Raw genomic sequence first — 115,343 nt, 5'->3', positions numbered from 1 at the left:
TGCGGGTATAATGCCCGCAATAAAGAGTTTACCGATGGATTGTTCGGTTAGTATGCCGTAAACAATCATAACGACACTCGGCGGCATAATCATTCCGAGGCCTCCGCCTGAAGCCACAGCCCCGGCAGAGAGCTGATCCTTGTAACCAAAGCGCCGCATCTCTGGCATACCTACTGTGGCCATGGTGGCCGCCGTAGCCGGGCTTGATCCGCAGACCGCCCCGAATGCAGTACACGAAGTGACAGTGGCCATGGCCATACCGCCCTTAATCCCGCCTAGCCATTTGTATGCAGTATCATAAAGCCGTGTACTGATACCGCTACTGAACACCAGTTGGCCCATGAGGATAAACAGGGGGATGGTGGTCAGGTCATAATTTGAAAAGACGGAATAAAATTCCTTTGCGACCAGATTCAAACTACCCTGAAAAGAAACCAATGCCCCGAAGCCGACAAAACCGACCAGTGTCATGACATATGCTACAGGCATACCGGACATGAACAGGGTAACCATCACCAAAATTCCAATAATGCCTATCATTGTAGGACTCATTGCTGATTAAAGCCCCCTTAGCTTGCTGATGGTTGAGAAAAAAGTTTTGACAATTGCAAAGGCAAAAAGAAGAAAACCAACGCCAACAGCTCCCATAATAAGATACTCTGGTGCCATGAGGTTCATTGACAGTTCACCGGATGCCCGGACATTCGTTGCGAGAATAAACATACGCCAGGTTACAATGCAGAAGATAACAAAAGAAACAACATCTATGACCAGATCGAGGTACAGTCTGGTTTTTTTAGAGAGCTTTTCGGTGATAATTTCCACACCAATATGACGTCTCTTTGCATGGGTGTCAGAGAGTGCTGCTGCAGCGACCAAGGCAGCCATGAAGCTCATGAGTTCATACGCGCCAAAGACCGGATAGCCGAACAAACGGCCAAAAACATCAAGGCAGGTCAGGGCAACCATGGCTAACAGCAGTAAACTCCCTAGAAACATTAGCTTATCTGAGAGCTTATCGAATAATTTGCCAAACATGTTCCGTTATCCTTGTGCGTGTATAAACCGCCACAACACGCCGTTTCGTTAATCATATGGCAGTTGCGGCAGTTAGTTGTGGCGATGGAGGTGCTCTCTCCGCAGACGATACATCCTGCGGAGGAAACCTCAGTCAGCTATTGGGCGTCGCCGGTTGCTATGACTTTGTTGATAAAATCAAAGACGTTCGCGCCATCAATCTTCATGTCATCCAGCGTTTTGATATAATTGTCTATTACAGGTCGAACGGCAGTGGCCCAGCGCTCACTTTCAGCGTCATCGAGTGTGATCACAGTACCGCCCTTATCTTTAAAGAAAACCATACCTTCCTCATCACTGCTGTCCCACGCCTCACCATGCTTAAGAGCCCACTCCTTATTGATCTCTTCTATGACTTTCTGATCCTCAGGAGAGATCTTGTTCCACTTGGATTTGTTCATGACGACATAGAAAGTGGTGGTATAGGCTGCGGGCTTTGCGATGGTCATATAGCTCACCACTTCTCCCATGTTCCAGCCTTTGTTAGTTTCTGCTGGATGGAAGCTCCCATCGACAACACCTCTCTGCAGAGACTGATACGTGTCAGGCATTGCCATACTTACCGGTGTACCGCCAAGGGCAGTTGCGATGTTGGCGCTCATGCCTGTAGAACGGATACGTTGTCCTTTCAGATCTTCCAGTTTTTTAACAGGAACTTTGCGGGTATGAATGTATCCTGGACCATGACCATGGAAGTACATGACTTTGGTACTGTCAAATTCGACGGGCTCCATTTTCTCAAACAGTGCATTGGCAGCCTTGGTTGCAACAACACCTGATGGATAGCCCAGTGGCATATCAAGAGAAGCCATGACAGGAAAACGTCCCTGAGTATAGGCAAGAGCTGCAACACCGATATCGGCAATACCGTCGGTTACTGCTTCGTAGGTTTGTGGTGCGCGCGTCAGCGTCTGTCCTGGAAAGAACTGAATTTTTACACGACCATCGGTGCGTTTTTCTACTTCTTTACACCAATTTTCTGAGGTTACCGCCTGAATGTGGGTGGGAGGGAAAAAAGTGGAATAAGTTAGGGTTACCGCATGGGCTGAAGATGCAGCGAAAAACAATGCGAAACAAATAAAAGCAGCTCGTGGTGTAAAAAATATTCCTTTCATCGAAATCCTCCATTGAGATTTAGGTAGTGAATAAGTGTTTAACCAGTGATACATTGCGGCTTTTCGCCCGTTGGCCTGCTTCCAACAAGCTTTAAAGAGTCATAGAAAACATGAATTTCTTCTGGGCATCATAAAGTGTTTATACTAACTAATTAGACCTCCCTCTAATAAGCTTTTACTATTAATGATATTTAATTGAAAGTGTTTAATAAGCAACCGATCATCTAACCCCTAACTGATTTTGTTTTTTTCGGTTGATCCTGAGATTCTTCATTTATCGTGGACTCTTAATGTATTACAGAATATTTTATTATTTATTTGAATGAGTTAAGCACAGAGTTCGAAATATTTTGTCTAAAGGTACTTATCCTGTAATTCTAGTTCTTTTCCAGCTGTCACATTCCCGACACTCTAGACATATAAAAAAAACCGGCTCATCCTGATAAAGCGAAATTTGTAGCGGGTAATTTCCATACAATGCTCAATGCAATATTGCATGCAATGCTTCTCCTGTCAAGAATAACCTTTGATATGTCATATTAATTTTATAACACTTACTGGGGTTCCTGTCGTGACGGAAAAAGAGCTCAGATACTGTGGATTGCAGTGTTATAGAGAAATATTTGCGCGGTGGCAGGTCCATTGTACCAAAGTCAGAAACCCCATGCTGGCCCCTACCGACGGAATTCAGGAATTGTTTGACAAGCAGCATCCGCATACCATTCTTTTCCAGCTTTTTCTGAGGAAAAACAAAAGATAATTAAACATATACCACCAAGACACATATGCCGGTTTATTTTACCCAGGTAATGTACTCTTCGCCTGTTATAAATTGCTAACGTCAGGGCCTGGGAAAAAATAACATGACCATCCTGCAGCTCATTTTCGGGCCGTCCTTGGACGCAGCTCAATCGCAAAATCCTCGGCGCAGCGCACTCTACGCCGAGGATTTCGCTCAATCGCTGCAACTAAACTGAGCGCAAATTTTGACTATCTTATTTGTTGCCAGGCCCCTAGTCGTACATTGCCGCCTAAAGCTGGATTGCCGAACCTCAATTCATTAAATTCGGCAGAAACATGGTGATTTGCGGAATTGCGAGGAGCAGAATGATCCCGGCAATATCGGCAAGAAGAAAAGGGGTCACCCCACGGAAAATCGTATGCATTGGAACCTTTGTTATTCCTTGGATGACAAAGACATTCAATCCAACAGGGGGTGTAATCAACCCCATTTCCGTTACCCTGACGACGAGAATCCCAAACCAGATAGGCTCGAAATTGAGTTGAAGGATGAGTGGATAGAATACAGGAACGGTTAATAACACGATTGCCATAGAATCCATCAAACAGCCGAGCACCATCAATGTTAAAAGGATTAAAACCAAAATGACATAACGATTGACAGGCAGTTGAGAGACCATTGTGGCAAGTTCAAAAGGTAATCTGGTTACCGAGAAAAAATAGCCGAGAATCATAGCGCCGAGAACAATCATGAACAGCATCCCCGTCGTTGATGCAGTGCTGGTCAAACTCGTTCTTAAATTCTCCCAGGTCAACTTGCCCCGGAAAATTGTAAATACAAAGGCTATGAAAGCGCCTATTCCAGCTGCTTCGGTAGGGGTGAATATACCTGAATAGATCCCTCCTATAACAATAATAAAGAGAACAAGTACTTGCCAAGTCTTCAGAAACGCAAAGAATTTTTCATTTATTGTTGTGCTGGGTCCTGGAGGACCCATGGCTGGGTTGCGTCGGCACAAAATCATAATGACGATGATATAAAAGACAGCCTGAAGAATTCCTGGAATGAATCCAGCCATAAACAATTTGCCAATAGACTGTTCGGTAATGATACCGTAGATGATCAGAATCACACTAGGCGGAATGAGAATTCCGATACAGCCGCCAGAGGCGATGGAGCCTGTCGCCAGAGCTGTATCGTAATTAAATTTTTTCATCTCCGGCATAGCCACTTTTGCCAGGGTTGCGGCAGTAGCCAAACTTGACCCGCTGATGGCGGCAAAACAGGCACAGGCCGCTACTGTAGCTATTGCCAGCCCTCCTCGAAGATTGCCAAAGAGCGTGCGGACTGATCGGTACAGATCTTCACTCATGCCGGCAACAAAGGCAAAAGAGCCCATGAGGATAAAGAGTGGGATGACACTCAAATCATTGCTGGCAAAGGTGGTATACGGTACCGTCTTAAGAATTCCAAAAGCCGGTCCCCATCCGGTAACATAGGCGAATCCCAAAAATCCGACCAATCCCATGGCGATGCCGATCTGCATCCGCAACAATAACAGGATGAGCATAACAAATATGCCAAGGAAACCGGCCTCAGATGGACCCATGAGATGCCTCCTTTGATTTTGAACCAAAGAGTTGAATGAGCATAATCACAGCATAGACCAGGGTACCTATGGCAACCGGTATGACAAAAGGGTATGCAGGAATCGATAAGACCGCAGAAGTCATTTTTGAATCGTAGACGTCGAAAACAGATAAATAATTCTGCCAGGAAATGAGCAGGATAAAGCCTATGGAAGGGATGGTAATGAAAAAATGACAAATTTTCTGCAAACTTTTTGGGAAGTGATCTACAATCAAATCAACCGCCACGTGGGATTTTTGAAGAGCGCAGTAGGCGATGCTGAATGGCACGATAATAGCCATCAAATATTCGACCAACTCCATTGAACCGGAGATCGGGCTGTTAAAAAAATATCGACCAAGAACGTCCGCTGCTGTCAAAAACATCATGAGAGTCAGTGCGGTTGCTGCAATAACTGCTAATATTCCGGTTATAAAGTTAATCACTTTTCCCGGCCAATTTGGTTGCATGGATCATATCTCCTGAATAAGCTAATCGAACAACTTTCTAACCGGCAAATGGTCTCTTATTCGTCCCCTTGACATGGCTCTTCAGCGCCCGCCGGGTTATGTGCTTTTCATTCTTGTCAATTCCCATGCATTGAGGGGAATGAACTGAGTGACAGGTTGATCTGTAGTAAGGATAACATAATGGTTTTACGTACGGTGACAGAGGTAAACAGCACTCGTCTCGTCACCGCACGCAATGCAGGAGCTGGGCTGCTAGCTTATTCCTGACCAAGTTGGAGCGTTGTATCGAGAATCTCCTGGGCGTTTACAACACCTTTTGCCTCCATATCCTTCACCCATTTTTGCCATATAGGTTCACCGCCAACATCAATCCATTTTTGGCGCTCTTCCGCGCTCAACGAGAAGATGTTTTCTGCATTACCTGCTTCCTTAACTTTTTCTAATCCCACCGCTCGCATTTCATCAAAGAAGTTACGGCCCCAAAATTTTGATCCAGCTTCTCCGCTGACACTCATAATTGCCTCCTGAACGTCTTTGGGGAGGCTGTTCCACTTCGCTTTGTTCATCACCAAAGAAAAGTAGACTGCGGGAAACGGTACCTCAGTGTAATATTTGGCAACCTCATAAAATCGCCAGACGTGAATCGCCTCCCAAGGTGCCCCCATGCCATCAATAACGCCCTTTTGTAGAGATATATAGTTATCAGGCATCGGTATGAGCATGGGAACTCCCCCAAGTGCTTTTACCATTTCGGTAGGGGGACCACCGGTCATTCGAATCTTCATCCCTTTAAGATCTGCCATGCTTTTTACCGGCTTATTGACGGTTATCAGGGTATATGGAGGGCTCGTATAGAAAAGAAGGACCTTTACATCTTTAAATTCGTTCTGAATTTCTGGAAATTTCTCATATAATTTCCAGAGCGTTTCACTGCCCTTTTCCGCGGTTGTGAATGGCATGGCAGGCAGGCTGATTACATCAGTTACGGGAGTCATACCCGGCCAGTAGCCATGAAAACACCAGCCGATATCGGTAATACCCAGTTTAGTGGCTTCCCACATATCCTTGCCTTTAGCAAGAGTCTGGCCATAAAACGATTGAATCTTGACCTTGCCCCCGGTTGCTTCTTCAATTTGCCTCAACCAGGGTTCTGAGGCCTTTACGGAGCTTAGCCCGCTTTCCGGATTCTGGTGGGCAAAACGCAATATAATTGGTTTTTCCTTGGACTGTGCCGCAAAAGGTACCGCCATCATTAGCGTGATCAAAAAGATAATGACTCGTTTTTTCATTCGTTCCTCCAGCTCTTTTGAATTTTATACCAATGCATGTATTGTAGGCAACATTCTGAATTCAGGCTGTGTAGATTATTGCCCGGTTTCAAATCGAAATGTCTGGTCGGGGTCAACGATTGCGAGGATGCGTACTATACAGCCATCACCACCAGTCCAACGCCATGGGAAGGCTGTAAAAAAGCAGCGCTTTCCTGTTACTTTGTCTAGGTCTCCGCCGACGTTTTCAATTCCGGGGATACCACCTTTGACCATGAGAGTTTTGTGAGCTGGTTCCCAGTCGGGGAAATCCTCTTTGGGATCACGGCCGGTCTCTTGTTTATATTCCTCAATCAAATGGGGTTGAGAGGGACCGAGGCCATGATCCACCAGCTTGGTTGCTATCGGATGATCATTTGCCTGGTGGCCGTAGCCAACACATTTTACCTTTTTGTCTACCAGCCATTGGGCACCTGCGCCGGAGACGCCGCAACCATAGGCGAAGTATTCATCACTGTCGGCCCATTTGTGATGAAAACCTGTATTGATCATGACAATATCGCCCTCCTTGATCACTGGACGGGCATTTTCGAGATCCTCTGGAGTAATTACACCCCATTTGCCTTTGGGGATCGATACGGCAACGCCGGTACCGCATAGACGCCAGGTAGGGTAGCTGCTGATGCATGGGGTGTTTTCGGTGACATGGATCGGCGCATCCATATGGGTACAACGATGCATTATGCCGTCCCATCTCGTCTGATAAATCCCGTCTTTGGCATGAAATTTATCGACAATGACATTGACGCTGGGCGTAGACGGCCATTCCGGCATATGATGGTGAAAGACATGACTTAAATTATATATTTCAAGGCTCATTATTGATCTCCCTTACCTTTGAGGTTAATTATTTGCCGGAATCAATCCTACAATTACCGCTAGGGTCTATCATCGCCATAAAGCGGACCGGACAGGCGTCACCGTATTGGAATTTCCAAGGTGTTGCAGCAAATGTAGCGCGTTTGCCGGACAATATGTCGACATCACCACCTACCTGTTCAATCGTTGGGATCCCCGCGGCCAGCAGGACTTTGTGAGCAATATTCCAGTCTGGATGCTCTTTTTTAGGGTCCAGGCCTGTGGCTTGTTCGTAGGCATGGGCCAGACGGTTCATGGTGGGGCCGCCGCGATGCAGACCCAGCGAGGTCGCCAAGGGATGATCCACCTGGGGCATATCAACGGCAACGAGTTTGCAGTCTTTTTTCACCAGCCATTCGGCAGCATCTTTGGATAGGCCTGGAGACTCGCCGAAGTATTCTATGGCATCGGAATACTTGTGGTGCCAACCGGAGTTGATAACGACGATATCACCCTGCTGCACACCGGATCCGGCCTCATCCAGATCTTTTGCCGTGATGACCTGATAACTTTTTTTCGGTAGATGCAGAACAATGCCATTGCCGAAGAAACGTTCAACGGGGATGCTTGCCAGGTCTGCCGCTTTCTGGATCATGTGCAAGGGAGCATTCATATGTGTTCCGGTATGCAGTACCGTATTTATGCGGTGAGCCATGACACCATGTTGAGCAAATTTAACAGAACGGTACATTTTTACATCGTCTTGACCTGGATAGGATGGTACCCCATGGCCCCAGGGGTGGCTCAGTTCAATCGTCTGCAGCCCACTGTAAGGATCTGTTGTAACTGCTATCATAATCTGCCTCTTGTCTTAGATTCACGCTGTTTCCGCAGGCTATTTTTTAACCATGGGAGAAGCAGCAGTGCAAAAGTTTAATGCCCTTTTGCGGTGTAAATACCCTTGAAAATATACTTTCTTGTTGTTGCTAAAAAATAACCTGTACGGAATGACACATGCTCAAGGAGTTTCATATATCAAAACAAAAAACTCACAATGTAAAACACATTGTACATTGGCAAGCAAACATGTCAAGAATATTTTACATACAATATGATATGGCAATTACCATTGGTAATTGATATATATATAAAGATAACTCTCGCTCATGAAGTATGGCGTCCAGGAAGGATTTATCGAATGGGTACTGCCTGAAAGGGCTTCTCAACGAAATTAAATTGTCACCGGCCAAGCTTTGATAAACTCGTAAAAACCATAATTTTCGGATGGCTAAATAAAAAACTTCATATGCTAGGCGCACAAAATTTATATCATTACGGCGTACTAGGGTACGTCGTAATGATAGAAATTTTGTAGCAACGATGCAGATGAAGAGTTTTTACGACGCCATCAAGCTTTTATAAAGCAGGAAAAGGATAACAATGGACGATACAGGACTGTATGATTGCCCCATGCCCGAGTCCTTTCATGACAAGATGGGACTTACCGTATTTTTGGCCTGGCTTTTTTATCTCGGCTTTGTCAGCCGGGTTCTGTTTGCTCCTCTTATGCCGGAAATTGAAAAAGAGCTGGGAATTGGTCATGGGGAGGCGGGAGGGCTGTTTCTCATGATGTCTTTAGGGTATTTGCTGGCCCCGCTATGTTCTGGATATATTTCTTCCAGGATTAATCATCTGGGGACCTTGAAGTTATCGGCCCTGCTCGTGGGTGTTGCTTTGATTCCCTGTAGCTTTATCAAGAGTGTATGGGCCCTGGGGTTCTGGCTCATGGTTGTTGGTTTTGCAGGTTCGATTCACTTACCCTCGGCTATCAGCACAATTACAGCAGAGATTCAAAAGTCCGACTGGGGAAAAGGGCTGAGTGTGCACCAGTGTGCTCCCCCGCTCAGTTTCGTATCTGCTCCTCTTATAGCAGCTTTTTTGCTGCGCTGGTTCACCTGGCGCGAAATCATACTTCTATGGGCAGGGATTGCACTTTTATCTGCCTTTCTCTATAGTTTTTTAGGTAAGGGTGGTGAATTTCCCGGTCGGCCCGTGAACATACGAAATGTAAAAGTAGTTGGTTCCACAGGTTCGTTCTGGATCATGGTTGCCCTTTTTGCAATGGCCATGAGTGGCAATGCCGGAATATTTGCCATGCTTCCCCTCTATTTTGTGACGGAAAGAGGGTTTGACCTTGGCACGGCCAATTACCTGATCGGATTGTCCCAGCTATCCGGTCTTGTCATGGTGTTTTTCGTAGGTTGGCTTACCGACAGAGTGGGTCAGAAGAGGATAATTGCTCTTTCTTTACTGTTGACCGGCATCTTAACCGTGCTTTTATCCTGTACCAAGGGGTGGCTGCTGATTATGGTCTTGTTCCTGCAACCAGCTATGCTGACAGCTTTTTTTCCCGCAGGATTTGCGGCATTGTCCCGAATTGCGCCGCCTTCCTTGAGGAGCGTCACAAGCGCTACCGGGCCGCCCTTGGCTTTTCTTATTGGCGGAGGGATGACACCTCTGTTTTTAGGGCATTTTGCACAAGTATATACGTTTGCCGCAGGTATTTTCATTGCCGGATGTTTTTTTCTTCTGGGTCCGGTTTTAGTCCTTTTCCTGAAGCTGGGAAGGTATGATGATCAATCGGGATGTTGATCGATAGTGGCAAGAAACTATGATGTAAACTGTCTCTACGTAACTAGAGGGTTTTGGACTCATTTTGTTTGACAGAGCAGCATTGATTGATGTTTTTACGCGCCCGGCGTATTGCATGATATGCTGATTTTTGTCGAGATGTGTTGATAAGTATGTGTTGTAAGCGGAGTAATGAGTGGTTAAGTTATTTTTTGGAAAACGACAACGGTTCTACAGAATGTTGTATATTTATGAAAACAGGAAAGGAAAAAAATCATGTTAAAACCAATTCGATCAATTCTGTTTGCTACAGACTTAACACCTAATTGCCAGCCGGCCCTGGATTTCACAATAGCCATCGCTACTCGTTTTCAGGCTACTATTTACATGTTACATGTAATTGAGAAATTACCAGAGAATGTCAGCGGAAGGTTAAAAGGTTTACTTGGTACCCATCAGTGGGAAGATATGATCGGCTCCCATCAGGAGAGTGCTCATCGATCCCTACTCGGTAAGCAATCTACCAGCAGTGGCATCAGAGAGTCTTTACGTAATTTTTGTAATCAGGAAGGTCTTGAGGGAAATGCCTGTGATTTCAAATCTAGTGAAATCATAATCACGGATGGTATACCTATCGATGATATCCTGGAAAGTGCCGAAAAAAATGACTGTGATTTGATTGTTCTTGGTGGCCACAGGAGTGTTTTCGCCAAAACTTCTCTTGGCAGCACAGCCAAGGGTGTACTGAAAAAAAGTACGATTCCGGTAACAGTAGTTCCTTCAGAAGCATCCTGATGCGGTCGACTGGGAATTGAATAGACTTGTTTCTTGCCGTTTCTCGGAGACACTGCGGTGGAAGCTTCCATGCATGAAAAAAACATAAAACTTTATGCCGTGAGCACATGCGGTCATTGCAAGACCTTAAAGAAAATGCTTGAATCGGAAAGGTTTGTTTTTGACTCTGTTGATGTAGATCTCCTGGAGGGTGCGCAGCGCCGGGAGACATTGGCGGAAGTGAAACAGATCAACAAACGTTGTTCTTTTCCGACGATTGTCATTGGAGAAAAGGTTATCGTCGGCTTTAGGGAAAATGAGATAAAGGAGGCATTGGGCATTGGATGACTGCGGAGGAACTCTATAACAAGCTGAAGACCGTTCAGGAAAAGAGAGGTCTCATTTTCAATAAAGACAGGTTGAGAACTCTAGAACTCCTTGATGGACTTCTGGTGAACAAAGAACGTTATGGTTATTTGTCCTGCCCATGCAGGGTTGCATCGGGTAACTTGCAACACGACCGGGATATAATCTGTCCGTGTTTGTATTGTCAGCCGGATATCGAAGAGTTTGGAAGTTGTTACTGCGGTCTCTATGTATCCAGAGAATGGAATGAAGGGGTCATAGACCCGGTGTATGTTCCTGAGCGCCGCCCGCCGGAGAAAACAGTTTTCTGAGAAACCCGTTGTTTGCTATCGGTCATCTGAGAAGGCTAGAATATAAATTAAATGTCAGAGAACAGGCTGTAGCGCCTTTATGAACAAAGACTCTGACTCCTGTGAGATAACTATGAAAACTGCAGAATGGGGGAGTTACGTAAAAATCCAATTTTCCATTACACTTGATGATGGCAGGATTGTTGGAATACCTAAAGAGAAGACCCAACTGAATTTTAAAATCGGCGATGGTAAAATATTGCCGGCGCTTGAATCCCAGATAGTTGGAATGAAAGAAAAAGAGATCAAGAAAATAACGATTTCTCCCGAGGATGCGTACGGGCAATACAACAAAGAACTGGTGCTCAGGGTCGAGCGAAAAAATTTTCCGCATGACATCAATCTGACCGTCGGTCGAACAGTGCAATATCAGAACAGAGATGGAGAAAGGGTCAATTTCGTGGTCAATGCCGTGGACGAGAAAACGGTGACCATAGATGGAAATCATCCCCTGGCCGGACTGAATCTGACCTATAATGTTGAACTCCTCGAAGTGCCCTGAAAAGACGATTGATTTCGAGAGAAAGGCAGAGCAATAAGCACTATAAAAAAGGCGACAACAAAGAACCCGACCGGGGAGAACAAATTCAGTCGGGTTCTTTTGTTGTCGCCTTTGTTGTTGCTAACAACGAGCTAAGGCTATTTTGCCGCCATGTCCATGGCAATATCACCAAGCCCGCGATCAATATCGGTTTTAATGCCGGCTATGGTCTGTTTGACACCATCTTTTTCAAAGGTGAGAGAATAACTTCTGTCATCTTGTAGTTCCTTGAACCAAAAATCGCCGAAATTCGTTGTTGTCTCGGTGAACTTTAATCCGGATTCCTCATCTGTCAGGGTGCAGGTTGCACCAATGATGACTTCTTTTTCTGTCGGGTCATAGAGTGTGCCGGCAATAAATTTTTTCGGCAAACCCTTATAATATACCCTCGATTTGGTTCCAGCTTCAGGATTAAGCAGTTCAGCATCTTTGATAAAATCCGCAAAATCCTCTTCTTCGCCAAACTTCAGAGCCTCGGTTGGACACTGATCTACACAACGGGGAACTGTCCACTCTTCATCATTATCGAGCAGGTGACTGCAACCGGTACATTTTTGCGCAATATTCAGCTGCTCATTAAAATAAATAGAGTTGTGGGGACAGGTATCAGCACAAAGTTTACAGCCGGTGCAAATTTCCGGATCTATGATCACGATGCCGTCGTCGCGCTTGTAGATGGCATCAACCTTGCATTCTTCTATGCATGGAGCATCGTCGCAATGATTACAGAGAAAAGGCACGTAGGAGACTCTGACGTGGGGCACATGGCCACGGACTTTTTCCGTCAGACCAATCCAGAATTGTCCAGTGTCCGGCTGTGGTTTTGCATAGGGCGTCCAGTCGTTAACCACGTGCTCATCTTTACAGGCGATTTGACAACAGTAGCAACCGTTGCAAACTGATAGATCTACAGTGAATACTTTCATTATTTTTTACCTCCGTCAACAATCCAGGCTTCAACGCGAAGGCCTGATGCTGGGTCATACTTTCTGTCAAAGGCTTCGGGATAATCGCGTCGCCAAATGTCCATCTCAGCGCCACTCACTTTTTGCACCTCTACCAGGTAGCCACCGCCGATCTGACCGACACAGTTTTCCGAAGTAACGGCACCCGGAGTGATGGTGTTAATGGCACCGCCCCGTTCGATCTCGCCTGTTTTAATGGGATCGTGTCTGGCGCCGTGGTCCATATAGGCGACACCATCACGTAACCGTTCAGTAACATAGGCACCGGCAAGAACGATTCCTCGCTCGTTGAATACCTTGACGATATCACCGTTTTTAATGCCCCGCTTTTCCGCTTCTTTCGGGTTCAGCCAGCACGGCTCGTATTTATACCCGTCGGGACCGGTTACCTTCATGGTGGGGGTCTCACGTGTCCAGGTTATGTCGTCACATTGGGCATGTACACGCCAGCGACCATGGTTGGACATCTGCAGCAGTGGAAACATTTTCGACCGATGGCTGGACATCCTTTCGTCATGATTATGGCTTTTTTCGATCCACTTGGGAATCGGTCCTCTTTCTTTATCGTCAGGATAGGCCTTGGCAAGGGCTTCTGAGTAAAACTCAAGTTTTCCGGTCGGAGTATTGAGTTTGTGTTTTTCAGGGTCCTCGTAGAATTCACGGAATCCTGGAGGATCGTCTTCCCAGTCCGGATGAGTACTGTAAATCCAGTATTGCTTTTCTTGCAGCTGTTCCCAGCTGACAAGTTTCTCGCCGCCCATGTAGCCCCAGATGAGCTTTTGCAGATCCTCAGTGGTCTTGCCCTCGGTCATTTGTTCTTCCATGCCTTCAAACTGTTTGGCAACCTCCAGGACGCATTGGGCATCACTCTTCGATTCGCCGATCGGCTCAATGGCTTTTTCCGTTATCATGATATTGGGCTGCATCGTCCCTTGACGGATGTTGGTGACGATGTCGTCCACCTCCATATAGGTATTGGCGGGTAGAACGATATCGGCATAGACGCAATCGTTTTCAAACCACGGGTGTTGCGCCACGATGCACTCGACCTGTGAATTCTGCATGGCCAGTTCAGTCTCGTGCCCGTAGTTCCAGCAAGTGATCCTGCAGGGACTGTCGGTCCAGATCATATGGATTTTAGAGCCATGTTCCTCTTTGGAAATTGGGAAGACATAATGCTCAAATTGATCGTGGGTCAAGGCGTTCTGGGCTCCGGTGCCTCTGAACGTGATCGGCTCGTCGGAAAGGATTGCATTTTGGATCAAGGTCTTGGGGATAACCTGTTGCTGCCATGCGCTCACCGCACTGAGGACCGGCAGGGCGATGCGTTCTTCAATTTCCGGATTCCAGAAGAATGTTCCGCCCAGTCCTTCGGCTCGGGGGAGACCGAAATAGGTGAACTGATGTTGATGGACACCTGGCCCACCGAGTCCCTGCATGCCGAGGAGGATACACTCGAGACGGGCTGGTTCGTGCGCGAATGGTCCGCGGATAAAACCACCGCCGAAATAGTGGGCAATAGAAGTGGTTTTGTCAGCGAATTCGCGGGCGAGAGCCTTGATGGTCCAGACAGGCACGCCGCATTTTGGTGATGCCCACTCAGGAGTCTTGGGCACGTCGTCTTCTTTGCCCAGCACGTAGTCTGCAACCTTGTCCATACCTACCGTGTGCGTTTTGACATATTCCTTGTCATAGGTACCCTCGGTGAGCCACATGTAGATTATGGCAAGCTGCAGGGCCGCATCTGTGTTGGGTAATACAGGAATCCACTTGTCGGCATGGATGGCGGTACCGTAGTTGCAGTCAGGACATATATAAACCTGTTTTATGCCTACTTCTGTAAAAAAGTAGCAGAGTCTGCTTGCAAACTGGCCGACGAAGCCCCAGGGAGTCGTCTCTGGATCGCAGCCCCAGAAAAGCACCATTTCAGAGTGTTCGATAGTATCTTTGACGATGTTTGCAGCAGGGTACATTATGCCCTGAGCGCCCTGGCCCCAGACGTGTTTGGCTCCCCAGTACCAGCCTTCCCAACTGTCGGGATTGCGCACCTGGAGGGTGAAACCGCCCAGATATTCAAGCAGCACGCCGGGATGACCGTGCGGGGTGTTGATGGTTTTACACTCTCCATGGCCATCGCCTTGCATTAAAATACTATTAACCCCATATTCTTTGTGGCATCTTCGGATTTCATCGGCAATCAGTTTGCTGGCCTCATCCCATGAAATGCGAACAAATTTGCTTTTTCCACGATTCTGTGTGTTTCTTTCGCCATTCGGATCCCAGTCGACGCGTTTCATTGGAAACGGCACTCGGTTTGGGGAGTAAACCCTTTTTTTATAGGCGAGAGAGAATGGGCCGGGCAGAGATTTCCATGTCGGCTCGATGGTTTTGCCATCTCGCGTCATCTTCCATTGACGAACATCTTTCTTGTCGTACTTCCACCCATACCGCATCGGGCGAACACGGACAATCTTGCCGTCTTTGACGTCTACCATGCCTTCGGCACCACCGCCAAAGTATCCGCCGAGGCCGAGCGACCTTAAGACCGTCTTGTCTTTTGTTTTGATTGGTTTCATCGATATATGTCTCCTCTGGTTGAAAGTTCACTGCCTCGGAACAGCCAGTGCGCTTGTTGATAATTCTAATTTTAAAGAAAGAGTATCGTTTTCCGGGTTTTGCTGACAGTCCATTAGTGTCCCGGTTGGCTGGTTTATGCATGAAAAATTACATGTAATGCGAAACAGTGCAAGCAGTATCGCACTCCAATTCCGACGGTAGTTATTGATTGCTATTTTACTTGAAAGAAGAGGCTTGTCAACAATTTTTTTTAGGCAGAAAACCCCAGGTGATTGAGTTCATTGACCGACTGGTGCGGCCAAAAGAAAAGAAATTCAATAATGATTGTATGTAATGAAGGCGCTGAAGTAACAACGGTCGAATCAGCTGCGATTCTTTCGTCGCGATCTCATTCGCTGGCCGGTGGGGCAGGGTGCTTTGCAGCGGGAGCAGACACCGGAGCAACGCGTTCCTCCTCTTGAGCCGCAGCCGTAACCGCAGGTGCCGCAACCCATTGGTGGATGAATGCCAATGCCGCTTATGCGAAAGCTAAAACCATCACTGTCAATCTTGATGGGGCCGTATTGTTGCATTAGCTGGTGCTCAATAATATATGTATGGCCGCCAATTTCATAAAGTTCATCTGACGGCTGAGCTGCTTCGAGAGCCAGTCCGAAGGAATGCATGCCGCAGCCGCCGATTTTAAGGAAAAGCCGAATAGGACTTTTTTCTTTGTCTTTGCAGTAATCAGCAATTGCCAGGGTGGCTTTTGGTGTGACTTCAATCATAAATAACACTCCTCGGCTTCGGTTTGCAGGATTGTGTTTTTCCGGTTTCTTATTGGCTACAATCTCTCTACATGCTGTCTGGAGACCACGAGAACTTTGATATCTGCGCTTACCGTGCGCTGAGGCACACGGCAGGCTGTTGTCTGTAAAGTACAAAAAGGAATAATCGAAAGAGTTACAATCTGTCTCATGAATTTTTCCCTCAGTTAAAAATTACCCTCTGTCTCTGCAAGCGGGTGGTGGTCAATGACCTTGAAATAACTTATATCACTGCAGGGGCCGCACAGAGTTTCATGCCCAACATGGATCTCCTTGCCGTCCCGTACTATCTGGCCGCAGTGGTCGCAGGCGGCAGGAAGACGAGGCGGACCGGGCTTATCGCCTTCAAGTAGTGATACTTTTACCTGTTGAACATCAAACAGCAAACTGTCCGGCATATTTTCGTAACCGACTATTTGCTGCCGTTGGAGGGAGGTTTCTTTTGGGGCGTATTTATGAGCGTACTCTCGGGAACTCTCTGTGGAAACGATTCGATAGGCGAGATGGGTTTCGAGGTTGACGAAGGTTGCTGCATTGATACCGAAATCTTTGAACTTCATAGTGCGTTTTCCGAGTTGGCAGCCTGTAACGCTGGCAATTGCGTCAGTTGCGTATCGGTCTATCTCGACAAAGACGACAAGTTTTTTGCGAAAACGCGCGTCTTGGGGGTCGTCTATGCCAATCAAGCGGCAGCCAAGCATGGCCATGCGCACACCGATTACCTGACCCGCGCACAAATGGCCCTGTTTGCAGACTGATTCTTTTAATAGTGTCTGAAAAGTTTCCATGTCTTTGCTCCATTTGCCAAAATAGCGAGGGTGCCCAACTATTGCGGGTAGTGTATGGTTCCTCTTGGGGGCACCCTGTGTCTCGAGCTTTAAGGGCCGTTTATTACATGAGCACAGCAAGGTGATGCTTGACTGAAAATATTTACATGTTATGTTACATACAATAATACGCATGTCAACTCTATAAGTTGTGTTGCTTTGCAGGTATTTGTATTTATATTGTAAATTCCCAACGTGTTGATGCTGGTTAAAGATGGCTTGAGTAGGATTAAAGACGTAGCTCCTTTAGGGCCTTGCTCCTAATTTCTGTCACTCAATTAAGTACCTCCTTGGGGGGGGTGTTAAGGAGCAGCTGTAGTGGATTGATTTTATATAAAAAGTAGATTAAGTTGCAGTGTATTGACATACTATTCGTAATGTAATAAATACTTGGAGTCGATTTTTCCGTAGTCGGTTGCAGAATGAGACCAATGACTTTGACCTCGTTTTGATCGAGGGGGGAATCAGATTTCCATATTGGCGACCTTACTCCCGGAATTCCGTATTTTCAGTTTAGTCCACTCAACGCATGGGGGTTTATTATTACGCCCCCTTGAGTGGTGAGGAAACAAGGAAACCAAGAGTACTTTAATATTAGAAACTTGAATATACCACCCAGGCACTTACACCCCTCAAGGGGGTAAAAGAGTGCCGGTTTATTTTCCGTTAGCCGGGTTAGAGGGAGTGAACGCTCTTGAAGAAGCAAAGTAACCTCACATTGAAAGTGCATCAGCAGATAATTGAGTTGATGCTCAATTATGAAATTGTTCCAGGTCAAAGACTGGTTTTCATTGATCTTGCAAAACAGCTTAATGTCAGCAGAACACCGGTCAATAATGCCTTAAGCATTTTAGCGCAGCAGGGATACTTGGATTTTGTCCCAAACCAGGGCTACTCTGTACATAAGCTGACGCGGAAGGAAGCGGAAAACCACTATGCAATACGCGAAATCCTGGAAGTGGGTTTTGTTGGACAGGCGATTCGCAACATGACTGATAAGAAACTGCAAATCTTCAAAAAACGTAAAACAGATTACGAAAAAGCCATTACCGGCCATGTTACCAGGAAGCTGTTTATTCTGGATACGGAGTTTCACGCAGGAATACTTGAGATGGTTGACAATGATATTTTATCAGCCCAATATCGAGATATCTGCCAGAAGATCTTCTTACGATTTCGTACTGAAGACTTACGTCTTAATCGAATCAAGGAGATTGAGCGAGAACATCACGAAATCTTCGAGGCTATCTGTCTAAAAGACGTTGAACATGCCAAAGAACTTTTGAAATTGCACCATAAGTCTTCGCAAAAAAATCTCTTTCCAATCATATTTCCTTCCGAACAATAGCCGGAGCGGTTCGGGAATGTGACGGGGAATGTTCCATGTGGAGCACAACCAGAAGATTGTTTTATCTCTATGGCGTTGGGCTTTGCTAGGAGAGGGCGGCAATCTTTGTTGGTGTATATGCTGCATGATGCATGACTGCAAAGGTTCCGTTATCCCCCCGCAGGCAACTTATATTCACTTTCCTGTAGTCATTTTGAGTGGAACTCATATTTTTGCGGGGAAATGCTTATCGTAATAGAATATGCATACTTTGGGTATCTTTAAGAGACTGGCCGGTGCTTTGGGTAGCAGGGGTTCATTGTGGATAGTGCACAAAGAGGAGGAAATTGAAAGATGAAATTGGTCAGTTTCAATTACCGGGACCAGGAGCGGATAGGGGTAGTAAACGAGGAATTACGGATTGTCGACCTTGGTCTTGCCCTGCCTCAGCTGAAGGATCACCCGCGTAATATGATTGACTTCATAAAGTTGGGTGAGGAGGGCTTGGCGCTTGCGGCACAGGCCTTGGCTGCAGGTCGCCGTTCTGCCATAATTCCGGCAGATGAGATTGTGTGGCTGCCTCCCGTTCCACATCCGGGAAAAATTTGTGGCGTGGCTCTCAACAATTCAGCCAGTAATAGCCGGAAAATATCGGCACCGGAGCATCCGGCATTTTTCCTCAAACCCGCGTCCTGTCTGGTGGGACATGGACAACCGCTGGTCATGCGAAGCTATTATGGCAGTATGCATCCGGAACCGGAGCTGGCTGTGATCATTGGTAAGATTACCCGTGATGTGGATGCTGTGGATGCACCTAATTATATATATGGCTATGCAATCTTTAATGACATCACCGGAAATGAAATGAGGGCGGAAGATCTCTTTCATTATCAAGCCCTCTATGCCTCGAAGGAAGATCCGGACAAGATTGAGCAGCGTGAACAACACCTCTCTTATGCCGGGCGCTATAAAGGGACGGACAACTTCGGTGTGCTTGGCCCCTGGCTGGTGACGAAAGATGAAGTTGGAGACCCGGACAATCTGGCTGTTACCTGCAAAGTTAATGGGGAGACAGTAGCCGACGACAATACCCGGTACTATAATTATAAAGTTGCAGAAATTGTAAGTTTTATAAGTCAGTTCCATACTCTTCATCCAGGGGATGTTATTTCCTGTGGGACCGCTTTTAAACCCTCCGGCAACAGGAAGTCCATTCACCAGGCGAACTTTCTGGTAACTGGTGGTCCCGTGGAAATCAGCATAGAAAAACTCGGCACCCAATACAACTCTATCATTGTTGAACGGAGGGAAATTGGCAAATGGAGACTCATCTAGAGAAGATGGAGTATCTTGTAATCCGGCAAGCCATTGAGGCTTTGAATGCCGATTTCTGTCATTTTCTTGATGGCAATATGATCGAAGAGCTGATCGAACTTTTTACTGAAGATGCCCATTACAGCCATGGTCTTCGGAGAAGTTCCGGCCGGAATGAAATCCGTCAACTCTTTGCCAACAGGGCTATGGCCGGTGTACGCACCTCAAGGCATATGCAGACCGGTCTGAGGATAGCATTGCTCAATCCCCGGAAAGCCCAGGGCAAAAGTGTATGTTTGACTTTTGCCTGTGATGGTCCTCCGCCTGTTTCTCCGGCAACACCTTTTCTTGTCGCCGATTTCATAGATGAGTACCAGTGTGGTATGGACGGCAGGTGGCGGATTCGAAAAAGACATATTGAACGGATTTTTACAGCCTCCGATAATAAAGGGCCGGTTGGTTTAGCACCTTCGTGACTGACTCACCGTCTTATGCCCTGCAAGGGTCAGCAAAAGAGCACCTGAAGGGATATTGTCGAGTATGCAGATTTTTTTGACGAAATATTGGAGTTAGAAAAAAAACTGTTCACGATGGGAAGATATTATCATGAAAACCAGATTGATATGCACCTCACACAGCCCCTTGCTGTTCTGCTATAAAAAAGAGCCCCAGAGATGGAAAGAGCTGCAGCATTCCTTTCAAGCTCAGGCGGAAGCAATACGCGCTTTTGATCCCGAGCTTGTTATAGCTTTCGGATCAGACCATTTCAATGGCTTTTTTCTGAAGATGATGCCGTCCTTTTGTGTTGGATTTGAGGCCACAGCGGTGGAGGATATTGGCGGTTTTCCGGGTTCTCTTGATGTTCCGGAGGATCTTGCGAAAGCCCTTGCCGCTGATCTTCGCAGGCAAAGAATCGACACGGCAGTCTCTTACCGGATGACTGTCGATCATGCCTTTTCTCAGACCATCCATCTTATGCTTGGTGGGCTTTCGGCTCGACCGGTCATACCCGTTTTTATCAACTGCATTACTCCGCCGTTTGTTCCGTTCGTCCGATCCCGCCTGCTCGGTGAAGCTGTTGCCCGTTTCAGTACAAAATTCAATAAGAGAGTGTTGTTTCTCGCATCGGGGGGAATGTCGCATCACCCGACGAGGTATTATCCAGCTCTAGGTGACGGGGAGGAGGCGGTTGAGGCTTGGCAGATCTCGGGGGGAGATGATCCGAAATCACTCACCAAACAGCAATGGCTCGAACGATTACATCGCATGCACCATGAAGGGGCGGAGATGATTGCTCGAGGAGAACGTACGGCAGCGCAAATGCATCTCAATGAGCAAGCTGACCGGCGTTTTCTCAATACCATGCAAGAAAATAGGTTAGATGAATATGACAACTGGGATCAAAATACATTAATTGCCGAGGCCGGTATCGGGTCAATGGAACTGCATACCTGGATTGCCGCTGCTGCAGCACACAGGCAGGCTGGAGGAAATTCACCGCAAATTGGCTTTTACGAGGTAATGCCGGAAATCGGTATTGCAGCCGGGGTGGTGTATGCGGACTAGAATTCAGGGTAGAGGAGAATGATGGTTGGGGGACCAATGCTCATAGCTGTTGCACCCAATGGCGCCCGAAAGACAAAAATGGATCATGCGAAGCTGCCTCTCACCTTATCTGAATTAACCAATACCGCCATAAGCTGTATGGAAGCGGGAGCCGCGATGATGCATTTTCATGTGCGTGACCGTTCCGGCAAACATACTCTGGACCACACAATATATGGTCCGGTGTTGAGGGAACTGGAGACGGTTGTGGGGCAGAACATGTTGCTGCAGGTCTCCTCTGAATCAGCAGGAATATACCAGCCGGATGAACAGATTGAACAGATGAAACGGTTGGCGCCCCATTGCCTTTCCTGTGGCCTGCGCGAGCTGGTTAAAGATCAAAACGACTATGCCGCGGGACATGCATTTTTTTCCGAACTGCGGCAGGCTGGGGTTCTGGTGCAGTATATTCTCTATAGTCCTGCAGACGTCCAGTGGTATGAGGCCCTCTGCAACGAGGGTGTTCTTCCGGGTGAAAAACATCTGTTGCTCTTTGTGCTTGGGCGATATAGCCAAGGAGGCAGACAAAATTACGATCTGCACAGTTATGTCGCCGCCCTTCAGCGAAAGAGTTCCTGGATGGCATGTGGTTTTGGGCAGGTTGAGCATGAGATAATGGCTCAGGCTTCAGAACTTGGCGGTCATGCCCGGGTCGGCTTTGAAAATAACCAGTACCTGCCGGACGGTACGGTGGCTCCTGATAATGCCGCACTTGTAAGACTTACTTCGGATCTGGCTCGTTTTGCCGGACGATCGCCGGGTGATAAGAACTTTGCCGAGTCTTTGTATGGATGCTAAAAATCAAATAACGCCCCTGCCTCCGCTGCTCGGCCAGTATGTCGAATCAGGTTGGCTTGGTCGTAAGTCCGGCAGGGATTTCACCAATATTAATTATGTGATTTTAAAACGGTAGTTCGGCTTCTTCTGTCCAGCCGAATGCTCATACACAATATCTTAAAGAGGTGAACATGTCTGAACAGGCATTTCAAGATCTGTACTCTGAGGATTATGCACATTGCTATGGTTGCGGTCGAAACAATCCCCATGGATTGCACTTGAAGAGCTACTGGGATGGTGAAGAAAGTGTCTGTCATCATACGCCAAAGCCACAATACTCCGGGGGCTTCCCAGGATACGTCTATGGCGGAATGATCGCTTCGCTGCTGGACTGTCATGGTGCTGGAACCGCCGCAGCAGCCAAAGCACGGGAAAGCGGCGAACCCATGTGCCGTTTTGTGACGGCATCACTTAAAGTGGATTATCTCAAGCCAACTCCACTCGGCGTGGAACTGGAAGTACGCGGCAAGGTCGTTGCAATCAAGGGCCGGAAGGTGATTGTCGATCTGTATCTTCTGGCAGAGCAGATACTTTGCGCCACAGGTACGGTAATCATGGTGCAAATACCTGAAAACTGAAGATTAAGGACGCAGCGCGAAATGCCGCGTCCTTAGCACTGTCCGTTGTCAGCCGGCCGGCTGTGGCGGCAAACGTTTGCTACTCAAAACTACCGGTAATAATAGGCATGACACCAAACTGGTAGGTCAATCCCAGGTAGTCGTTATAAACCCACTCCTCGGCGATTTTACCGTTATCCCATGTAGAAACAACACATGCGGGCATGGCAATCTCTCTGCCGGTCGGAGGTGTTCGAATGGTCGGACTTTTCCCGGTGTTTTTTCCTGTGAGAGTAAGCCGTACCACTGTTTTGTTTCCGGCAGTTATGATTTCATCAAGTATCATGTTAAAATTTGTATAGGCGCCACGGACCTCGGATATGAAAGCCTTATAGGCGGCAAGCCCCTGTACATCTTTCATCGGCGGCTGGTGGCGAAGATAATTGACATCAATAAACTCCTCCATGGCATCCAGGTTGCCTTGGTTATAGACCTCTTGATAAAAATTTTTGACTTTAAGACTAAGTTCTTCAGACATGGTTTCTTCTCCCTTTGAGGTGAACATTTCGTACGCCCGATGGTGTCCGCAGTACTGCTAAAAAGGAAAATGATGCCAAAAGGGTATAGGAAACAAGGAGACTGCAAAGATACCCTTTTCAATGCCGTAAAGAGCGTGTACTACATTTTTCACTCATTATTATGATAAGATGATTATTTACGAATTGCACATTATTTGTGATTTTTAGTCGGTCAAATCTCAGTTTCCGGCCGTAGTTGGTCGCCGTAAAGAGTGCTGCCGGGCCTGGAGGTCAGCAGGTATTTGCCCCAGGATCTCTTCAGAGATGCCCATTTTCTCTACCAACAGTTTAAGCCTGTTTTCATGAGACAGAGGTGTTCTGGTAAGCTTAGCGGAAGACAGGAAATTGACCGCCATTCCATTTGATATGCCCAGAACACTGTCTAATGTATTGAGCCGAATATACAGGGCATTATTGAAAGGGCCTCGGTTTCGGCTCGCTTCATTTAGTTGCCGGAACGTATCCCTGGTGACAGAGAATCCTTCAATTCTGCAGATACAGCCGTCCGGCATGTGCAGAGGACGCCAGCGGATAGTCCACTGTTGCAGGTGGGGGGAGCAGGTGAGACCCCAGGCCGGATGATCAACGGCAGAAGGTTGGCCCGGCGTCAGTAACAAGGGGGTGTTGTGAAGCATCGAGGCATCGACGAGAAACTGTTTTCCTGCACACCACACGGCGACGGTACCGTGGTTTGGCGGCTGGTCGGAAGTTGTCATCATCGTCGCTGTGCCCCGCCTGCACAAAAAGCCGAGAGCGTCAAGGAGGGCATGCAGCGCTGCATTTCCAGCCCAGCAGGTACCACCTATACCATAACGCAACCAGCCGTGGAAAAACTCCGCATCATCATGACCGGGCAGTGGAAGGGAATTGTTTTGTGCCAGATGGATACGTTTTCGGATGTTGTCAAAAGGAACCCTGCGGCACCAGGCCCCGTAGAGGTGGGTTAAACCGGCACTATCGACCGATGGCGGCTCTGAAAAGCCCAGTTTCATGAGAATTTTTTCCACCAGTTCGGACGTTAATCCAGTTTTTTGCAGGCGCATTCAGTATTTCTCCAATAGAGGAAATTAAGCTTGGGAAGGTTTAAATTATATCATTGCTCGTTGGGGAGGGGCAATTGTTATCTTCGCAATTATCTTCGTAGAAAGGTTTTTTGTTTTTGCAAAGATAGAAAAGTTTCATGCAGGAAAAGGGCAGGTCTCATCGCCTTTCGTCTCTTGTGTGTTGTTACCGGTTGTGGTGGCGACATGGCATTTCCATGTCTGAGAAAACGGTTCTCAGCTTGAGTCGAAAAGAAACATTTACAAAGGATCAATGATATGAGCGGAAAAACAGAGCAGCGCAGGAAAGAACGACAAGGATCGATCATTTTTATTTCCCATGGAGGTGGACCATGGCCCCTGCTTAACGATCCTCGTCATGAAAATCTGATCAATTTTTTAAAAAATGTCCCAGCGACACTTATTTCTCCCTCAGCAATACTGGTGATCAGCGCCCATTGGGAAGAAGATTCGCCTGCCATCCAAAGCAATCGACATCCGGAAATGCTTTACGATTATTATGGATTTCCTGAAGAATCTTATCAGATCACCTACCCTGCGCCGGGGCAACCTGAGCTTGCCGCTGACATTTCGGCTATACTGACTAGAGACGGGATAAAGGCATGCCTGGACAGTGATCGCGGCTTCGATCATGGACTTTTTGTTCCTATAAAGATCATGTATCCGGCGGCGACAATACCGTGTCTCCAATTATCTCTTCTCAAAAGCCTCGATCCAGCAGAGCATATTGATTTAGGACGGGCACTAAGAGAATTACGGCAAAAGAATATATTAATTATCGGCTCGGGTTCTTCCTTTCACAACCTTCGCGCCTTTCGAGAACCACCGACGCAGAAAACAACGGCCTGGAATGAAGCGTTTGAGAACTGGCTCAGGGATGTTATGACAAACAGGCAATTGTCCGAAGCTGAAAGAGAACGACAACTGACCAACTGGTTCGATGCTCCCGGTGCAAGATATTGTCATCCTCGCGAAGAACATTTATTACCCTTGCATGTTTGCTATGGGGTCGCCGAAGGTCCCGCGGATAAGGTAATAGAAGTTGAATATATGGAGAGAAAGGCAAGTATGTATGTCTGGTCGATTTAAGCCGTTGTCAAAAACAATATGCCAGAGGTAAACCCGGAACGGCATAGGAGCCGTAACGCAATGGGTGAAAATACCCGGTTATTTAATAACGTCTCCTAAATTGCCGCCCCGGCCCTGATTGTATCCATATAAAGACGGCCTTCGATATAAAGAGAAACTGCGGCAACGGCACGGTCGCATACGGGAAATACCGGTATGCCGTTTTTCAGGAGTGCGTCACGCAGAGGGTCGTAGAGCCGGCCACCGTCGATGACGCCAATGATTGGCACCTCACTTCGCGCAGTCACCTCGGATAACAGGGAGACAATACCATTCTCCGCATCCATTGCAAAGGCTGGCACCGCCGTATCCAAAAGGGTATGCATGGATGGCGACAAGGGGTCCAGGCCAACGACAATGGCATCAACCGCACCGTCCTGTACAAGGGCATCAACAATCAGCGCATGGGTCTCGTCGTCGGCAGAAGGGTTGATGTCCAGGGGGTTGCCAACAGTTACCAAGGCATCGAGGCGTTTTGAAACCAGGATTTCCCTGATTTTTGCAGCGGTGCTTTGGGAGTACGTGGCGAGCTGTATATGATAATCGTCCGACTGGATAGAGTCGGCCATACCGACTGCTTCAAATCCAGCGCCACTCATTGCTGCAAGACGATTGCCCTGGATCTTTTTGTGGCTCATGTTCTCGGCAAGCAAAAAGAGGTCTTGGAATTCTGTAAAAGATCGGGCCACGATCGCACCGGCCTGACGGACACAACTTTCGCAGACCATATAATCACCAGCCAGAGACGCTGTATGACCGCTGGTGGCATTTTTCCCTTCCGGGGTGCGGCCTGCTTTATAAAACACAACCTCTTTACCCATCAGCACGGCCTGACGTACCGCTCTGCAGAATTCGAGGCCATCCAGATCATTAAAACCTTCGGCATAAACGGCAATAACATCCACCTGATCCGAATCCTTAAAATATTTAATCATATCCCCCAGGGTTAAATCAGTCTGGTTGCCCATGGAAACCATATAAGCGGGGGCAAGTTCAGGACATTGACTGCTGCGGTGAAGCATAAAAGCGCCACTCTGGCTGATAAGGGTAGAGCGATGGTAGGGCGCGGTACGGTCTTTGGGCAGTTTCGCTTCTGGAATAAACCAGGTATCATAATTGCCGGGATGAGAGACGACCCCCATGCAATTGGCACCGAGAAAGACCGGCCCACCATTTTGGGTCCCATGCACCGCGTCGATCTTGGCAATCACCTGTGCCGCACGCTCTTTGCTCTCCTCATTTTCACCCATTCCGCCGGGAATAAGCATCACACTGTTCGCGGCATCCAGGCTGATGATTTCATCGACAAGTTCAGGAACCTGCTGCGCCCCTATTGCGACGACCAGAAGATCAAGCTTGACCGGTAATGATTTCAGATTGGGCACACATGCCACGCCCTCAATTTCATTGACGCCATCCCGAATGAGAATCACATCTTGTCCTGGATATCCTTCGGCAAGAATGTTATCGAGAATTATCCGGCCAAAATTTTTCCGTGTAGTCGAAACACCTATGATACCAATGTTTTTTGGATGAATCAGGTGGTCGATTTTAGCCACTGGCCGGTGATTTTCAATTGCCTGAGGCAAAGAAAAGCGACACATACCATCCAGGGGCACCATCAGGAAATCGGTAAAGGCATAGGGGTTGATTTCCATTTCCTCAATAACAAACTCTGCGTCCGCATTGGCGTGTGAATATCGCCGGCCCATCTCTATGAAGGAACTGAAACATTCAACCAGCTGTTCGTCGGTGACAATACGGCGCTGACCACGGGTGAGCCCTGCCAGTTTCCGATAGGAAATTGTTTTTCGGAAAAGCTCGAAAAAACTCTCCCCGTCAATCAACTCGCAGGAGGCAGCAACTATAGCCTGGCCTTTTCTGAACCGTTTGGCATATAGCTCGGTATCGGTGCCTCCCAGTCCAGCGCTGATGACCATCCCGAACTCCCGGGTATTTCGTAGTCCGACAATAAGCTCATTGCCGAATGCACCGGAATCCGGCGGCATATATTGCACCATGAGAACGCCTTTTACATCGCGGCGGATGGCCGTTATCAGCGCTTCTCCGGAGAGTCCCCGGTAGGCCTCATGAACAGCATCCGGGTTTTTGGTAAACCACTGGGCATAATTTTCCGGAACCTCATACAACATGCGACGGACGGCGGAACGAATACTGTTGGGAGTTTTGGCAACGATACGTACTCCGCCGACTTCGGTTTTATGAATGATCATCGGGGACACGATTTTTAATACAACCTTCTCTCCCGGCAAGGCCGTAAGTTCGTCTTCAGACGAGCGTGCTCCAGGGGGGATGAGGATCGATTTAGGCGGTGTCTCAGACCCGGAACGGGCAAGTAAATTATAGACTTCATATTCAAACAGAAAGCTGCGTCCTTCTCCCTGCGCGGTGCGGAACAACTCTGTAATAGCCTCGAAATTAATTTCCAGACCTGGATAAGTATCCATCATTTCCTCCTTTTCACGGTTGCGGGATTAATCATATTCTTTTGAGGAATTTTAGAATCGGGCAATGGCACAGTGTTAAAATGCCCAGAAGGATCAGGCCTGTCCGGAAACTCCAGATATCGGCGATGGCCCCCAGCATAAAAGGGGTGAGTCCAATCCCCATCATTTGTGATACGGCCATGATTGTTCCGGCGTAAACGCCTCTTTCGTTAAAATCGGCCAGTTGTGAAATGGCCATTATCCCAACAGGAAAAAACACCACACTAAAAGTGCCTTGTAACAGCAGAAGGCTTAAGAATAGCCATTGGCTGTCGATCAGGGCCAACCCCAGAGTGGAGATCCCGGAAGCCAGCACCAGACAAAACATGATTTTTTTAGTGCTGAAGCGGTCCAGGAAGAACCCGATGACGACCTGGCCGATAAATCCGCCAATCCGGGAAAATCCTAAGATCTTATTGGCGAAATCGATTTCCATTGCCTTTTCGTCCACCAGATATAAGGGGATTATACTATAGACACCCATGCTGGTCATACCGCAGTTAACCCACAAGGCCAGAATAATCCAAAAGTCGGTTCGCTTTAAAATGGCCTGCAGATTGGCTCTTTTGCCTCTGTTCGCTTGTGGATTGGGGGCAAGAGACCAGAATGCCAGGATGGCCATGGTCACAGTGCCGGCAAAAATAATGAACAGCAGACGCCATTCAAGAAAATCCAAAGTATATGCGACGATAAAGGGTACTGAAAGAAAGCTGAATCCGGCAGCAGTTTCATGCACCGAAATAGCCTTCCCCCAATTGCCGGGCTGGAAGATTGAGGTCAGCATGGGAATCGCGCACGGAAGATAAAAACCGCCGCTCAGGCCCAGAATAAACAGTAAGCCGGCGAGCATGAAATAGCTTCTTGCAAAGAAAATTCCAACCGCAGTGCAGGCAATCATCAGAAAGCTCAAGATGATCAGCCTCTTGATGCCAATTCTAATGGCCAGGAACCCGGCAAGCAGGCTGGCGATGGTCGCCCCCACGCCGGCAAACAGATACAGTCCTCCGGCCATGGTATGATTTATGGCAAGCTCATTTGCAATGAGCGGCAGCAGCGGGGCGACAATCATACGGGTAGCAAATGCCAGGTACCATAATCCCCAGAGAATCAAGAGCAACAGCAGATTTTGCACGGGATTAGAAAGAGACTTGCATCGAAAGCAATCGAATAGTCTGCTCTTCATGCAACAACTTTTCAGACGAACTGCTAGAGATGAGTGTCAAGGCATCACCGGGGCAGGTGGCCTTTGGCACAAATTGCCCCTTTGTTGACAGGGGATTCATCCATCCCGGCAACCTTGGTAAAGCGACCATTTTTAACAAAGGCATAAATGCCACAGCCACCTCCCGGTCCTCCCGGACCACACATTCCGCATACCGTGGGGACGATTTCTTCGCCGTTGATTCGCGCCAGATCATATGCTTGGTGGAATTTCATGAACACCTCATGAGGGGAGGATGTTAAAGAAAGTCTAAATACAAAATCCCCTGCTTTTTGCCAGCTGACAGAAGGTTGGGAATTAGGTTACATAGATGTTACCGTGCAGTTTAATGGAAAAGCAGTTTCGATATTTTGTCAGCGGTTTCCCGTAAGGGTTTAATTGCTGATTCCAGAAAACTGTCCGTCAACCGGTACGCCGGTCCGGCTATGACCACTGCCGCTTTGGTCTGGCCCTCCAGATTATAGATGGGAGTCGCCATGGCATGAGTATTCAGGTAACGTTCCCCTTTATCATAGGCGATACCGGTTTTTTTGATTTCCTTGAGAAGTTTCCGGTATTCGGCTTTGGAGACAATGGTATTTTCGTTGAATTTTTGAAATTCCTGTTCGATGAATATCTCCACCAGCTTCGGATCACTTTGTGACAAAATGACCTTTGCCCCGGCTGCAACGTTTATCGGGACTTGCTCTCCCTGCTCAAAATTGAACCGGATATGGCTGGGTCCTTCCACGTGAAGTGCCAGCACCACGTTGGTTCCGGAGAGCATTTCCATTGCAACACTTTCCCCTAATAATTGAGAGAGTTCCGCAAGGCAAGGGTGAGCCACAGCGAGGAGTTTGCTGTCAAGCGATCTCGTCGTGGCATGGCCGATTCTCAACGCCGAACCTCCGAGCAGATATTTTTTATTGAGCGGGTTTTGCTGCAGGAAATTGGTGCTTACCAGCAGTTTGATCAATCTGCTGGTGGTCGATTTGTGCAAGCCCAGCTTTTCGCTCAGTTCAGTTGTACCCATCTCGTTGTTGTCCGGGGTAAAGGCCAGTAAAATATTGAGAGCTTTTTCAGCTGAAGAGCTGTTGCCGTTTTTTGTCTTCGTAATGTTCATAGTTTGTGACTGTTGATATTTGTACTGTTTATGTTGACGGTTTTGCCAACTGGAAAAAAGGCCATTAGTACCTTACAGATAGTACCTTACACAGATTGTTTTCTTGTCTTTTGCAGGAAGCAATCTGTTTCAAGTACCATACGCAAAGCGCGGGCACTGAAAAGATTACCAGCGTAATTTCCCGTATCCGGGGTTGCTTGTTTTGTGCTCTTGCGGACGTTGGTCCATTATTCGGTTCTCTAGTTCCGCATGTTGAAACTTTTTAGAGCTTTATCATCCTTCTGTCAAGGTATTTTGTCGATATAATTTATTTTCTTCTGACTCTGTCTATCACAACTTATCGATATAAATATATTTTAAAAACAATGGCCTGTTTTAAATTACATGTAAAATGATCTTGACATGTGCGCTTGACAGTGTATTATTAGTTTCATATGTCGAGATAACTATTTCGGTATACGGTACAAGTCGGATGTGTCCGGACAATATTGGGTTCGCCTGCGAACTTGTATAAAATACCAAATAAAACAAAGTGGTGCATGTAGGATTCGGTTGTTGTTGGTTGGCCGGTTGTTTGACTGGACAAGAATGATCGAGGCTTCCTTTGCTGTTCCAGAGGGAAGACATTGCATGCAACAAAACATGGATTTTCTTGTTTTTTAACCTGTATACTCTGCATTACTAGAGTATAGGGGCAACATGTTAAATTCCGGGAGGTTGAATGATGAGTGAACAAGTTTTTACCAACTGTACCAACGCCGGACCTGTCAGCGTCTACGTGAAAGATGGTAAAGTGACCCGTATGCGACCTCTGGTTGCTGATGAGAAGGATTTCAAACCATGGGTAATTGAAGCCGATGGTAAAAAATATTCTCCACCGAAAAAGTTTAATGTAGCTCCGTACGTTCATGCCGATAGGCGAAGACTCTATTCCGATGATCGTATCAAGTATCCTATGAAACGGGTGGATTTTGATCCAAACGGCGAGAGGAATCCACAAAATCGCGGAAAATCTCCCTACGTACGGATCTCCTGGGATGAGGCTCTTGCTATAGTTTCCAGTGAGATCAAGCGGGTGACTGCGACCTATGGTGGTTCAGCGATCAGTGGTATGACCTCTTCCCATCACAACTGGGGCATTGTCGGCTATAAAATGGGTCCCTTTGCCCGGTTTATGAATATGCTCGAGTTTACACCGGTGCTTGATAATCCCGATAGCTGGGAGGGCTGGCATTGGGGAGCAACCCATACCTATGGTTTCTACTGGCGTCTTGGCATGCCCGAACAGTACGACCTCCTCGAAGATTCGCTGCAAAATGCGGAGATGATCGTCTTGTGGTCCAACGATCCCGACTCTACCAGGGGCACCTACACCGGTCAGGAATCCGCACAGTGGCGTCAATGGCTGAAAGAAAAAGGCGTCAAGATGGTCTTTATCGATCCCTTCCATAATTTCACCGCGGGCGTGATGGAAGGCAAGTGGATAGCTCCACGAATGGGCACCGATACTGCCCTTGCCATGGCCATCGCCTATGTCTGGATTACTGAAGACATCTACGACAAAGAGTATGTAAAGGATCGGACCATTGGTTTTGACGAGTTCAAGCCATATGTCCTTGGTGAAACCGATGGTCAACCTAAAACCCCCGAATGGGCGGAAGAGGAATCGGGTGTAAAAGCTCGGGTTATTCGCGCGCTGGCCCGTGAGTGGGCCGCCAAGCGGACAATATTGTCAGGCGGTTCCCGTGGTGGTGAAGGTGGCGCCTGTCGTGTGGCATATGGCACCGAGTGGGCCCGTATGATGGTTCTGCTCCAGGGAATGCAGGGTCTTGGAAAACCAGGTCGTTCTATCTGGGGTACCACCATGGGAGCACCCTCCGATACCAAGAACTGGTTTCCGGCCTATGCTGACCTGCAGGGACGCGTTGCAACCTCCAAGGTGGCCAATCTCCTGCCGGTTAATCCAAATAAACAGCGGGTGTGGCGCCTTACCCTGCCCGATGCGATTCTTGATCCGCCAATCAGCTGGTACGGCGAAGGTTTTTGCGGCCAGTCACTGCAACAACAGTTCACCCATTTTGAGTATCCGATGGAAGGGTGTTCGGAAATCAAGTTGTTCTACCGCTATGGCGGTTCGTTCATGGGAACTATGAGTGATACATCCAAATGGGTAAGGATGTACCAGAGTCCTAAACTTGAATTTGTTGTCAACCAGGATTGCTGGTACAACGGTGAGACCCAGATGGCTGACATTATTCTGCCTGCCTGTACCAACTTTGAACGGGATGATGTCGGAGAATGGGGTGCCTGCGGCGGCTATACCTGCCATGCGAGCAGCGGCTGCAACTACAGGGTCGTGGTCCGTCAGCAGAAATGTCTGGAGCCGATGTGGGAATCTAAATCTGATTATGAGATTTTCACCCTTCTCGCCGAGAAACTCGGCAGAAAAGAAGAATTCACCGATGGTAAAACAGAGCTGGACTGGGTGAGGGCATTTTTCGAATCCTCAGACCTGCCGCAGCACATAAGCTGGGAAGAGTTTGATAAGAAGGGCTATCACATCATCAATATTGATGATGATTATAAGTCGACGCCATCTCTTCGCTGGTTTGCAGAAGGTCGAGATTGTGACACCCCTGATACCAACAATCCTAAACGCGGTACAGAAAAAGCAGGACATCTCGGTACCTTCAGCGGCAAGATTGAGTTTGCCTCCGATAGCTTGAAAAGCAAGTTCCCAGATGATGAGGAGCGTCCGGTGACGCCCCGGTATATCAAGAGTTGGGAAGGACACCATAGTGAGATTTTTAAGAAATACCCACTGCAACTGATGTCACCGCATCCGCGTTTCAGCTTCCATTGTCACTATGATAAACATACCGATTGGCTCGATGATATTCCGGTCCACCGTATTAAAAAAGACGGATACGCCTGGTGGCCTGCACGGCTTAACCCTGAAGACGCTAAACTGCGGGGTATTCAGTCGGGTGATATCGTACGACTCCATAATGACCGGGGCTCGGTTCTCTGTATAGCCGTGGTTACAGGACGTGTACGCCATGGCGTTGTGCACAGCTACTGTTCTTCGGCCAAGTACGATCCACTTACTCCCGGAAAATTTGATTCTCCAGATAGAGGCGGTTGTGTCGCCATCCTCACTTCGTCACGGATGGTGTCTAAAAATGTACCGGGAATGACACCGAATTCCTGCCTCATCGAAATTGAAAAATGGGAGGGCTGATAAAATGTCTCGATACTCCATATTGATAGATGTCAACAAATGTAACGGCTGCTTTAACTGCTTTCTTGCCTGCCGAGATGAATATTTTGGTAATGAATACCCTGGCTACTCTGCAGCGCAGCCGCTGAACGGTCAGTTCTGGATGCAGGTGCAGGAGATTGAGCGTGGTGAATATCCGAAACCAAAGATTTCCTATATCCCTAGACCGTGTATGCACTGCGAATCCGCACCCTGCATAGACGCAGCAAAAGATGGCGCAGTGTATCGCAGAGATGACGGTATCGTCATCATCGACCCGGAGAAGGCGAAAGGCCAGGAAGCTCTCGTCAATGCCTGTCCATACCGGGTGATCTTCTGGGATGCAGAAAAGCAGCTGCCGCAGAAGTGTACCATGTGCGCGCATCGCCTTGATGAGGGGGAAAAAATGCCCCGCTGCGTTGAATCCTGCCCCGTTGAGGCCCTTGTTTTTGGTGATCTGGATGACCCGAACAGCCAGATAGCCAAGCTTTCTGCCAGTCTTGCTACCGAGAGCCTGCATCCTGAATTCGGCACCGATTCTCTGGTGCAATACGTTGGCCTCCCGAAATGTTTTGTCGCTGGAGAAGTTGTCTATAAGGGCAACGAGGGCGAGTGTGCACCTGGGGTGAAGGTTACCCTGTCCGGGGGCGGACGGAAACTCGAAACAGTTACTGATATCTTCGGCGATTTTGAATTTGAAGGGCTGGATAAAAATGAAAAATATCAGGTTATCGTTTCTGCTGACGGGTATGCGGAAAATAAGGTGGAATTTTCTACTTATAAAGACGTGAACCTGGGTGAAATAATTCTGGAAGCTAAATAACAGGTTGCTTGATATGGGAGCAGGCCGCAGCGGATCGGCCTGCTCCCTTGTTTTTATTTTTCCATCCGGATCAACGAGGTCTAGAAATGATCAGTGTAAAAGATGCCGAAGGGACACCCTACGACGCTGCCAAGCATTCCGAGGTCTATGGCTTACAGAAGATTACCGAGGCCCAGTCCAAACGTACCACGGTCTGTTATTCATATTTTCAGCCCAACGGTGGCGCAGAAATGAGCTCTTCTCCAAAAGAGAGAATCTATTACGTCGTCAAAGGATCCATCACCGTATGTGGTCCTGACGAAAAACATGTCCTGAACGAAGGGGATTTAATCTATATCGCGCCGGGCGAAGAGCGTGACATGGTGATCAACGGCGGCAAACCCGCTGAAGTGCTTGTGACTATTGTCACCCCCTGATTTTGCGTTATTTGACATGTAAAAAGAAATGCAAACAGAAACTTATTGAAGAGAGATTATCGAGGAGAGAGGCAATGAAAAACATATTCAAACTGGATGGTAAAATAGCCATAGTCACAGGTGGAGCCGGCGGTATAGGGGAAGCTCTGGCCCTTGGTCTTGGAATTCATGGTGCCACCGTAGTGGTTTCGAGCAGGAACCAGGAAGCGATTGACAAGGTGGCAAAGAAAATAATTGCTGAAACCGGCAATGAGGCTATTGCCATTGCAGCGGATGTCACCGACGAAAAAAGTGTCCAGAACCTCATCGACAAGGTTGTGGAAAAATATGGACGAGTCGATATCCTGGTTAATGCCATGGGCATGAATATCAAGCACAATGCCTTTGATTACCCGATGGAAGATTGGGATAAGCTCTTTAACGTCAATGTCAAAGGAACCATGATTGCCTGTAAGGCTGCCGGGAAAGTTATGCAGGCGCAAAAGAGTGGTGCCATCGTCAATTTGTCTTCGGTACGAGGAATTAGGGGCTATACCGGCGGCAATACCGGCTATTGTGCAACAAAAGGAGCAGTCGAACTTATCACTAAAGCCTTGGCACTTGAATGGGCAGCGAGCGGAATCAGGGTGAATGCTTTAGGGCCGGCGCTGGTCATTACACCCGGCACAAAACATATTGCTGAAGATCCCAAGCTGGCTGCCAAATACGCTGCCGCCGTTCCGATGGGCCGGATTGGTTTGCCTGAAGATATGGTGGGAGCAGTAGTCTATCTGGTTTCAAATGCGGCCAGTTTTGTATCCGGTCAGACCATTTATGTTGACGGTGGACTCACCGCCGCCTAACCGATAGCCTATCCCCCGATAAAAGATCAAACGACAAATTAAAATGAGGATACATCAATGACAACAGCTCAAATTTTGAGTAGGGCCAGGGATGAGAAGAGGTCGGTGCTTACTGAGATAGAGGCTAAACAGATCCTGGGTGAAGCTGGAATAAACTGTACTCCGACAGTGCTTGCCACCACCAAGGAACAAGCGGTGTCCATCAGTGAAGAAATAGGCTACCCGGTGGTACTGAAAATCTCTTCGGTAGATATTACCCACAAAAGCGATTCCGGAGGCGTCAAGGTCAATCTGAACAGCAAAGAAGCTGTTGAGCAGGCATATGATGAGATCATGACATCATGCCGGGCCTATGCACCTGATGCAAACATAGAGGGTGTTGCGGTTCAGGGCATGGCAAAAATGGGAACTGAGATCATCATGGGCATGATCAAGGACGCCAGTTTTGGGCCGGTGGTAATGTTTGGACTCGGCGGCGTGCTGGTTGAGGTGTTAAAGGATGTGTCCTTTCGAATCGTCCCGATCGAGAAGGCCGATGCACAAGAGATGACCGGTGAGATCCAGGGCAAAAAGCTTCTTGAAGGATATCGGGGACAAGATCCAGCGGATGTACCATGTCTCCATGAGATGCTGGTTAAACTTTCCGACTTTGTCAATGATACTCCGGGAATCGAAGAGATCGATATGAACCCGGTGTTTGCGTATAAAGATGGCGCCGTTGTCGTTGATGCCAGAATAATTTTATCCGCTTAATTAAAAAAATAAACGGTATCGGCATCCCATCCGCACGCGATCAGGTCCATGTGCAAAACTTTACTATGGCCCATCGCTCTGCTTGCGTATATCTGGAGGCAATGCTGGACGTTTACGAAAAACAGTCGTGTTTTTTTTGAATTGGTGAATCCAAAAAACATGCGAACAGACATAAGGACGGTGCAATTATGATGGATCTTTTTTTTAAACCCAAATCGGTTGCTGTCATTGGAGCCAGCGGCACTCCCGGAAAGCTGGGCTATGTAATTGTCAATAATATCAAGGGGAGCGATTTTAGCGGCAGTGTTTATCCGGTCAATCCAAAATCAGATGAGATCCTGGGATACAAGGTATACCGCTCACTCACGGAAATATCGGGTGACGTTGATCTGGTTATCACTGCTCTTCCCACTCCCAAACTGACTGTTGCTACCTTGGAGGAGTGTGCCCAAAAGGGAGTCAAGGCGGTAATAATCGAATCTGCCGGGTTTGCCGAAATGGGTGGCGATGGTGTGGGGTATCAGAAGCAAATAGTAGAAATTGCCAGGGAAAATAATATCAGGGTGATGGGACCAAACTGCTCCGGTATTGTTTCACGAGATATCGTAACATCCATCTATCCCATTAATAAAAAAGTATCCAAGGGTAACGTAGTGCTCATCGGTCAATCCGGTCTTTTGGCGGCTGGAATGGCAGCTGATATCGTAGAAAATGAAAGCCTGAATATCAGCAAAGTTGTTTCCTTCGGTAACAAATGCGATGTCAGCGAAAACGATTTGCTGGAGTACTTTGGTAATGACGATGGCGTCGATGTGATTTCAATGTATTTGGAAACAATTTCCGATGGTCGCAATCTCACCAGGATCGCTAAGAAAGTTGCCGCTAAAAAGCCGGTTATTTTTCTTAGCGGTGGGCGCACTGAAGCCGGCGCCAAAGCGGCCATGAGCCATACCGGCAGTATCGCCAGCAACGCGAAAATCGTCGAAGCGGCAGTCAAACAGACGGGTATGATCATGGCCGATGATTTTACCGAACTCAAAGATTTCGCCAAGGTTTTTTCCACCCAGCCGCTTCCCAAAGGTAATCGCATCGCGGTGATCACCCTGGCCGGAAGTGTCGGGGTTAATGTCTCGGATCTGTGTGCAAGCCATGGCCTGGAACTCCCCAAGCTGACTCCGGAAACAACGGAGAAATTAAAGGATATGTTCGATACGCCCGTATCAAATCCTGTCGACCTGTATTTCAGCGTAACCAAAATCGGCTTTACCAAGACCCTGGAAACCACTTTTCCTGAAGCGTTCAGAGATGCAAACATAGACGCTGCTGTACTCATTCTGGCCGGTTTCGAATATACCCAGGAGGCCGTTCAGAAAAAAATCATCCAGAAAATCGTCAAAGAGGTTGGCAAGCCGGTGGTTATCTGCATGATCGTTGGATACAATAAATATAAAAACGTCATAATGGACGAAATGGGCAAAGAGCTGCCGGTGTTCCCTTCTCTGATCTCCGGGGTAAAGGCATTAAGCAAATTGTGCGAGTACGGTATCCGCCGACAAAAATTATCAGCCTAAGGGGGAAGTGTATGGTTTACGAGAATATTATTTACGAAAAAGAAGAGAATATTGCTGTCATTACCTTTAACCGTCCCGAGGCGATGAACGCCCTGAACAACCAGACCAGGGCTGAATTCCGCGAAGCCATTGCCGACGTGGCCTTCGACGACAATATCAAGGTTCTTATTCTCACCGGGAGCGGCAAGGCCTTTGTTGCCGGCAGCGATATCAAAGAGTTCAATAAAACCACGCCTTTTGCTGCCCACAACATCCTACGGCTGGGAGAAATGGTGGAAAAGCTGGAGAAGCCGGTCATAGCGGCTGTCAACGGCTTCTGCCTGGGCGGCGGCTGTGAGATCGCCATGGGCTGCGACATCATCATCGCTTCGGAAAAGGCCAAGTTCGGCCAGACCGAAATCAACATCGGTATTATTCCAGGCGGCGGCGGCACCCAGCGGCTGCAGCGGCTTATCGGCCCCTGCCGGGCCAAGGAGCTGATCTATACCGGTGATATCATCCGCGCCGAAGAGGCGGATCGCATCGGCCTGGTCAACCGGGTGGTACCGATGGATGAACTGATGCCCTCCGCCAAAGAGATGGCGAAAAAGATCGCCACCAAGAGCTCCGCGGCCCTCAAGCTGGCCAAAACCGCGATCAACCGCGGCATGCAGACCAATCTGGAAAGCGGTTTGAAGTATGAGTATGAACTCTACAGTCTTTCTTTAAGCCTGGAAGATAAAGCGGAAGGTGTTAATGCTTTCCTTGAAAAAAGGGCGCCGAAGTTTGTCGGACGATAGCGGCATTTTTTATTAATTATGACATCAAATAGTTAGGAAAAAGACAATGGAAAACATGGCAAATAAAGTAGCTCGTATACCGAATTTAGTAGACTGGTCGACTGGCGAAGTCAGATTAATGAGTGCAAAATGTAACTCTTGCGGAACGCATTTTTTTCCCAAAGAACATTACCAGCATCGTCCCGGTTGCTCAAGAGAGGGTGTGGAAGATGTCTTGCTTCCCCAAAAAGGTAAGCTGGCGAGTTATACCATTCAATATTATCCCTGCCCCGCGCCCTTTAAAACTGAGAAAAAGATTACACCATACGGTATTGGTCTGATTGAGTTTGAAGAGGAAAAAATTCAGGTTACCGGCATCATAACAGAGACCGATCTGAAATCTCTCAAGCTGGGGATGGAGATGGAAACAACCATTCTTGAAATGTTCACCAATGAGGAAAAACAGCAAGTGGTGACCTGGGCCTTTCGGGCAGTTAAATAAATCGAATTTGCGATAACCATAATAAGGGATAATGACAATGAGAGATGTATATATAATTGGTACCGGAATACACCCCTGGATGGGTTTCTCTGAAAAAGTATTCTCTGATTTCGCGGCAGTTGCTGTTGAAGGCGCTCTGAAAGATGCGAACATCGAATGGAAAAAAATTCAGGCAATTATGGCCGGGATTTTTATTTATGGCGGCAACGCCGGTCACCTTTCCGGTCAATATCTGGAGTCCATTTTTGGCGAAACCGGTGTCCCGGTGGTAAACGTATACAACGCTTGCGCTACCGGATCGGCCGCTATTAGAATGGCGTACAACAGTGTAGCTGCCGGCGAGACTGATACTGCCCTGGCCTTTGGTGCAGACGTATCGCCGAAAGGTTTTCTGACCGCCAAATCAGACAACGCTGTTCAGGACAGAGACGTGATCAGATGGAAAATGGGTGGCCTGCCTAACCCGATTTATTGGGCGCTGGAGTGCAGAAAAAGGATGGAGAAATACGGCACCACCGAAGAGGATCTGGCGCTGGTGAAGGTCCTGATGAGTGAGTATGGTGCAAAGAATCCAGACGCTCGGTTTAAAAAACCTTACACCATGGAAGAGGTACTGAACTCCGTCTATGTTTGTGATCCTCTAAGGCTATATGAGATTTGCCCGGTGAGTACCGGTGCTGCTGCGGTTATTGTTACAGCCGACAAGGAATTGATCAGTAAAGCGGACAAAGCGGTGAAGATTAACGCCACCACCATGGGAAGCTCCATCTACGGTGACCCGACCATCAGAATATCAGCGCTCTCCTGCCCGGCAGTTGCTGAAGCCCCAATGCTCAGTGAAAGCTACTCGGCTTCCCGGCAGGCGTATGAAAAATCCGGTATTGGCCCCGATGATATCGATGTGCTGGAACTGCCCGATAACAGCTCCTGGCATTACCTGGTGTACCTGGAGACATGCGGGTTCTGTAAAGAGGGCGAAGCGGATAAGATGCTGCGAGACGGTATGACTAAAATCGGTGCAAAACTGGCCGTAAACCCAAGCGGTGGCTTTTCTTCACATGGAGAGGCGCTTTCTGCTCAAGCTCTCTGGCAGGTCATCGAATGCGCGAATCAACTAAGAGGAAGAGGCGGTGCCCGTCAGGTTGAGGGCGCAAAAGTTGCTATGGCGCAGACTTACGGTTTGATGGGTAACAGCGGTACTACAATCCTGACTTTATAGATTGTTCGCAGGTCGGCAGGTCCATTCTCGAAGGATTCGAGAATGGACCTGTCAAGGTAATGGAACAAATTCACTTTCCAGATGACCTTGATGATTCCTGATCATCAAGCCCGAAATGATGAGACTGAGATATTTCAGGGCTGGCCTACCAGGTCTCTTCCGCCTTTTCCCGGCCGTACAGTCGGCCGTTCCGGGTCTGCAGGAATTTTTCCAGTGGAATTTCCTCCTGTTTGAGAAAGCCCCGGTCAGGCAGAGCGCCGCTGTTGACCATCTCCACCACCGCGCAGACCGAGGCGGCCGTTGTCCAGGAAATGGCGCGCCGCATTCTGCCGCGGATGATCATGGGATAATAGGCGTTGACGAATTCATCACGCAGCAGCTGCCCGTCTTTCCAGCCTTCGCAGGAGGCATGGACGAAAACGACATCATCGCTGACGGCCGGTTTGGCATTGGTGAGGATCTTGCCGGCCAATTCTCTGTTTTCCCTCATCAGCAGTTCATGAAAGAAAAAATTCATCTGCCGTACATGACCGGGGTAGCGAATGCTTTTATAGTCCAGATTCTCGACCTTGTTGAGGAAGGTTTCACACATGGTCCCAAGGCCGCCTGAGGTGGTGAAGGATTCGAGCTGGATGCCGTTTATTACCAGGGTCTCGATCCATTCCATGGGAGAGACCCATTTATGCTCGCCGTTTTCAATAACTTCACAGTCATTGAGATACTCGTTGACCACCCCTTCGGGCGACCAGTTGAAGGCGTAACCCAGCAAGCCGGTGGGATGTTGCGGCAGGGCGCCGACGCGCAGCTTGATAGCCCTGATCTTATCGAATCGGGCCGCCAGCGACGACCCGACAATGCCGATAAAGCCCGGAGCTAAACCGCATTGCGGCGCCAGGATAGTGGCAGCCCCTTTGCTCATCTCGATGATGGCCCTGGTGGTGGGAACATCTTCAGTCAAATCAAAGTAGTGAATGCCCTTTGAGCAGGCGATAGTCGCGATTTCCAGGTTATAGCTGTACGGCAGGCAGGAGAGCACGGCGTCGAATCCTTCAAGGTGCCGGGCCAGCGCTTCGCTGTCCTTCACGTCTATGGTTATCGTCGGATAGGATATGTCGGACGGGATGTGCAGGTCGCCGCCGCTAACCTGGAAATCGGTTTCCAGGAGAAGTTCGGCAACAAGATGACCGACCTTGCCAAGGCCAAGAACCAAAATTGACTGGATTCCATTGTTCATACAGTGCCCTCCGTTAATTTTAAATGTTATACATAGTGTAACATATCTCTGTGCTTTTAATTATGCAAGAAAAATGAAAACGGAAAGAGACATCCGCTGAAAGCTTTCTCTTTTCGCTTTGCCCACCCCCATAATGACAACTATTCCGGGCACACTATACTCCTCAGGAGGGTCGTTATGGGTAAAATGCTGAAGTCCAGCATGGGCCATGATGACCAGTCTGGCACCTTTGCTCATGCTCCTCGAAAACAGCTTTCAGGCGCACTTTCTTATTCCGATGGCCGTCAGCCTGGCCTTTGGCCTACTTTTCGCGAGTTTCGTACTGCTGTTTCTTCTGCCTATCATCATAGGAATTGTCTCAGATCTGCGGTGGTTGCCGTCAACGATCGGGAGAAAAAGATAAGGCGGTACAAAAATTTCAAGAGGTAATCACCATCCGCTTATTCCGCATCGGGAAGCCGGTTTCGATATGGAGGGGGAAATGACGGGTAAGATCTGGCAAAAGCCCTTAAAATACGATAGCATGAAAAAAACGTATTAGTGACAGCGGAGGACGCCGTCATTTCACAGGCAATTTTAAAAAACAGGAGACAGAGATGAAGCTCAGATATTTTTCACACTCCTCATTTCAGATCACTACGGATGCTGGCCAGGTTATTCTCATCGATCCTTTTCTCGATGACAATCCGACATCTCCGGTCAAATCAGATGAAGTTTCAGCTGATTTTATAGTGCTGACCCATGCTCATGGTGATCATATCGGTGATGCGTTCAAGATTGCCAAAAGAACCAACCCGTTATTTATCTGCGTCAATGAGCTGGCAAATTATTGTATCGATAAAGGCTTCCAGGCCCATAATATGCATATTGGCGGGTCCCACAAATTTGATTTCGGCACTTTGAAGTTCACCATTGCCCATCATGGCTCAATGACGCCGGACAACACCTATGGTGGAGAACCGGCAGGTGTTATTCTAGGCATTGAAGGCAAAAACATCTATCATACCGGGGATACCGGCCTGTTCTACGATATGAAGCTGATAGGAGAGATGACGCCGCTTGACTATATGCTGCTGCCCATCGGCGATAATTTTACCATGGGGATAAAGGATGCGGTCAAGGCGGTGGAACTGGCTGATCCAAAAATCGCCATTCCCATGCATTACAACACCTTTCCCGTCATTGAGGCGGACCCGCAGGAATTTAAACGACATGTGGAAGCTTGCGGGAAGAAAGCGGTTGTGCTGGAATTTGGTGAAGAGGTTATTGTTTAGTGCTTTACTCCCCAAAAACCACCACTAAGAGTAAAAAAACGAAAAACATCTTCAAACTCGTGAATTTGCCTGTACCGCCAAAGCACTTATCCAGCTCCGCTGGGTTCGTGCATCACCCTCAATAAGCAGGCATTAAAAAATAAAAAAAACGAAAGATACATTAAAATTTGTGAATCCGCCTCTACAGCCAAAGCACCTACACCCCTCAAAGGGGTAATGAAAAGTGTCCAACTCAGCTGTATCAGGAAAATAATTCCGTAAAATCAGAAATTTCCACCTTGCTGGCGGTTACGAAGTGCCGATGGTAATTGTTTAATCATGGACGTAGAGTTCATCCACTTCATCCCAGGCATCGGCATCGTCTTTTCGCAGGAGGATCAGCTTTTCATAATAAAAAAGAAGAACCTTGATGAACTGCAAACGAAGATCTTCGCACTTGGCGGTATTCCCAGGCGCAAGGGCACAGGCCTCTTCTTCCGGCATTTTGAGAATTCTGTCCACCTCGTCCAGCATTCCTTGCTTGTCCAGTCGCAAGAACTTTTCGTTCGGGGTAATAACGGAAGGCGCGTAGTTGAGATTTTCAAGACGAGCAGCGGTTTGCTCTATAACCTCCGGGGGGAAATCATCTCGTAATTGCTTAATTATTTCTTTGAGTTCTTTGACTTGATCCGGAAATGATTTTTCTTGTACCATGTCTCTTCCTTTAAGGATGTCCTACCCTTTGCTAAGTATTGCTCTTTAGGTCGCTTTCCTCTGTTAACATACTATATGTCGGAAATTAAAAGTTTCAAAAAGGCGAAGGCATATCGACCATTTCAATTGATTTATGGTATATGTTTATGGTCTTGTACAATTTCGAGAATGTACGATCCGGTTCGATAAAGCTAACCCAGCTGAGCTGGGCTTTTTACAGTACCCCTTTAAGGGTATAAGAACCTTTAGACAGATTATTTTCTTGCAAAAAAAACAAAAATAAATCTGTAATGTACTAATTTTCATAAATGAATACAGATGACTGAAAGATATAGTGCAAAATATAAGGTAACCATCGGCGATATAAATTACGGCGGCCACCTGGGGAATGACAAAGCTTTGGTAATTTTTCATGATGCCCGGATCGATTTCCTGCAATCTCTCGGATACTCTGAGAAGGATATCGGCGATCAGCGAGGAATTATCATGGTAGAAAGCGGGGTGAAATATCACCGTGAGGTTTTTCTTCACGATGAATTGCTGGTGTTGATCGGAGTGAGCGAACTGAAGGGAAAAAAATTCACCTTTGAGTATTCAGTACGCCGAGGCGCGGACGAAGAGTTGGTTATAGGTGGATTCACGGTTTTTTTGGCGTTTGATTATACGACGAGAAAAGTTGCTGCGGTGCCGGAGGGTTTCAGGGCTAAGTTGGGTCCTTTTGTTTTTAGTGTCCCCTTTGGGGATAGTTAAAACCCCTCGCCTTAAGGCGAAGTTAAGTTTAACAAAATGGTCGAAGACCAAAAATTTAAGAAAAAACCAATTTGCGAAGCAAACTAATTTGTCTTAAGTCGGCTTTAGCCGAATAACGAACACATCGACTTGTAGTCGATGGTCGTTCAGTTAGAGCTCCTGACTCTGGGATTATCCAGCGGAGCTGGACTTCTTACGGTACTTTTTTTTGAGGGGTGTAAGTGGCTTGAAGGATGAAGCACTAACCCAGCGGAGCTGGATAAGTGCCTTGGCGGTAGAGGGAGATTCACGGATCTAAATGTAGTTTTCGTTTCCTTCTCTTGGTGGCAGTTTTGGGGGGTAAGGCACTAATAAAGCAAACGATGGCGAAATTGTTTGGGCGAGTGGGAAGCGATGGAGGCGATCAGGAATGCCGCTGTCACGGTAGGTGCCGCCGGAAATACGGCATGGTAGGCTAGTCCCAGCAGAACAAGCTTGATAAAGGTGCTTATTCCGGAAAGTTCCCGGTAAATCTGCCTGTGGCGCATCCATTCCGTAAGCAGCAGGACAATGCCGCTGCAGAAGGTGAGAAAGGCATAGAAAGCCGGAGGATAAGGGATCGCTTCGAGAAGATAGGATGCCAAAAAGACGGCGGCTCCGATTTGATGGAGAGCACGAATAAGGATAGAGAACTGCAGTATCCAGTAAGGGCGATAACCTATTCTGCCCTGTCCTTTTTCTCCTTGTTGCTGATTTTTCTTCTCGATCATTGCTCTCCGTATCCGTTTTACCTGGAACCTGTTTCTGCTGTACCATGATAACGCGTCCCCTCTCTCTGTAAAGCATCATATTTAAGTTGTCTAGACATTTCCCGGGCACGTCTGCCCCTTCAGGGAGTAGATCTTCCTGCCTTTCATCCAAAAGGGAACCTTTTTTCTTTTATTTTCACTGGGCTGACATCTGATCGGAGATTCCGAGTATCCATCCCGGCAACTTCGATGTCTTTTTACGAGATCGTCTTGATTGACAGGATGAAAAAATGATATCACTTAAAAGAGCATCACGATTTTCGCTTCCTTTAACTCCATAACAATACGAGGGACAATATGAGTCCATATTATAACGATCCGGATCCCCAGGAAACCCAGGACTGGCTGGATTCACTGGAGGGTGTGATCAGACACGAGGGCAAAGAGAAAGCTGATTTTCTCCTGCAGGAGCTCACCGACAGGGCACGGTCCCGGGGAGTAGTCACCTCGCCGGGTATCCTTTCTCCTTACTGCAATACCATCCCGCCGGAGGAAGGAGAGAAGTTTCCCGATGATTCTACAGTAGCCAGGAACGTTGCAGCCTATGTCCGCTGGAATGCCATGGCCATGGTGGCCAAGGCCAATAAAAACGGGAAAAGCCTGGGCGGCCATATTGCAACATATACCTCTGTTTCGGCAATGTATGAAGTCGGTTTCAATTGGTTTTTCAGGGGACCGGATTCCAAATACGGTGCCGATCTCATTTATTTCCAGGGCCATAGCTCCCCCGGGGTGTATGCACGCGCCTATGTCGAAGGACGGCTGGATGACAAGCAGCTGGAGCATTTTCGTCGGGAGGTTGACGGACATGGTCTGTCTTCATACCCTCACCCTTATCTTATGCCCAACTTCTGGCAGTATCCTACGGTTTCGATGGGGCTGGGACCCATGGCCGCAATATATCAGGCCAGATTCATGCGCTATATGGACAATCGCGGCCTGAAGGAGGCTGGAGACAGAAAAGTCTGGCTGTTCATGGGTGACGGCGAGGCTGACGAGCCCGAATCCCTCGGCGCCCTGACCGTGGCTTCCCGGGATAAGCTCGATAACCTTATCTTTGTGGTAAACTGCAATCTGCAGCGTCTCGACGGTCCGGTTCGCGGCAACAGCAGTATAATACAGGAACTGGAGGGGAGATTTCGCGGCGCCGACTGGAATGTCATCAAACTTATCTGGGGATCGGAATGGGATAAAATTCTGGAGCGGGATAAGGAGGGGCTGCTGCTCAAAAAACTCGGGTCGATGGTTGACGGGGAATACCAGACAATTCGAGCTAAAGGTCCTGAATACCTGCGCCAAAAAGTTTTCAGTGACGATCCCAGGCTGCTGGCCATGGTCGAGGATATCAGCGATGCGGAGTTGTGGCAGCTGAACAGGGGGGGCCATGACCCCAGGAAAGTATATTCCGCCTTCAGCGCCGCAGCAAAATTTAAAGGCAAGCCCACGGTTATTCTGGTCAAGACCATTAAAGGGTATGGCATGGGGCAATCCGGCGAATCGGTAATGGTCGCCCATAATGTCAAGAAGATGGATCTTGAGGCGCTGAAGGCTTTTCGCGACCGCTTCCATGTTCCTCTTGAAGACGACAAGCTGGAAGAACTGCCGTTTATCCGGCCTGAAAAAGGCAGTGAAGAGCAGCGTTTTCTCCAAAAACGCCGCGAGGCTCTCGGGGGAGATGTTCCCTATCGTGAAACCCGGAAAATTCCACTTGACGCACCTGACGAGAAGGTGTTCGCCCCGCTTCTGAAATCCTCAAAAGACCGGGAACTCTCGACCACCATGGCGTTTGTCCGTCTGTTGACCAAGCTGGTCAAGGACAAGAATGTCGGCCCCAATGTCGTACCCATTATTCCGGATGAGGCACGCACCTTCGGCATGGAAGGGCTTTTCCGGCAGCTTGGTATTTATGCGCCCAGCGGACAGCTCTATGAACCTCAGGATTCGGAGACCGTGGCCTGGTATCGGGAAGACCCTAAAGGACAGATATTCGAGGAAGGTATTACCGAAGCCGGTTCCATTTCCACCTGGACGGCTGCGGGAACATCGCATGCCAATTACGGAATACCGATGATCCCCTTTTATACCTTCTACTCAATGTTTGGATTTCAGCGGGTGGGTGACCAGATATGGGCAGCAGCCGATGCAGGCACGCGGGGGTTTCTGATGGGAGCCACCTCCGGGCGGACAACCCTCAACGGCGAAGGGCTGCAGCATCAGGACGGTCATGGACTGCTCTACGCCTCGGCCGTGCCCACCTGTCAGGCTTATGATCCGACCTTTGCCTACGAGCTTGCGGTTATTGTCCGCAAGGGGATGGAGCGCATGTTCGTCGATTGTGAAGATGTTTTTTATTATATCACCCTGCTCAATGAAAACTACCATCATCCGGACATGCCTGAAGGGGTTGAGGAAAACATCCACAGAGGAATGTATCTCTTTCGCCGGGGAGGAGAAGGCGATCTACGGGTCCAGTTGATGGGCAGCGGCGCCATCTTTCGTGAAGTAATCGCGGCAGCGGATCTGCTGGCCGAGGATTTTGAGGTGGAATCCGATATCTGGTCGATACTCGGCGTCAATCAGCTCCATCGCCAGGCCATGCTTGTCGAAGACTGGAACAGGAAACATCCACAGGAGGAAAAAAAATCCTGCTATATCGAAGAGATGATGGATGGTTCTCAGGGTCCGGCAATTGCCTGCACCGATTATGTCCGTGCCTACGTGGAGCAGATTCGCAGGTGCATTCCCGCCCCGCTCACTGTCCTGGGGACCGATGGGTTCGGGCGTAGTGATACCATTCCGAAACTACGCGACTTTTTCGGCGTTGATAAATACCATGTAGTGGTTGCGGCGCTACAGGCCCTTGCCGATCAGGAAAAGATCCCCACTTCCACCGTAGGGAAGGCTATGGAAAAATATGGGCTCGATCCTGAAACCGCTCATTCAATCAGTAGATAATTTTACCCAGCTGAGCTGGATAGAAATGTTGTTTTCCAGCAAAAAAGAAGGCAGATTAGGAATTCAATCAAGGAGAAAAAAGGATGGCCACAGAAAAGGTCACTATTCCCGATTTTGGAGATGTGCAGGAGATTACCGTCGTCGATGTCTATGTCTCGCCGGGAGACAAGGTCGAGGTGGAAGATCCCTTAATCGCTCTGGAGAGTGAAAAGGCGGTCATGGACATCCCTTCGACGGCTGCCGGAATTGTCAAAGAGGTTTATCTGAAAGAGGAAGACGAGGTCGGCAGCGGTGATGCCATCGTCTTGCTTGAAACCTCCGAGGAAGAATCCTCCGAGGAAGAATCCGCCGGGGAAGAATCCGCCGGGAAAGAGGAGAAGCCGCGGCAGCAGAAGGAAGAGACTGAAAAAGAGGTTCAGCCGCAAAAGGCGGAAAAAAAAGAAACGGCCGGAGAAAAAACTGAAAAACACCAAAAGCCCGACGAGCAGGAACAACAGCCTGAGGAGGCTGAACCGGGAGAATATCATGCGACGCCTTCGGTGCGGGCCTATGCCCGGGAGCAGGATGTTGAGCTTGCCAATTTGACGGGAACAGGACCCAAGGGGCGGATTTTAAAAGAAGATGTTGATAAATTTCAAAAAGGTGGTAGGAAGAAGGCAACAGCGGAGATACCTTCCGACACTTTCCAGCCCAAGCCGCTAGAGGATTTCAGTAAATATGGCGAGACCGAAGAGATTGCCCTGGGGAGGATCAAGAAGATTTCCGGTCCACAGCTTCTCCGGAGCTGGGTCACCATCCCGCATGTCACCCATTTTGATGAGGCCGACGTCACAGACCTGGAGGCCTTTCGTCAAAGGATGAATGCCGAGTCCGAAGAGGAAGGTATGCGCTACAGTGCTCTGGTCTTCATTATCAAGGCAGTGGTTGCAACGCTGAAAGCATTTCCCGCCGTCAACAGCTCATTGGTTCCCGGGGGCGCTTCACTCATATATAAATATTTTTATAATATCGGCATAGCTGTCGACACTCCCGATGGCCTCATGGTTCCGGTGATCAGAAATGCGGAGAAAAAGGGGATCAGGGAGATCGCCGCAGAGTTGAAAAAATTGAGTGGAGCCGCCAGAGAGGGCAAACTCGGCATTCCCGATATGCAGGGCGCTTCCTTCACCATCTCCAGCCTCGGCGGCATCGGAGGAACCGGTTTTGCCCCGATTGTGAATGCCCCGCAGGTCGCCATCCTGGGACTTTCCAGGAATTACAAGAAACCGGTATGGCATGAAGAGCAGCAGGTTTTCAGGCCACGGCTTACCCTGCCGTTTTCCCTTTCTTATGACCATCGGGTCATCGATGGAGCGGAGGCGGCCAGGTTCTGCCGGGCTTTGAGCCGCAGTATTGAAGATCTCAGGCGAGCATTATGATAGGTAACTGTTCAGCAACACACCATCCGGAGTCTACGCTTACCTGTCCATGATCAGGCCGTCCAGCATACACAATGTATAGCTAACCGCCCTGCTTATGGACATATGGCGCACCCGGAGCCTACGCTTACCTCTGAACAGTTACAGGCAGGAGGTTGGCCAAATAACAGGAGGTTGGCCAGACAATAAGATCAATCGACCAAGATATTGTTACTTTCAAAATAGAGACCGGGCCTGCCCGGTTAGTACGCTGAATAGTTACCGATGGAGGAGGAGAAGTGAGCGAGAGCAAAAAATTTGATCTGGTTGTCCTCGGCGGAGGCCCGGGCGGCTACACTGCTGCATTCCGTGGTGCCGATCTCGGCTTGAGCGTTTGTCTGATTGAGAAGGGCAATCGTCTTGGCGGCGTCTGCCTCAATGTCGGCTGTATACCCTCGAAAACATTGCTTCATGGGGCACTGGTCATCGAAGAGGCGCAGGAGGCTGCCGATTTTGGTATCACCTTTAACAAGCCGGAAATTGATCTTGAGGCCATGCGTGCCAAAAAAGAATCCGTGATAAAAAAACTCACCGACGGCCTTGACGGTCTTGTCAAGGCCAGAAAAATCACCCGCATCACCGGCAACGGAGTTTTTCAGGACCAGGAATCACTCAAGGTCACGACTGCAGAAGGGGATTCGGTAATTGGTTTTAAAAATGCTATAATCGCAACCGGCTCACGGCCCTTCGCCCTGCCTGGACAGCCGGAGGATTCCCGCATCTGGGACTCAAGTGATGCTCTGCGCCTGGACTTTATTCCGGGACGGCTCCTTATTATAGGCGGCGGTGTCATCGGCTTGGAGATGGCCCAGGTATATAGTGCCCTGGGGTCTGAAATCACCATAGTGGAGATGCTCGACCAGTTGATTCCGCCAGCGGATAAGGACATGGTGCAGCCGCTTTTCCAGAAGCTGAAAAAAATCTATACCATCATGACCAATGCCAAAGTTACAAAAATCACGGCCGAGGAGAACGCGGTAAAGGTTGTTATTGAGCATAAAGAGAAGGAAGAAACCAGCGAATATGATGCCGTTCTTATTGCTGTCGGCCGCAAGCCCAACAGCGAAGAGATAGGTCTGGATAAGCTTGGCATCACGACGTCTTCGCGTGGCTATATCGAGGTGGATGAGCAACAGAGAACTTCTGCCGCCACCGTTTTTGCAATCGGCGATGTTGTGGGTGACCCTATGCTTGCCCATAAGGCAACCCATCAGGGTAAGGTTGCAGCCGAGGTGTGTGCCGGCCATAATTCTGCCTTTTCCGCACTCGCCATTCCGGCAGTGGCATATACCAATCCGGAAGTGGCCTGGATGGGATTCACTGAGAAAGAGGCAAAAGAGAAAGGCATTGAGTATGATAAAGGAAAATTCTCCTGGGGAGCGAGTGGCCGTGCCCTGTCATCGGGCGCCGCCATAGGTGCGAGCAAGGTGCTTTTCTCAAAGGAGACGGGGCGAATAATCGGTGCCGCCATCTGTGGGCTCAACGGCGGCGAACTCATTCATGAAGCTGTTGTGGCCCTGGAACTTGGAGCCGACGCCGAGGATATCAGCAAGACTATTCATGCTCACCCGACTTTGTCGGAAACCTTCGCGTTTGCCTGTGAAATGGTGGATGGTTCGATAACAGACGCTTTGCCGCCGAAAAAGAAGAAATAACGGTAACTATTCAGAGGTAAGCTGTTGGTTCTCAGCTCTTTGCTGAATAGTTACGAATAACATAAAAATCGGGGTGGAGTCAGGGCGAGTCTAAGTCAGAGAAATCGTTTCCATGGTCTTGTCATCTATATTGGCTATAAGCAGGGAACTGCGTAAAGAAGAGTTCTGCCTGCAGAGCAGAGATACCACCTCGGCACATTCAACAGCGGCCATGAAGATCGCGGCATAAGGCAAGGTTCCCAGCCGTGTCTCTATTCCTTTTTGAGGTGTGGAATCGGGGTCTCCATAAATTTGTCGAAGACCGGTTTCTCCGGGAAAAATTACCATGGCTTGCCCGGCGGCACCCGCGATGGCCGCCGAAACCAGTGCAATATCGCTTTCGCGGCAGGCCTCTTCGAGGATGAATCTGGAGGGAATAGAGTCGAGACAGTCCACCGCCAGGTGTGCTCCGGCAAGAATGGCGGAGCCATTCTTTTTCGTCAGAAATTCATTGACCACCTCAACCTCCACCGCAGGATTGATGGCGCGCACCCGTTGTCCGCCGGTTTCGGCTTTTTTCAAGCCCAGAGTATCGACCGTGGCAAGTAGTTGCCGGTTAAGATTGCTTTCCTCGAAGACATCGCCGTCTACCAGCGTAAGGCTGCCGATTCCGAGGCGCGCCAGTATTTCCGTGACCGTGCCGCCGAGACCGCCCTGCCCGATAACGGCAACATGAGAACGGAGAAGGAGTATTTGTTCAGCGCTGGTCAGACTCCTCTGGTTGCGGCAGTAACGTTCGGGAATGACATCGTTGAGCAAGGCTGAGATCTGTACTTTCCTGAGTGATGCCCCTGTAAGGCTGGCGATGGAAATCTCATCTCTGTGAGGGAGACTGAGATATGCTGTGCCGTCCGGACGCCTCTGCTGTCTGGCTCGTTCTTTGAGCAGTTTTTCAAGATCACTGTTCATGAATCACCAAGAGGTGTATTTTCTTCCTCGGCCTCCCTGGAGAAGTCGGTTTCCTTGAGATTCCTGAACCGTTCAAACATGCCAGGGTACTGCTGTTCATAGGCTTTGAACATTCGGTTGAATGGCAGATCTTCAAAGTGACCGTGGTCTGCCATGTATTCCATATGTTTCTGGCCATGCAGGTCGAACTCATGAAAAAGTGAATCATTGACACCGTCAAACTCCAGCGGGCGGACATTGAATCGTGTGCACAGGGATAGGTTGAAAGCGGGAGTGGCTTTCACCCATTTTTCCTGAAGGTAAAGCTCGGTGTAGCCATGGTAGACAAACACATCACTCTCCATCACCCGACGCAGCTTTGTGGTGCTGAGATGATTTGTCACATCGGCAAAGCCCAGACGGGCCGGAATCCCCTGCTGTCTGGCCAGGGCCGCGAGAAGGACGGCCTTGGCGACGCAGTAGCCCACGCCTTTGCAGATGACTGAGCTTGCCCGCAGGGTGCTGCGATCTGGTTGCAGGTCATAGGGATCATAGGTGATTTTGTCCCTGACCGCATAATACAACTGAACAGCTTTGGTCCGTGGTTCTGCAGAGGTATCGCAGTGTGCTTCTGCAAAATCACTAACAACAGGGTTTTCGAAATCTAAAAAATAGGTTGTCTGCAAGTAATTATCAAAGCGGGGCGGCATGTTGTTCCTGATTATCTATTGATCTTCATCTAATGGGCTGATATCCTCAGGTAAGCATTCTTTTCTGAGCTATTGTAACAGGTATGCAAAGGAATGCAAACAGAGTGGACTGAGATAGTTGAACATGCTTGGACAGGGAAAACATCCGCACGATCTCAATCAGCGCCAACTCCCCCTGATTACCGGGGGAGCCTTTGATGCCGGATTACTGTTTGAAAGGATTCATTACCAGGGTCGGGCAGTGAGCACGTTTAACGACACGTTCGGCGACACTTCCCAGAAGAAGCTTTTCTATCCCTTTGGAACCGTGGGTGCCGATAATGATGAGAGCAGTCTCCTGTCCTTGTGCAAATGCGACAATTTCATCGACGATGTCTCCTGAGATAACTTTGGCGCTTTTACAGCTGGGATAGGCGGAAACCAGCTTTTCCAGAAATTCTTTGGCATGATCAACACGATTCTGGTTATATTTCTCTACAGTTGCTGTGCCGAGCTCCATGTCGCCGATGGCCCGGAAAGGCTCGATAACATGAACAAGAGTCAGGTCGGCTGAGAGTTTCTCCGCCATGTATGCAGCATATTCGACCAGCTTTTCGGTATGTTCTTCCAAGTCGACGGGTACAACGATGTTTGTGATAGCTTTCATGCTTTTCCTCCCTCTTTACAGTGACCCAGTCGAGAACCGGATATGAACCCTTGGACGGATTCTTTTCTTGCATCATGAGATGAACCATCTGAGCTTGAAAATAATATATGTATATTTTTAGGAAGTTAAAGGAGTGATGAGCATTTCATACCAAAAAAAACATCCCGGGTTTGAGCGAAAGGCGATATCACATTCAATTGCCGCTTCAAAAAGAGATGGCTGTCACCTGAATATATCCAATTCCGTGAGTATCCCATGAAAAAAAATCCAGCAAGGGTATCGGTGCATGGCGGTCATAGCGGCCAATTCTGCAGTCATGCCACTGATTCTTTGGAAGAAATCATAGAAGCATATATTGCCACCGGCTTTTCGTGGGTCGGCATAACCGAACATATGCCTGCACTCGCGGATGAGTTTTTGTACCCGGAAGAAAAAAAGGCGGGATTCACCGTAGAGTTCCTCAACCATCGTTTTGGGCAATACGTTCGGGAGGGTCGCAGACTGCAGCACAAGTATCGGCACCAGGTAATCCTTTTTGTCGGAATGGAGATCGAGACGTGTAAGGGGTATCGGGAGATGGTCGGGAGATTCCTGGAGGAGTTTGAACCTGATTATATTGTCGGTTCAGTTCATCATGTCGATGATATGCCAATTGACTATTCGCCGGATATGTATGCCGAGGCTGCACACAGTGCGGGTGGAATGGATAATCTCTATTGTCGATATTTCGACCAGCAGTTTGAGATGCTGAAGTATTTTAAACCGGCGGTGGTTGGGCATTTTGACCTCATCCGCATCTATGATCCGCAATATAGAAACAGGTTGAAAAAGCCGCCTGTTATGGAGCGTATTGAGCGAAATCTGGATTTCATTCAGCAGGAGGGATTAATTCTCGATTATAATCTACGTGCCCTGCTGAAAGGAGCTGATGAGCCATATGTAAGCAGAGAAATCCTTTCTCTGGCGCGTCAACGGGAAATTGCCGTGGTGCCTGGTGATGACTCACATGGGGCTGACTCGATTGGTTTGTATATAGACAGGGCCATGCTCGAGCTGGAAAAACTGGGATTTAATACCAACTGGCGAACACCTGCTCTGTATAAAAAGGGAAATATCTGAATATCGGGATAAATAAGGAGAAACAGCAATGGCAATGAAAAAAATACTGATGCTTGTTGGTGATTTTGTAGAAGATTATGAGGCAATGGTACCTTATCAGATGTTGTTGATGGTAGGGCACGATGTGGAAACGGTCTGTCCTGAGAAGAAGGCGGGTAATACGGTGAAAACGGCTATTCACGATTTCGAGGGAGATCAGACATATTCTGAAAAACCGGGACATGACTTCATGATAACCGCCGATTTTGCCACCATTGACCCGGAGCAGTTCGACGCCCTGGTTATCCCGGGCGGCAGAGCTCCCGAATATCTGCGCCTCAATGCCAGGGTACTGGAGATCGTGCGCCATTTCGACAAAAACAGCAAGCCCATCGCCGCAGTGTGTCATGGTCCGCAGATCCTGGTGGCGGCAGGAGTGCTGAAAGGCAGGTCATGTTCAGCCTATCCCGCCTGTGGCCCTGATGTCGAAGTCGCAGGAGGTACCTGGATTGCCAACAATGAAACATTCTCCGATGCTCATGTAGACGGCAATCTCGTGACGGCACCGGCCTGGCCTGCACATCCACAGTGGATCCGTGAATTTCTCAAGGTTCTGGGTACCGAGATCACTCCATAACTGAAAAAATCTCCGAGTTGGAACAATGGGGCGGGCTTGAGTTACAGGGATCGCTTATCGGCTTTAAGGGATTAGAATTGAGGACTTTCGGAAGAACATAGAAATACGGTTTTCCGTTCTTCTGCTGGTGTTACGTAAAACGTCTATCCGATCTTTTTTTACGCACTTCCTCTTCACTGGCACATAACCATCCCGACCGGCTCTCCTTTACCTCATCGAATTCCGCAATATACGGCTTGATGTCGAGGAGCGGTGTCTGGTCAAGAATATCAATCCCTCTGACCTTGAGCTCATTGCCTTGCCGCCCGAGCAGTTCAACGATGGAAAGACCTATATGTCCTGGACGCAAAGGTGATCGTGTCGAAAAAACTCCCCGAGGGGAATCGTCCATAAAGGGTACGACAGTCAGTTCTGTTCTGTCTGCCTTATGAAACAGGTAGAGAAGATAGATGTGGCTGAAACCGTCCAGATCGTCAAGACCGCGTTCAAATTGAGGATCAACGATAATAGTACCTTCAGCCCCGGCGGCGCCTTTGGGCTGAATTGGCATATTGGCCAGTTCGGTAAAGGGTGATCTGATAATGCCGATCGATTGCATAAAGGCTTCCTCATTTTTGCGGATTTTTTCTATTTATTTTAACTTTATAGAGCCGCGTCCTGCAAAGAAAATCTGATGTCGAAAAAAAATCGGCTTAGTCCTATTCAGCTCAACCGGGTTAAATATATCGTCAGCGAAACCGGTCTGGCGGATAGTATTCAGGAACGTTTGCTTTTGCGGGAGGGCAAATGTTTATCATTCTCAAGCGAGGGGGACTGGTCGGGGGAAAAACGCTGGGGTTCCTGAACTATTTCATCTTTACTGCGGGGAATGCGCATGACGCCTTTACCTACACGAAGAAGAATGTCTTTTGTAATTTTTCCTTTCATAATTACTCCACTATATTTTTTTACTGCTGATAATCAAAAAACAACAGCCGTTGAAGGAGTGCGGTGTCTGCCGACCGATGCCTGAAATTAGGACGGCTACTGTGTTTTATGGAAAAGCAGTGCCGAGACGGAGCAGGCAATACCAATTGAATCACCCACTACAGTATGAAGCAGTGAAGATAAGTGTGCACCCGAGCGAGAATTGAAATAGAAATACCCGCTACCTTATTTTTCCACTGTTATGATCGGACTTTGCCGGAAACATGGGAGAGAGATCCCCCCGTTGTTCACTCCTGGAATGTAATACCATCACAGTATGGCCTAATTCTGCGAAAATGTCAAACGCCAGAAGGAAAGATACTTATTCCCGATATTTCTGTAGCCTGAAAACTCAAATATTTTTGGTAAGTTTAATTGGGTAACAAAAGGAGAGTTAAGCTGAACTCCATCTACATGTGTTTCAAAAAAAAGATTTAAACTCATGGACATTAGCCTGCTACTTGTGCAACAATGGCTGCAGAGTATGGGACTACACAAAACCTCGCAGACGACCGGCGATAGAGATACTTAACACCAGGATGGTCGACGGTATCGTAAAAAGGTTCGATCTTCAGCATTACCCAGGGGCAGTTTTCGGGTTTGGTTTTGCGGAAAAGAAGTGTGATAGCTGATATCGGCCGACTGTGTGCTGTACTTTTAAAACTGGTAGCAAACGGTTTCAGGTTTACTTTATCTGAAGAGGTGTCTTTTTTCGTTCTGCAATATAATATATTGATCCGCTAGTCTTTCTCTGGCTACGGCAATGTATGATCATGAACGCAAACCATTTTAACAATATTCACTACTCCGCAATATGGAGAGTGGCTGTTTCGCAATGAGGCGGTTGAGAATATGACCATGCCGCTGGTTGAAGGGAGGATATAAAGATGTCACGACAGGGGCTGCAACCACTCAATACCGAAGCGCTCTATAACCGGCTTATGCAGGATGAAGATCTGACGAAAATAGTGCTGGCGGAATTCTGTAAGGATCTTCCCCTCCAAATAGAGGCTCTGCACCGGGCTTTTAATGACAAAGACGTTGAGGCTATTAAACGTCAGGCGCATAAGCTAAAAGGCGCGGCAGGCAATGTCGGTGCCGAAATTCTGCATCAGCTCATGCTGGAGACGGAGGATGCAGCTCGGCAAGATGATTATTCCGCTTTGGAAGCTCTCCTCAATGAGATCGACAGCCAACTTGCCATAATCAAGTCAGCTTCCGTCAATCCTGGATAATGCCTCATTTCAGGGATATACCGTAAACATAGGTTGCTGGTCATCTGGGAGTTTTGTCGCTGCTTTTTGGTAGGCCACCTTAGTGATAACATGTCGTTGTGGTTGCCTGGAGGGACCCGGAAATGAAAACGCCCTCAGCATGTCCGATGAGATTGCATGTCATTGGAAATGGTAAGGGCGGAATGAGCTGATTATGCTCGACTCAGTTATTATTAAGGAAAACGACTACTTTTTCCGTGGCATTTCTATTAAGTGTCTGGGCACAATAGGTCCCGCCTTTACTGGAGCCGACGCTATCCTTCCAGGCCAGTAAGTTTTTACCGTCCTCACCGTGCAGAGAGTAATCAAGACCGAGCGAGGACGCTCCAGCGCCATAACCCACAAAAGCCCGGGCCGCCCGGCTGCCTGGATTAAAGGCATCGACATCGACAATGAGCAGCTTTCCCATATTTTTTGAGTAGTTTTTCTTGTCCTTGATCAGTACGGCATTGAGGCCCGATCGCTTCAGACTGCTAATAATATCGCGATCCATCCACCGCATAACTATATCGAGTTCCCTTTTCTGGTCTTCAGTTTGCCCGGCGAGATTACCGTCGAGAGTGAGTACCGCGATATTCTGAGGAACACCCGGATTGAGGTTCACTCGTTTTTTTCCGCCACAGCCGCCAATGGTTCCGATAAGCAACAACAGTGATAATAACAGTGTAATTTTTCGCATATTTTTCTCCAGGGTTAAAGAGGTAGTTATGATTATGCTCATTACTCTAATAGAGCTGAAATTTCAATTACTATGTTGCAGCTGGTGTCCTGGAGGCTGCCTATCAAATAATACGCGACAATTCTGCCTGATAGGCACGACTGAAGGAGCTGGGGTATGTGATCGAAGAAGTAATATTGCCGGTAAGCCAAAAGGGCAAGCGGGATTGGACAGGCATGATTTGAGGCGTTGGAGGATCTTTTTATAAAGTGTGGCGAGAATCGAAATATCGATCACTCCCGATCAGCCTGTGGTGATTTTCGGGCAGACTGTAATGCTTTCCAGGAAACAGTTTTGTTCCTGCCGGTCTGTTTGGCATGGTAAAGTGCCTGGTCAGCCCGCTCAGTCAAGGTTTCCAAGGTGTCATTCTGTTGATATTGCGCCAGGCCGATGGATATGGTTACCGGCATGGCAATAGCTAATCCGAGACCGGATTCGACCCCTCGTCGAATTCTTTCCGCAAAAATGACTGCTGCAGCTTCATCGGTAGCCCGCAGAAGAATCAGAAATTCCTCTCCTCCCCAGCGCACCGGGGTATCATAGGGCCGGCATTCTTTCAGGAGATAGGCTCCTAATTCTTTAAGGACAATGTCTCCGAAGTGATGGCCGTGGACATCGTTTATCTGCTTGAAAAAATCGATGTCGAGAAAGAGGAGAGCCAGCGGTTCTCTGCGTCTCATGCTGCGGGCACATTCATCGTGGAAAATATGGGCAAAATAGCGTCGATTCTTCAGTCCGGTCAAGGCATCGTGAATTGTCAGATCATTGAGTTGGCTGATAGTACTTTTCAGTTCGCTGTCCTTTGCATATCGTATGGTCCCGAGGATCCCGAAAAGAATTCCGAAGAGCAGGGGATGGGCGAGAAAAAACCATTGCACCGGTGAGCTCAGGGTGGTCAGTATCCCTTGATCAATTCCACTTTCCTCAAGCACATGCATCTCGAAGAAGATTGTTACCAGTGGAATCGGCAAACCCCATAAGAATCCGAACCAGATATAGACATTTTCAAGCACATTGTAGCTGTATGATTTGCTCGCGGCTGCAATAAACTCGTGTATCGGATTTGAAATTGTATTGCGCATGGGTGACAACCTGTTTTTTGAGCAAGCATCGTATTTCGACGGAAAATTATTCTTGTCTTGGAGATTGAAGTTTTACGAAGCCGTTAATCCTGTCCTGCCATCATCGTTCTCTCATCTTCAATATACAGTGGAAACCGGCAATTTGCACTGAAGAGCGTAAAGTGCTTTACTCTCGAGAAACTTTTATTCAGGGCAGCACCCCCTTGGGAGCTGCAAAAAAAACATGAAACCTGATGTCGAAATCCGTGAATTGGCCTCTATGGCCAAGGTCAACGGGTTTAGATTAAAACCGATGCAAACTGCCGATATCAAGGATCAGAAATCGTTCAGGGTTGAGCTGCATCTCGTCGATATTTCTGCGCAGGTCGAGAGGAGGAAGTCCGGGCGGATTATCGCCGAGTTTGAAAGTACCCCATTGCGTGGGGATAAAGTATTCCGCGCCAAGATCCTCAAAGGCGCGGATTGCCTCTCTGGTGTCAATATGGGGATAATGCATGAACCAGCGGGGTTCATATGCGGTGATGGGCAGCAGGGCAAAATCAATATTATCGAATAGATTTCCTATTTCACGATACCCTTTAAAATACCCGCTGTCTCCGCCAAAATAGATGTTTTTGCCTGCATAACTCACCATATAGCTAGCCCACAGGGTGGTGTTATAGCCTTGGAAAAGACGTCTTGACCAATGCTGAGCCGGGAGACAGGTGATTGTGGCGCCGCTGTCCATTTTCTTCTCGTCCCACCAGTTCATCTCGCTGACGGGACCTTTTACCAGGGAGGCAACATATTCTCCAAGTCCCTTGGGAACATGAAAGGAAGCGTGTACGGGAAGATCCCGCAGCGACGCCTTGTCGAGATGGTCATAATGATTGTGGGAAAGCAGGATATGGAGTGGCCTGAGATGAGAGATATCATCAGCACGAATTGCCGGTGGGATGATGCGTTTTGGTATAAGGGCGCGTTCGGTGAAGATAGGATCGGTAAGCCAGTATTCTCCCTGAATCCGAAAGAGAAAGGTGGCGTGGCCGATCCAGACAAGGAAATTTTCAGCGGGGTCCAGAGCCTCAATGCGCTCCATCAGGTCCGGTATAATTTTCGGTTTGTTATCTTCAGCTTTTTCGCTGTAGGATGGCGATTTGGTAAAACGCCAACGAAGAAAATCAGCGAAAGACCGCTCCTTCTGAACAAGCCAGGGATTAGTAAAGGCGCCGTCACGGAAATTTTGCGCATAGAGATCCTTTATGTCTGTATTTTCTACAGTTTCCAGCCATTTCTGTTCATTAAAGGAAGGCGGTTTTAAGAAACAGGATGATATCAGGAATGCCGAGGTCAGAGCGGCAATCATGACAGGGAATCTGATCATATCATTCTCCTGAACAGCTTTTGGACAGAGATATGTACCGGGTGTTTCAATTATTATGTCTTTCTACCATGTTCTTTCTATTATAGGCAGAGCTGTAAAAATTATCCATGAAACTGTTTATCCCTATCACAAGAGTGTGGCATGCTTTTTGCGGTCTGTTATATCACAGTAGATGTTCTAAAAAACAATAATCATAGGGATTCCACCTATTGAACGTTAACCGCTAAGTGCTGGGAGGAACAGTTATGGCTAAAATGATGCAGACATTCGTTATGCGCTCCATTGGGAAAGTTGGAATTATGGAGAAACCTGTCCCCGAAGATCCCGGACCGACCGGGGCGATCATTAAAACCACCAAGGCACTGATCTGCACCTCGGACACCCACACGGTTGGTGGTGGTAACGGTGAACGGCAGGATCTGACGCTGGGGCATGAGGCTGTCGGCATTGTTGAGAAGCTCGGCAGTGAAGTGAAGTGCGTCAAGGAAGGAGACCGGGTTGCCGTGAACGCCATCACCCCATGCTACAGCTGCCGCAATTGTCTCAGGGGCTATACCTCCCAGTGTACGGAGATGCTCGGCGGTTGGAAATTTGCCAATGTAAAAGATGGTGTGTTTGCAGAATGTTTTCTTGTTAACAATGCCGAAGCCAACATTGCTCTGATACCTCCTGCTGTACCTGACGAGTCAGCTGTTTAAGCTACGGATATGATGTCCACGGGATTTGTCGGTGCCGAGCATGCGAATATCCCTATCGGCGGCAGTGTCGCCGTTTTCGCCCAGGGCCCCGTGGGGCTGATGGCAACGGTGGGCTCACGTCTTTTGGGAGCGGGACTGGTGATTGCAGTTGAAGGCATTCCTAAACGTAAGGAATTGGCCAAGCATTTTGGTGCGGATCTGGTGATTGATTTCAATGAAAAGGATCCGGTCGAAGCTATTTTAGAGATTACCGATGGTGAAGGAGTCGACTCAAGTATAGAATCGTTCGGTTCACAGAAAACATTTGAAAACTGTATCAAGGTTACCCGTCCGGGGGGCACCATCTCCAACATCGGCTATCACGGCAAGGGTGATATCGTGAACATCCCGCGGATTGCCTGGGGTGTGGGAATGAGTGATAAAACCATCAGGACAGCCCTCTGCCCGGGTGGGAAAGAGCGCATGTCGCGGCTGCTCCGACTGATTGAAACCGGCAGGGTGGACCCCACGCCCATGACTTCGCATACATTTGATTTCAAGGACATTGAAAAGGCTTTTCAGATGATGGAGTCAAAGGAAGATGGAGTGATAAAGCCCCTGATTCTCTTTTGATGATCGGGTCCTCTTTGATAGGAAAGTCGTCCTGACCAGGTGGAATAATCTGAGATATCTCCGACGACAGACAGAAAGGCAAATCCCTGGAGGAAGAGGGGATTTGCCCTTGGGGCCGCTGCAAATGAATGTGTCAGTTTGTAGTGTGCTTTGCTGCCTGGTTCTGCATGTAGAGGTTGATTGCCTCCTTGACTGTAGTTATGGCGAGATGAGCACAATGCTCTTCCTCTTTGGGAAACCCCCCTAATTCGTTAAGCAGTGTCGCTGCCGACATATCAAGGATTTCATCAGGACTTTTACCAATCGCCATTTCCACTGCAAACGATCCGCAAATCGAACTGGAAGCGCATCCCGTGGTCTGATATGAACCATCGCTGACAATATTTTTAATCTTGTCTATTTGTAGATAAATATCGATCCTGTCCCCGCAGTCACCGGTCAATGATGCCCAGCTGTCGGGAGAGTCCAATATATAACAATATCGAGGGTTGAGCCAGCGGTCATAGCCTTTGGGGCCATAGGCCCTGTAGGTGTCCTCGAGGATGTCCTCCTGGAGTTCGTCGAGGAATATATCCAGTTTGTTGCTGTTCATCTGTCTTTTCTATTGGTTGAGTTAATAGAGCTGTTATTTGCCATTACCAGTGACCATCGGCATTGGGGGTGTTGCTGTAGGTAAGCGACCCCGCAAGGAATTGTTTGACCGCCTCTTCTCCCGTGCCGCTGACATCGCTGACCACCTTTATGCCTGCTGCCTGAGCGGTGCGGAAGGCGTTTGGTCCGCAATACCCGGTCAAAAGAATTTCCGCACCACGGTCGCTGATCATGCCGGCGCTCTGAATGCCTGCTCCTTTGAAGGCGTTGATATTGGGAGTATTGTCGATACATTCAAACTCCATGGTATCCGTATCGACGATGAGAATAAAGGCCGCCCTGCCGAAACGGGGATCCACGGGATCCTGCAGGGTCCTGCCTGTTGATGTGACTGCGATTTTCATTTGTATTCCTCCTGCATCATTTTCACTGGCCGCCACCGCCGCCGCAGACCTGATCACTGCGGATTTCAGGAATTCTTCCGGCGATCAGATCATCGATAACAGCTCGTATTTCAGCGCGCTCGGCTTCATGGTAAACCCTGATCCCCGCCTCTTTGAAGCCCATCAGGGGGCGCATGCCGATACCGCCGACCAAAAGGGCATCGACCTTGTGTCCGGCGAGCAGATTAACCGGAACCATACAGCCGCCCTGGACATGCTCCTCGTTTTTTATGGTGGTTACATCGACGATTTCGCCATTTTGACAATCTATGACGGTAAAAACATCACAATGGCCGAAGTGACCTGCCCGGGTGCCGTCCAGACCTCCCAATCCATTCGAAGGAATAGCTACTCGCATTGTTTTCATGCTATGGTGCTCCTTTTTTATACGATTTTTGTAATTAATGGTTGGTTGATTTTCTGCACCGTGGTGGTGTATATGGTTTTCCATACATCCTTAATTATGGTGGAAGTTTCCGAATCCGGCGCGTATTCGACCAGAGTTTTTGCCTCAACCATGGCCATGGTGAACGAGGGATCAAAGGGGATTCGCGGCAGGACCGTTATCCCTTGGTGTTTGGCAAATAGCTCTATCTCTTCTGTCACCTCAAGATTGATGTCGAAGCGGTTGACGCAGAGCATGGCCGCGATGCCGAAATGATGTGCAAGCGAGGCGACCCGCTGTACGTCGTGCATTCCCGAAATCGTTGGTTCGACGACGATGACCACGGCATGAGCCCCGGTCATTGCGGCGATCACCGGACAACCTATACCTGGAGGTCCGTCGGTGATTATCAGTTCATGATTGTTCTTCTCTGCCAGCTGCTGGGCCTGGCGCCGAATCAGGCTGACCAGTTTGCCGGAATTTTCCTCGGCAATCCCAAGCCTGGCATGCACCATAGGGCCTGCGGGTGTTTCCGAGATGAACCATTCACCGCATCTTTGCTGTGGAAAGTCGATAGCCTTTTCCGGGCAGAGATCAACGCAGACACCGCAGCCTTCGCAGCTGATCGGGTCAACCCTGAATTCTGGGGAGATAGCATCAAACCTGCAGAGCTTCCTGCAGTAGCCGCACTCGCTGCAGGCGTTCTGATTTATTACGGCGAGATTGCCGCCCATAAAGTCATGGCGTTCCCTGATCTCAGGGGACAGAAGGAGATGCAGATCCGCTGCATCAACGTCTGCGTCGCAAAGAACGGGAAAGTCTGCTAAATGGGCAAAGGCTGCGGTAAGGCTGGTCTTTCCCGTGCCGCCTTTGCCGCTGATAATGACAAATTCTTTCATGATGTGCTCCTTGCCGTGGTCACCTGTCGTTCAATATCTACATAGAGATTTCTGAATACCTCTCTCCATTCATGCAGCTCATCGACCATCATGATCCCGCGCGAATAGAGTTCGGCGATCTGTTTGCTGAAAGGAATCTCAAGCAGAATCGGCAAATTGTTGTCTTTCGCGTATTCTTGCACTTTGCTGTCGCCCAGATCGGCGCGATTGATCACCAGTCCACAGGGGATACCGAGTTCCTTGACGGTCTCGTGAGCGAGCCGGAGATCATGCAGACCAAAGGGGGTGGGTTCGGTGACCAGCACGATATAATCGACGCCATGCATGGCCGCGATTACCGGGCAGGATGTACCCGGAGGTGCATCGATAATCACCGGATCGGCGGTGCTGCCTTTTTTGCGTAATTGCTTAATCAGTGGAGGCGACATCGCTTCACCTATACGGAGAACGCCACGGTGAAAATTGATGGTCCCCGATTTCCCCGATTCTATGTAACCAAGCTCTCTTTTCCCTTCCGACAGACATTTCTGCGGGCATACCACGATGCAGCCGCCGCAGCTATGGCACAGCTCGGGAAAGAGCAGGAAGGATTTACCCACTACTGTTATCGCCCCGAATCGGCAGATATCAACGCATTTATGGCATTGATCGCAACGGTCTTCGTCAATTTCAGGAATGAGGGTATATACCTTGTCGTTTTTCTCTATCTCAGGCCGGAGAAAGAGATGCGCATTTGGTTCTTCAACATCACAATCCAGAAAAGTAACCTTCTCATGTAGTGCTGCTGCCAGATTTGTGGATACCGTGGTTTTGCCGGTACCTCCCTTGCCGCTGGCCACGCTGATAATCATTTTCTCCCTCCTTCAGCAACTATTTTGGTAAAGCCACGCAAATGCTGGAGCCTGGACAGCATTTCATCAGCGTCTTTTTGCCCTGGGGGAGAGGGAAGCTGCATGAAAATTCCATAGCCTTCCGTTAGTTCATGAAAAACATCAGAGGGTTCTGAGCTTATCACCCCATAATTGAGCATCGGGAAAAGTTTGATAATTTCCTTTACCAGGAGAAGGTCGCGCTCATGTGCCAGGACCGTCTCAATGTTCTCCAAAGTAGGCAGCAATTGCACTTCATCCTTAGATGAGACAGTGGTGACCTCATGGCCATTGATGCGAAGATGATCAATGAAACTCTGCAGCTCTCCAGCCTCTTGTCCGATAATTACAATGGTCATGTGTTTCCCTTTTCTCTATTTCTATGACAAACTCCCGAACATTCGTTTCCTTTGAAAACAGCAGAGACAAGGCAGTGTTTACCTATTGAAGTCCTTTTACTGCTGAAGTTGCTTGAGCAATAGCTGTGCCAGAAGAGTGAGAAACGGAACCACTAGAGGAAAGTGCCTGTATACGGGCAAATGCACAAAATGGCTTTTCGTGTCTTTTTGAGAATGTGAGGAGATCGCTGCAAATGTGCTACTATTCGACCATGCAGAGCGACGCATAATGCTGCATTAACGCGACAGTCCGGGGCCGGGAGCCCGGTTCTTCAACACCAATGCACGAGAGGTTTTGTTCAATTGCGTTTAGGTGGAAGCGATGCGACCATATTGCCATAAGCAATTCTATTTTGATGGACTCATCGATATACGACAACTTCTGTGATTTTTTATCTTTTTTTTTCTGATTACCCCTGAAATTTAGCATCTCGTGGTCTGGAGTTGAGGATTAGGGGTAATGAGGATTTTTTTATAAAGAAATATAGGAAGACGAGGTGAGTCGGGTGGAGCGTCCGTCAACTTCAGGTAGACGTATATGCAGTTTTTGCATCTTCCGATACAGCGTTGAGGTGTGCATGCCGAGCTGCTTCGAGGCGGCACGACGGTTATAATTATTAGCTTTGAGCGCAGCATCGATGATTTCCCGCTCGGTCGCCTGTACTGCTGAAAGAATAGAATTATCCGCAAAGGAAGATTGGCTGTTTTGGCGGGTGGGTGATGCTCTCCGGGTCAGAGAAGGTGGAAGATGGTGAGGCTGTATCATGTCTTTGCGGCAAAGAACAAAGGCATGCTCCACAATATTTTCGAGTTCCCGAATATTGCCGGGATAGTTGTGAGACATCAGGATCTCCAAGGCTTCGGGAGACATCGCTGTAACGTTGTACCCTTTTACGCTATTCATCCTTTCAATAAAACGCTCAAGGAGAAGAGGTATATCCTCGGCTCTGTCGTGCAGTGGCGGGAGCTTGAGATGGATAACATTGATACGATAGTAGAGATCCTGGCGAAAGGTCTCCTGTTCAACCATTTCGGCAAGATTTTTATTTGTTGCTGCAATAATCCGTGCTTCGGTCTTCCTGGTTCTGACGCTGCCCAGCGGCTGGAATTCTTTCTCTTCGAGGAGGCGAAGAAGTTTAACCTGAAAGGCTGGGCTGGTGTCGCCTATTTCATCAAGAAGCACAGTACCTCGGCCGGCGCTGCCGAAGAGGCCCTCTTTGTCATGAGTGGCACCGGTAAAGGCTCCGGCCTTGTAGCCGAAAAGTTCCGATTCGAGCAGGGTATCCGGAAGGGCGCCGCAGTTTATTGCCACAAAGCGTTTATCCTGTCGTAATGAATAGGAATGAATGGCACGGGAGAGCAGTTCCTTGCCTGTTCCTGTTTCCCCTTCTATGAGTACCGTCGCTTCACTCTCTCCGACCTGTTGGACAATAGAGAAGATCTGCTTCATTTCCCGGTTTCGCGAAAACATACGGCCCACTTTGACTATTCCTTCCAGTTCGCGCCTGAGACCTTCGACGATACTCAGGTCGCGAAAAGTTTCCACTCCTCCCAGCACCCTGCCTTTATTATCTTTGAGAAGAGACGTTGATACTGAAATCGGAATAGATTTCCCTTGACGATTGGTGATTGTGGTGGAACTGTTGACAAAACCCCGCTGCTCCTCCATGGTTTTTTTGAGGGCGCATGCTCCTGTGCACATATTTGACCGGAATATCTCCCGACAATTCCTGCCTATGGCATCTTTTTTAGTAAAACCGGTAATTTTTTCAGCTGCACTGTTGAAAGAGGTAATGAAAAAATGGTGATCAACGGTGAATACACCATCGGAGATGGAATCGAGAATGATCCGTGTGGCTGCGCCGGTGAGGTCTTTTGAGGTGTCCATGGGATTCTTCGATATGCTTCCAAATATTCTGTCAAAAAAACCAGAACGAAAAGTATGTGAAAAGACAACAGCTTCATCCAGCTTCCCTGAGTCGGATGAATGAACCTTCTGCCGACTTTGATGTGTGCATTTGTTTATAATGATGTTGTACCATGATATAGGGTATCTTGCAAATTATCTTATCAGCTGCAGGATTGCTCTGTTGAAGACAATTGATAACGGAACATAAAGACGATACGAGGAATTATGAAAACATTGAGCGAATTGATTAAAGAAGTAAAAAGCCATCCGGATTATGCCCAGGCAGGAATGATCCTTTGTCATAACGGGGTCGTACGGCAAACATCCCGTGATGGCAGGAAGGTGAGCGGACTTTCGGTGAAGGTTGACTGGTCAAAATTACAGGAGATTGTCGAAACCCGGAAGAAGAGCCAAGGAATCATCGAGATTCTGGTCGAGATAAATGAAGGAGAAAACCTGGCGGTTGGGGATGATGTCATGTTTATTGTGGTGGCGGGAGACATCAGGGAAAATGTTATCGCAGCGCTAACCGATACACTCAATGAAATCAAGACAGGGGTCACCAGCAAAACAGAATATTTCCTATGAGACCCTTTTCTTTTTCCTCCAGCAGGTAACAGCACGGGCGTTTTTTGTTGATAGTTGACACATACTGTGGCATATGATTGCGACAGTAACAAGTGTTGTCGGCTCTGGTAATTCTCTATTCCTGCTCTTCTTCAGCAAGTCAGTCAGTTACTGAACACGTTGATCCGGTTTTCAGGAAGCTTATAAACAGCCTCCTCTAAAGTAAGTACCTTGCTTCCCAGGGCCGTACTGCATACATTCTCAGTAGAATCGTTTTTATAAATTTAAGACCCGCTGTACCGGACGGGGAAAGCGGCAGGACTGTGTGCCGTGCCGCAAGCCCGTGATTTTCAGAGGGTTTATCAAAAAATAGGTATTTATAATTATGGGTTTAAGTTTGACCAGAATAAATCGCTATCCCAAGAACTTCTCCTTTACTTCAACGGATGGTAAATCCGTCACCATTGCTGATTATCAGGGCAAATGGCTGTATCTTGTTTTTCATCGCCATTTATCCTGACTGCCCTGTCGGGCCCATCTGTCGCAGTTGCGGCAGCAGAAGGAAAAAGTTTCACGTCTGGGTATAGAAGTTGTTGTGGTCAGCTTTGAAGATGAAGAGCATGCCCTCAATTATCAGAGGGAAGAGAATCTGGAGTGGCCGGTGATTATCGACAAGTCGCGGGAGTTCTATAACTATTTTGGGTTGACCAGGGCGGGCTTCTGGGATATCTGGGGTTTTGCCACCTGGAGAGCCTACCTCAGGGAGATGTTGAAGGGAAATATGCCCAAGATGACCAAGGGCGACGTTCATCAGCGCGGTGGTGATGTTTTGATAGATCCGCAGGGCATGGTGAGGCTTCACCATATCAGCAAAGGACCTGCCGACCGGCCCGATGTCAATGCAATACTGGAGATAGTGGAAAAGGAAAAGATAACGGAAATGTCCCCGGAGGAATTGCGGAAGCTCCGGAATTAAGCGATCATTTAAATTGAGATTATCTCGATTTATCAGACCCTGCCGTTTTTATTATCTAAGGTCCCACCTACCCCCCAACATCCTCAGGCAGGTAGTATTTTTTCTTGACTCCATGTACCACATCGTGGTACATGGAGAAAAACCAAGGAAAACCTGAGGCCATGAAACGAATACCTGTATACCTCTTCATTATCCTGCTGCTGACGCTGCTGACCGCCTTCTCTCAGGCTGGTTCCGTTGCCAAGGCGGATTGCCGTCACTGCACTCATGAGTATTCTGTTCTTCCTGAATGCTGTACTGCAGGCAACCCAGAGTCTGAAAGCGAAGAACCCGACGACTCCTGCCAACATGCCGGCCTCTGCAGCGGTGACGATTCTCAGCCGGTTGTGGCGGCAGCTGCCGTTTTCATGGAAGCGGGTGTGGTCGTTAGACAACAGTCTTTTTTCAGGAGTGACATCTGCAAACCGAGGCAGATCTCTTTTGCCGGGGGTGCTCCGCTTCCGGACCTGTTGCCCCCGCTGTTCCTCCTCAACTGTTCCTTCCTTATTTGATTCCACCGCGATTATTCCTGGTCAATTTTCAATTTCACAAATCTTTTTCTTATCCAGCAGAGTTGGATAAGAACCTTGCAACCAAGCCGTGCGCGGTCAAGCAGGGAACTCCGGGAAATCATTTGCTCCGGAAATGCCCTGTAGATGTTAAAAAAAACTGTCTCAGCAGACTGTTCTGGCCCATAATGAGACATCAGCTTCTACTGTTCGAGGTGTATTATGACAAAAAGAATATTTTTACTGTGTACAACTGTTGTATTTTTGTTCCTGGTGGTGGCGGTAAGTCATTCCTTCACCGGTTTTTTTAGTAAACACAAAACGGTAAGGGATGCCAATGGCGAGATCCTCATTCCTTTGGAGGACATCAACGATGGTTCAGCTCATCATTATCAATATAAAAATGGAGGACAGACGGTAAAGTTTTTTATCGTCCAAAGTGATGATGGCGTAATCCGGGCTGCCTTTGATGCCTGTGATGTCTGTTTTCATTCGAAAAAGGGATACACTCAGGAAGGAGACTACATGATCTGCAACAACTGCGGCCAAAAGTTCCATTCCAGCCGGATCAATGTCATTAAAGGCGGCTGCAATCCTGCTCCGCTCGACCGGACCGAGCGTGGTAAAGAGCTGGTGATAAGGGCAGAAGATATCCTCAAGGGTGCAAAATATTTTTAATACTCTGTATAAGTGTGAACTATATGAATATCTTTACTATTTCTTTGAGTAATATCAAAAGAAAGCCGACCAAGACCATTCTGCTGGTGCTTGTCTTTTGCCTTGGAGTAATGTCCATTGTCGCGCTGCATCAGGTCTCACTGGTGGTGGGAGAAAGCCTTGAAAAAAAATTGAGCTCATATGGAGCCAATATCATTGTTTCCCCTCGTACCGAATCACTCAGCGTAAGCTATGGCGGGTTTCAGATGGGAGATATGCTCTATGATGTCGATAAGTTGATGGAGGGGGACACTGTCAGTTCGATAAGGGAAATAGCATTGGGAGACAGGATCAGCGTGGTTGCTCCCAAGCTCGTCGGTACTGTCAGCCTGGGTGAAATGCAGCTTGTCGTGGTGGGTGTTCGCTGGCCTGAGGAATTAGGCATAAAAAGCTACTGGGCGATAGACGGCAAGATCCCCGAGAATGGCAACCAGCTTCTATTGGGAGCCGAAGCCGCGGCACATCAGGGGCTGGAACCGGGAGAAAGAATAGCCATCGCGGACATGCAGTATGAAATATCCGGGGTGCTCGAACAAACCGGCGGAGATGACGATCGAGTTATTTTCATGGATCTGACAGCACTGCAGCACCTTCTGGGAAAGCCGGATGAGGTGAGTTTTGTTGAGGTTGCGGCTCTCTGTGCCGGCTGCCCCATTGAAGATATCGTCGGCCAGATCCGGGCGAATCTTCCCGGGGCAGATATAAAGGCGCTGCAGAATATCGTCGATCAGCGCATGGAGTCGGTTCATTTCGTGCAGAATCTGGCTTTGTTCGTCAGCATTGTCATTCTTGTTACCGCAGCAGCCATGGTCGCACTTTCCATGCTTTCAGCGGTGAATGAGAGAAAAAAGGACATCGGTATCCTTCGATCCCTTGGCTATGCCAAGCTCCAGGTGTTCCTGATTTTCTGTGTCGAGGCGGGATTGATCGGATTGTTATCAGGAGGGGCGGGATATCTGGCAGGCTATGGCGCAAGTTTCAAGGCGCTTGAGCTGCTGGCCCTGACAGAAGGCTTTCGGCCGGTGTTCAGTGTCGGGCAGATGATCCTGACTTCAGCTGTTTTTGGAGGCGTTGCGGTTGCGGCTGCACTCTATCCCGCCTGGAAGGGAGCTGTCATAGAGCCCTCCGAGGCTCTGGTTTCCCTATAGGAGGTTATCCGTGATATCAGCACGAAATATTAATAAATATTTTTCACTCAACGGTGAGAATATCCAGGTATTGCGCAATGTCAGTCTCAATATCGAGGAGGGCGAATTCATCTCTATTGTCGGCAGGTCCGGTTCAGGAAAGACGACCTTGCTCAATGTTCTCTCGACATTGGTGAGACCGGATGAAGGCGAGCTAATTTACCGGCAGAGCAACCTCACAACATCGGGGGCTGTTCAACTCAATGATCTGAGAAGAACCGATTTCGCCGTAATTTTTCAGTTTCACCACCTGCTGCCTTACCTCTCGGTATTGCAGAATACCCTGCTTCCTTTCATGCGTTCGATCAAACCCGTTCCCCGGGAGATCGTAAAAAAGGCGGAAAAATGTCTTGAGCGTATTGGTCTGGCAGGAAAAAAGAACAGGCTGCCGGGCAGCCTCTCCGGAGGAGAACAGCAGCGGGTGGCAATTGCCCGGGCGATGGTGAAATCCGCCAGGGTGCTTTTTGCCGATGAACCCACCGGCAGCCTTGATAAAAACACAGGCGAGGAGATTATGGACCTGCTTGAGGAGCTTCACGGAGACGGCATGACCGTGATCATGGTGACCCATGAGCCGCTTTATGCCGGACGGGCCAACAGGCTGGTGGAGTTATCCGACGGCAGGGTGGTGTGAAAAAAGTTCTGAAGATATTTTTTCACAGAAGACCGCGGCCTTTTCAAACCTGCAGAGGCATAGTAATCTATGCCTCTGCAGGTTATCGATTTTTGCAGAATCCGCACAGCAATATGACGGATGCGGTGAGAAGGCCGGTTTAATCCTTGCCTGAGTCGGTATTTTTATTCTGCAGGGCATGGTACAGTTTCAAGCGCTCCAGCAACCTGTTGATCTGCTCGGCAGTCTGGAACCTGCCCTTTGCGAAAACACCGTAATCGCCGCCTCCGGCCATGGCAGAGGCGAATCGTGTCGAGTTTGCATAAAAAAGCCATATCGAGGTCCACAACCGCTCGGCTTCCTCGTCAAAAATATTGCCGCCCTGGGGTAAGCCGTGTTCAAAATCGCCGGCCCATATATCAAGAAGAATTTTAGTTGCTTCGTAGGTGTTGTTATTGGTCGTTTTGATAGTATTATCCAGGCGCTCGAAGTGGTTGTCGACCCATGGCGTACTGTGGCATGAACGGCAGATGGATTTCATGCGGTCATTATTTTCCTGCATCTGTTCTTTGGTGAGAACATAATCAGCCACCGGCTCGCCATTGAGCTCAACCGCCAGCGGCAACCCTTTAGTGTTGACGATATCACTGAGATCGGCCTTGCGTGGATGCGGATGAGCATAAGGCACACCGAACAGCCGCCAGGAAAGCCTGTCGTTAAACTGATGAGTTCGTTCGGCAATAACCGACTCATCCTCGCTGACAATCAGGCTGGTATGGCATGTCGCGCAGGTGGGAGCAGAAAAGTCACGGCCGATAGTCCAGGGTACAGTGCTGAAATCGAATGCAGACCCGGTGGAATTGAAAACATTTCCATGTTTACTGACCTGATACACCTTGTAGGCCGGAACGTCCGGTCCCTTGTGGCATTCAGAGCAGGTGTAGGGCTGGCGTGCTGTTTCAATTGCAAAATCATGACGCGGATGACAGGAGGTGCAGGCACCCTTGCTGCCGTCGGGATTGATCCGGCCTACACCCTGGTTGGGCCAGCCTTCAAGATCCGGGAATTTCATCTCGCCAAAATCGGTATCCCTGGATACCAGCCCCTTCATCTCTACCCTTGTTCCATGACAATAAAGACATGATTCATAGTCGGTGAGGCGGTTGCCCTCTCCGATTGTGAGCTGATTATCCGCGTAGGTATAGTGATTATTGACGACTGAGATGAGGTCGCGATAGAGCGGATTGTCTACCAGATTGCCATGGGCGTGAGACATAAGGTTACGGGAATATTGGTCGGCCTCAACCGCATGGCAGGTGGCGCAGTCAGCGGGGCTGACGACAACGTTAATCCTATAGCCGTTATGTTCGAAGGAATCCTTATGCTCGTCGGGACGGAGGGAATGGCATTCATAACAACCCACGGCTACATTGAGGAGGCTTTCAGCAATCGTTTCCGACGATATGCGTCGTTGCAGTTCGGGTTTTTCCATGGCCTGCTCCGGAGCGCTTCGGCTATGGCGGCTGTTTTGCCAGGAAGCGACCAGCCCGGGATGCAGCTCGGTATGGCACATCAGACAATCCTCTGTTTCAGCACTGAGATTCGACTCTGCAGAGGAAGTCGTGCTTGTCAAAAGGCCTGCCATAAGTGCCGATATAAATGCCAAAAGTTTCATCGTATCCTCCAAACCGTGGGAGAGAATGGTGCTCATAAAAACTCTGTACTGCAATGTTTCTTCATTAAGAATTTCAGTTAGTTTCTATATCTCCGCGATAGACGCTCCAACCCTGAGTGGCTGGATTGTACTGGTAGAATATTCTCAGCCGGACCACACTTCCCAATCCTTTTTCCAGGCAGCTGAGATCGAAGACCAGGTTATCAGCATCATATTTTATGAAAACCGCCTGGGGTGTACGCAATGCGGACACCGCTATCGTCGGATAGTGTATCTGGAAAATTTCCCTGTAATTCTTGAGCAGCCATTCCCTTCTTTGCTCGATATTGATTTTCTCGGTGAGATAGGTGACCTTCTGTATTGAATCGGACAGTGTGTTTTTCAGGGTGATGTTGTCGGTAGCATCCGCTTTTCTTATAAGATCTATGAGCATTTTGTGGTACTTCAACGACGACACAAATTCATTATTATTTTCCGCCTCAAGTGCTTCTCTGCTATACAAGGCTATCTGGTCGATAAGGAGCATATATCCTGTTTGTACAGACTGTTTATCCGCGCCTTTAAGGTATTTCCTGTATTTTTCTATGAAATTCAGCACATTGATATGCTTTTCTATTGCCCATTCCCGGTTTTTACTGAGATGGGCCTTCTCTGATTCGGCAACAAGCAGTTCTAATTGTAATTTGACATGATCCGGCAGAAAATTTTCTTTTTCGGATTGGAAACCGTGCTTGTCGGCATACTCAATAGCCGAGTTGTAGGTATCCACGGCTGCCTGTAATTCCCGCTTTTCGGTGTATCTTTCTGCCTCGGCAAGAAGTTCCGTGAGAAACTCGAGTTGCTGAGCCTTTTCCATGCTGATATATTCGTCGCGATATTTAATGTTGCCTTTGAGTCCTTCCAGCAACGATTTCGATTGCAGGAACAAACTGATTTTCTCTTGTAGTAATTTTCCGGAACCGTTCAACAAATAAAAATCGGTGAGCTTTCCCTGGGCCACTTCCGCAGTTTCCCGTGCCTTTATAAACTCTCTTTCCCCATGATAGACCACAGCATTTTTGAATACCTCGGCAGATTGATTGAGACGCCATTTTTCGTAAAGAAAAAGACCGCCGCCACCAATAAGTATGAGTACAATGAACACCGAAGTTATGTAGAACAGGGAAGCCGGGATCCTGAACTGCCTGGGCTCCTTTTGTATAGGAGATTTATTTTCCTCAACAAGTTTGAGTGAATCCAGGGGCAGGCTGCTTTTGTTTTTCTCATAAAAATCGGCAGCTTCTTTGTTAATTGGTTTTTCGCTGCTGTGAAACCTGCCACAGATCATATTGCCGATATGAAGTATAAGGTCGGGCAATGAATTATTTCCTTCCCAGTAGTTGGCGATAGGAACGACATGATCGTCGATTTCCGGGTGGAAAATCGGGCTTAAGGGATTAATTGTAGGAGGAAAGTGAGGATAACCAAAGGGGATTCTGATCTTTATGCGGTGACGCTTGCTGGTCGTGATTTTTCCATCAGGGTCGATGATAAACCCTTTTACTTTATATTCAATATCATACTCATCAACCGGTTCCCCGGAGGTGTCGATGAGGGTGATATTTTTATAGAGCCGTAAGGTTTTGACGACTTCTTTATGATCTGCTATAAGTCTGTGATCGTTGGTTGACATGCGATCCTCTGAAAACCCAAAATATATCCAGCTCTTCCGATAAGCGGATCTTTTCAGGTCCCTTTAAACCCTGAGGTATTGGCCGCCCTTGGGTCACCACCTATACGGAGAAAGACACCTACGCCGAAATATAGTAGCGTATTCAGGGAAATGAAACAAGGCTGAAAACCCTGTGGTTAATCGACGATAAGGAAAATGGTTCAATTAGAGGGGTGCGCGGGAGCAGTGAACAAGAGGAATACGTGATGATCAATCCGGGAAGGTCAATTTCAAGGCCTGCCGGAATGTTATCAAAGGGTCCTGCTGAGAACAGGCAGGACCCCCGGCGATTTATTTCTCATAGGTGAAAGTGAGCTTGTCGTCCTGTAGGTCGACGGTAGCTGCTCCTCCCCGGTTGAGCTCTCCAAACAGAATTTCTTCGGTCAATACATCTCCGATTTCCTTCATAATCAATCTTCTTAAAGGACGGGCACCATAAGAGGGGTCATATCCTTTTGTGGCCAGCCAGGTTCTGGCACTGTCGCTGAGGACGATGCTGACCTTCCTTTCGGCCAACTGACTCTTAAGTTCGAGCATCAGTTTATCGACCACCTTCTCCATGGTATCGGTATCAAGAGAATCAAAGGAGATGATGCCGTCGAGACGATTCCTGAATTCCGGTGAAAACAATTTATTCACAGCAGCCTTGTCTTCACTCTTCTTATGGGTGGTAACAAACCCTATGGCGCTATTGCTCATCTCCCGGGCCCCGGCATTGGTGGTCATGATAATGATAACATTTCTGAAATCAGCTTTTCTGCCGGTATTATCCGTAAGGGTCGAATGATCCATGACCTGGAGGAGAATCGAAAAGATATCGCTGTGGGCCTTTTCTATCTCGTCGAGGAGAAGGACGGAATAGGGATGTTTCCGGATGGCCTCGGTCAGTAATCCACCCTGATCAAATCCGACATATCCTGGAGGCGCCCCAATCAGCCGTGCTACAGCATGCTTCTCCATGTATTCACTCATATCAAAACGCTCAAAGTGAACAGAGAGTTTATCGGCAAGCTGCCGCGCCACTTCGGTTTTTCCTACACCTGTCGGACCGGCAAAGAGAAAACTGCCCGTCGGAGATTCAGGATTTCCCAGACCGGCCCGGGAGCGCTTAACCGCCTGAACCACGGCGTCAATGGCCTTATCCTGACCGAAAATAACGGACTTGAGCCGGCCATCGAGCTCCTTGAGCGAAAGAGTTTCGCTGCGGGAGCTGCTTTTCGCCGGTACCCTGGCCATGCGCGAAACAACCTGCTCGACATCCCCAACCTTCACGGTCTTGTCGAGTTTTCCGTTCATTCTGAAAAGCGAGCCGACTTCATCCATTACATCAATTGCTTTATCCGGCAGAAACCGTTCGGTGATATAGCGGTCTGCAAGTTCAGCAATGGAAGCAATGGCGTTCTTGGAATAACGGACGCGGTGATGATTTTCATACCGTTTCTTCAGGCCTTCGAGAATAAGTTTGGTGTCATCGAGACTCGGCTCCTCTATATCAATCTTCTGGAACCTGCGTGAGAGCGCGCGATCCTTTTCAATATGGTTTTTATACTCTTCATACGTGGTGGAACCAATGCAGCGCAATATTCCCGCCTGCAGTGCAGGTTTAAGAAGATTGGAGGCATCCATGGAGCCGCCGCTGGTGGCACCTGCACCGACCACGGTATGCATTTCATCGATAAAAAGAATGGCATTATCCTTCTTTTCGATAGCCGATACAACGTTTTTGAGCCGCTTCTCAAAATCCCCTCTGTATTTCGTTCCGGCAACCAGCGCACCCATGTCAAGCAGATGTATGTCAACGTCGCGCAGGAGGTCCGGTACGGCAGATTCTTTATCGTTTAAACGGTCTACAGTGTCTTTATGTATGGAGATGGCCAATCCTTCCGCCATCGCGGTTTTACCGACGCCCGGTTCGCCCACCAGCAATGGATTGTTCTTCTTCCTGCGGCACAACACCTGCATGATCCTGGTTATTTCAATTTCACGCCCGATCAGTGGATCAAGCTTACCTTCAGCAGCCTGCTGGGTCAGATTAATGGTAAACTCTTCAAGGGCTTTATCCTCCACGCTTCCTTCCTTCTTCTTCGGACTTTCCGGAGGCTTGGGCATAGGTTCCTTCTGCAGATTCTCAGGCATCTCATGGGAGACGAAATTGACCACGGCCATTCTTCCAACCCCTTCGCTGCCGAGAAAATGAACGGCATGGGATTCCGACTCCGAAAATATCGAAACCAGTACATCGCCGCTGTCGACCTCCATTTTCCCGCAGCTTTGGACATGTGCCACGGCCCTTTGCAAGACGCGGTTGAATGCCAAAGTCTGTGCAGGCTCGTTTTCAGCCTGGGGAGAGAGCTGCGGAATCCCGCCGAGGAAAAACTCTTCGAGTTTCATTTTAAGATTATCGATTGAACCGCCACATTCTGAGATAATGTAGTTTGTCAGATCGTCATGAAGCAGTCCATAGAGCATATGCTCGACGGTCACATATTCATGATTGTGGCTTTTGGCTTCCCGTATCGCCCTGATCAGGGCCATTTCTAATGTTTTACTGAGCATGTGTATATCTATTGGCAATGTTTTTACTCAGATGATCTCCATGGAACATCTGAGCGGAAAATTATTCTTCTGGGCTAATTCATGGACTATTGATATTTTTGTTTCACTGATTTCCTTGGTGAAAATCCCGGCTACTCCCACTCCTTCGTGGTGTACGTTCAGCATAATTCGCGTGGCGTCCGCATTCGATTTATGAAAAACATTTTCCAGTATCGCTATAACAAATTCCATTGTTGTGTAGTCATCATTGTGAAGGAGCACTTTGTACAGCGGTGGTTCCCGGGTCTCGATTTTCTCTTTTGTTGAAACTGATTCTTCCTTTTTGGTGTTGCTCATAGTCCATATTTACGTGATGTGAATAGCCTCAATTCTGCTTCCTTTAGTGGTAAAGTAGTTACGAACTGGAGTTTTTCAATATCGAATCCCTGCAGGATACTCACAGTTTTTAAGAAAAGAATAAAATTAATTTGTTTGCTCTATTTTATCATGACCTGCAAAGAAGAAACCAGATTTAATTTTGGAATACAGCCTTAAAACAACCTTACTGTCAATTCTGGGCAACGCCCGTTTTTTTTACGAGAGCCACCATGAGCTGTTCCAGTACCAGCCGCTCGGGAAGCCCCGACCCCTTGAGACGAAATTCAGCAAGGAGGATCTGTTCGAGCCATGACTTCAAGGTGGAGCAATGGAATTCCTGGGCCTTACTGAAACTCATGAACAATGCATAGGGATGTCCCTTGAGCAGATCCGGCCACTGCCCCGTCTCTTTCAGCTGAGGAAGATAGTTTTCCTGGAAATATTTGACGTTCATCCCTCTCCTGAAGGGCGGTTCAGGCTGCAGCTGCATGATTCTGAAAATGAGCAGCTTGCGCACGTAATTGCGCATTGTAGCCAGGATAGCCAGGCCATGGACGCCGTTTTCCAACAGGTGAGCGAGAGTGATCAGCGTCTTGCCGAGCTGTCGTTTACCGAAATGATCGGTCAGTTCGAAAAGGGCATCTTCCCTGCTTCTGCCCACCATCTGCTTAATATCCTGAAGGGTTATTTTAGGTCTGTCACCACAGTAAAGTGCCAGCTTTTCGGTTTCGGTGACCACGGCCACAGGATGAAAACCTATGCGTTCAAAGAAGATTTCCAGGGCGCCGGGTTCGATGGTTTTGTTGAACCGGGCCAGTGTCTTTTCCATCATCTCCTGCAGGATGAACTTCTGAGCTCTCTGGGCGGCGGCGCCACCTTCGGCGACGGAACAATCGACTATGACGCCGTGTTCCTTGATATACGTAAAAAGCCTTTTGCGTTTGTCGACATTTTCCGCGGTCAGGATAAGTATATTGTCGGGTGGAAGTCCTTTTTGAAAACTCTGTATGAATTTTTCGGGAAGATCCGTGGCCGTCGGACCAGCCATATCCTTTTCCCGGATGATCTCAAAAAGTGCATCTGTCCAGCCGAGATCAGCCGGCTTCGCCAGACCAAAGAGGTCCTGCCACTGGCCATCGCTCATTTCAGAGAGGGGTTGACGCTGCTCGGGGGCAAGAGAGGCGAGGTGGTACATGTCCCCCATATATTTGGCGGCCTGCTGGAGGCGATTGGCCTGATAAGCATCCTGGGTTTGGCGCCACACTGTTTCACTGATGTTTTTGGAATGAAAGAGCCGGGTATCGTTAACCCGATATAGCTGTAGTCCGGGAAGGAGGCTGAAACTCATCAGTTTTGAGAGAGTCTGGGCAATATCCTCCCGGTCTCCGTCAATTGAGCATACTATGCCATTTTTCCAGTTGAGAAGGGCGTGTTGCAGTTCATCCACGGCCTTACGGCAGAGAAAACGCTCACCGAAAAAAAGAAATATCCGCGGTCCTTCCCGGACCAAAATAGAGGGCAGTGCGTTGTCGAGTTCTGATCTTTTTATGAGTGGCATTCCGGTCTTTGAAAAATCATATACTGACGATGACGTAAGAGGCTGATCTCTCGTTTGTACCCCAAGGGCACCCGGAATTTGTACTTATCCGGAGTTTGCATTTACCACTTTCTGGGGCATGTCGAAATCTGCGGGGGCCTGTTTAAATCATGAGTACCTTACAGATTCTTTTATTGTTCTTTGCTGATTACCCTGAAACTCAGCATTTTCTGGCCCAGGCCAGGACTGCTCATTTCATCGGGACGCCGTAAACCCATCCATAGGGGCTTCGCTGCAGCCGTGCGGACTGCAGAGACCCATGAAAAGAGTAGTCCCGACCTTGAGCTGAGGATTAGGGGTAATCAGGTGTTCTTTTGCATCTGTCTAAAGGTTCATACCCAGCTCAGCAGGGTAATAGTGTGGTGGCAGTATAGCATAGATTGGCAGTAAAGCACTGTACAAATTAAAACGGGCCGGCGTCGCTGCGGCTGACCCGTATTTTTATGGAAGGCAGGAGGGTTCCGGATAACCTATACCGCCGGAATCTTAGAATATGAAATGCCTCAGATAATGCGCTTACGAATGGCTGTAACCAGAAATTCAGCCAGAATGACAACCACAAAAATACTGAGAAGGATCACGGAAACACGGTCCCAGAAAAACAGGTTGAGCGCGGTATCCAGCACCATGCCGATACCGCCGGCGCCGACCAGGCCGATGACGGCCGACTCGCGCACGTTGATATCCCAGCGGAACAGGAATATCCCCCAGAAGGCCGGAGCAACCTGGGGCCAGTATCCTTTCATGAACACGCTGGCCCACGGAGCTCCGGCGGCAGTCAAGGCCTCGACTGGGCCGGGATCAGCCTCTTCAAGAGCTTCAGCAAAAAGTTTGCCGACAAAACCAACGGATCTGAAGCCGATACAGATGGTTCCAGCCAGTGGGCCGGGGCCGAAAATGGCCACGAAAAGCAATGCCCAGACCAGCGAATTGACGGATCGTGAGGAAACCAGTATCAGTTTGGAGAGCCAGTTCAGCAGAGGGAAGTGAACGATATTATTTGCTCCCATAATACCGACCGGAATGGCCAGAACTATAGAAAGCAGCGTTCCCAGAGTAGCGATATGCAGGGTTTCCATCATTGCCTGATGAATCCCCTGCGGGTAATAGCCCAGATCCAGGGGCCACATACGGGAAAGAAGGTCCGCCACCTGTGTGGGAGCATCGTAGAGAAACTCGGGGATGACCTCAACGGTTCGCAGAGAGGCCGACAGGGCAATGGCAAATCCAAGAAAAACAGCAAATCGGGCCAGGCGCTCGGCAAAGGTGAATCTCTCCCATTTCTGGTGCTGCACAACGCTCATTGAAAAACCTTTTTTATCTGGGTTGAAATAAACTCACTTATCATGACCAGGGCGATAATGGATATGAGTATGGCGGCAAGAAAACCGTAATCGAAGCGCTGGAAGGCCGCGAAAAGAGTGCCGCCGATTCCTCCGGCCCCGACTATTCCCACCATGGTTGAATTGCGCAGATTGGCATCGAGTTGGTAGGAGGAAAAACCAATGAAGCGGTTGAGCACCTGTGGCAGTACCGCATAGATGATAACGCTGATAAAGGGAGCACCGGCTGCCCGCAAGGCTTCAAGGGGCTTCAGGGATATTTCTTCAATAGCTTCGGTGAAGAGTTTGCCGATAAAGCCGATTGAAGCGAAAATCAGAGTAAGGATACCTGCAAGTGGCCCGAAACCCACGGCCTTGACAAAAAGTATGGCAAAGATAACCGGATGAAAGGATCTGCACAGGGCAATGAAGATCCGGAAAGGCCAGGTGATCCAGGTAGGCATGAGATTTCTGGCGGCAAGAAGTCCCACAGGAAGTGAAAGCAGAACGCCGAATGCCGAGGCAATGATGGCAATCTGGATGGTTTCCATAAGCCTGTCAATCAGGAGTTTCCAGCGGGAAAAATCCACCGGGATCATTTCTGAGAGGAAAACTGCGCCGTTGCCGATTCCCTCAACAAAGCGGGTCCAGGAAACATCAAGATAATTGGCGGCATAAATGGAATAGAGCAGAGCAATCAGCCATCCGGCCCTGCTCCACCAGTTAGTTTTGAATGGCGCGCCGTAATTCGCGCTTATCGTCCTTTCCGTCATTGCAGCCAGTCCTCTCCGCCATATATTTCTTTGAGGTGACTGTTGCTTAACTCGGCAGGTGGTCCATCAAAGATAATTCCTCCGCCAGACAGGCCGATGACTCTCTCGGTATAGCGCTTGGCCAGTTCAACATCATGGATATTGATCAGCAGCGGTATGGAGTGGACCTCCGAGAGGGTAACCAGAAGTTCCATGATTTCGACGCTGGTCTTCGGATCAAGCGATGAAGTAGGTTCATCCGCCAGCAGAACATGGGGCTCCTGCATGATTGCCCGGGCAATGCCGACACGCTGCCGCTGTCCTCCGGAGAGGCTGTCCGCCCGTTGCTGGGCAAATTCAAGCAGGCCAATGGACTCGAGCAGCTTAAAGGCATTATCAATATCCTGTTCGGGGTATTTTCGCAGCCAGGCCCGCCAGGGGGGGACATAGCCAAGACGTCCGCAAAGGACATTCTCCATCACCGACAATCTTTCAACCAGGTTGAATTCCTGAAAGACCATACCGATCTTTCTTCGAGCCCGGCGCAGGTCACCTCCGCTTAACCGCGTGATGTTTTCCCCGCTGACATAGACATTGCCGGCAGTCGGTGGAATAAGTTTGTTGACGCAACGAATAAGGGTGCTTTTACCGGTGCCGGAAGGTCCTATGATGGCGACACTGCTCTCGCCATGAACCTCAAAACTTATATCATTTAATACAGGCTTACCTTTGGTATATTCCTTTCTGAGATTTTCAATACGCAGTGATCGAGGAGGATAGGAGGCGGTACTGTTTACGTCTGTTGTCATATTGCCGCGCTGCTTGTGGAATGTGTTGAGAAATGATACAGGCGCCATACCTACCTACACTGCGGTAATGGCGCCTGCGATGTCTGCTTACTGCTTGGCTTTTTTAGCAGCTGCTTTGGCAGCTTCTTTTTCCGCCATTTTTTTCAGGCCATCCTGGTTATAGGAGGTGCCGGTAGAGGCGGCGATATCACGGATAACCTTCCAATCTTCCTGATACGTTACAGGAAAGAAGCGGTCGGCGCCGCCAAAGGTTTCCTGCATCTCCGGGGTAAAGCGATAGGAGTAAAAAGCGTCTACAATCTTCTTGACCAGATCAGGATGGAGATTGTGGGCATAACCGAAAGATGATGTAGGGAATTTCGGGCTGGTGAAAACAATGCGAAAATCGTCAGCGTCAATCCGGCCTGCCTCAGCCATGCGGTAGTAAACGTCGGATGCTACCGGGGCGGCATCATAGTCGCCGTGAGCTACACCGAGAATGGACTGGTCGTGTTTACCGGAATAGGCAACGGTGTAGTCCTCATCAGGGACGATACCATGTTGCGGAAAGATTGCCCGCGGTGCCAGATTACCGGAGTTCGATGAGGCCGACGTATGGGCAATGCGTTTGCCTTTCATGTCTGCGAGTTCTTTTATGTCGCTTTCTTTTTTGGTCACCACAATCAGATTGTATCCCTGGAAACTCTCTTCGGTACCTTTAACCGCCATGGGGACATATCCTGCAAGATTAACAGCAAAGCCGGTGGGCCCGGTGGAGAAGCCGGCTATATGCAGGCGGCCAGAACGCATTGCTTCAACTTCGGCGGCATTGGACTGCACAGTGTAATAAATAACACGTTTGCCGGTGGCCTCTTCCAGATATTTTTGGAAATCGGCGAAGGCATCTTTATAGACTGCAGGATCTTCAACGGGAGTATAGGTAAACACCAGGGTGTTGGGGTCTTTCCATTCTTCCGGGTCTTTTGGAGAATCGGCAACGAGATCCATATTCTCATCGCAATACATTTCATCCAGGGTTCCTCTGTTTGTACAGTCGTCAGCAGCGTAGGCAAAGCCTGCCAAAAATGAAAATGTCGCCAGGAAAGCTACAATTTTTTTCATCATTTCTTTGATCCTCTCTATTGTAGAATTTTGTGACAAAAAACAAGGGAGCAGAAAAACCAATTAGATCTACAAAACCGGTAAGGCATTGCAACCACGACGATATGACTGAAAACTCTCGTGCGGGCGACTTCCTGCTCTGTGGATTTGTCAGTTTCTCATTCCCTCCTGATTTCCTTAATGCCGGGATATTTTAATAAATACCCCTCACTTTCTCCTATTTCCTGTTAACCGGCGGAGTTTAATAGGTGTTGTGGTATGTGTAATCTTTTTTTCCTCTGACGTGCTTTCCGTTTTTCTCTGATACCATCAGAGGCCTCTTTTTAGCGGTTTTTGTCCTCTACTTCAAGATCTAACTGTTTCAGGGACAAGATAGTTTCAACTTGCAGCGACACTAGATATCGCTGACCCATTTTTCGATAAGTTGATCAATTTCATCCGGGATAATTCCCAACATCACGGCAACATCAAGGATGGTAAATCTCTCTCGCATCTGATGGGCGTTCACTACGACTGCTCTGAATTTTTCCCTCTGCAATGGCTGGCCGTCATCACGTATCCCCGAGAAGCTATGAGCCGCTTTCGCCTGGGCAAGACAGCTTTTCAATCTTGTTGCCGCTACCAGGCCGGGTTTGATATGCTCCTGTAGCTTTTTCCAGTTGGTTTCATTTGCCAGGAAGTTTGCTGCCTTGGCGAGTTTGTCCTGCTTCTTCTGATATTCACCGGCTACAACGGGAGCCAGCGTGCCCCAGAATGCGGTGTCGATGGTTGCCGGCGGTTCTCTGAATTGCGGTTTTTCTATGTCCATGATTCGCTCATAAAGCGCCGCCATGAGAATAGAGGCGACCCCCACCTGGCGGCCATGCAGGTCGTGCTTTCGCCCATCCCTGTCCGCCACCATGTCTAAAGTATGTGATATGAGGTGTTCGGCCCCGGATGCCGGTGACGATGTTCCGGTGATGGTCATCGCTATGCTGGAATATAAAAGGGCCTCGAAAAGTGCCTTGACCGCATTCGGCTCCAGTTTCTTGATCTGTTGAGGGTTATCAAGATAGACGGGTTCGAGGTCCTTGAGCAGGTCAACGGAGAATTGGCAGAAATAATCATCGAAAAGGAGGTGATTGAGCTTCCAGTCCGCTGAACTGACGGATTTTGCAAGCACATCGCCCAGGCCGGAGGCAGTCATTTCATAGGGGGCCTCATGGAGGATGCGGGAGTCGACATAGACCGCTCGGCAGGCCTCGGCATGGAACAGTACCTTAAGGCCGTCCACGGTTGCGGCGACATTGGCGGAAGCGTAGCCGTTCATGGACGCAGCGGTGGGCACCGTAATAAACGGTTTCTTTTTCAGGTAGGCCGTCCATTTGACCAGATCATTAATGACACCGCTGCCTACAGCGATATATATGTCGGCTGGTAAGATACTCTCGAAGAGAAGGTCTTTGGTGGCATCGTCGGCAACCGGGGACTCGCTGTCTCGATCGGGCACTATGAAGTGTGAGACGGCAATACCTCCCTTGAGCAAAAGATTTTCAACAAGGCGGCCGGCGGCGGCATACGTCCGAATATCGGCTATTATCAGGGCGTTTTGGATCGTACCCGACAGGAGCCTTTGCAGCAGCGCGTTATAAGCATTTTTGCCATAGACCAGTTCCTCGGTGGGAACAGTGTGCTTTTTTCCACAGCTACAATTAAAAGTAGTACCTAAGAGTTGACTATGTTCCATGACAATCCGCTGTATTCTGACGCAAAGGAACTAGAGGATCCAATGCCGAAGTTTCATTATATTGATCCTAATTTCAATTACATGTGTTCGATAGTATCGATTTGATGATAAAAACGAAAGCCATTAGCTTTACATAACGAAATTATCGCTGTCTTTCAACCTTTAATGCTTACCCCTTAAAAACTACCGAAAAATACAAGAAAACGAAAAACGCATTTATTTTGTGAATTGGAGAGCCAATTAACTTAATAAATGAAAGCATTCTAAGGTACAGATCACGATTTCTTTGCGGGAAGCAAAAGGGAAAAGATGATGGCAACCACCGCCAGGCAGAAGGCCAGGAAAAAGCTGCCGGCAAAGCTCCCGGTTTTTTCCGCAAGCAGACCAGCCAGATATGGCCCGCTTATCTGGCCGATGCCGAAAATGAAGGTGACAAAACCAAAAACGGCGGCTACTCGCTGCTGTCCGGCATAATCGGCGACCAGGGCCGAAATGATGGAGGGCACGCTCCAGGCTACAATGCCGTAGCAGCCAATGGAGACGAAAAGAAAGATGTTTGGCAGCGGCAAAGCCACCAATAGATAGGCGATGGCCTGTATTGAGAAAGCCGCAATCAATGCGGTCTTGCGGCCGAATTTATCGGAAAAGGCACCGGGGATCGGACCGGAGAGCAGGCTCAGCAGGCCAATGCAGGACCAGAAAATACCTGCAGCGGATTCGGCATAGCCTCTATCTACAATCATAGAGGTGACCACGAAAGTCACATAAATGACATAGGTAAAGCCAAAGAGAAAATAGATAGCGGCGCAGTGCAGAACGATCTTCGAATTCAAGGCGATGTCGTCGCTGGACTGCACCCTGAACCGGCTCTGCTGCTCCGCAGATTCAGCGCCTACGGGCAGCAATCCCTCTTTCGCCGGATTGTTGCGCAGCACAACATAACAGAGTACCGCACAACAAAGAACAATACCTCCCAACACGAGCCAGTTGGTCCTCCAGCCATCACTATGAAGGGTGTTGATGTATGGTATAAGGCTGCCACATAAGATAATGGCGAAACCGTTGCCTATCACAACAAACCCTGCGGCCTTGCCGCGTTTATGCTGGGCGAACCAGATGGAGAGCAGGGCCATGATGGGAATATTCGCCATGGCACTGCCCATGCCCGTGAGAATATAGAGGATGGTAATGGCGGTCATGGAGTCAGATCTGCTGATAACCATCATCGAGAGGCTCACCAGCAGAAGCGCCAGGGCGATGAGATTGCGTGCGCCGACACGCTGCATAATCCTGCCGCTGATCAGAACGGCGCCGAGATAACCCACAAAATTGGCGGTGGAAATAAAGCCCATTTGCGAATAGCTCAGTCCCAGGGCCTCTCCCATCGAAGGCAGCAGCATGCCCAGCGAAAAACGGCCCAGTCCGAGACAGGCAAAGATGCAAACCGTTCCGGCAACCATTATGATCCAGCCATAGTGGATGGGCAGCCTCGGCAAAACGGCGCTGGAAGAGTCGGTAGCGTTTTTCATCATTGGTACCGGGATTGTTTCTGCTACGGTTTTGACATTGATCTCTTATCCATACCCTTTAAGGCAACTTGCGGATTGCGCCTTTGTCGGCGGATGATGCCAGCAGGGCATATGCCTGTAGAGCCGGAGAAACGACGCGGTTGCGATCGGTAGGGGTAAAAGCGAGTTTGCCTTTCTCCTCTTCCCTGCCGCGCCGCCTGCTCATTTCCGTTGGACTGACGTCGAGATCTATCTTCCGGTTGGGGATGTCGATTTTGATAGTATCGCCGTTTTCCACCAGAGCGATGGCTCCGCCGGCTGCAGCCTCAGGGGAAACGTGGCCTATGGAGAGGCCGGAGGTGCCGCCGGAGAACCTGCCGTCCGTGATCAGGGCGCATTCCTTGCCAAGATGGATCGATTTGAGATAGGAGGTGGGGTAAAGCATCTCCTGCATGCCGGGTCCCCCTTTGGGACCTTCGTAGCGAATGACGACTACGTCGCCGCTGGTGATTCCGCCATCCAGGATGGCGTCACAGGCGGCATCCTGAGAGGAGAAAACCCGTGCGGTGCCGGTGAATGTCAAAATCGAAGGATCGACGCCGGCGGTTTTGACGATACAGCCGTTTTCGGCGATGTTGCCGTAGAGTATCGCCAGGCCGCCGTCTTTGCTGTAGCTATGATCGATATCGCGGATGCAGCCTGCGGAGCGGTCAAGATCCGCCTCCCGGTACATGGTTTGCTGGGAGCCCATGACCAGGTTTCTTCCGGAGGCGGCCGGGGCACTCTGGTAGAGAGACTTGGCCTCTTCCCCGGCGGAGTCCGTTCCGATATCCCAGGCAGCCAGAGTTTCTGCAAGGCTGGGGGCATCAACGCGTGAGACCGAGGTGTCCAGCAGTCCGCCCCTGTCCAACTCGCCTAAAATTGACATGATGCCACCAGCCCGGTTGACATCCTCAATATGATACGAGGAGGAGGGAGAAACCTTGCACAGGTTGGGAACCTTGCGGGAGAGCTGGTCGATGTCCTTCATGGTGAAATCCACTCCTGCCTCGCCGGCAATTGCCAGAAGATGGAGAACGGTGTTGGTGGAGCCACCCATGGCAATATCGAGTGCCATGGCATTCATAAATGCCTCGCGGCGGGCGATGGAGCGGGGCAGCACCGAGCTGTCTTCGTCTTCATACCAGGCCCGGGTTATTTTCACGATCTGCGCGGCTGCCTTCTCAAACAATTTTGTGCGATTGACATGGGTTGCCACCACGGTGCCGTTACCCGGCAGTGCCAGACCCAGTGCTTCATTGAGGCAGTTCATCGAATTGGCGGTAAACATACCGGAGCAGGATCCGCAGGTCGGACAGGCACTGTGTTCTATGGCATCGAGCTCCTCGTCACTGACGTCCGCATCTCCGGCCATTACCATGGCATCGACCAGGTCATATTTCTTTTTGCCGACAATGCCGGCCTCCATTGGCCCGCCGGAGACGAAAATCGTCGGAATGTTGAGCCGCATGGCGGCCAGAAGCATGCCGGGGGTGATTTTGTCACAGTTGCTGATACATATCATGGCGTCTACAGTGTGGGCATTGCACATATATTCAACACTGTCGGCAATGAGTTCCCGCGACGGCAGAGAATAGAGCATTCCTTCATGGCCCATGGCAATGCCGTCATCAATGGCGATAGTATTGAATTCCGCGGCGAAATATCCCTGCAGGGCTATGAGTTTTTTGAGGTGCTGGCCGATCTCGTGCAGATGAACATGTCCCGGAACAAACTGAGTGAATGAATTGACTATACCGATTATCGGCTTGTCCATCTGCTCCTCGGTCATGCCGTTGGCCCGCCAGAGACTTCTCGCGCCTGCCATTCTTCTGCCCTGGGTTGTGGTTGCACTTCGTAATTTTATTGCCATTAATCATCCTCTTAAGTTATATATTGAGCCTTGTGCTAAGCCTTGCGGATAAGCCCTGGTGGAATATATGAGCTATTGGCTTTTATTAGCTTTCCATTTTCTTGTATATGACAGACTCTAAGGGTGAAGCACAATCCAGCAAAGCTGGACTCTTTACAGTACCCTTGAGTGGTATAAGTGCTTGGCAGTAGAGATAAGCTGTTGGTCTTTAACTTTCTGTTCTCTTGTTTTTTTATGACAGACTCTCAAGAGTAAGGCAACATCCAGCAGAGCTGGATAAGTGCTTTGGCTGTAGAGACTGATTCATGGATTTTTAAATGTTTATTTCATTTCCTGCTTTTAGTGGTGGTTTTTGGGGAGTAAAGCACTAAAAAGAAGGAGCGGTATAATGATATGATGCATTGAAAATCTTGTTACTTTTGCAACAATATACTATGAAAGAAAGGGGGAATGCACTTTTTTTTCAGGAGGAAGATATGAAAAAGCCGGAAATTGATTATTGGATTACCACCATGTTGGAGGCGCACAAGAACGTTTCCGACTTAAATATCACGGTGGGAAAAACCCTGCAGGTGGAAGCCGACGGCAAGCTGATGCCGGTTCAGGTAGCCCCGCCGGTGAAAAAAATTTCCCCGTTTCAGGCCGAGACATTTGCCATGAATCTGATCGGCAACAATAAGCGGCTACTCAAGGATCTAGTGGAAAATGGTTCCTGCGATCTCTCCTATTCTCTGGGAAGCATGGCTCGTTTCAGGGTAAATATTTTTACCCAGAAAGGATACTTTTCCACGGTTTTGAGAAAACTGGAAACGGATGTGCCGACCATTGAAAACATGCAGTTTCCCAAATCTTTCTCTAAAATGGCCGGTGAATTGAATGGTCTGATTCTGTTCACAGGCGCCACCGGTACCGGTAAGACGACATCGCTGGCCGCCCTGCTTAATCGAATAAATGAAGAACGTCCTGTTCATATTGTTACGCTGGAAGACCCAATCGAGTATATACATCCGCACAAAAGGGCCACATTCAATCAACGCGAGCTCGGCAATGATTTCAACTCTTTTGCCACCGGCATGAGAGCTTCTCTGCGACAGGCTCCCAAGGTAATACTGGTTGGTGAGATGCGAGACAGGGAAACCATGGAAATAGGGTTGACGGCCGCAGAAACCGGGCATCTCGTTCTGTCCACTCTGCATACCATCGATGCGGGACAGACCATAAACCGTATTCTCGGTATGTTCGAAAAGGATGAGCAGCCGCAGATCAGGAACAGGCTGATTGATACAATCAGGTGGATCGTCAGTCAGAGGCTGCTTCCCCGTATCGGCGGAGAACGTGTGGCGGCCATGGAAGTATTGCGTACCAGCCTGAGGGTGAAGGATCTTATTCTCAATGGAGAGTCCGAGGACAAGACCTTCTACAATGTCATCAAAAACGGCTCAGCCCTTGACATGCGCACTTTTGACCAGCATATTCTTGAGCTGTACAGTCATGGCATTGTCAGTGAACAGACGGCCATGACCTATTGTTCGCACAGGAATGAGATGCATCGCGGTATTGATCAGGTGAAAGCAGAGCGCGGCGAGGCAACCACTTCGCTCACAGGACTAGCCATGGAGGAAGAGGAAACTACGAATACCGGTTATTAGTGCCTTACTCCTTAAAAGCTGCCATTTAACAAGAAAACGAGAAATGTATTTAAAATCGTGAATGAGAGCTCTACAGACAAGGCACTTATCCAGCTCAGCCGGGCTAGTGCCTTACTCCTTAAAAGCTGCCATTTAACAAGAAAACGAGAAATGTATTTAAAATCGTGAATGAGAGCTCTACAGCCAGGGTACTTATACCCCTCAAGGGGGTACTGTAAAGAGTCCAGCTCAGCCGGATAGTACTCTTTGCTTCCAAGATTCTGTTATAAAAAGATTAGTAGATTAAAGGAAAATAGCCCTAGTATACCTCCGAGGAATATCAAGCTCGGCTGAATTAGCTGGCTTGGCTGCTTTTCCAGAATAGCCTGCTATACACTCGAAAAAATGAGGAAGAGATGAATACAATCTGCCGCTCCTGTGGAAAACAACTGAAATTGAGCACAAAAATGCTTGAGAGCATACATAAGCTGAGCCCAGAGAAGACCATCCGCATAAAATGTCCGGGATGTTCTGAGGTCATCGAGCTTGATCGTTCCATGTTGTCGCCCGCTCCAAAAGCATCAGCAGCACAGACACCTGCGGCACAAACGCCGACAGCGAAGCGGCCGGCAGCGAAGGCAAATACCGACGCATCCGGTAAACCGGGAGCTGCTGGTAATGCATTCATCAGGCCGCCTGCTCCGCCTGACATATCCTGGCTTGAAGAGGGCGTGTTTGATGAAGAACAGGTTATAGAAGATGTACCCCTTGCCATGATTCTCATGGAAGATTGCGAAAGCAGGGACACAATAATCGAAAGCATAGAGGGAATCGGGTATAAAACCGAAATTGTAAAAAATGTCCAGGATGCCATGGAGAAAATGCAGTTTGTCGAGTATTCCGCTGTTGTCCTGCATTCCCGTTATGAAGGAAACGGACTGGAATCCTCGGCTTTCCATAAATACATGTGTGATATGTCCATGGCGAGACGGCGCTTTATCTTTTATACCCTTGTGGGTAGAGAGTTTAAAACTCTTTATAATCTTCAGGCACTGGCGTATTCAGCGAACCTGGTTGTAAATGAGAACGAAATACCGTATTTTAATGTCATTATACGAAAGGCCATCCCGGAGTATGAGGAGCTTTTCGGCCCGATCACGGAGGAACTTCGTATGCAGGGCAAATAACTAGAAGTGAGCAACTCCCGGAGAACTGTTTCCGGGTTCATGGAAATTTTTCCAGGCATATCCTGATTATCCCGCTGTACCTGTCGAGCTTTCCTTATCCGTAGAATGATAGTCCGGTCTTCAAGTCGTCATAGAATTTGTAAGATGCGCTGTCACTCTCTTATACACCAACGTAAATCTCATGATAATAAATCTAATTACCACCACCCGTTTGAAGATCAAAAATGCCGTTATGCAGGGGAAGCGCAAATCACTTAGCTTTCTACCTGGAAAGTTCCGCAACGGTACTGCTGGAGAAAACCCGCTCCCGCCCGAGCAGGCTGAAAAGAAAAATGAAAATTCCCCTCCTCAACAACAGCAGGTCGACAGAGAGGCCCCGCAAAAAGCCAGGCCGGAAAAGAAAAAGAAATGGCAGCTGAGCAGCTTTCAAGTCGATCCTCTTCCCGGTAAGGTCCGGTTTCATGATATCGGACTTCCCCAGCAGGTGATGCGGGCTATCGCTGATCTGGGTTTTCAGTACTGCACCCCGGTACAGGCTGAGTCTTTACCTCATCTGCTTGAGGGCAAAGATCTTGTAGCCAATGCCAATACCGGCACGGGCAAGACGGCGGTGTTTCTCATGGCCATACTGACGCGGCTTCTGGGAGAGAATAAGGAGAAGAAATCCGACAGGGTGAGGACACTCATCCTGGCTCCGACCCGCGAACTCGTTATTCAAATAGCCGCAGAGGCCAAAGAGCTCAGCCGCTATACACATCTGCGGGTGGCAGCCGTCTACGGCGGCACGGAGTATCGCAAGCAGATGGAATTCTGCGAAAAACGCTGTGATATTGTGGTCGCCACCCCGGGCAGGTTGCTGGATTTCTGTCAAAAAGGGGTATTGAATCTGCAAAGCTGCGAAATAGTGGTGATTGATGAGGCCGACCGGATGCTGGATATGGGGTTCATTCCTGATGTGCGCCGCATTATGGGCCAATTGCCGAACAGAGGAACGCGGCAGACCCTGATGTTTTCGGCAACCATAACCGAAGAAGTTAAAAGACTAGCTTCCCAGTGGTGCAAGGATCCGGTCAATGTTGTGGTAGAGTCGGAGCAGGTTGCCGTTGAAAGTGTGGACCAGAAGGTTTATCTGGTGACTGCTTCGGAAAAGTACAAAATTCTCTATAATCTCATCAAGGGGAACGGAGGCGGGCGAATTGTGGTATTTGCCAACCAGAAAGCGGAGGCGAGAAAGCTCTATGAGAGATTGCGTCGCAATGAAATCAATTGCACTTTGCTCACTGGAGATGTACCTCAAACAAAAAGGACAGACCGCCTCGAACGTTTCCGGGCCGGTGGTATAGAGGTTCTGGTGGCTACCGATGTGGCCGGCAGGGGGCTTCATGTGGAGGGGATAACTCATGTCGTCAACTATAGCCTGCCATATGAGCCGGAGGACTATGTCCATAGAATAGGCCGAACCGGTCGAGCCGGCGCCGCCGGGGTTTCCGTCAGCTTTGCCTGCGAGGAGGGCAGCTTTATCCTGCCGGATATCGAAGAATTCATGGGAAAAAAGCTGGAATGCTTTTCGCCCGAAGAGCACCTGTTGATAGAACCGCCTAAAGGTGTGCCCTATAGTGGGCCAAAGGCGCCCAACAGCGGCAGTAAAAATTACAAGGCAAAGTCAAAAGGCCGGAGCTACCATGGCAAGCGGCAGCCGAAAAGGAACGCCTGAGGACGCCTGAAGGCCCATCTGATTTTCTGTAGAAAAATATCAGAATTTTTGCGGTCACGAGGACTTGTCCCCGACTTTTGCGGGATGGTCGATTGGAATCCCGGCATCTTCGATGATTTTCCTCTTCTTTGATTGATCGTAGAAATCAAAAAAAAACATAGATAAAACAAGGTCGAGGCCTTGCCAATACATGCTTGTGTAATACAATGTACACTTGAGTTGAAAGCAAATAGCAGGATTTCGAGGATGTGGCACAAGTGCAGGCGGAAGCGCAAATATCCTTGACCTGCAGATCGGCTTTTTCGAGTGGATTTAAATAGAACAAACCGCGAAGCCAGGCATGGATGCATGTCTGCATCCTCATATTTGCCGCAGTTCCACATCATTTTTTTTTCCTCAAAGTCCAGGTTGGTTGCTGGTCTGTGAAGAAAAGCTTGTAAATGCGTTGAAAATTTGCTATATGTTTCTAGCTTATAGTTTATGAAATTGCACTGACAGCGGTCTCATTTCATTAACCACCCGAAAAACTCGGGAAAAGACAAACCTTAACCTATTTGGGCTTTGGTCCAAAAAGAGCGAAATCCATGACAGAAGAATTAAACCAATTATCCCAGGAATCAGGCGGAGAAGAGTTAAGTTTTGCAGAACTCTTCGAAATGGAAGAAAACAATAAAGTAGTTGCCGTCGGCGATGTCGCCACAGGCACCATAATCGGATCCGTTGAGGATTACTTTCTTGTTGATGTCGGTGATAAGGCTGAGAGCTATATCGCTAAATCGGAATTCCGTCTGGAAGAAGATGCAGCCATTGGTATTGGCGACACCTTTGAAGTCTTTGTTGAGCGACGCAAAGAAGAAGGTGGACTTCTTTTATCCCGGGAAAAGGCGATAGCCATAAAGGTCTGGGAAGAAATTGCTAAAATCCAGGAAGATGACGGCACCATCGAAGGCAGAATTGAAAGTCGAGTCAAGGGCGGAATGTCTGTCGATATTGGTGTTCCGGCATTCCTGCCTTATTCTCAGATCGACCTGCGTCCGGTCAAGGACCTGGATGCATTGATAGGCGATACCTTTGATTTCAAGATCCTCAAGTTTAATCGCAAGCGCAACAACGTGGTAATTTCCCGCAGAGCCATTCTGGAAGAAGCGAGAAATGAGCTGCGCGAACAAATGCGTTCGAAGCTTGAAGAGGGCCAGATCATCAAAGGCGCCATCACCAATATTACCGATTACGGATTGTTTATTGACATGGGCGGCATGGACGGCCTTTGTCATATTACCGATCTCTCCTGGGGCAGGGTCTCGCATCCAGCCAAGCTCTACAAGGTCGGCCAGGAACTCGAAGTCAAGGTACTGAAGTATGATCGTGAGAACGACAGAGTATCGCTGGGTGTCAAGCAGCTTCGTGAAGATCCCTGGGCCACGGTTACAGATAGATATCCGGTGGGCGAGAAAACCATTGGAAAGGTTGTTTCAATAACCGATTACGGCGTCTTTGTTGAGCTCGAAGAGGGCGTTGAAGGACTTATTCATGTCTCGGAAATGACCTGGTCAAAGAAGCCGCGTCATCCATCCAAGATGGTTTCCGTTGGTGACGAGCTTGAGGTTATGGTTCTGAATATTGAGCCGGAAACCAAACGCATCTCTCTTGGTATGAAGCAGCTCCAGCAGAACCCCTGGGATCTGGTTACCGAGAATTATCCCGTCGGCTCCATTATTGAAGGAAAAATCAAGAATATTACTGATTTCGGTATCTTTATTGGTATCGAGGAAGGTATTGATGGTTTGATTCATGTGTCCGATCTGTCCTGGACCGAACGTATTAAGCATCCCTCCGAAAAGTACACCAAGGGCGAGACCATTCAGGCTGTCGTGTTGAAAATCGACAAAGAGAACGAGAGATTCTCCCTCGGCGTCAAGCAACTAGTTCCGGATCCATGGCAGGAGGCCTACAACAACTATCCCTCTGGGACAGTCGTTGAGGGTGAGATCACCAATGTCACCGATTTCGGCGTCTTTGTGAAGCTCGAAGAAGGCATCGAAGGTCTTGTTCATGTATCGGAAATCAGCAAAGATAAGGTCAAAACTCCGGTCGGAATGTATCAGGTCGGCGATACACTGAAGGCAATCGTTATCAATGTTTCCGCCAAAGACAGGAAAATAGGTCTTTCCATCAAGACCCTTGAGGATGAAGGCGAAGAGCAGGCCATCGAAAAACTGAAGAAGAGTGAGGAAAATGCAGCTGCAAAATCACCATCCACCTTTGGTGATCTGCTCAAGGCGGCAGCTGAGGGAAACCAGCCTGAGGAAGAATAGGCGTGTGACAGGCTAGCTTCACTGACAGTCAAAGTTGTTTTACCGGAGTGATCCGGTAAAACAACTTTTTTTTTTATATCACTAACGGCCCTGGAGCCAATGCAGAACGAATAGGTTTTTCAATATGTTAAAAAAAGATCTGATCAATAAGGTAAGTGAGGAGCTGTCTCTGCAGAAGCAGGATGTCAGCGTTGCTCTTGATATAATACTTGATACCATGGGAGAGGCCCTTGCAGAAGACAGGAGGGTGGAACTTCGTGGTTTCGGAAGTTTTTCTACGCGAAAAAGGAAGGCAAGAAGCACCAAAAATCCGAGAACCGGCATTGTCATGGATATCCCGGAGAGAAAAACTCTTCATTTCACCATGAGCAAATCTCTGAAAGAGTCGCTCATCAGTAAAACGGAGTGAGGTTCCCCTTCCCTTCACGCAGAATTTCGGGCTGATCGCCGGTAAGATCGATCACAGATGAAGGGTCGGGGTAAACCGGTCCTCCATCGATGATAATGTCGACATGGTTTCCCATGATCAATTCGATTTCATAAGCCTCGGTCGGAGGAGGATCGTCTTCGTAAGGGATACTGGTATTGACTATAGGATTACCGAGTGTTTCAAGCAACATCAGGCATATCGGAGAATCGGGAACTCTGATGCCGACGGTTTTCTGTTTTGTCGACATTATCCTGGGAACAAGCTTTGTTCCCGGAAGGACGAAAGTATAGGGGCCGGGAAGATTCTTTTTGAGCAAACGATAGGCAGTGTTTGAAACGTGGGCATATTCGCTGATATTTTTTAAGCTGGAGCACATGAAACTAAAAGGTTTGTGCTTCGGCCTTTTTTTTATCTGGATGACCTTCTTGACTGCCTTCTGGTTGAACATGTCACAGCCGATGCCGTATCCGGTATCGGTGGGATAACTGATAACTGCACCTTCCTGCAGCTTTTTCACTATCTGATCGATCAGACGCTGTTGCGGATTATCCGGGTTGATTGAAATAAGCATGGATCCAGTGTGTTTATCCTATTTGGAGTGGAATACTTTCCGGGAATTTTCTTCTGCTGAATGAGAGAAGATTCCATATAATAGAGTTAATTTCAGTGGGAATCCTGACAGTATATGCATATGTTTGCCAAGGACAATAACTTCACACGTTAATACGTAAAAATTTTTGCTGCAACAGTCATAAATATTGTATTGTACAGGCAGAGACAATTTGTAGCGAATCATCCTGATATTTCGTCAACATCAGCGATGTTTCCTTGTTGTCCGCCTTATGTTAAATTTCTGGAAAAGGAGCCGACCATGCTGCCGGAGAATATTGAATTAGCATTGACCTTCGATGATTTACTACTTGTACCCGCCTCTTCGGAAGTCCTGCCCAACTCCGTTTCACTTGCCACCAGGCTTACCGATTCAATTTCGCTCAATGCTCCGCTTGTCAGCGCTGCTATGGATTCGGTTACCGAACATCGCGCAGCCATAGCCATGGCCAGGGAAGGCGGTATCGGTATAATTCATAAGAACATGAGCATTGATCGCCAGGTGCTCGAGGTTGAAAAGGTAAAGAAGTCCGAATCCGGCATGATCATCGATCCCATAACCGTCAATCAGTTCCAGTCGGTGGCCGAGGTTCAGGAAATCATGAGTACCTACAAAATATCGGGTCTTCCTGTCCTGGATAAGGGCAAGCTTGTCGGTATCGTCACTAACCGTGATCTACGCTTCGTCTCCGACAGCGATCTCCGGGTTGCCGATGTGATGACCAGCAAGAATCTGGTTACTGCGAGAGTCGGCATAGATCTTGAGCATTCCAAAGCCCTGCTCCATGAACATAGAATTGAAAAGCTGCTGGTTGTGGACGATGCCGGCAATTTGAAAGGTCTGATAACCATAAAGGATCTGGAGAAAATAAAAAAATATCCCAACGCCGCAAAAGATGGATTCGGCCGACTGATTGTCGGAGCGGCGATTGGTGTTGGCGATGATTTGCTCGAAAATACCGAAAGGCTGCTTAAGGCGGGGGTGGATGTCGTCGTCCTCGACTCGGCCCACGGCCATTCCAGAGGGGTTATCAGTTCCCTTGAAAAGGTGAAGTCGAATTTTCCCGATATTCAGGTGATTGCCGGGAATGTGGCCACAGCCGAAGGAGCTATGGATTTGATAAAAGCCGGGGCAAATGCGGTCAAGGTAGGTGTGGGACCGGGATCAATCTGCACCACCAGGATCGTCGCCGGCGTTGGCGTGCCGCAGATGACGGCATTGCGTAACTGCGTCAGTGTAGGTGAAAAATATGGAATTCCCATTATTGCTGACGGTGGGATCCAGCACTCCGGCGACCTCGCCAAGGCCATAGGGGCGGGAGCACATTCCATTATGATCGGTTCGCTTTTTGCCGGAACAGATGAAACACCCGGGGAAACCTTTCTCTACCAGGGACGCACATATAAGGGATACCGGGGTATGGGCTCTTTAGGGGCCATGGGCGCGGGATCATCCGACAGGTATTTTCAATCGGATGTCACCAGCCAGTCCAAAATGGTACCCGAGGGCATCGAGGGAAGAGTACCGTATCGTGGTCCGCTGGTCAATGTGATGTACCAGCTTCTTGGAGGGCTGCGATCCAGCATGGGATATCTTGGGGCGTCGACCATCGAGGAGTTGAGAAACAAGGCCACCTTTGTGAGGATTTCATCTGCCGGCCTCAGGGAGTCGCATGTTCATGATGTCATCATCACTAAAGAGGCGCCGAATTACAGAACGGCCTGATCTCGAATTCCGGCGTCTGTCCCGGTTCAGAAAATGTGTTGACCGGCAAGTGTTAATTTTAATCAACATTGGATTGTTATGAATATTCATGATGAAATGATTCTCATTCTGGACTTTGGTTCGCAGACGACCCAGCTTATCGCCCGGCGCATCAGAGAACAGAAAGTATATTGCGAAATACATCCTTTCTCCGTAGACATAGAGAAAATTACTGCTCTGAAACCCAAGGGTATTGTGCTCTCCGGCGGTCCCTCATCGGTCTATGACCGGGATGCTCCAGTCTCCGACAGTGCGCTTTTTGAGCTGGGAATTCCGGTCTTAGGCATCTGCTATGGTGCTCAATTGATGGTGCAGCAGCTCGGCGGAGGTGTCGAGAAAGCCAGCAAGAGAGAGTTCGGCAAGGCGGATCTTCAGGTCAAGGTTACAGATGGTTTGTTTGCTGGACTTGAAACCGACTATTTCAAACATCAGGTCTGGATGAGCCACGGCGACAGGGTTGAGAGAATGCCGCCCGGCTTTGCCGCAACGGCAATAAGTGAAAATTCACCTTTTGCCGCTTTCAGACATATGAAAAGGCCGCTTGTCGGGGTACAGTTTCACCCGGAGGTTGCTCATACGCTGATAGGCAACGATGTTCTCAGAAATTTCATATTCGGCATCTGCTCCTGCAGCCCGAAGTGGACCATGCATTCCTTCATAGAGTCCAATGTCGAGGCAATTCGCAGGAAGGTCGGTGACGCCAAGGTTATCTGCGCACTTTCCGGCGGGGTGGACTCTTCCGTTACCGCGGCCATAGTGCATCGGGCCATAGGGGAGCAGCTTACCTGCATATACGTCAATAACGGCCTGATGCGCAGCGGTGAGTCTGAATCAATTCTTCGTTTCTTTCGGGAAAAAAGCAAGCTGAAGGTTATTGATGTCGATGCTGAAGATTTTTTCCTCTCCGAGCTTCAGGGAATCATTGATCCGGAGATAAAACGGAAGCGTATAGGCCTGGGGTTTATAAAAATATTTGAAGACGAGGCCAGCAAACTTGGCGATGTCGATTACCTGGCTCAGGGAACCCTCTATCCTGATGTCATTGAATCTGTATCGTTTCGTGGAGAGGCTCCCATAAAATCACATCACAATGTGGGTGGTCTGCCGGAGGTTATGAAGCTTGATCTGATTGAACCTTTGCGTGAACTTTTCAAAGATGAGGTGCGGGAACTCGGTCTTGAACTGGGTCTTCCGGAAGAGGCAATCTATCGTCAGCCGTTCCCCGGGCCGGGCCTGGGAATCCGTATTATGGGCGAAATCACTTCGGAACGACTGGAGATTCTGCGAAAGGCGGATGTCATTGTTCTGGAGGAGATGAAGAAAAGCGGATATTATCGGAAAGTGTGGCAGTCCTTTGCCGTGCTGCTGCCGATTCAGACTGTGGGTGTGATGGGCGACTTCAGAACCTATGAGAATGTCATTGCCATACGGGCAGTGGATTCCAAGGATGCCATGACAGCCGATTGGTCCAGATTACCCTATGAAATACTGCAGATTATTTCAGGAAGGATTATTAACGAGGTGAGGGGAGTTAACAGGGTAGTTTATGATATCTCTTCCAAGCCGCCGGCAACTATAGAGTGGGAGTAACAGAGAAGGATCGTCCGTGTTGAGGAGTTTAATGCAGTGAGGTAGGTAAATGTTGAAAACCGGAATATATGTCGATGCCGAAAATATCCGTCTCTGCGGAGGATACGGCATGCGCTATGACGTTCTTGTGGAGTTGGCCAATACCGGCAACTCCGTCCTGCTCAGGGCAAATTCCTATCTGGCCGAAGACCGTGCTCGTACTAAAGACGACCATGAGTACAAGCAGAAACTCTACCGTTATCATGATATTCTGCGTCAGTGCGGTTTCAAGGTCATAAAAAAATATGTGAAGCATTTTGTCGACGATGAAGGAATCCTGACAACCAAGGCCAATGCCGATATGGACCTGGCGATCGATGCACTGCTGCAGGCTCGAAACCTGGACCGTATAATTCTGCTGACCGGTGACGGAGATTTCATACGTCTGGTGCTCGCCCTGCAGAATATGGGTTGCAGGGTGGATGTTATCGCCTTTAAGCACGCCAGCACCGATCTGAAAGAGGTGGCCGACAGCTACCTTTCAGGCTTTTTGATTCCCGGCCTGCTCCCCATCCATACATCTTCGGGGCAAAACCGTCAACGAGGTACTGCCGTGAATTATAATCCCGATCGTGGGTTCGGCTTTATGCGTTATTTTACTCTGCAGAAAAACGGGTTGATCCCGGAAACCGTCTTCTTCCACTGCTCCAAATCAGATATTACCAATGATTCGGTCTTTATGGATTCATCTAATATTTTTGAGTTTTCCATAGTTAAAACAGAAACCAATAATAGCAGAACCGAAGCTTGGGAAATTATCTTGTTGGAAGAGTAGTCCTTCTCGGCAACTATGATGACTTTTAAGGAGATCATTCATAGCCTGTTATGTGATTAATGATTCAAACTGTATTTTCAGCGGGAAGGTTTCACAGGAAGCCAGGGAGCTTGGGGGTAAAATACCGTTTACAGGAGGCTCTGTGACAAATTTGCTGGCAGTCGATCTTGGTGGAACAAAGAGCAGAATCGGATTTTGCGATCTTGATACCGATACCGATGCATTCAAAATGCAGGCGGTCTACCGCAATGAGGAATTCTCAGGCATTGAGGAAGTGATTATCTCCTTTCTCCTGGAATATTCGGTCACCATCGATTATCTCTGCCTTGCCGTAGCCGGAGTGATAGAAGGCGACCGCGTTTCGATGACCAATCTTCCCTGGAAGATGAGTGTAAGGCGCCTGCAGGATCAGTTCTCGTTGAAGAAGGTGATGCTGATCAATGATCTGACAGCTTTGGCGGCTGTGGTTCCTCACCTGCGAGACAGGGAAAAGGTCGAATTGAAGGGCGGTTCGGCAATGGCAGATCAGACCATCGGGGTGATTGCACCGGGAACAGGACTGGGACAGGGCTATCTTGTTCCTGTCGGTGACTCCTATGTAATCAGGGGGACGGAAGGTGGCCATGCCGGCTTCACCCCTACGGACAAGGAAGAACTGGACTTCGCTGCCTGGATGATGAGGAATTTATCGTCGGATGTCAGCGCCGAACAGGTATGTGCCGGTCCCGGCATAACCTCATTATACCACTACTATGATGAGATGAGCGATATTACCGCCGTCGATTGGGTACGCCGCAGGGTCAAGACCATGGATGATCTTGCGCCGGTTGTGGTCGAAGGGGCCGTCGCCGAAAAACCTTGTCCTTTGTGCACAATGGTTATCGACCGATATCTTGCCGCCCTCGGCTCGGAGGCTGCCAATCTTGTTTTAAAATTATATGCCCGGGGAGGTCTTTATATAGGGGGTGGTGTCATTCTTCATCTTCTTGGCAAAGTTTCCCTGGAGCCTTTTCTCCAAGCCTTCGTCCGCAAAGAGAAAATGACTTCATTGCTGCAGTCCATTCCGGTGTATATCATAACCAGGAAACATGCGAATCTGTATGGCTGTCTGCACTATGCCAAAAGTAAAATATAGCAATCTTTAATTATTATCTGCAAATTCTCTCAGAATAGTGCAATCTAATTTTCCCGGTATATCGGCAGAACTGTCTGGCCGATTGAACAAGGTAGCCAGGGCATATGTCCGCGTCGCAGGACAATGTGCATTTGTGGAGCTTGGTCAGGGCAACATCAACGATACCTTTCTTGTGGACCGCGGAAAAAACTCTTTCATCATCCAGCGGATAAACGCCAGGGTGTTCAGAGAACCCCGGAAAGTCGCGCAGAACACCGCCGTGGTCTCTTCTCATCTGAATAGTGGTGCTGCCCCGGCAGGTTTTCATTTTCCCCGAATATTGAAGACAAGGCATGGTGAAAACTGGTATGTCGACTGCAATGGAGAGACCTGGAGAGCACAGAGTTATATCGCCGGCAGCAGGGTCTATGAGAGTATCGGTGACGTTGCACTGGCCTCACAGGTGGGGCGGTGCCTCGCCGCGTTTCATCACGGCGTTGAAAACTTGCCGCAAGACAGACTGGAGCAGGTACTGCCGGGTTTCCACAATCTTCCTCTCTATCTGCAAAACTTCGAAACGGCTCTTGCCGGATTTTCACAGAAAATCGGGTCCAGGCTCCATTTCTGTCTTGAGTGTATCGTCCGGTATGGAAAATACGGCAATTTTTTTGAGACAGCCGTAAGTCGGGGAAATATTGCGGCAAAGGTTGTGCATGGCGACCCCAAGGTCTCCAATGTACTCTTTGACATCAGTACAGAGAAGGCAGTTGCCATGATAGATCTGGACACAGTGGGCAGCGGACTGGTTCTTTATGATATCGGCGATTGTCTGCGCTCATGCTGTGGCCCGTCTGAAGAGAGAAATAGTTCTGAAGTTGGCTTAAATACCGCAATGGCGGCTGGCGTTCTTGAGGGATATCTGCAAGAGAGAATGCTCGACCGCTTTGAACTCGAGCATATTTATGATGCTCTCCTGCTGGTATCCTTCGAGCTCGGGGTGCGCTTTGTAACTGATTATCTTATGGGAAACCAATATTTCAAGGTGAATCTTCCCGAGGATAATCTCAACAGGGCCGTGGTGCAGTTCCAACTTGTCGAAAACATCTCCAGTCAACGCAGAGTCATCGAAGGGCTGGTGGCTGGCGCCGAAAAACAATGTCAAAAAAGGTAGAAAAAATGTGTGCATCGCCATTTACGCTCCATTGCCGCTCCTCGGAATGCAGTGCCAGAAGAGGAGAACTGCAAACCCGCCATGGAGTAGTTCAGACCCCGATTTTTATGCCGGTGGGTACCCAGGGAACCGTGAAATCAGTCTCACCGGCAAATCTCAAGGAGATGAATGCCCAGATTATTCTCGGCAACACCTACCATCTTTTTATCCGCCCCGGTCATAAACTGATAGAGAAATTCGGTGGTCTTCATGGATTCATGAACTGGGATAGACCAATTTTAACGGACAGTGGCGGATTTCAGATTTTCAGCCTGCAGCAGCTTGCCAAAATTACCGAGGAAGGCGCGGCCTTTCGTTCACATCTTGACGGTTCTAAACTGTTTCTTGGTCCGGAAGAAGCCATTGCGGTACAGCAGGCGCTGGGCTCTGATGTCATGATGTGTCTTGATACCTGTATCCCTTATCCCGCTGACAGAAAAACAACTGTAAATTCAACAAATCTGACCAGCAGGTGGGCGGCACGATGCCGGTCCGCCCACAGCAGCAGGGAGCAACTTCTTTTCGGCATTGTTCAGGGAGGAGTGTATCCTGAACTACGGGAGCAGTCCGCAGCTGAGCTTATAGACATAGGCTTTGACGGGTATGCCATCGGAGGACTCAGCGTGGGCGAGCCCAAAGAACTCATGCATGGAATGACCGAGGTAACGGTACCGCATCTGCCGCAGGACCGGGCGGTCTATCTGATGGGAGTGGGAACCCCTGAGGATCTTGTCGAAGGTGTCTGGCGGGGTATCGACATGTTTGACTGCGTTATGCCGACGCGGAATGCCCGCAATGGCACATTGTTTACCTCAACAGGAAAGATTGTCATTAAAAATTCGAAATATCGTGAGGATAAAGAACCGTTGGATGGTTCGTGCGACTGCTATACCTGCAAAAACTTTTCAAGAGCCTATCTACGCCATCTCTTTGTGAGTCGGGAAATTCTCAGTTATCATCTCAACACTATCCATAATCTGCATTACTACCTCAATCTCATGGAGCAAATCAGGAAATCCATAGAAATCGACAGTTTTGCCCGATTTCGTGAAGATTTTTATGGCAGGCTTGAGAGCGAATGATTATTCTACTCAACTATTGAAGAAAAAATCGATTTATTCATGTACTATAATGGCATTGGAAAGAAACTCCGTGTCAGTCACAATGTCCCATTGGAGGAAGAGTTATGACAGGTATCGCCTATGCCGCCGCTCCCGGAGCTGGTGGAGCTGGAGGGTTTGCATCATTTTTGCCATTAATTTTAATTTTCGTGGTTTTTTATTTTCTGCTCATCCGACCCCAGCAAAAGCAGGCTAAACAGCATCAGAAGTTTCTAAGCGAGCTCAAAAGCGGAGACAAAGTCGTTACCCGTGGCGGCATTCATGGAACAATCACCGGTTTGACCGATACCGTGATTACCATGGAAATCGCCAAAGACATCCGGGTGAAGGTTTCCCGTGATGCCATAGGCGGAAGCGCTGCAGCGGCGGAAGCTGCCCCTGCGACCAAAAAGAAAGGCGGTTCCTGAGGAATCAGAGGCTGCTGAGTTTTAGCAGACCTGCCGGCAGTTGACTGGAAAAGTGATAAAGCCTCGGGGCTTTATCACTTTTTTTGTTTTAAGACATTGTTATGATGATGGCTTCGCGATAAGCACCCCTTGCGGGCATAAACTCCGACTTCGAAAAATTTCGACATACAGGCACACATCATATGTCCAAAAAAAAATATTACGCGGTTAAGCAGGGTATTTCACCTGGTATCTATAACACCTGGAGTGAGACAGAAGCCCAGGTGAAAGGGTATCCGGGGGCAAAATTTAAAGGATTTGCCACCGAAACCGAGGCCATGAAATGGCTGGAAAGCAGCGACTCGGACAATGACAGCTCTTCCCGAGCCGTAAAGAAGAAACCTCTCGCCGCAGCGCCACACCATGGGAAAGGCGGGATAACCGTGTATACGGACGGAGGTGCGCTCAACAATCCGGGACCCGGCGGTTATGGGGTAATAATCCTTTTTAACGGAAAGGAAAAGGAAATATGCGGCGGCTACAGGCTCACCACCAACAATCGTATGGAACTCATGGCCTGCATCACCGCTTTGCGTGAGCTCGAAGGCAGCCGTGAAAAAATTACCCTCTATTCTGACTCATCCTATGTCGTCAACGGAATCACCAAAGGCTGGGCGAAGAACTGGAGTAGAAAAGGCTGGCGAAAGTCAGATGGAAAGCCTGCAATAAACAGGGACTTATGGGAGGAGCTGCTCGGCCTTACGGAAGATCTCCAGGTAAATTTTCAATGGGTTCGCGGACATGCCGGTAATCAGCTCAACGAACGCTGCGACAGGCTTGCCGTCAGCTGTGCCAGAGGGAGCCAATTGCTGCCGGATGAAGAATACGAGCGTAACGATCTGGTCTGTTGATATGGAACGAGCGGCAACGATACGGCAGCAACTAATCGAACTTCTGCAGCAGGGCGAATGGACCTCTCTCGATCTTTCCGCAGAGTTGTCCATCCAGGAGCGCGAGGTGTTTTCCCATCTCGAGCACGTTAAAAAATCCACCGGCGGCGAGAAAATCATGGTTCGCCCCTATCAGTGCCTGAGCTGCGGCTATATTTTTAAGAAAAGAGACCGCCTCGACCGGCCCGGACGATGTCCAAAATGCAAGGAAAGCCATATTCGCATGGCTGAGTTTTCACTGCGTTAATTGTCATATCCTTTACAATCCACGCAAATATTCCGGCTTAAGTCCCACCCTTCCCTGAAGGGCATTCTCGATCAGTTTGAGAGTTGCCGCCTTGTCATCGGGCAGCCGGGCTTTGATGGGAAGATAATTTGAGGCATGATTAGCATGGAAATACCCTTCGGTGAGGGAGGTATTTTGCAGCATTATCTTTATTTCCTCGAGCATCTCCAATGGTTCCGGCAGAGAAAATAATCCCTGGCGGTGCTCCTGGTATAAAGGAGTGCCCGGTACCAGCATCAGACTGAGGGCGCCGACAAATTCCGGATCAATTGCCGTCAGCACCCTGCCCGTTTCGACGGCATGGATGGAGGATCTCTGTTTTCCGGCGATTCCCAGAAGGACAGTGACGGACAGCTTGATCCCTGCCTTTCTGATTTTTTGTCCCATTTCAATCATGCGTTGGGCATTTGCCCCTTTGTTAATAGCCTGCAGGGTCTGATCATCTCCGGTTTCCAATCCCATATAAGCAATTTTCAGGCCAAGATCGCGCAGCTCGCTCAACTGTTCCACGCTTTTGTTATAGATGCTTTTGGTATTGGCGTAGACACCCACTCTGGTGGTCCAGGGGAGGTGTTTGCGGATGAGCTTGAGAATGGCCGATAGCCGCTTGTGCGAAAGAGAGAGCACATCGCCGTCGCAAAGGAAAAGACGTTTCTGGTTTTTGCAATATTGCGCGGCAAAGAGAATATCCTGGAGGATTTTCTCATCGCTTTTGATTTTGAAGGGCTGCTCTTTGTACATTCTGCAGAATGTACATTTGTTGTGGGAGCAGCCGGTGGTAACCTGAAGAAGGATGCTGGCGGCTTCGCTTGGCGGCCTGAAAATATTTCCTTCGTATTGCATGTATTTGCTCCTGAACATAGAATTGATCTATAAATGTATAAAAGAGTACCATGGAGGTAGTGTTCTGGTAAAATGTTTTTTTACCGGCAAAAGTAGATAACTCATCCTGATTACCTCTAATCCTCAGCTCAAGCTCGGGACTGCTCTTTTCACTGGTCTCTGCAGTCCAGCCCGGACGGCTGAAGCCCCATGGACGGGTTATTGGCGTCTCGATGAAAAAAAGCAGTCCCGGTCTGGGCCAGAAAATGCTGAGTTTCACGGGTAATCAGATAACGAATTATGATGCTAGATTGCTGAAAGGATTGATTTGGTTATCTGTTATAACGATCAAAGAGGAGAATGAATGAAGAACAGCCGTTTGGAGGTGCTGCGACAGAGAATGCCTCAGATACCGGGAATCCTGGGAAGAGATGAATATCACTCTTCGGCAATACTTGTTCCACTGATTTATTTAGAAGGTGAAGAACATTTCCTCTTTGAAAAGCGAGCCCCCTACATTCGCCAGGGCAGTGAGGTCTGCTTTCCCGGGGGTCATGTCGATCATTCAAATGATTCCGACGGCCTCGAAACCGCTCTGCGTGAGGTTGAAGAAGAGCTGGGGCTGGCGCGGGAGATGGTTGATGTCATCGGACAGCTGGATACTCTTGTTTCTCCCCGGGGAATAATTGTGGAATGCTTTCTTGGTGTACTTAAGCTGGAGGATGTCGGCAGCCTCACCCTGGATAGCGAAGAGGTAGATGAGGTATTTACCGTCCCCGTATCCTGGTTTTACCACAACCCTCCTGAGGTTTACCGGACCCGGGTCGAGATCCAGTCGTCCTATGTCGATGGAGACGGGAAAAAACACATTCTGCTTCCCGTCGAAGAGCTGGGTTTGCCTCGACACTATAAGGACAACAGGAGTGAGTGGATGAAGCGCGTCGTTGTATATCGCCGAAAACCGGACATTATCTGGGGGTTGACGGCTGCTATTGTCGAAAATGTCGTGACCACAGCCCTCCCGCAAAACAGCGAGCCGGAAAGGATGGTATAGCAATGTGCATTATCCTCTTTTCATATAAAAGCACCCCGGGGTATCGCTTCATTCTGGCTGCAAACCGTGATGAATTTCACCTCAGGCCTACGGCACCGCTGTGCTGGTGGGGAGATGATCAACAGATTCTTGGTGGCAGGGATCTGCAAGCCGGAGGGACCTGGCTCGGTGTGAACCGGCAGGGAAAATTCGCCGCCCTGACCAATTACAGGGAAATGGTGCAAAATTCCGTCTCTGCCCGATCAAGAGGAGAGATTATTCCCCATTTTTTAACGGAAAACGATGATTATCAAAATTTCCTCCAGACTCTTGCAGCCGAAGATCAAAGCTATAGAGGGTTTAATCTTCTTTTAGGAGACGAGGAGGAACTCTATTATTATTCCAACAGGTTTGTGACCTCCAGGCGGTTGTCCGCCGGTATCTACGGCTTGAGTAATCACCTGCTCGATAGTTCCTGGCCCAAGGTTAAGCGCGGCAAAATGCTTTTTGAAGATGTGCTGCGGTATGAAAGCTTTACTGTGGAAGATCTTTTCGGTGTGCTGGGTGATACTTTGCGGCCGCCTCTAAACAGCCTGCCGGATACCGGTCTGAACCAGGAATGGGAAAAGATGCTCTCCCCCATCTTCATTTGTGGTGAAACTTACGGTACCCGTTCATCTGCGGTTTTGATGATTGCGGATGACGGCGTGATCAGTTTCCATGAACGTACCTATATTCCTGGTTTAGGAGTCGAAAAGTCTGAGATCGTCAAGAGATTTACACCGAGGTAGGCAGGCTGTCACCGGGGATTTTGTCACTGTCGGTAAAAAAAGGAGCACCATCATGCATTTTGACCTGATTGTAATCGGTTCCGGCCCGGCCGGCCAGAAGGGAGCGATTGCTGCGGCAAAGCTTGGCCGCAGCGTTGCCATCATCGACAGGCAGGCGATGTACGGTGGAGTGTCGCTACATGGCGGCACAATTCCCAGTAAAACCCTGCGGGAGGCGATCCTCTTCCTGTTCGGGCTGCATCAGAGGGCTTTTTACGGTCACGATTATACCGTCAAGGAGGAGATTAATCATGAAGACCTGATTATGCGGGTCCGTATGGTTGAGGAGCGCGAAATGTCGGTGATCAGAGACCAGCTGAAACGTAACCATGTTCAGATGTTCTTCGGTACAGCGCATTTCCGGAACGAGAAGACGGTTGTCGTTATCGGCGAAGGAAATGAGCAGGTGCTTACCGCCGATAATATTCTTATAGCCTGCGGCACGCATCCGATACGGCATGCCAATATTCCTTTTGACGGTGAAACCGTTATCGATGTCGATCAGATCCTCGACCTCACTGATCTGCCTAAAAAGCTCATTGTAGTAGGGGCAGGTGTGATCGGACTTGAATATGCCTCCATGTTTGCCGCTATGGGCATCGGCGTCACAATTATCGATCAGCGGACGGAGATTCTCGGCTTTGTCGACCGGGAGATCATTGATCGGCTGAAATTCAGCCTGATGGAACAGCATACGGTTTTTCGTCTCGGCGAAACCCTGGCACATGTGGAAAAGGAAAGAAACAACCAGGTAAAAGTCACCCTTGAAAGCGGAAAAGTGATTCGCGGCGACACCTTTCTCTATGCTGTCGGCAGGCAGACTAATACAGATACACTCAATCTGGAGGCAATTGGCCTGAAAACCGATAAAAAGGGCAGGATCAGTGTCAACGAAGACTTCCAGACTAATATTGACCATATCTATGCAGCGGGAGATGTGATCGGTTTTCCTGCTCTTGCAGCGACCTCCATGGAGCAGGGGCGACTGGCCAGCTGCAATATGTTTTGTCATCCCGCCAAAACATCCCATGAACTGCTGCCCTATGGCATCTATACCATTCCCGAAATTTCCATGGTAGGCAAGACCGAACAGGAACTCACCGACGCTAAAATACCCTATGAATTCGGAACGGCCCGCTATGATGAATTGGCTAAAGGACAGATTCTGGGAGTGAAATCAGGGTTTGTGAAAATACTTTTTGACCCGAAAACATTGAAGCTTTTCGGCGTCCATATTATAGGAGAACAGGCAGCCGAACTGATCCATATCGGCCAGGCGGTTCTCGCCCTCGGCGGGACTCTTCAATATTTCCGGGATACGGTCTTTAATTATCCAACCTTGGCTGAGGCCTATAAGGTGGCGGCTTTTAATGGTCTTAACAAGCTGCAGGAGGATAATATCTGCCATATCGAATCAGACAGGTGCGGAGATGAATGAAAAGACGGCGGAAGAGCTTCTGATTTATGATGAGGAAACCCTTCTGAAAACCAGAGTCGGGAGCATTGTCTCTGCCAGGGTGCGCAACCATCGAACCGATCGGGAAGACTTGTTTTATCGTATTGATTTCCCGGATTGGGTCAATGTAATAGCCATTACCGCCGCTCATGAAATAGTGCTGGTAAAACAGTTTCGTTTCGGTTCCCGACGGGTAGAACTGGAGATTCCCGGAGGTGCAGTGGAGAAGGGCGAATCTCCACTTGCTGCAGGCCAGCGTGAACTGCTTGAAGAAACGGGATATGTCGGGCGCAACGCCAGGATAATCGGGGAGGTTTGCCCCAATCCCGCCATCCAGAATAACCGCTGCTTTACGGTCCTGGTGGAAAATGCAGAATACAGCAGGGGACAATCCATGGATGAGATGGAGGATATTGAAGTTGTGGTAGTACCCTACTTAGAGGTGAATGAACTTATAACTTCCGCACAGATCACCCACGGACTAGTCCTCAATGCTCTGATGTTTTATGAGGTAATGGTGCAGAAGTAGATATCGCCGCTTTTTAAATTCTTTTTTCATGATGATTTCGTGAAGCCATCGAAGTTGTCGAGGTAGTCGTCTTTGTCCAATCTTCATGCGGAGACGAATCCTTTCTGTTCTTCATACGGTATTTTCTATATCTTAACCAAGATGAGTTGAATAAGGTCCTCCAGACAGCACTGTCCTAACGTTTTGCTGATTTCCCGGCCTAGGTGTGATCAGGAAAATCCCATTTTCGTTCCAGAATAATTGATATGAGATACAGATAATATTTAACATTGACTTAAACGTAAAGGTAAGGTATAAGGGGAGGGAAATCAGCCCTTAGTAATTTACGTAAGCGTTCGTCTGGATGGGCGAGAGGTACCTCAACGTCAAGGGAGAAGAAGGTTATGAACGAGCTGTTGTTTCAATCCATTCCTGCTGTTTTGAAAGAAAATGCAAGACGTTACAAGGATAGGACGGCAATCAGTTATAAAAAGAGAAATACATATCTTTCCCTCACCTATGGCCAATTTTACGAGAGAGTCTTAATGTTGGCTCGAGGATTACGTAAAGCAGGAGTGGAGCCGGGGGACCGGGTGGCCATTTTCTCGGAAAATCGTCTCGGCTGGGCCATCTCGGATTTTGGTATTCAATGTGCCGAGGCAATAACAGTTCCCATTTATGCTACCAATACAGGCGAACAGGCGGCTTACGTCATAAATCACTCTTCGGCAAAGGTCGTTTTTGTTTCCACCAGAGCTCAATACGAGAAGCTGCTCTCGGTCCGGGACCGAATTCCCGATGTCGATCTGATAATATCCTATGAGAGATTCCTTGGGGATCGGAGTTTCCCGGTCTTTACGCAGTATCAGCTTTCCGAGGTTTCCCATCCGCTTTCTGAGGAAGAAAAAGAGGTTATCGAGGCGCAGATAGATGCTATCTCCCTGAAGGATCTCATCACAATCATATATACCTCGGGCACTACCGGAGTACCGAAAGGGGTCATGCTTTCTCAGGAAAATATCCTCTTCGATACCATTTATGGACTGAAGCAGCTGGGGCATCCGCTGGACCGCCAGGAAACCTTTCTCAGCTTTCTGCCCTTAAGCCATGTGCTGGAAAGAACCGGTGGCTATTATGCGGCAATCTACAGCGGCAGCCATATAGCCTTTGCTGAAAATGTGCAGAAGGTTATGGAGAATATTATCGAGATCCGCCCGACGGCAATGGTCAGCGTTCCCAGGCTTTTTGAAAAAATATACTCAAGAGTGTATGAGAGCGTCCACCAGATGCCCAAACCGCGGCAGGCCCTTTTTCACTATGCCGTAGAGGTGGGGAAAAAATACGTAAGATTAAAATATATAGACAAAAAGCCGACAGGGCTTCTCGGCCTGAAGTACCGCTTTTTCGATAAACTTGTCTTTAAGAAGGTTCGTGATCGTTTTGGCGGCAAGTTGCGATTTTTTCTCTGCGGCGGAGCCCCGTTGGATAAGACTATTAATGAATTTATGTGGGCCATCGGCATCCCTGTTTTTACAGGCTATGGGCTGACGGAGACCAGCCCTGCGCTGACCTTGACCAATATACGGGATGTCCGCTTCGATGCGGTCGGGAAACCACTGCAGCATACCGAGGTGAAGGTTGCCGCCGACGGTGAACTCCTGGTCAGAGGGCCTCAGGTGATGGATGGATACTATCGCAATAAAAAGGCGACAGAGGAAACCTTCCAGGACGGCTGGCTCCTTACAGGTGATATTGCCAGGGTGGATGAGGAGGGTTTTGTCTATATAGTTGACAGGAAAAAAGAAATAATCGTCACCGCCGGCGGCAAAAACATCGCACCTCAGCCGCTTGAGAATGAGCTGAAACTTGATAAATATATCTCGCAGTCTTATGTCTTCGGCGATGCCAAGCCCTACCTGGTTGCTCTTCTTACCCCCAATATTGAAAGGCTTATAGATTTTGCCAGGGAAGAGAAGCTCGACTATATTGATATGGAAGAACTGGTTACCCATACCAGGGTCATGGAGTTATACCAGGGGAGGGTAGCTGAGTTCAATGCCTCCCTGCCTTCCTATGAAACGATAAAGAAGTTTGTTCTACTTCCCCGAGAGTTCACGATTGAAGGTGGAGAAGTTACTCCCACCCTGAAGTTGAAGCGCAAGGATATCTACACTATTTACAAAGACCGGATTGAAGAAATGTATGGAAATAATGGTAATGGCTCCAATGGTAAGCCGGAAACTACACATGGAGGATTAAAATGAGGCAGATTAATCGAGTAGCAGTACTCGGCGCCGGTGTAATGGGTGCGACCATCGCAGCCCATCTGGCCAACGCAGGACTGGACGTTGTCATGCTTGATATCGTTCCCAGAGAATTGACGGAGCAGGAGAAGGCCAAGGGCTTGTCCCTTGAGAGTCCGGTTGTTCGCAATCGTATTGCCACTAAGGGACTTCAGGACCTGCTCAAAATGAAACCCGCTCCTTTTTATCTGAAGGAGTATGCCAAGCAGATTGAAGTAGGAAATTTTGAAGACGATCTGGCAAAACTGCAGGAATGCGACTGGATCATCGAAGTGGTGGTCGAACATATGCCTATCAAGCTCGACCTTCTGGAGAAGCTGGTGCCCCATATTTCTCCGGGTGCAATTCTGTCAACGAACACCAGTGGGCTTTCCATAAATGATATGGCGGAGGCGCTCCCTGCCGAGATTCGCAGAAATTTCCTGGTAACCCATTTTTTCAATCCGCCGCGATATATGCATCTGATGGAGATCGTCGGCTGTAAGGATGCCGATCCCGAGGTGATTTCCGGCATGGCTGAATTTATCAACAGGCGTCTGGGCAAGGGAATCGTCTATGCCAAGGACACTCCCAACTTTATCGCCAACCGCATCGGCGTTTATGCCATTTATAAAGGCATAGAGCATATGGTTGATCTGGAGATGACGGTCGAGGAGGTTGACAGTGTCGCCGGACCGGCAACGGCCAGGCCGAAGAGCGCAGCCTTCAGAACGGTGGATCTGGTCGGACTGGATACCTTGGGGCATATCGCTGAAAACACCTATGGACTTCTCCCTGACGATGAAGAGCGCGAGGTTTTCAAGGTTCCGGACTTCATGCAGAAAATGATTGAAAAGGGCCAACATGGCAATAAAACCAAAAAAGGTTTTTATACCAAGAAGATGGTCGACGGCAAACGATTGATCTACTACTACGACTATAAAGCCGGAGAATACAAGCCTCTTGAAAAACCTAAGTTCCCTTCGGTCATGGCTGTCAAGCAGGTTGACGATCCGGGCCAGAAAATCAAGATGGTCATGGCCGGCACCGACAAGGGCGCCGAATTTGCCTGGCGATCATTGCGCGACACCCTGATCTATACCGTGAACCGTATTCCGGAGATAGCCGATGACGTGGTCAATATCGACAATGCCATGAAGTGGGGCTTCAACTGGGAAATCGGTCCCTTTCAGATGCTCGATGCCATTGGCGTAGCCAAGTTTGTCAAGCGGGCCGAAAAAGATGGAATTGCGGTTCCGGAATCCCTGAAGAAGTTGGAATCATTCTATAGATTCACCGAGGAAGGCATGCAGGAGTTTTATGATCTGCAGGAGGGAGTCTACAAGCCGGTACCGCTCTATGAAGACCAGATCAAGCTGGAGATTCTCAAGCGTCGACCCGGCAATGTCGTCGAAAAAAATGCCAATTGTTCAATTCTTGATCTTGGTGACGGTGTCTTCGGCTTTGAGTTTCACTCGAAGATGAATGCCATCAGCGGCGACATTCTCGCTATGACTCACAAAGCCGTGAAGCGTGCCGAGAATGAAGGTATAGGTCTTGTTATCGGAAACCAGGGGGTAAATTTCTCCGTGGGCGCAAATCTGATGATGCTGGCCGTGGCCCTTGCCGAAGGTGCTTTTGAAGATGTGAACATGGTTATCAGCTCCTTCCAAAAGGCGACCATGGCCGTCAAATACGCCAAGGTGCCCGTTGTTGCCGCACCATTCGCCATGGCTCTCGGCGGCGGTTGTGAATTCACCCTCCATTCGGATGCCGTCAATGCCCATGCGGAAACCTATATGGGACTGGTTGAAATCGGTGTCGGATTACTGCCTGCAGGCGGCGGTACCAAGGAAATGTGTCTGAGGGCGGTCGATCTGGCCACTCAATATAAAACCGATGTTACCCCGTTTATATTCAAAAACTTCGAACTGATAGGCATGGCCAAGGTATCCATGGGTGCAGCCGAACTCTACGACATGGGCTACATGCGTCATAACGATTCCATTACCATGGATATCGACAGGCTTATCGCGGATGCCAAGAAGAAGGTGATCGGGTTGGCCAACAACTACCGGCCCAAAAAACCCCGTGAGAATATTCCTGCCCCGGGACGCAGTGTTGCCGCCAGTATCAAGAGTCAGCTCTGGAATATGAAAATGGGTAATTTCGTTACCGAATATGAAGCTGAAATGGGCGGCATAATCGCCGAGGTTCTTTGCGGTGGTGATGTGAACGGCGGTACCTTGAT

106 protein-coding genes and 1 pseudogene (2 of these 107 cut by a window edge) are annotated in these 115,343 nt (G+C 48.7%); 55 read left to right on the top strand and 52 right to left on the bottom strand.

Annotated elements, in window-relative coordinates:
* From JWG88_RS05090 to JWG88_RS05055, 8 genes are all read right to left on the bottom strand, one after another.
* Positions 1–552, bottom strand: the start of a protein-coding gene (locus JWG88_RS05090; RefSeq protein ID WP_205232633.1) for a TRAP transporter large permease. It extends 765 nt beyond the left edge of the window; the window shows 552 of its 1,317 coding nt (coding positions 1–552); the start codon lies at positions 550–552; its stop codon lies off the left edge, out of view.
* Between the two features lie 6 nt (positions 553–558).
* Complete coding sequence (locus JWG88_RS05085) at positions 559–1,038, bottom strand: TRAP transporter small permease (protein WP_205232632.1); 480 nt, start codon at positions 1,036–1,038, stop codon at positions 559–561.
* 137 nt (positions 1,039–1,175) lie between these two features.
* Positions 1,176–2,192 (bottom strand): TRAP transporter substrate-binding protein, encoded by a 1,017-nt coding sequence (locus JWG88_RS05080; protein ID WP_205232631.1) that lies wholly within the window; start codon positions 2,190–2,192, stop codon positions 1,176–1,178.
* Positions 2,193–3,244: 1,052 nt separating this feature from the next.
* Positions 3,245–4,543, bottom strand: coding sequence for a TRAP transporter large permease (locus JWG88_RS05075; protein WP_205232630.1), 1,299 nt, complete (start codon positions 4,541–4,543; stop codon positions 3,245–3,247).
* Positions 4,530–5,033 (bottom strand): TRAP transporter small permease, encoded by a 504-nt coding sequence (locus JWG88_RS05070; RefSeq protein ID WP_205232629.1) that lies wholly within the window; start codon positions 5,031–5,033, stop codon positions 4,530–4,532. The genes JWG88_RS05075 and JWG88_RS05070 overlap by 14 nt, the downstream gene beginning before the upstream one ends.
* A gap of 257 nt (positions 5,034–5,290) precedes the next feature.
* Entirely contained in the window at positions 5,291–6,322 is a 1,032-nt protein-coding gene (locus JWG88_RS05065) for a TRAP transporter substrate-binding protein (RefSeq protein WP_205232628.1), read from the bottom strand.
* A gap of 75 nt (positions 6,323–6,397) precedes the next feature.
* Entirely contained in the window at positions 6,398–7,180 is a 783-nt protein-coding gene (locus tag JWG88_RS05060; protein WP_205232627.1) for a cyclase family protein, read from the bottom strand.
* Between the two features lie 28 nt (positions 7,181–7,208).
* The gene (locus JWG88_RS05055) at positions 7,209–8,015 is read right to left on the bottom strand and encodes a cyclase family protein (protein ID WP_205232626.1); all 807 of its coding nucleotides are present in this window, start codon (positions 8,013–8,015) and stop codon (positions 7,209–7,211) included.
* A 584-nt stretch (positions 8,016–8,599) separates the two neighbouring features.
* Between JWG88_RS05055 and JWG88_RS05050 the strand changes: the two genes are divergently transcribed.
* The 5 genes from JWG88_RS05050 to JWG88_RS05030 all read left to right on the top strand — a co-directional run bounded on the left by JWG88_RS05050 (position 8,600) and on the right by JWG88_RS05030 (position 11,782).
* Entirely contained in the window at positions 8,600–9,811 is a 1,212-nt protein-coding gene (locus tag JWG88_RS05050) for an MFS transporter (protein ID WP_205232625.1), read from the top strand.
* Between the two features lie 255 nt (positions 9,812–10,066).
* Entirely contained in the window at positions 10,067–10,585 is a 519-nt protein-coding gene (locus JWG88_RS05045; RefSeq protein ID WP_205232624.1) for a universal stress protein, read from the top strand.
* A gap of 69 nt (positions 10,586–10,654) precedes the next feature.
* Positions 10,655–10,912 (top strand): glutaredoxin family protein, encoded by a 258-nt coding sequence (locus JWG88_RS05040; RefSeq protein ID WP_205232623.1) that lies wholly within the window; start codon positions 10,655–10,657, stop codon positions 10,910–10,912.
* Positions 10,909–11,241, top strand: a complete 333-nt coding sequence (locus JWG88_RS05035; RefSeq protein ID WP_205232622.1) for a ferredoxin-thioredoxin reductase catalytic domain-containing protein — start codon at positions 10,909–10,911, stop codon at positions 11,239–11,241. Before JWG88_RS05040 ends, JWG88_RS05035 begins: the two co-directional genes overlap by 4 nt.
* A 112-nt stretch (positions 11,242–11,353) precedes the next feature.
* Complete coding sequence (locus JWG88_RS05030; protein ID WP_205232621.1) at positions 11,354–11,782, top strand: FKBP-type peptidyl-prolyl cis-trans isomerase; 429 nt, start codon at positions 11,354–11,356, stop codon at positions 11,780–11,782.
* Between the two features lie 137 nt (positions 11,783–11,919).
* Here the strand turns inward: JWG88_RS05030 and JWG88_RS05025 are convergent, their stop codons facing one another.
* The 4 genes from JWG88_RS05025 to JWG88_RS05010 form a co-directional block, all read right to left on the bottom strand.
* Positions 11,920–12,747 carry a 4Fe-4S dicluster domain-containing protein gene (locus tag JWG88_RS05025; protein WP_205232620.1) on the bottom strand — a complete coding sequence of 276 codons (828 nt, stop codon included), beginning with the start codon at positions 12,745–12,747 and terminating at the stop codon, positions 11,920–11,922.
* Positions 12,747–15,362: a molybdopterin-dependent oxidoreductase gene (locus tag JWG88_RS05020; protein WP_205232619.1), complete on the bottom strand. Its 2,616-nt coding sequence runs from the start codon at positions 15,360–15,362 to the stop codon at positions 12,747–12,749. The genes JWG88_RS05025 and JWG88_RS05020 overlap by 1 nt, the downstream gene beginning before the upstream one ends.
* 363 nt (positions 15,363–15,725) lie before the next feature.
* Positions 15,726–16,130, bottom strand: coding sequence for a hypothetical protein (locus JWG88_RS05015; RefSeq protein WP_205232618.1), 405 nt, complete (start codon positions 16,128–16,130; stop codon positions 15,726–15,728).
* 206 nt (positions 16,131–16,336) lie between these two features.
* A complete protein-coding gene (locus JWG88_RS05010; protein ID WP_205232617.1) occupies positions 16,337–16,957 on the bottom strand; it encodes an FmdE family protein in 621 nt (206 codons plus the stop codon).
* Positions 16,958–17,690: 733 nt separating this feature from the next.
* Here JWG88_RS05010 and JWG88_RS05005 point away from each other — a divergent pair.
* From JWG88_RS05005 to JWG88_RS04980, 6 genes are all read left to right on the top strand, one after another.
* Entirely contained in the window at positions 17,691–18,344 is a 654-nt protein-coding gene (locus tag JWG88_RS05005) for a GntR family transcriptional regulator (protein WP_205232616.1), read from the top strand.
* A gap of 333 nt (positions 18,345–18,677) precedes the next feature.
* Positions 18,678–19,658, top strand: a complete 981-nt coding sequence (locus JWG88_RS05000; RefSeq protein ID WP_205232615.1) for a fumarylacetoacetate hydrolase family protein — start codon at positions 18,678–18,680, stop codon at positions 19,656–19,658.
* Entirely contained in the window at positions 19,643–20,113 is a 471-nt protein-coding gene (locus JWG88_RS04995; RefSeq protein ID WP_205232614.1) for a nuclear transport factor 2 family protein, read from the top strand. Before JWG88_RS05000 ends, JWG88_RS04995 begins: the two co-directional genes overlap by 16 nt.
* A 130-nt stretch (positions 20,114–20,243) precedes the next feature.
* On the top strand, positions 20,244–21,203 hold the full coding sequence (locus JWG88_RS04990; protein ID WP_205232613.1) for a DODA-type extradiol aromatic ring-opening family dioxygenase: 960 nt from the start codon (positions 20,244–20,246) through the stop codon (positions 21,201–21,203).
* A 36-nt stretch (positions 21,204–21,239) separates the two neighbouring features.
* On the top strand, positions 21,240–22,040 hold the full coding sequence (locus tag JWG88_RS04985) for a beta-keto acid cleavage family enzyme (RefSeq protein ID WP_205232612.1): 801 nt from the start codon (positions 21,240–21,242) through the stop codon (positions 22,038–22,040).
* Positions 22,041–22,210: 170 nt separating this feature from the next.
* The gene (locus JWG88_RS04980) at positions 22,211–22,657 is read left to right on the top strand and encodes a PaaI family thioesterase (RefSeq protein WP_205232611.1); all 447 of its coding nucleotides are present in this window, start codon (positions 22,211–22,213) and stop codon (positions 22,655–22,657) included.
* A gap of 79 nt (positions 22,658–22,736) precedes the next feature.
* Here the strand turns inward: JWG88_RS04980 and JWG88_RS04975 are convergent, their stop codons facing one another.
* Entirely contained in the window at positions 22,737–23,174 is a 438-nt protein-coding gene (locus JWG88_RS04975) for an ester cyclase (RefSeq protein WP_205232610.1), read from the bottom strand.
* A 219-nt stretch (positions 23,175–23,393) separates the two neighbouring features.
* On the bottom strand, positions 23,394–24,257 hold the full coding sequence (locus JWG88_RS04970) for an arylamine N-acetyltransferase (protein ID WP_205232609.1): 864 nt from the start codon (positions 24,255–24,257) through the stop codon (positions 23,394–23,396).
* A 276-nt stretch (positions 24,258–24,533) separates the two neighbouring features.
* On the opposite strand from JWG88_RS04970, the gene JWG88_RS04965 reads away from it, so the two are divergent.
* Entirely contained in the window at positions 24,534–25,364 is an 831-nt protein-coding gene (locus JWG88_RS04965; protein ID WP_205232608.1) for a DODA-type extradiol aromatic ring-opening family dioxygenase, read from the top strand.
* Positions 25,365–25,459: 95 nt separating this feature from the next.
* Here the strand turns inward: JWG88_RS04965 and JWG88_RS04960 are convergent, their stop codons facing one another.
* The 4 genes from JWG88_RS04960 to JWG88_RS04945 all read right to left on the bottom strand — a co-directional run bounded on the left by JWG88_RS04960 (position 25,460) and on the right by JWG88_RS04945 (position 30,234).
* Positions 25,460–27,871, bottom strand: coding sequence for an acetate--CoA ligase family protein (locus JWG88_RS04960; protein ID WP_205233226.1), 2,412 nt, complete (start codon positions 27,869–27,871; stop codon positions 25,460–25,462).
* A gap of 31 nt (positions 27,872–27,902) precedes the next feature.
* Positions 27,903–29,093: an MFS transporter gene (locus JWG88_RS04955; protein ID WP_205232607.1), complete on the bottom strand. Its 1,191-nt coding sequence runs from the start codon at positions 29,091–29,093 to the stop codon at positions 27,903–27,905.
* Between the two features lie 44 nt (positions 29,094–29,137).
* Positions 29,138–29,347, bottom strand: coding sequence for a hypothetical protein (locus JWG88_RS04950; protein ID WP_205232606.1), 210 nt, complete (start codon positions 29,345–29,347; stop codon positions 29,138–29,140).
* A gap of 110 nt (positions 29,348–29,457) precedes the next feature.
* The gene (locus JWG88_RS04945) at positions 29,458–30,234 is read right to left on the bottom strand and encodes an IclR family transcriptional regulator (protein WP_205232605.1); all 777 of its coding nucleotides are present in this window, start codon (positions 30,232–30,234) and stop codon (positions 29,458–29,460) included.
* A gap of 721 nt (positions 30,235–30,955) precedes the next feature.
* Between JWG88_RS04945 and JWG88_RS04940 the strand changes: the two genes are divergently transcribed.
* The 9 genes from JWG88_RS04940 to JWG88_RS04900 all read left to right on the top strand — a co-directional run bounded on the left by JWG88_RS04940 (position 30,956) and on the right by JWG88_RS04900 (position 40,377).
* Complete coding sequence (locus JWG88_RS04940) at positions 30,956–33,475, top strand: molybdopterin-dependent oxidoreductase (protein ID WP_205232604.1); 2,520 nt, start codon at positions 30,956–30,958, stop codon at positions 33,473–33,475.
* 4 nt (positions 33,476–33,479) lie between these two features.
* Positions 33,480–34,316 carry a 4Fe-4S dicluster domain-containing protein gene (locus JWG88_RS04935; RefSeq protein ID WP_205232603.1) on the top strand — a complete coding sequence of 279 codons (837 nt, stop codon included), beginning with the start codon at positions 33,480–33,482 and terminating at the stop codon, positions 34,314–34,316.
* An 86-nt stretch (positions 34,317–34,402) separates the two neighbouring features.
* The gene (locus tag JWG88_RS04930; protein WP_205232602.1) at positions 34,403–34,732 is read left to right on the top strand and encodes a cupin domain-containing protein; all 330 of its coding nucleotides are present in this window, start codon (positions 34,403–34,405) and stop codon (positions 34,730–34,732) included.
* Between the two features lie 74 nt (positions 34,733–34,806).
* Entirely contained in the window at positions 34,807–35,574 is a 768-nt protein-coding gene (locus JWG88_RS04925) for an SDR family NAD(P)-dependent oxidoreductase (protein ID WP_205232601.1), read from the top strand.
* Positions 35,575–35,631: 57 nt separating this feature from the next.
* Positions 35,632–36,327 (top strand): acetate--CoA ligase family protein, encoded by a 696-nt coding sequence (locus JWG88_RS04920; RefSeq protein ID WP_205232600.1) that lies wholly within the window; start codon positions 35,632–35,634, stop codon positions 36,325–36,327.
* 188 nt (positions 36,328–36,515) lie between these two features.
* Positions 36,516–37,898, top strand: a complete 1,383-nt coding sequence (locus tag JWG88_RS04915) for an acetate--CoA ligase family protein (RefSeq protein ID WP_205232599.1) — start codon at positions 36,516–36,518, stop codon at positions 37,896–37,898.
* An 11-nt stretch (positions 37,899–37,909) separates the two neighbouring features.
* The gene (locus tag JWG88_RS04910; RefSeq protein WP_205232598.1) at positions 37,910–38,677 is read left to right on the top strand and encodes an enoyl-CoA hydratase-related protein; all 768 of its coding nucleotides are present in this window, start codon (positions 37,910–37,912) and stop codon (positions 38,675–38,677) included.
* Positions 38,678–38,723: 46 nt separating this feature from the next.
* The gene (locus JWG88_RS04905; RefSeq protein ID WP_205232597.1) at positions 38,724–39,158 is read left to right on the top strand and encodes a Zn-ribbon domain-containing OB-fold protein; all 435 of its coding nucleotides are present in this window, start codon (positions 38,724–38,726) and stop codon (positions 39,156–39,158) included.
* Positions 39,159–39,237: 79 nt separating this feature from the next.
* Positions 39,238–40,377: a thiolase C-terminal domain-containing protein gene (locus JWG88_RS04900; protein ID WP_205232596.1), complete on the top strand. Its 1,140-nt coding sequence runs from the start codon at positions 39,238–39,240 to the stop codon at positions 40,375–40,377.
* A gap of 145 nt (positions 40,378–40,522) precedes the next feature.
* Here the strand turns inward: JWG88_RS04900 and JWG88_RS04895 are convergent, their stop codons facing one another.
* Both JWG88_RS04895 and JWG88_RS04890 read right to left on the bottom strand, forming a co-directional pair.
* Positions 40,523–41,611 carry a saccharopine dehydrogenase C-terminal domain-containing protein gene (locus JWG88_RS04895; protein ID WP_205232595.1) on the bottom strand — a complete coding sequence of 363 codons (1,089 nt, stop codon included), beginning with the start codon at positions 41,609–41,611 and terminating at the stop codon, positions 40,523–40,525.
* A gap of 60 nt (positions 41,612–41,671) precedes the next feature.
* On the bottom strand, positions 41,672–41,848 hold the full coding sequence (locus tag JWG88_RS04890) for a hypothetical protein (RefSeq protein ID WP_205232594.1): 177 nt from the start codon (positions 41,846–41,848) through the stop codon (positions 41,672–41,674).
* Positions 41,849–42,207: 359 nt separating this feature from the next.
* On the opposite strand from JWG88_RS04890, the gene JWG88_RS04885 reads away from it, so the two are divergent.
* Positions 42,208–42,885, top strand: a complete 678-nt coding sequence (locus tag JWG88_RS04885) for a metal-dependent hydrolase (RefSeq protein ID WP_205232593.1) — start codon at positions 42,208–42,210, stop codon at positions 42,883–42,885.
* 312 nt (positions 42,886–43,197) lie between these two features.
* Here JWG88_RS04885 and JWG88_RS04880 read toward each other — a convergent pair whose 3' ends face one another.
* Complete coding sequence (locus JWG88_RS04880; RefSeq protein WP_205232592.1) at positions 43,198–43,578, bottom strand: hypothetical protein; 381 nt, start codon at positions 43,576–43,578, stop codon at positions 43,198–43,200.
* Between the two features lie 318 nt (positions 43,579–43,896).
* Here JWG88_RS04880 and JWG88_RS04875 point away from each other — a divergent pair, with 318 nt between their 5' ends.
* A complete protein-coding gene (locus JWG88_RS04875) occupies positions 43,897–44,328 on the top strand; it encodes an acyl-CoA thioesterase (RefSeq protein ID WP_205232591.1) in 432 nt (143 codons plus the stop codon).
* Between the two features lie 347 nt (positions 44,329–44,675).
* On the opposite strand, the gene JWG88_RS04870 is transcribed toward JWG88_RS04875, so the two are convergent.
* Positions 44,676–45,077, bottom strand: coding sequence for a hypothetical protein (locus JWG88_RS04870; protein WP_205232590.1), 402 nt, complete (start codon positions 45,075–45,077; stop codon positions 44,676–44,678).
* Positions 45,078–45,413: 336 nt separating this feature from the next.
* On the opposite strand from JWG88_RS04870, the gene aceE reads away from it, so the two are divergent.
* The 3 genes from aceE (at position 45,414) to lpdA (ending at position 51,183) form a co-directional block, all read left to right on the top strand.
* On the top strand, positions 45,414–48,071 hold the full coding sequence (aceE, locus tag JWG88_RS04865) for a pyruvate dehydrogenase (acetyl-transferring), homodimeric type (RefSeq protein WP_205232589.1): 2,658 nt from the start codon (positions 45,414–45,416) through the stop codon (positions 48,069–48,071).
* A gap of 83 nt (positions 48,072–48,154) precedes the next feature.
* Positions 48,155–49,489, top strand: a complete 1,335-nt coding sequence (locus JWG88_RS04860) for a 2-oxo acid dehydrogenase subunit E2 (RefSeq protein WP_205232588.1) — start codon at positions 48,155–48,157, stop codon at positions 49,487–49,489.
* A gap of 278 nt (positions 49,490–49,767) precedes the next feature.
* On the top strand, positions 49,768–51,183 hold the full coding sequence (lpdA, locus tag JWG88_RS04855; protein ID WP_205232587.1) for a dihydrolipoyl dehydrogenase: 1,416 nt from the start codon (positions 49,768–49,770) through the stop codon (positions 51,181–51,183).
* Between the two features lie 90 nt (positions 51,184–51,273).
* Here the strand turns inward: lpdA and JWG88_RS04850 are convergent, their stop codons facing one another.
* From JWG88_RS04850 to JWG88_RS04840, 3 genes are all read right to left on the bottom strand, one after another.
* A complete protein-coding gene (locus JWG88_RS04850; protein WP_205232586.1) occupies positions 51,274–52,131 on the bottom strand; it encodes a HesA/MoeB/ThiF family protein in 858 nt (285 codons plus the stop codon).
* On the bottom strand, positions 52,128–52,820 hold the full coding sequence (locus JWG88_RS04845) for a transglutaminase-like domain-containing protein (RefSeq protein WP_205232585.1): 693 nt from the start codon (positions 52,818–52,820) through the stop codon (positions 52,128–52,130). The genes JWG88_RS04850 and JWG88_RS04845 overlap by 4 nt, the downstream gene beginning before the upstream one ends.
* A gap of 205 nt (positions 52,821–53,025) precedes the next feature.
* Positions 53,026–53,466 (bottom strand): universal stress protein, encoded by a 441-nt coding sequence (locus tag JWG88_RS04840; RefSeq protein ID WP_205232584.1) that lies wholly within the window; start codon positions 53,464–53,466, stop codon positions 53,026–53,028.
* A gap of 255 nt (positions 53,467–53,721) precedes the next feature.
* On the opposite strand from JWG88_RS04840, the gene JWG88_RS04835 reads away from it, so the two are divergent.
* Complete coding sequence (locus tag JWG88_RS04835; protein WP_205232583.1) at positions 53,722–54,585, top strand: histidinol-phosphatase; 864 nt, start codon at positions 53,722–53,724, stop codon at positions 54,583–54,585.
* A gap of 28 nt (positions 54,586–54,613) precedes the next feature.
* Positions 54,614–55,201 carry a DJ-1/PfpI family protein gene (locus JWG88_RS04830; RefSeq protein WP_205232582.1) on the top strand — a complete coding sequence of 196 codons (588 nt, stop codon included), beginning with the start codon at positions 54,614–54,616 and terminating at the stop codon, positions 55,199–55,201.
* Positions 55,202–55,331: 130 nt separating this feature from the next.
* On the opposite strand, the gene tsaA is transcribed toward JWG88_RS04830, so the two are convergent.
* Together tsaA and JWG88_RS04820 are read right to left on the bottom strand one after the other, a co-directional pair.
* Entirely contained in the window at positions 55,332–55,799 is a 468-nt protein-coding gene (gene tsaA / locus JWG88_RS04825; protein ID WP_205232581.1) for a tRNA (N6-threonylcarbamoyladenosine(37)-N6)-methyltransferase TrmO, read from the bottom strand.
* 158 nt (positions 55,800–55,957) lie between these two features.
* Positions 55,958–56,128: a hypothetical protein gene (locus tag JWG88_RS04820; protein ID WP_205232580.1), complete on the bottom strand. Its 171-nt coding sequence runs from the start codon at positions 56,126–56,128 to the stop codon at positions 55,958–55,960.
* A gap of 926 nt (positions 56,129–57,054) precedes the next feature.
* On the opposite strand from JWG88_RS04820, the gene JWG88_RS04815 reads away from it, so the two are divergent.
* The gene (locus tag JWG88_RS04815) at positions 57,055–57,402 is read left to right on the top strand and encodes an Hpt domain-containing protein (RefSeq protein ID WP_205232579.1); all 348 of its coding nucleotides are present in this window, start codon (positions 57,055–57,057) and stop codon (positions 57,400–57,402) included.
* A gap of 202 nt (positions 57,403–57,604) precedes the next feature.
* On the opposite strand, the gene JWG88_RS04810 is transcribed toward JWG88_RS04815, so the two are convergent.
* From JWG88_RS04810 to JWG88_RS04800, 3 genes are all read right to left on the bottom strand, one after another.
* A complete protein-coding gene (locus JWG88_RS04810; protein ID WP_205232578.1) occupies positions 57,605–58,120 on the bottom strand; it encodes a DUF4410 domain-containing protein in 516 nt (171 codons plus the stop codon).
* Positions 58,121–58,392: 272 nt separating this feature from the next.
* Positions 58,393–59,241 carry a GGDEF domain-containing protein gene (locus JWG88_RS04805; protein WP_205232577.1) on the bottom strand — a complete coding sequence of 283 codons (849 nt, stop codon included), beginning with the start codon at positions 59,239–59,241 and terminating at the stop codon, positions 58,393–58,395.
* Positions 59,242–59,524: 283 nt separating this feature from the next.
* Positions 59,525–60,604 carry an MBL fold metallo-hydrolase gene (locus JWG88_RS04800; protein WP_205232576.1) on the bottom strand — a complete coding sequence of 360 codons (1,080 nt, stop codon included), beginning with the start codon at positions 60,602–60,604 and terminating at the stop codon, positions 59,525–59,527.
* A gap of 257 nt (positions 60,605–60,861) precedes the next feature.
* On the opposite strand from JWG88_RS04800, the pseudogene JWG88_RS22120 reads away from it, so the two are divergent.
* Positions 60,862–61,914: pseudogene (locus tag JWG88_RS22120) on the top strand (NAD(P)-dependent alcohol dehydrogenase).
* A 133-nt stretch (positions 61,915–62,047) separates the two neighbouring features.
* Here JWG88_RS22120 and JWG88_RS04785 read toward each other — a convergent pair.
* From JWG88_RS04785 to JWG88_RS04755, 7 genes are all read right to left on the bottom strand, one after another.
* The gene (locus JWG88_RS04785; protein ID WP_205232573.1) at positions 62,048–62,506 is read right to left on the bottom strand and encodes an iron-sulfur cluster assembly scaffold protein; all 459 of its coding nucleotides are present in this window, start codon (positions 62,504–62,506) and stop codon (positions 62,048–62,050) included.
* Between the two features lie 43 nt (positions 62,507–62,549).
* Positions 62,550–62,909, bottom strand: a complete 360-nt coding sequence (locus JWG88_RS04780) for a NifB/NifX family molybdenum-iron cluster-binding protein (protein ID WP_205232572.1) — start codon at positions 62,907–62,909, stop codon at positions 62,550–62,552.
* 22 nt (positions 62,910–62,931) lie between these two features.
* Positions 62,932–63,315 carry a NifB/NifX family molybdenum-iron cluster-binding protein gene (locus tag JWG88_RS04775; protein WP_205232571.1) on the bottom strand — a complete coding sequence of 128 codons (384 nt, stop codon included), beginning with the start codon at positions 63,313–63,315 and terminating at the stop codon, positions 62,932–62,934.
* A 17-nt stretch (positions 63,316–63,332) separates the two neighbouring features.
* Entirely contained in the window at positions 63,333–64,232 is a 900-nt protein-coding gene (locus JWG88_RS04770) for a 4Fe-4S binding protein (RefSeq protein ID WP_205232570.1), read from the bottom strand.
* On the bottom strand, positions 64,229–65,083 hold the full coding sequence (locus JWG88_RS04765) for an ATP-binding protein (RefSeq protein ID WP_205232569.1): 855 nt from the start codon (positions 65,081–65,083) through the stop codon (positions 64,229–64,231). The genes JWG88_RS04770 and JWG88_RS04765 overlap by 4 nt, the downstream gene beginning before the upstream one ends.
* Positions 65,080–65,460, bottom strand: coding sequence for a hypothetical protein (locus tag JWG88_RS04760; protein ID WP_205232568.1), 381 nt, complete (start codon positions 65,458–65,460; stop codon positions 65,080–65,082). Before JWG88_RS04760 ends, JWG88_RS04765 begins: the two co-directional genes overlap by 4 nt.
* A gap of 511 nt (positions 65,461–65,971) precedes the next feature.
* A complete protein-coding gene (locus tag JWG88_RS04755; protein ID WP_205232567.1) occupies positions 65,972–67,387 on the bottom strand; it encodes a sigma-54 interaction domain-containing protein in 1,416 nt (471 codons plus the stop codon).
* 246 nt (positions 67,388–67,633) lie between these two features.
* Between JWG88_RS04755 and JWG88_RS04750 the strand changes: the two genes are divergently transcribed.
* Both JWG88_RS04750 and JWG88_RS04745 read left to right on the top strand, forming a co-directional pair.
* The gene (locus JWG88_RS04750; RefSeq protein WP_205232566.1) at positions 67,634–67,996 is read left to right on the top strand and encodes a molybdenum cofactor biosynthesis protein MoaE; all 363 of its coding nucleotides are present in this window, start codon (positions 67,634–67,636) and stop codon (positions 67,994–67,996) included.
* A gap of 499 nt (positions 67,997–68,495) precedes the next feature.
* Complete coding sequence (locus tag JWG88_RS04745) at positions 68,496–68,951, top strand: peroxiredoxin-like family protein (RefSeq protein WP_306793071.1); 456 nt, start codon at positions 68,496–68,498, stop codon at positions 68,949–68,951.
* A gap of 83 nt (positions 68,952–69,034) precedes the next feature.
* On the opposite strand, the gene JWG88_RS04740 is transcribed toward JWG88_RS04745, so the two are convergent.
* A complete protein-coding gene (locus JWG88_RS04740; protein WP_205232564.1) occupies positions 69,035–69,508 on the bottom strand; it encodes a hypothetical protein in 474 nt (157 codons plus the stop codon).
* A gap of 213 nt (positions 69,509–69,721) precedes the next feature.
* Here JWG88_RS04740 and JWG88_RS04735 point away from each other — a divergent pair, with 213 nt between their 5' ends.
* The 3 genes from JWG88_RS04735 to JWG88_RS04725 are packed head-to-tail and all read left to right on the top strand — an operon-like array spanning position 69,722 to position 72,037.
* Positions 69,722–70,177 (top strand): DUF2318 domain-containing protein, encoded by a 456-nt coding sequence (locus JWG88_RS04735; protein ID WP_205232563.1) that lies wholly within the window; start codon positions 69,722–69,724, stop codon positions 70,175–70,177.
* Between the two features lie 23 nt (positions 70,178–70,200).
* On the top strand, positions 70,201–71,364 hold the full coding sequence (locus tag JWG88_RS04730; RefSeq protein WP_205232562.1) for an ABC transporter permease: 1,164 nt from the start codon (positions 70,201–70,203) through the stop codon (positions 71,362–71,364).
* 10 nt (positions 71,365–71,374) lie between these two features.
* Positions 71,375–72,037, top strand: coding sequence for an ATP-binding cassette domain-containing protein (locus tag JWG88_RS04725; protein ID WP_205232561.1), 663 nt, complete (start codon positions 71,375–71,377; stop codon positions 72,035–72,037).
* A 139-nt stretch (positions 72,038–72,176) separates the two neighbouring features.
* Here JWG88_RS04725 and JWG88_RS04720 read toward each other — a convergent pair whose 3' ends face one another.
* The 12 genes from JWG88_RS04720 to ilvD all read right to left on the bottom strand — a co-directional run bounded on the left by JWG88_RS04720 (position 72,177) and on the right by ilvD (position 89,042).
* On the bottom strand, positions 72,177–73,691 hold the full coding sequence (locus JWG88_RS04720) for a multiheme c-type cytochrome (RefSeq protein ID WP_205232560.1): 1,515 nt from the start codon (positions 73,689–73,691) through the stop codon (positions 72,177–72,179).
* Between the two features lie 73 nt (positions 73,692–73,764).
* Entirely contained in the window at positions 73,765–75,363 is a 1,599-nt protein-coding gene (locus JWG88_RS04715; protein ID WP_205232559.1) for a ubiquitin-conjugating enzyme E2, read from the bottom strand.
* Between the two features lie 330 nt (positions 75,364–75,693).
* Positions 75,694–77,958 (bottom strand): ATP-dependent Clp protease ATP-binding subunit ClpA, encoded by a 2,265-nt coding sequence (gene clpA / locus JWG88_RS04710; RefSeq protein WP_205232558.1) that lies wholly within the window; start codon positions 77,956–77,958, stop codon positions 75,694–75,696.
* 27 nt (positions 77,959–77,985) lie between these two features.
* Entirely contained in the window at positions 77,986–78,294 is a 309-nt protein-coding gene (clpS, locus tag JWG88_RS04705) for an ATP-dependent Clp protease adapter ClpS (RefSeq protein WP_205232557.1), read from the bottom strand.
* A gap of 211 nt (positions 78,295–78,505) precedes the next feature.
* Entirely contained in the window at positions 78,506–79,873 is a 1,368-nt protein-coding gene (gene holA / locus JWG88_RS04700; RefSeq protein ID WP_205232556.1) for a DNA polymerase III subunit delta, read from the bottom strand.
* Positions 79,874–80,415: 542 nt separating this feature from the next.
* Positions 80,416–81,216 (bottom strand): phosphonate ABC transporter, permease protein PhnE, encoded by an 801-nt coding sequence (gene phnE / locus JWG88_RS04695; protein ID WP_205232555.1) that lies wholly within the window; start codon positions 81,214–81,216, stop codon positions 80,416–80,418.
* Positions 81,213–82,007, bottom strand: coding sequence for a phosphonate ABC transporter, permease protein PhnE (phnE, locus tag JWG88_RS04690; RefSeq protein WP_205232554.1), 795 nt, complete (start codon positions 82,005–82,007; stop codon positions 81,213–81,215). The genes phnE (JWG88_RS04695) and phnE (JWG88_RS04690) overlap by 4 nt, the downstream gene beginning before the upstream one ends.
* Positions 82,004–82,795: a phosphonate ABC transporter ATP-binding protein gene (phnC, locus tag JWG88_RS04685; protein WP_353740659.1), complete on the bottom strand. Its 792-nt coding sequence runs from the start codon at positions 82,793–82,795 to the stop codon at positions 82,004–82,006. The genes phnE (JWG88_RS04690) and phnC overlap by 4 nt, the downstream gene beginning before the upstream one ends.
* 87 nt (positions 82,796–82,882) lie before the next feature.
* Complete coding sequence (phnD, locus tag JWG88_RS04680; RefSeq protein WP_353740658.1) at positions 82,883–83,896, bottom strand: phosphate/phosphite/phosphonate ABC transporter substrate-binding protein; 1,014 nt, start codon at positions 83,894–83,896, stop codon at positions 82,883–82,885.
* 394 nt (positions 83,897–84,290) lie between these two features.
* Complete coding sequence (locus JWG88_RS04675) at positions 84,291–85,622, bottom strand: sn-glycerol-1-phosphate dehydrogenase (RefSeq protein ID WP_205232551.1); 1,332 nt, start codon at positions 85,620–85,622, stop codon at positions 84,291–84,293.
* A gap of 275 nt (positions 85,623–85,897) precedes the next feature.
* Positions 85,898–87,154 (bottom strand): MFS transporter, encoded by a 1,257-nt coding sequence (locus JWG88_RS04670; protein WP_240194286.1) that lies wholly within the window; start codon positions 87,152–87,154, stop codon positions 85,898–85,900.
* A gap of 55 nt (positions 87,155–87,209) precedes the next feature.
* Positions 87,210–89,042: a dihydroxy-acid dehydratase gene (ilvD, locus tag JWG88_RS04665; protein ID WP_205232550.1), complete on the bottom strand. Its 1,833-nt coding sequence runs from the start codon at positions 89,040–89,042 to the stop codon at positions 87,210–87,212.
* Positions 89,043–89,518: 476 nt separating this feature from the next.
* Here ilvD and JWG88_RS04660 point away from each other — a divergent pair, with 476 nt between their 5' ends.
* The 5 genes from JWG88_RS04660 to JWG88_RS04640 all read left to right on the top strand — a co-directional run bounded on the left by JWG88_RS04660 (position 89,519) and on the right by JWG88_RS04640 (position 96,295).
* On the top strand, positions 89,519–90,691 hold the full coding sequence (locus tag JWG88_RS04660; protein WP_205232549.1) for a type IV pilus twitching motility protein PilT: 1,173 nt from the start codon (positions 89,519–89,521) through the stop codon (positions 90,689–90,691).
* Positions 90,692–91,086: 395 nt separating this feature from the next.
* A complete protein-coding gene (locus JWG88_RS04655; protein ID WP_205232548.1) occupies positions 91,087–91,857 on the top strand; it encodes a hypothetical protein in 771 nt (256 codons plus the stop codon).
* 181 nt (positions 91,858–92,038) lie between these two features.
* Positions 92,039–93,571 (top strand): DEAD/DEAH box helicase, encoded by a 1,533-nt coding sequence (locus tag JWG88_RS04650; protein WP_205232547.1) that lies wholly within the window; start codon positions 92,039–92,041, stop codon positions 93,569–93,571.
* Positions 93,572–94,155: 584 nt separating this feature from the next.
* The gene (locus JWG88_RS04645; RefSeq protein ID WP_205232546.1) at positions 94,156–95,886 is read left to right on the top strand and encodes a 30S ribosomal protein S1; all 1,731 of its coding nucleotides are present in this window, start codon (positions 94,156–94,158) and stop codon (positions 95,884–95,886) included.
* A 124-nt stretch (positions 95,887–96,010) separates the two neighbouring features.
* Positions 96,011–96,295 (top strand): HU family DNA-binding protein, encoded by a 285-nt coding sequence (locus JWG88_RS04640; protein WP_205232545.1) that lies wholly within the window; start codon positions 96,011–96,013, stop codon positions 96,293–96,295.
* Here JWG88_RS04640 and JWG88_RS04635 read toward each other — a convergent pair.
* Positions 96,279–96,887 carry an L-threonylcarbamoyladenylate synthase gene (locus tag JWG88_RS04635; protein WP_205232544.1) on the bottom strand — a complete coding sequence of 203 codons (609 nt, stop codon included), beginning with the start codon at positions 96,885–96,887 and terminating at the stop codon, positions 96,279–96,281. The two genes, JWG88_RS04640 and JWG88_RS04635, sit on opposite strands and share 17 nt — an antisense overlap.
* A gap of 300 nt (positions 96,888–97,187) precedes the next feature.
* Here JWG88_RS04635 and guaB point away from each other — a divergent pair, with 300 nt between their 5' ends.
* From guaB to JWG88_RS04590, 9 genes are all read left to right on the top strand, one after another.
* Positions 97,188–98,651, top strand: a complete 1,464-nt coding sequence (gene guaB, locus JWG88_RS04630) for an IMP dehydrogenase (protein WP_306793057.1) — start codon at positions 97,188–97,190, stop codon at positions 98,649–98,651.
* A 78-nt stretch (positions 98,652–98,729) separates the two neighbouring features.
* The gene (gene guaA, locus JWG88_RS04625) at positions 98,730–100,280 is read left to right on the top strand and encodes a glutamine-hydrolyzing GMP synthase (protein WP_205232543.1); all 1,551 of its coding nucleotides are present in this window, start codon (positions 98,730–98,732) and stop codon (positions 100,278–100,280) included.
* A 49-nt stretch (positions 100,281–100,329) separates the two neighbouring features.
* Positions 100,330–101,094, top strand: coding sequence for a LabA-like NYN domain-containing protein (locus tag JWG88_RS04620; RefSeq protein WP_205232542.1), 765 nt, complete (start codon positions 100,330–100,332; stop codon positions 101,092–101,094).
* 142 nt (positions 101,095–101,236) lie between these two features.
* Positions 101,237–102,229 carry a glucokinase gene (locus JWG88_RS04615; protein ID WP_205232541.1) on the top strand — a complete coding sequence of 331 codons (993 nt, stop codon included), beginning with the start codon at positions 101,237–101,239 and terminating at the stop codon, positions 102,227–102,229.
* 82 nt (positions 102,230–102,311) lie between these two features.
* Complete coding sequence (locus tag JWG88_RS04610; protein WP_205232540.1) at positions 102,312–103,379, top strand: phosphotransferase enzyme family protein; 1,068 nt, start codon at positions 102,312–102,314, stop codon at positions 103,377–103,379.
* A gap of 5 nt (positions 103,380–103,384) precedes the next feature.
* The gene (gene tgt / locus JWG88_RS04605) at positions 103,385–104,500 is read left to right on the top strand and encodes a tRNA guanosine(34) transglycosylase Tgt (protein WP_205233223.1); all 1,116 of its coding nucleotides are present in this window, start codon (positions 103,385–103,387) and stop codon (positions 104,498–104,500) included.
* A gap of 104 nt (positions 104,501–104,604) precedes the next feature.
* The gene (gene yajC, locus JWG88_RS04600) at positions 104,605–104,946 is read left to right on the top strand and encodes a preprotein translocase subunit YajC (RefSeq protein WP_205232539.1); all 342 of its coding nucleotides are present in this window, start codon (positions 104,605–104,607) and stop codon (positions 104,944–104,946) included.
* A 182-nt stretch (positions 104,947–105,128) separates the two neighbouring features.
* The gene (rnhA, locus tag JWG88_RS04595) at positions 105,129–105,836 is read left to right on the top strand and encodes a ribonuclease HI (protein ID WP_205232538.1); all 708 of its coding nucleotides are present in this window, start codon (positions 105,129–105,131) and stop codon (positions 105,834–105,836) included.
* On the top strand, positions 105,802–106,122 hold the full coding sequence (locus tag JWG88_RS04590) for a transcriptional regulator (protein ID WP_205232537.1): 321 nt from the start codon (positions 105,802–105,804) through the stop codon (positions 106,120–106,122). Before rnhA ends, JWG88_RS04590 begins: the two co-directional genes overlap by 35 nt.
* Before the next feature lie 12 nt (positions 106,123–106,134).
* Here JWG88_RS04590 and JWG88_RS04585 read toward each other — a convergent pair whose 3' ends face one another.
* Entirely contained in the window at positions 106,135–107,004 is an 870-nt protein-coding gene (locus JWG88_RS04585; RefSeq protein WP_205232536.1) for a radical SAM protein, read from the bottom strand.
* 343 nt (positions 107,005–107,347) lie between these two features.
* Here JWG88_RS04585 and JWG88_RS04580 point away from each other — a divergent pair, with 343 nt between their 5' ends.
* The 6 genes from JWG88_RS04580 to JWG88_RS04555 form a co-directional block, all read left to right on the top strand.
* Positions 107,348–108,037, top strand: a complete 690-nt coding sequence (locus tag JWG88_RS04580) for an NUDIX hydrolase (protein ID WP_205232535.1) — start codon at positions 107,348–107,350, stop codon at positions 108,035–108,037.
* A 2-nt stretch (positions 108,038–108,039) separates the two neighbouring features.
* Positions 108,040–108,807 carry an NRDE family protein gene (locus JWG88_RS04575; protein ID WP_205232534.1) on the top strand — a complete coding sequence of 256 codons (768 nt, stop codon included), beginning with the start codon at positions 108,040–108,042 and terminating at the stop codon, positions 108,805–108,807.
* Positions 108,808–108,859: 52 nt separating this feature from the next.
* On the top strand, positions 108,860–110,284 hold the full coding sequence (gene sthA, locus JWG88_RS04570; protein ID WP_205232533.1) for a Si-specific NAD(P)(+) transhydrogenase: 1,425 nt from the start codon (positions 108,860–108,862) through the stop codon (positions 110,282–110,284).
* The gene (locus JWG88_RS04565) at positions 110,277–110,831 is read left to right on the top strand and encodes an NUDIX hydrolase (RefSeq protein ID WP_205232532.1); all 555 of its coding nucleotides are present in this window, start codon (positions 110,277–110,279) and stop codon (positions 110,829–110,831) included. The genes sthA and JWG88_RS04565 overlap by 8 nt, the downstream gene beginning before the upstream one ends.
* 383 nt (positions 110,832–111,214) lie before the next feature.
* Positions 111,215–113,074: an AMP-dependent synthetase/ligase gene (locus JWG88_RS04560; RefSeq protein WP_205232531.1), complete on the top strand. Its 1,860-nt coding sequence runs from the start codon at positions 111,215–111,217 to the stop codon at positions 113,072–113,074.
* Positions 113,071–115,343 carry the 5' portion of a 3-hydroxyacyl-CoA dehydrogenase/enoyl-CoA hydratase family protein gene (locus JWG88_RS04555; RefSeq protein ID WP_205232530.1) on the top strand. 118 nt of this gene lie beyond the right edge of the window, so 2,273 of the gene's 2,391 nt are visible here — the first part of the coding sequence; its start codon is at positions 113,071–113,073; its stop codon lies off the right edge, out of view. The genes JWG88_RS04560 and JWG88_RS04555 overlap by 4 nt, the downstream gene beginning before the upstream one ends.

The sequence above is a fragment of the Desulfopila inferna genome (assembly GCF_016919005.1).
Classification (GTDB): Bacteria; Desulfobacterota; Desulfobulbia; order Desulfobulbales; family Desulfocapsaceae; genus Desulfopila_A; species Desulfopila_A inferna.
This window is presented reverse-complemented; position numbering and strand designations above follow the sequence as displayed.

What these genes read in the sequence shown, in the direction of transcription:
- tsaA (WP_205232581.1), bottom strand. Translation starts at nt 55,799, where the DNA reads ATGCAATCGATCGGCATTATCAGATCACCCTTTACCGAACTGGCCAAT.
- JWG88_RS04580 (WP_205232535.1), top strand. Translation starts at nt 107,348, where the DNA reads ATGAAGAACAGCCGTTTGGAGGTGCTGCGACAGAGAATGCCTCAGATA.
- JWG88_RS04870 (WP_205232590.1), bottom strand. Translation starts at nt 45,077, where the DNA reads ATGATCGAGAAGAAAAATCAGCAACAAGGAGAAAAAGGACAGGGCAGA.
- JWG88_RS04860 (WP_205232588.1), top strand. Translation starts at nt 48,155, where the DNA reads ATGGCCACAGAAAAGGTCACTATTCCCGATTTTGGAGATGTGCAGGAG.
- phnD (WP_353740658.1), bottom strand. Translation starts at nt 83,896, where the DNA reads ATGAAAAAAATTGTAGCTTTCCTGGCGACATTTTCATTTTTGGCAGGC.
- JWG88_RS04800 (WP_205232576.1), bottom strand. Translation starts at nt 60,604, where the DNA reads ATGATCAGATTCCCTGTCATGATTGCCGCTCTGACCTCGGCATTCCTG.
- JWG88_RS04835 (WP_205232583.1), top strand. Translation starts at nt 53,722, where the DNA reads ATGAAAAAAAATCCAGCAAGGGTATCGGTGCATGGCGGTCATAGCGGC.
- JWG88_RS05015 (WP_205232618.1), bottom strand. Translation starts at nt 16,130, where the DNA reads ATGATTGAAGTCACACCAAAAGCCACCCTGGCAATTGCTGATTACTGC.
- rnhA (WP_205232538.1), top strand. Translation starts at nt 105,129, where the DNA reads ATGTCCAAAAAAAAATATTACGCGGTTAAGCAGGGTATTTCACCTGGT.
- JWG88_RS05055 (WP_205232626.1), bottom strand. Translation starts at nt 8,015, where the DNA reads ATGATAGCAGTTACAACAGATCCTTACAGTGGGCTGCAGACGATTGAA.
- JWG88_RS04780 (WP_205232572.1), bottom strand. Translation starts at nt 62,909, where the DNA reads ATGAAAATCGCAGTCACATCAACAGGCAGGACCCTGCAGGATCCCGTG.
- ilvD (WP_205232550.1), bottom strand. Translation starts at nt 89,042, where the DNA reads ATGGCAATAAAATTACGAAGTGCAACCACAACCCAGGGCAGAAGAATG.
- JWG88_RS04660 (WP_205232549.1), top strand. Translation starts at nt 89,519, where the DNA reads ATGAAAAAGCCGGAAATTGATTATTGGATTACCACCATGTTGGAGGCG.
- JWG88_RS05080 (WP_205232631.1), bottom strand. Translation starts at nt 2,192, where the DNA reads ATGAAAGGAATATTTTTTACACCACGAGCTGCTTTTATTTGTTTCGCA.
- JWG88_RS04730 (WP_205232562.1), top strand. Translation starts at nt 70,201, where the DNA reads ATGAATATCTTTACTATTTCTTTGAGTAATATCAAAAGAAAGCCGACC.
- JWG88_RS04975 (WP_205232610.1), bottom strand. Translation starts at nt 23,174, where the DNA reads ATGTCTGAAGAACTTAGTCTTAAAGTCAAAAATTTTTATCAAGAGGTC.
- JWG88_RS05085 (WP_205232632.1), bottom strand. Translation starts at nt 1,038, where the DNA reads ATGTTTGGCAAATTATTCGATAAGCTCTCAGATAAGCTAATGTTTCTA.
- JWG88_RS04880 (WP_205232592.1), bottom strand. Translation starts at nt 43,578, where the DNA reads ATGGTACAAGAAAAATCATTTCCGGATCAAGTCAAAGAACTCAAAGAA.
- JWG88_RS04875 (WP_205232591.1), top strand. Translation starts at nt 43,897, where the DNA reads ATGACTGAAAGATATAGTGCAAAATATAAGGTAACCATCGGCGATATA.
- JWG88_RS04845 (WP_205232585.1), bottom strand. Translation starts at nt 52,820, where the DNA reads ATGCCGCCCCGCTTTGATAATTACTTGCAGACAACCTATTTTTTAGAT.
- JWG88_RS04770 (WP_205232570.1), bottom strand. Translation starts at nt 64,232, where the DNA reads ATGAAAGAATTTGTCATTATCAGCGGCAAAGGCGGCACGGGAAAGACC.
- JWG88_RS04960 (WP_205233226.1), bottom strand. Translation starts at nt 27,871, where the DNA reads ATGGATACTTATCCAGGTCTGGAAATTAATTTCGAGGCTATTACAGAG.
- JWG88_RS04895 (WP_205232595.1), bottom strand. Translation starts at nt 41,611, where the DNA reads ATGAACAATGGAATCCAGTCAATTTTGGTTCTTGGCCTTGGCAAGGTC.
- JWG88_RS04590 (WP_205232537.1), top strand. Translation starts at nt 105,802, where the DNA reads ATGAAGAATACGAGCGTAACGATCTGGTCTGTTGATATGGAACGAGCG.
- JWG88_RS04890 (WP_205232594.1), bottom strand. Translation starts at nt 41,848, where the DNA reads ATGAGCAAAGGTGCCAGACTGGTCATCATGGCCCATGCTGGACTTCAG.
- JWG88_RS04840 (WP_205232584.1), bottom strand. Translation starts at nt 53,466, where the DNA reads ATGAAAGCTATCACAAACATCGTTGTACCCGTCGACTTGGAAGAACAT.
- guaA (WP_205232543.1), top strand. Translation starts at nt 98,730, where the DNA reads ATGAATATTCATGATGAAATGATTCTCATTCTGGACTTTGGTTCGCAG.
- JWG88_RS04920 (WP_205232600.1), top strand. Translation starts at nt 35,632, where the DNA reads ATGACAACAGCTCAAATTTTGAGTAGGGCCAGGGATGAGAAGAGGTCG.
- JWG88_RS04885 (WP_205232593.1), top strand. Translation starts at nt 42,208, where the DNA reads ATGAAGCTCAGATATTTTTCACACTCCTCATTTCAGATCACTACGGAT.
- JWG88_RS04925 (WP_205232601.1), top strand. Translation starts at nt 34,807, where the DNA reads ATGAAAAACATATTCAAACTGGATGGTAAAATAGCCATAGTCACAGGT.
- sthA (WP_205232533.1), top strand. Translation starts at nt 108,860, where the DNA reads ATGCATTTTGACCTGATTGTAATCGGTTCCGGCCCGGCCGGCCAGAAG.
- JWG88_RS04915 (WP_205232599.1), top strand. Translation starts at nt 36,516, where the DNA reads ATGATGGATCTTTTTTTTAAACCCAAATCGGTTGCTGTCATTGGAGCC.
- guaB (WP_306793057.1), top strand. Translation starts at nt 97,188, where the DNA reads ATGCTGCCGGAGAATATTGAATTAGCATTGACCTTCGATGATTTACTA.
- JWG88_RS04650 (WP_205232547.1), top strand. Translation starts at nt 92,039, where the DNA reads ATGATAATAAATCTAATTACCACCACCCGTTTGAAGATCAAAAATGCC.
- JWG88_RS05045 (WP_205232624.1), top strand. Translation starts at nt 10,067, where the DNA reads ATGTTAAAACCAATTCGATCAATTCTGTTTGCTACAGACTTAACACCT.
- JWG88_RS04950 (WP_205232606.1), bottom strand. Translation starts at nt 29,347, where the DNA reads ATGAAATTCCACCAAGCATATGATCTGGCGCGAATCAACGGCGAAGAA.
- JWG88_RS04760 (WP_205232568.1), bottom strand. Translation starts at nt 65,460, where the DNA reads ATGACCATTGTAATTATCGGACAAGAGGCTGGAGAGCTGCAGAGTTTC.
- JWG88_RS04565 (WP_205232532.1), top strand. Translation starts at nt 110,277, where the DNA reads ATGAATGAAAAGACGGCGGAAGAGCTTCTGATTTATGATGAGGAAACC.
- JWG88_RS04820 (WP_205232580.1), bottom strand. Translation starts at nt 56,128, where the DNA reads ATGAAAGGAAAAATTACAAAAGACATTCTTCTTCGTGTAGGTAAAGGC.
- JWG88_RS04755 (WP_205232567.1), bottom strand. Translation starts at nt 67,387, where the DNA reads ATGGACACCTCAAAAGACCTCACCGGCGCAGCCACACGGATCATTCTC.
- JWG88_RS04945 (WP_205232605.1), bottom strand. Translation starts at nt 30,234, where the DNA reads ATGAACATTACGAAGACAAAAAACGGCAACAGCTCTTCAGCTGAAAAA.
- JWG88_RS04735 (WP_205232563.1), top strand. Translation starts at nt 69,722, where the DNA reads ATGACAAAAAGAATATTTTTACTGTGTACAACTGTTGTATTTTTGTTC.
- JWG88_RS05070 (WP_205232629.1), bottom strand. Translation starts at nt 5,033, where the DNA reads ATGCAACCAAATTGGCCGGGAAAAGTGATTAACTTTATAACCGGAATA.
- JWG88_RS04900 (WP_205232596.1), top strand. Translation starts at nt 39,238, where the DNA reads ATGGGTTTCTCTGAAAAAGTATTCTCTGATTTCGCGGCAGTTGCTGTT.
- JWG88_RS05035 (WP_205232622.1), top strand. Translation starts at nt 10,909, where the DNA reads ATGACTGCGGAGGAACTCTATAACAAGCTGAAGACCGTTCAGGAAAAG.
- JWG88_RS04675 (WP_205232551.1), bottom strand. Translation starts at nt 85,622, where the DNA reads ATGGAACATAGTCAACTCTTAGGTACTACTTTTAATTGTAGCTGTGGA.
- JWG88_RS04585 (WP_205232536.1), bottom strand. Translation starts at nt 107,004, where the DNA reads ATGCAATACGAAGGAAATATTTTCAGGCCGCCAAGCGAAGCCGCCAGC.
- JWG88_RS05060 (WP_205232627.1), bottom strand. Translation starts at nt 7,180, where the DNA reads ATGAGCCTTGAAATATATAATTTAAGTCATGTCTTTCACCATCATATG.
- JWG88_RS04905 (WP_205232597.1), top strand. Translation starts at nt 38,724, where the DNA reads ATGGAAAACATGGCAAATAAAGTAGCTCGTATACCGAATTTAGTAGAC.
- JWG88_RS04765 (WP_205232569.1), bottom strand. Translation starts at nt 65,083, where the DNA reads ATGATTATCAGCGTGGCCAGCGGCAAGGGAGGTACCGGCAAAACCACG.
- JWG88_RS04635 (WP_205232544.1), bottom strand. Translation starts at nt 96,887, where the DNA reads ATGCTTATTTCAATCAACCCGGATAATCCGCAACAGCGTCTGATCGAT.
- JWG88_RS04750 (WP_205232566.1), top strand. Translation starts at nt 67,634, where the DNA reads ATGAAAACATTGAGCGAATTGATTAAAGAAGTAAAAAGCCATCCGGAT.
- JWG88_RS05075 (WP_205232630.1), bottom strand. Translation starts at nt 4,543, where the DNA reads ATGGGTCCATCTGAGGCCGGTTTCCTTGGCATATTTGTTATGCTCATC.
- phnE (WP_205232555.1), bottom strand. Translation starts at nt 81,216, where the DNA reads ATGAGCGTTGTGCAGCACCAGAAATGGGAGAGATTCACCTTTGCCGAG.
- clpA (WP_205232558.1), bottom strand. Translation starts at nt 77,958, where the DNA reads ATGCTCAGTAAAACATTAGAAATGGCCCTGATCAGGGCGATACGGGAA.
- JWG88_RS05065 (WP_205232628.1), bottom strand. Translation starts at nt 6,322, where the DNA reads ATGAAAAAACGAGTCATTATCTTTTTGATCACGCTAATGATGGCGGTA.
- JWG88_RS04970 (WP_205232609.1), bottom strand. Translation starts at nt 24,257, where the DNA reads ATGCGCCTGCAAAAAACTGGATTAACGTCCGAACTGGTGGAAAAAATT.
- JWG88_RS04815 (WP_205232579.1), top strand. Translation starts at nt 57,055, where the DNA reads ATGTCACGACAGGGGCTGCAACCACTCAATACCGAAGCGCTCTATAAC.
- JWG88_RS04955 (WP_205232607.1), bottom strand. Translation starts at nt 29,093, where the DNA reads ATGAAGAGCAGACTATTCGATTGCTTTCGATGCAAGTCTCTTTCTAAT.
- JWG88_RS04645 (WP_205232546.1), top strand. Translation starts at nt 94,156, where the DNA reads ATGACAGAAGAATTAAACCAATTATCCCAGGAATCAGGCGGAGAAGAG.
- JWG88_RS04940 (WP_205232604.1), top strand. Translation starts at nt 30,956, where the DNA reads ATGATGAGTGAACAAGTTTTTACCAACTGTACCAACGCCGGACCTGTC.
- JWG88_RS04980 (WP_205232611.1), top strand. Translation starts at nt 22,211, where the DNA reads ATGTCTGAACAGGCATTTCAAGATCTGTACTCTGAGGATTATGCACAT.
- JWG88_RS04715 (WP_205232559.1), bottom strand. Translation starts at nt 75,363, where the DNA reads ATGTCAACCAACGATCACAGACTTATAGCAGATCATAAAGAAGTCGTC.
- JWG88_RS04560 (WP_205232531.1), top strand. Translation starts at nt 111,215, where the DNA reads ATGAACGAGCTGTTGTTTCAATCCATTCCTGCTGTTTTGAAAGAAAAT.
- JWG88_RS05030 (WP_205232621.1), top strand. Translation starts at nt 11,354, where the DNA reads ATGAAAACTGCAGAATGGGGGAGTTACGTAAAAATCCAATTTTCCATT.
- JWG88_RS04785 (WP_205232573.1), bottom strand. Translation starts at nt 62,506, where the DNA reads ATGAACAGCAACAAACTGGATATATTCCTCGACGAACTCCAGGAGGAC.
- JWG88_RS04850 (WP_205232586.1), bottom strand. Translation starts at nt 52,131, where the DNA reads ATGAACAGTGATCTTGAAAAACTGCTCAAAGAACGAGCCAGACAGCAG.
- tgt (WP_205233223.1), top strand. Translation starts at nt 103,385, where the DNA reads ATGTGTGCATCGCCATTTACGCTCCATTGCCGCTCCTCGGAATGCAGT.
- JWG88_RS04910 (WP_205232598.1), top strand. Translation starts at nt 37,910, where the DNA reads ATGGTTTACGAGAATATTATTTACGAAAAAGAAGAGAATATTGCTGTC.
- JWG88_RS04805 (WP_205232577.1), bottom strand. Translation starts at nt 59,241, where the DNA reads ATGCGCAATACAATTTCAAATCCGATACACGAGTTTATTGCAGCCGCG.
- JWG88_RS05040 (WP_205232623.1), top strand. Translation starts at nt 10,655, where the DNA reads ATGCATGAAAAAAACATAAAACTTTATGCCGTGAGCACATGCGGTCAT.
- JWG88_RS05025 (WP_205232620.1), bottom strand. Translation starts at nt 12,747, where the DNA reads ATGAAAGTATTCACTGTAGATCTATCAGTTTGCAACGGTTGCTACTGT.
- JWG88_RS04830 (WP_205232582.1), top strand. Translation starts at nt 54,614, where the DNA reads ATGGCAATGAAAAAAATACTGATGCTTGTTGGTGATTTTGTAGAAGAT.
- JWG88_RS04720 (WP_205232560.1), bottom strand. Translation starts at nt 73,691, where the DNA reads ATGAAACTTTTGGCATTTATATCGGCACTTATGGCAGGCCTTTTGACA.
- JWG88_RS04985 (WP_205232612.1), top strand. Translation starts at nt 21,240, where the DNA reads ATGCTCATAGCTGTTGCACCCAATGGCGCCCGAAAGACAAAAATGGAT.
- phnC (WP_353740659.1), bottom strand. Translation starts at nt 82,795, where the DNA reads ATGACAACAGACGTAAACAGTACCGCCTCCTATCCTCCTCGATCACTG.
- JWG88_RS05020 (WP_205232619.1), bottom strand. Translation starts at nt 15,362, where the DNA reads ATGAAACCAATCAAAACAAAAGACAAGACGGTCTTAAGGTCGCTCGGC.
- JWG88_RS04575 (WP_205232534.1), top strand. Translation starts at nt 108,040, where the DNA reads ATGTGCATTATCCTCTTTTCATATAAAAGCACCCCGGGGTATCGCTTC.
- JWG88_RS04935 (WP_205232603.1), top strand. Translation starts at nt 33,480, where the DNA reads ATGTCTCGATACTCCATATTGATAGATGTCAACAAATGTAACGGCTGC.
- phnE (WP_205232554.1), bottom strand. Translation starts at nt 82,007, where the DNA reads ATGACGGAAAGGACGATAAGCGCGAATTACGGCGCGCCATTCAAAACT.
- JWG88_RS05050 (WP_205232625.1), top strand. Translation starts at nt 8,600, where the DNA reads ATGGACGATACAGGACTGTATGATTGCCCCATGCCCGAGTCCTTTCAT.
- JWG88_RS04640 (WP_205232545.1), top strand. Translation starts at nt 96,011, where the DNA reads ATGTTAAAAAAAGATCTGATCAATAAGGTAAGTGAGGAGCTGTCTCTG.
- JWG88_RS04655 (WP_205232548.1), top strand. Translation starts at nt 91,087, where the DNA reads ATGAATACAATCTGCCGCTCCTGTGGAAAACAACTGAAATTGAGCACA.
- JWG88_RS04965 (WP_205232608.1), top strand. Translation starts at nt 24,534, where the DNA reads ATGAGCGGAAAAACAGAGCAGCGCAGGAAAGAACGACAAGGATCGATC.
- aceE (WP_205232589.1), top strand. Translation starts at nt 45,414, where the DNA reads ATGAGTCCATATTATAACGATCCGGATCCCCAGGAAACCCAGGACTGG.
- JWG88_RS04810 (WP_205232578.1), bottom strand. Translation starts at nt 58,120, where the DNA reads ATGCGAAAAATTACACTGTTATTATCACTGTTGTTGCTTATCGGAACC.
- holA (WP_205232556.1), bottom strand. Translation starts at nt 79,873, where the DNA reads ATGCCACTCATAAAAAGATCAGAACTCGACAACGCACTGCCCTCTATT.
- JWG88_RS04775 (WP_205232571.1), bottom strand. Translation starts at nt 63,315, where the DNA reads ATGAAAACAATGCGAGTAGCTATTCCTTCGAATGGATTGGGAGGTCTG.
- yajC (WP_205232539.1), top strand. Translation starts at nt 104,605, where the DNA reads ATGACAGGTATCGCCTATGCCGCCGCTCCCGGAGCTGGTGGAGCTGGA.
- JWG88_RS04670 (WP_240194286.1), bottom strand. Translation starts at nt 87,154, where the DNA reads ATGATGAAAAACGCTACCGACTCTTCCAGCGCCGTTTTGCCGAGGCTG.
- JWG88_RS04620 (WP_205232542.1), top strand. Translation starts at nt 100,330, where the DNA reads ATGTTGAAAACCGGAATATATGTCGATGCCGAAAATATCCGTCTCTGC.
- JWG88_RS05010 (WP_205232617.1), bottom strand. Translation starts at nt 16,957, where the DNA reads ATGGAAACTTTTCAGACACTATTAAAAGAATCAGTCTGCAAACAGGGC.
- JWG88_RS04990 (WP_205232613.1), top strand. Translation starts at nt 20,244, where the DNA reads ATGAAAACCAGATTGATATGCACCTCACACAGCCCCTTGCTGTTCTGC.
- JWG88_RS04995 (WP_205232614.1), top strand. Translation starts at nt 19,643, where the DNA reads ATGGAGACTCATCTAGAGAAGATGGAGTATCTTGTAATCCGGCAAGCC.
- JWG88_RS05000 (WP_205232615.1), top strand. Translation starts at nt 18,678, where the DNA reads ATGAAATTGGTCAGTTTCAATTACCGGGACCAGGAGCGGATAGGGGTA.
- JWG88_RS04930 (WP_205232602.1), top strand. Translation starts at nt 34,403, where the DNA reads ATGATCAGTGTAAAAGATGCCGAAGGGACACCCTACGACGCTGCCAAG.
- clpS (WP_205232557.1), bottom strand. Translation starts at nt 78,294, where the DNA reads ATGAGCAACACCAAAAAGGAAGAATCAGTTTCAACAAAAGAGAAAATC.